This window comes from Salinicoccus sp. Bachu38, assembly GCF_038561955.2.
Lineage (GTDB): Bacteria > Bacillota > Bacilli > Staphylococcales > Salinicoccaceae > Salinicoccus > Salinicoccus bachuensis.
In genome coordinates this window covers 2,239,449-2,354,791 of sequence record NZ_CP138333.2, presented here as the reverse complement: position 1 = coordinate 2,354,791, position 115,343 = coordinate 2,239,449, and the positions used below count along the sequence as shown (strand labels likewise).

At 49.6% G+C, this 115,343-nt stretch carries 108 protein-coding genes, 1 pseudogene and 2 riboswitches (2 of these 111 cut by a window edge); of the genes and pseudogenes, 81 read left to right on the top strand and 28 right to left on the bottom strand.

Going from position 1 to position 115,343, the window contains the following annotated elements:
- From RQP18_RS11920 to RQP18_RS11905, 4 genes are all read left to right on the top strand, one after another.
- Nucleotides 1-192, top strand: partial view of an amidohydrolase gene (locus tag RQP18_RS11920; protein ID WP_342387904.1) — the 3' portion only. The gene continues 1,239 nt to the left of window position 1, outside the view; 192 of the gene's 1,431 nt are visible here — the last part of the coding sequence; the start codon falls outside the window, past its left edge; the stop codon is at nucleotides 190-192.
- Nucleotides 193-225: 33 nt separating this feature from the next.
- Nucleotides 226-1,749, top strand: coding sequence for an AbgT family transporter (locus RQP18_RS11915; RefSeq protein WP_342387903.1), 1,524 nt, complete (start codon nucleotides 226-228; stop codon nucleotides 1,747-1,749).
- A 24-nt stretch (nucleotides 1,750-1,773) separates the two neighbouring features.
- Nucleotides 1,774-3,045 carry an amidohydrolase gene (locus tag RQP18_RS11910; protein WP_342387902.1) on the top strand — a complete coding sequence of 424 codons (1,272 nt, stop codon included), beginning with the start codon at nucleotides 1,774-1,776 and terminating at the stop codon, nucleotides 3,043-3,045.
- Nucleotides 3,046-3,206: 161 nt separating this feature from the next.
- Nucleotides 3,207-3,884, top strand: coding sequence for a hypothetical protein (locus RQP18_RS11905; protein WP_342387901.1), 678 nt, complete (start codon nucleotides 3,207-3,209; stop codon nucleotides 3,882-3,884).
- Nucleotides 3,885-3,932: 48 nt separating this feature from the next.
- Here the strand turns inward: RQP18_RS11905 and RQP18_RS11900 are convergent, their stop codons facing one another.
- The 4 genes from RQP18_RS11900 to RQP18_RS11885 form a co-directional block, all read right to left on the bottom strand.
- Entirely contained in the window at nucleotides 3,933-4,829 is an 897-nt protein-coding gene (locus tag RQP18_RS11900) for a DUF5996 family protein (protein WP_342387900.1), read from the bottom strand.
- Between the two features lie 92 nt (nucleotides 4,830-4,921).
- On the bottom strand, nucleotides 4,922-6,265 hold the full coding sequence (locus RQP18_RS11895; RefSeq protein ID WP_342387899.1) for a YjiH family protein: 1,344 nt from the start codon (nucleotides 6,263-6,265) through the stop codon (nucleotides 4,922-4,924).
- Between the two features lie 270 nt (nucleotides 6,266-6,535).
- On the bottom strand, nucleotides 6,536-6,811 hold the full coding sequence (locus tag RQP18_RS11890) for a helix-turn-helix transcriptional regulator (protein WP_342387898.1): 276 nt from the start codon (nucleotides 6,809-6,811) through the stop codon (nucleotides 6,536-6,538).
- Between the two features lie 4 nt (nucleotides 6,812-6,815).
- Nucleotides 6,816-7,166: a type II toxin-antitoxin system RelE/ParE family toxin gene (locus RQP18_RS11885; protein ID WP_342387897.1), complete on the bottom strand. Its 351-nt coding sequence runs from the start codon at nucleotides 7,164-7,166 to the stop codon at nucleotides 6,816-6,818.
- A 289-nt stretch (nucleotides 7,167-7,455) separates the two neighbouring features.
- On the opposite strand from RQP18_RS11885, the gene RQP18_RS11880 reads away from it, so the two are divergent.
- A complete protein-coding gene (locus RQP18_RS11880; protein WP_342387896.1) occupies nucleotides 7,456-8,616 on the top strand; it encodes an aminotransferase class I/II-fold pyridoxal phosphate-dependent enzyme in 1,161 nt (386 codons plus the stop codon).
- Nucleotides 8,617-8,656: 40 nt separating this feature from the next.
- Here the strand turns inward: RQP18_RS11880 and RQP18_RS11875 are convergent, their stop codons facing one another.
- Together RQP18_RS11875 and RQP18_RS11870 are read right to left on the bottom strand one after the other, a co-directional pair.
- A complete protein-coding gene (locus RQP18_RS11875; RefSeq protein ID WP_342387895.1) occupies nucleotides 8,657-10,036 on the bottom strand; it encodes an MFS transporter in 1,380 nt (459 codons plus the stop codon).
- Nucleotides 10,037-10,150: 114 nt separating this feature from the next.
- Nucleotides 10,151-11,338 carry a MalY/PatB family protein gene (locus RQP18_RS11870; RefSeq protein WP_373446070.1) on the bottom strand — a complete coding sequence of 396 codons (1,188 nt, stop codon included), beginning with the start codon at nucleotides 11,336-11,338 and terminating at the stop codon, nucleotides 10,151-10,153.
- Nucleotides 11,339-11,495: 157 nt separating this feature from the next.
- On the opposite strand from RQP18_RS11870, the gene RQP18_RS11865 reads away from it, so the two are divergent.
- The gene (locus RQP18_RS11865) at nucleotides 11,496-12,440 is read left to right on the top strand and encodes an ornithine cyclodeaminase family protein (RefSeq protein ID WP_342387893.1); all 945 of its coding nucleotides are present in this window, start codon (nucleotides 11,496-11,498) and stop codon (nucleotides 12,438-12,440) included.
- An 80-nt stretch (nucleotides 12,441-12,520) separates the two neighbouring features.
- Here RQP18_RS11865 and RQP18_RS11860 read toward each other — a convergent pair whose 3' ends face one another.
- Nucleotides 12,521-14,395, bottom strand: coding sequence for a DUF262 domain-containing protein (locus tag RQP18_RS11860; RefSeq protein ID WP_342387892.1), 1,875 nt, complete (start codon nucleotides 14,393-14,395; stop codon nucleotides 12,521-12,523).
- A 206-nt stretch (nucleotides 14,396-14,601) separates the two neighbouring features.
- Here RQP18_RS11860 and RQP18_RS11855 point away from each other — a divergent pair, with 206 nt between their 5' ends.
- Genes RQP18_RS11855 through RQP18_RS11845 form a run of 3 tightly spaced genes read left to right on the top strand, consistent with a single transcriptional unit; the run spans nucleotide 14,602 to nucleotide 18,023 of the window.
- Nucleotides 14,602-16,254, top strand: a complete 1,653-nt coding sequence (locus RQP18_RS11855; RefSeq protein ID WP_342387891.1) for a DUF2075 domain-containing protein — start codon at nucleotides 14,602-14,604, stop codon at nucleotides 16,252-16,254.
- Nucleotides 16,247-16,537 carry a MazG-like family protein gene (locus RQP18_RS11850; protein ID WP_342387890.1) on the top strand — a complete coding sequence of 97 codons (291 nt, stop codon included), beginning with the start codon at nucleotides 16,247-16,249 and terminating at the stop codon, nucleotides 16,535-16,537. Before RQP18_RS11855 ends, RQP18_RS11850 begins: the two co-directional genes overlap by 8 nt.
- Before the next feature lie 52 nt (nucleotides 16,538-16,589).
- On the top strand, nucleotides 16,590-18,023 hold the full coding sequence (locus tag RQP18_RS11845) for a DUF4041 domain-containing protein (protein WP_342387889.1): 1,434 nt from the start codon (nucleotides 16,590-16,592) through the stop codon (nucleotides 18,021-18,023).
- Nucleotides 18,024-18,130: 107 nt separating this feature from the next.
- Here RQP18_RS11845 and RQP18_RS11840 read toward each other — a convergent pair whose 3' ends face one another.
- The 3 genes from RQP18_RS11840 to RQP18_RS11830 all read right to left on the bottom strand — a co-directional run bounded on the left by RQP18_RS11840 (nucleotide 18,131) and on the right by RQP18_RS11830 (nucleotide 21,098).
- Nucleotides 18,131-19,453 (bottom strand): DUF1524 domain-containing protein, encoded by a 1,323-nt coding sequence (locus RQP18_RS11840; RefSeq protein WP_342387888.1) that lies wholly within the window; start codon nucleotides 19,451-19,453, stop codon nucleotides 18,131-18,133.
- On the bottom strand, nucleotides 19,440-19,940 hold the full coding sequence (locus RQP18_RS11835) for a DUF262 domain-containing protein (RefSeq protein ID WP_342387887.1): 501 nt from the start codon (nucleotides 19,938-19,940) through the stop codon (nucleotides 19,440-19,442). The genes RQP18_RS11840 and RQP18_RS11835 overlap by 14 nt, the downstream gene beginning before the upstream one ends.
- Before the next feature lie 159 nt (nucleotides 19,941-20,099).
- Nucleotides 20,100-21,098, bottom strand: coding sequence for a LacI family DNA-binding transcriptional regulator (locus RQP18_RS11830; protein WP_342387886.1), 999 nt, complete (start codon nucleotides 21,096-21,098; stop codon nucleotides 20,100-20,102).
- Between the two features lie 200 nt (nucleotides 21,099-21,298).
- On the opposite strand from RQP18_RS11830, the gene RQP18_RS11825 reads away from it, so the two are divergent.
- The 6 genes from RQP18_RS11825 to RQP18_RS11800 all read left to right on the top strand — a co-directional run bounded on the left by RQP18_RS11825 (nucleotide 21,299) and on the right by RQP18_RS11800 (nucleotide 26,874).
- Entirely contained in the window at nucleotides 21,299-22,147 is an 849-nt protein-coding gene (locus RQP18_RS11825; protein ID WP_342387885.1) for a transketolase, read from the top strand.
- A 2-nt stretch (nucleotides 22,148-22,149) separates the two neighbouring features.
- Entirely contained in the window at nucleotides 22,150-23,142 is a 993-nt protein-coding gene (locus RQP18_RS11820) for a transketolase family protein (protein ID WP_342387884.1), read from the top strand.
- Nucleotides 23,143-23,199: 57 nt separating this feature from the next.
- Nucleotides 23,200-23,961: an SDR family NAD(P)-dependent oxidoreductase gene (locus RQP18_RS11815; RefSeq protein ID WP_342387883.1), complete on the top strand. Its 762-nt coding sequence runs from the start codon at nucleotides 23,200-23,202 to the stop codon at nucleotides 23,959-23,961.
- 131 nt (nucleotides 23,962-24,092) lie between these two features.
- The gene (locus tag RQP18_RS11810) at nucleotides 24,093-25,097 is read left to right on the top strand and encodes a TRAP transporter substrate-binding protein (protein ID WP_342387882.1); all 1,005 of its coding nucleotides are present in this window, start codon (nucleotides 24,093-24,095) and stop codon (nucleotides 25,095-25,097) included.
- Nucleotides 25,094-25,609 carry a TRAP transporter small permease gene (locus tag RQP18_RS11805; RefSeq protein ID WP_342387881.1) on the top strand — a complete coding sequence of 172 codons (516 nt, stop codon included), beginning with the start codon at nucleotides 25,094-25,096 and terminating at the stop codon, nucleotides 25,607-25,609. Before RQP18_RS11810 ends, RQP18_RS11805 begins: the two co-directional genes overlap by 4 nt.
- Nucleotides 25,606-26,874: a TRAP transporter large permease gene (locus tag RQP18_RS11800; RefSeq protein WP_342387880.1), complete on the top strand. Its 1,269-nt coding sequence runs from the start codon at nucleotides 25,606-25,608 to the stop codon at nucleotides 26,872-26,874. Before RQP18_RS11805 ends, RQP18_RS11800 begins: the two co-directional genes overlap by 4 nt.
- A gap of 44 nt (nucleotides 26,875-26,918) precedes the next feature.
- Here RQP18_RS11800 and RQP18_RS11795 read toward each other — a convergent pair whose 3' ends face one another.
- Nucleotides 26,919-28,100: an acyl-CoA dehydrogenase family protein gene (locus RQP18_RS11795; RefSeq protein WP_342387879.1), complete on the bottom strand. Its 1,182-nt coding sequence runs from the start codon at nucleotides 28,098-28,100 to the stop codon at nucleotides 26,919-26,921.
- A gap of 189 nt (nucleotides 28,101-28,289) precedes the next feature.
- Between RQP18_RS11795 and RQP18_RS11790 the strand changes: the two genes are divergently transcribed.
- Genes RQP18_RS11790 through RQP18_RS11775 form a run of 4 tightly spaced genes read left to right on the top strand, consistent with a single transcriptional unit; the run spans nucleotide 28,290 to nucleotide 31,339 of the window.
- Entirely contained in the window at nucleotides 28,290-29,033 is a 744-nt protein-coding gene (locus RQP18_RS11790; protein WP_342387878.1) for an amino acid ABC transporter ATP-binding protein, read from the top strand.
- A 24-nt stretch (nucleotides 29,034-29,057) separates the two neighbouring features.
- On the top strand, nucleotides 29,058-29,894 hold the full coding sequence (locus RQP18_RS11785; RefSeq protein WP_342387877.1) for a transporter substrate-binding domain-containing protein: 837 nt from the start codon (nucleotides 29,058-29,060) through the stop codon (nucleotides 29,892-29,894).
- A gap of 31 nt (nucleotides 29,895-29,925) precedes the next feature.
- A complete protein-coding gene (locus tag RQP18_RS11780; RefSeq protein WP_342387876.1) occupies nucleotides 29,926-30,651 on the top strand; it encodes an amino acid ABC transporter permease in 726 nt (241 codons plus the stop codon).
- On the top strand, nucleotides 30,644-31,339 hold the full coding sequence (locus RQP18_RS11775) for an amino acid ABC transporter permease (protein WP_342387875.1): 696 nt from the start codon (nucleotides 30,644-30,646) through the stop codon (nucleotides 31,337-31,339). Before RQP18_RS11780 ends, RQP18_RS11775 begins: the two co-directional genes overlap by 8 nt.
- A gap of 357 nt (nucleotides 31,340-31,696) precedes the next feature.
- On the opposite strand, the gene RQP18_RS11770 is transcribed toward RQP18_RS11775, so the two are convergent.
- Both RQP18_RS11770 and hisD read right to left on the bottom strand, forming a co-directional pair.
- Entirely contained in the window at nucleotides 31,697-32,464 is a 768-nt protein-coding gene (locus RQP18_RS11770; protein WP_342387874.1) for an SDR family NAD(P)-dependent oxidoreductase, read from the bottom strand.
- A 219-nt stretch (nucleotides 32,465-32,683) separates the two neighbouring features.
- The gene (hisD, locus tag RQP18_RS11765) at nucleotides 32,684-33,967 is read right to left on the bottom strand and encodes a histidinol dehydrogenase (protein ID WP_342387873.1); all 1,284 of its coding nucleotides are present in this window, start codon (nucleotides 33,965-33,967) and stop codon (nucleotides 32,684-32,686) included.
- 148 nt (nucleotides 33,968-34,115) lie between these two features.
- Here hisD and RQP18_RS11760 point away from each other — a divergent pair, with 148 nt between their 5' ends.
- The 6 genes from RQP18_RS11760 to RQP18_RS11735 all read left to right on the top strand — a co-directional run bounded on the left by RQP18_RS11760 (nucleotide 34,116) and on the right by RQP18_RS11735 (nucleotide 40,659).
- On the top strand, nucleotides 34,116-34,877 hold the full coding sequence (locus RQP18_RS11760; RefSeq protein WP_342387872.1) for an SDR family NAD(P)-dependent oxidoreductase: 762 nt from the start codon (nucleotides 34,116-34,118) through the stop codon (nucleotides 34,875-34,877).
- A 98-nt stretch (nucleotides 34,878-34,975) separates the two neighbouring features.
- Entirely contained in the window at nucleotides 34,976-35,959 is a 984-nt protein-coding gene (locus tag RQP18_RS11755; RefSeq protein WP_342387871.1) for a LacI family DNA-binding transcriptional regulator, read from the top strand.
- A gap of 68 nt (nucleotides 35,960-36,027) precedes the next feature.
- Complete coding sequence (locus RQP18_RS11750) at nucleotides 36,028-37,461, top strand: aldehyde dehydrogenase family protein (RefSeq protein WP_342387870.1); 1,434 nt, start codon at nucleotides 36,028-36,030, stop codon at nucleotides 37,459-37,461.
- A complete protein-coding gene (locus RQP18_RS11745) occupies nucleotides 37,454-37,879 on the top strand; it encodes a hypothetical protein (protein WP_342387869.1) in 426 nt (141 codons plus the stop codon). Before RQP18_RS11750 ends, RQP18_RS11745 begins: the two co-directional genes overlap by 8 nt.
- Nucleotides 37,880-37,990: 111 nt before the next feature.
- Nucleotides 37,991-39,490, top strand: a complete 1,500-nt coding sequence (locus tag RQP18_RS11740) for a sodium:solute symporter family protein (RefSeq protein WP_373446069.1) — start codon at nucleotides 37,991-37,993, stop codon at nucleotides 39,488-39,490.
- Between the two features lie 14 nt (nucleotides 39,491-39,504).
- Nucleotides 39,505-40,659, top strand: a complete 1,155-nt coding sequence (locus RQP18_RS11735) for an iron-containing alcohol dehydrogenase (protein WP_342387867.1) — start codon at nucleotides 39,505-39,507, stop codon at nucleotides 40,657-40,659.
- 388 nt (nucleotides 40,660-41,047) lie between these two features.
- Here RQP18_RS11735 and RQP18_RS11730 read toward each other — a convergent pair whose 3' ends face one another.
- Nucleotides 41,048-41,929 carry a glycerophosphodiester phosphodiesterase gene (locus tag RQP18_RS11730; RefSeq protein ID WP_342387866.1) on the bottom strand — a complete coding sequence of 294 codons (882 nt, stop codon included), beginning with the start codon at nucleotides 41,927-41,929 and terminating at the stop codon, nucleotides 41,048-41,050.
- Between the two features lie 346 nt (nucleotides 41,930-42,275).
- Nucleotides 42,276-43,481: a hypothetical protein gene (locus RQP18_RS11725; protein ID WP_342387865.1), complete on the bottom strand. Its 1,206-nt coding sequence runs from the start codon at nucleotides 43,479-43,481 to the stop codon at nucleotides 42,276-42,278.
- Nucleotides 43,482-43,657: 176 nt separating this feature from the next.
- Between RQP18_RS11725 and RQP18_RS11720 the strand changes: the two genes are divergently transcribed.
- Entirely contained in the window at nucleotides 43,658-44,314 is a 657-nt protein-coding gene (locus RQP18_RS11720) for a haloacid dehalogenase type II (RefSeq protein WP_342387864.1), read from the top strand.
- 159 nt (nucleotides 44,315-44,473) lie between these two features.
- Nucleotides 44,474-45,220, top strand: coding sequence for a sulfite exporter TauE/SafE family protein (locus RQP18_RS11715; protein WP_342387863.1), 747 nt, complete (start codon nucleotides 44,474-44,476; stop codon nucleotides 45,218-45,220).
- Nucleotides 45,221-45,297: 77 nt separating this feature from the next.
- On the opposite strand, the gene glnA is transcribed toward RQP18_RS11715, so the two are convergent.
- A complete protein-coding gene (gene glnA, locus RQP18_RS11710; protein WP_342387862.1) occupies nucleotides 45,298-46,632 on the bottom strand; it encodes a type I glutamate--ammonia ligase in 1,335 nt (444 codons plus the stop codon).
- A gap of 222 nt (nucleotides 46,633-46,854) precedes the next feature.
- Here glnA and RQP18_RS11705 point away from each other — a divergent pair, with 222 nt between their 5' ends.
- The 7 genes from RQP18_RS11705 (at nucleotide 46,855) to RQP18_RS11675 (ending at nucleotide 55,980) form a co-directional block, all read left to right on the top strand.
- Nucleotides 46,855-47,862 (top strand): aldose epimerase family protein, encoded by a 1,008-nt coding sequence (locus tag RQP18_RS11705; RefSeq protein WP_342387861.1) that lies wholly within the window; start codon nucleotides 46,855-46,857, stop codon nucleotides 47,860-47,862.
- Nucleotides 47,863-48,091: 229 nt separating this feature from the next.
- Nucleotides 48,092-49,084 (top strand): formylglycine-generating enzyme family protein, encoded by a 993-nt coding sequence (locus tag RQP18_RS11700; protein WP_342387860.1) that lies wholly within the window; start codon nucleotides 48,092-48,094, stop codon nucleotides 49,082-49,084.
- 34 nt (nucleotides 49,085-49,118) lie between these two features.
- A complete protein-coding gene (locus tag RQP18_RS11695; RefSeq protein ID WP_373446068.1) occupies nucleotides 49,119-51,398 on the top strand; it encodes an arylsulfatase in 2,280 nt (759 codons plus the stop codon).
- Between the two features lie 51 nt (nucleotides 51,399-51,449).
- Nucleotides 51,450-52,460: a fumarylacetoacetate hydrolase family protein gene (locus RQP18_RS11690; protein ID WP_342387858.1), complete on the top strand. Its 1,011-nt coding sequence runs from the start codon at nucleotides 51,450-51,452 to the stop codon at nucleotides 52,458-52,460.
- Nucleotides 52,461-52,734: 274 nt separating this feature from the next.
- A complete protein-coding gene (locus RQP18_RS11685; RefSeq protein ID WP_342387857.1) occupies nucleotides 52,735-53,940 on the top strand; it encodes an acyl-CoA dehydrogenase in 1,206 nt (401 codons plus the stop codon).
- A gap of 64 nt (nucleotides 53,941-54,004) precedes the next feature.
- Nucleotides 54,005-55,063 carry a catechol 2,3-dioxygenase gene (locus RQP18_RS11680; RefSeq protein ID WP_342387856.1) on the top strand — a complete coding sequence of 353 codons (1,059 nt, stop codon included), beginning with the start codon at nucleotides 54,005-54,007 and terminating at the stop codon, nucleotides 55,061-55,063.
- Nucleotides 55,064-55,134: 71 nt separating this feature from the next.
- Nucleotides 55,135-55,980 (top strand): alpha/beta fold hydrolase, encoded by an 846-nt coding sequence (locus RQP18_RS11675; RefSeq protein ID WP_342387855.1) that lies wholly within the window; start codon nucleotides 55,135-55,137, stop codon nucleotides 55,978-55,980.
- A gap of 39 nt (nucleotides 55,981-56,019) precedes the next feature.
- Here the strand turns inward: RQP18_RS11675 and RQP18_RS11670 are convergent, their stop codons facing one another.
- Nucleotides 56,020-57,849 (bottom strand): XylR N-terminal domain-containing protein, encoded by a 1,830-nt coding sequence (locus RQP18_RS11670; RefSeq protein WP_342387854.1) that lies wholly within the window; start codon nucleotides 57,847-57,849, stop codon nucleotides 56,020-56,022.
- A gap of 344 nt (nucleotides 57,850-58,193) precedes the next feature.
- Between RQP18_RS11670 and RQP18_RS11665 the strand changes: the two genes are divergently transcribed.
- The 5 genes from RQP18_RS11665 to RQP18_RS11645 all read left to right on the top strand — a co-directional run bounded on the left by RQP18_RS11665 (nucleotide 58,194) and on the right by RQP18_RS11645 (nucleotide 61,444).
- Nucleotides 58,194-58,676 (top strand): flavin reductase family protein, encoded by a 483-nt coding sequence (locus RQP18_RS11665; RefSeq protein ID WP_342387853.1) that lies wholly within the window; start codon nucleotides 58,194-58,196, stop codon nucleotides 58,674-58,676.
- 34 nt (nucleotides 58,677-58,710) lie between these two features.
- Nucleotides 58,711-59,538 (top strand): FAD synthetase family protein, encoded by an 828-nt coding sequence (locus RQP18_RS11660; protein ID WP_342387852.1) that lies wholly within the window; start codon nucleotides 58,711-58,713, stop codon nucleotides 59,536-59,538.
- Between the two features lie 12 nt (nucleotides 59,539-59,550).
- Nucleotides 59,551-60,327 carry a 2-keto-4-pentenoate hydratase gene (locus RQP18_RS11655; protein ID WP_342387851.1) on the top strand — a complete coding sequence of 259 codons (777 nt, stop codon included), beginning with the start codon at nucleotides 59,551-59,553 and terminating at the stop codon, nucleotides 60,325-60,327.
- Between the two features lie 106 nt (nucleotides 60,328-60,433).
- Complete coding sequence (locus RQP18_RS11650; protein WP_342387850.1) at nucleotides 60,434-60,619, top strand: tautomerase family protein; 186 nt, start codon at nucleotides 60,434-60,436, stop codon at nucleotides 60,617-60,619.
- A gap of 45 nt (nucleotides 60,620-60,664) precedes the next feature.
- Entirely contained in the window at nucleotides 60,665-61,444 is a 780-nt protein-coding gene (locus tag RQP18_RS11645) for a 2-keto-4-pentenoate hydratase (RefSeq protein ID WP_342387849.1), read from the top strand.
- A 74-nt stretch (nucleotides 61,445-61,518) separates the two neighbouring features.
- Here RQP18_RS11645 and RQP18_RS11640 read toward each other — a convergent pair whose 3' ends face one another.
- The 3 genes from RQP18_RS11640 to RQP18_RS11630 are packed head-to-tail and all read right to left on the bottom strand — an operon-like array spanning nucleotide 61,519 to nucleotide 66,190.
- Nucleotides 61,519-63,444 carry a PTS beta-glucoside transporter subunit IIBCA gene (locus tag RQP18_RS11640; protein WP_342387848.1) on the bottom strand — a complete coding sequence of 642 codons (1,926 nt, stop codon included), beginning with the start codon at nucleotides 63,442-63,444 and terminating at the stop codon, nucleotides 61,519-61,521.
- 15 nt (nucleotides 63,445-63,459) lie between these two features.
- A complete protein-coding gene (locus RQP18_RS11635) occupies nucleotides 63,460-65,127 on the bottom strand; it encodes an alpha-glucosidase (protein WP_342387847.1) in 1,668 nt (555 codons plus the stop codon).
- A gap of 52 nt (nucleotides 65,128-65,179) precedes the next feature.
- Complete coding sequence (locus RQP18_RS11630) at nucleotides 65,180-66,190, bottom strand: LacI family DNA-binding transcriptional regulator (RefSeq protein WP_342387846.1); 1,011 nt, start codon at nucleotides 66,188-66,190, stop codon at nucleotides 65,180-65,182.
- Nucleotides 66,191-66,422: 232 nt separating this feature from the next.
- Between RQP18_RS11630 and mhqE the strand changes: the two genes are divergently transcribed.
- The 9 genes from mhqE (at nucleotide 66,423) to RQP18_RS11585 (ending at nucleotide 73,763) form a co-directional block, all read left to right on the top strand.
- Nucleotides 66,423-67,382 carry a ring-cleaving dioxygenase MhqE gene (mhqE, locus tag RQP18_RS11625; RefSeq protein WP_342387845.1) on the top strand — a complete coding sequence of 320 codons (960 nt, stop codon included), beginning with the start codon at nucleotides 66,423-66,425 and terminating at the stop codon, nucleotides 67,380-67,382.
- Between the two features lie 19 nt (nucleotides 67,383-67,401).
- A complete protein-coding gene (locus RQP18_RS11620) occupies nucleotides 67,402-68,295 on the top strand; it encodes a VOC family protein (RefSeq protein ID WP_342387844.1) in 894 nt (297 codons plus the stop codon).
- A 12-nt stretch (nucleotides 68,296-68,307) separates the two neighbouring features.
- On the top strand, nucleotides 68,308-68,919 hold the full coding sequence (locus RQP18_RS11615; protein ID WP_342387843.1) for a flavin reductase family protein: 612 nt from the start codon (nucleotides 68,308-68,310) through the stop codon (nucleotides 68,917-68,919).
- A gap of 17 nt (nucleotides 68,920-68,936) precedes the next feature.
- Nucleotides 68,937-69,530, top strand: coding sequence for an alpha/beta hydrolase (locus tag RQP18_RS11610; RefSeq protein WP_342387842.1), 594 nt, complete (start codon nucleotides 68,937-68,939; stop codon nucleotides 69,528-69,530).
- A gap of 72 nt (nucleotides 69,531-69,602) precedes the next feature.
- The gene (locus RQP18_RS11605; RefSeq protein WP_342387841.1) at nucleotides 69,603-70,655 is read left to right on the top strand and encodes a 2,3-butanediol dehydrogenase; all 1,053 of its coding nucleotides are present in this window, start codon (nucleotides 69,603-69,605) and stop codon (nucleotides 70,653-70,655) included.
- A 176-nt stretch (nucleotides 70,656-70,831) separates the two neighbouring features.
- The gene (locus tag RQP18_RS11600) at nucleotides 70,832-71,917 is read left to right on the top strand and encodes a helix-turn-helix domain-containing protein (RefSeq protein WP_342389406.1); all 1,086 of its coding nucleotides are present in this window, start codon (nucleotides 70,832-70,834) and stop codon (nucleotides 71,915-71,917) included.
- A gap of 1 nt (nucleotide 71,918) precedes the next feature.
- Entirely contained in the window at nucleotides 71,919-72,116 is a 198-nt protein-coding gene (locus RQP18_RS11595) for a PLDc N-terminal domain-containing protein (protein ID WP_342387840.1), read from the top strand.
- A gap of 1 nt (nucleotide 72,117) precedes the next feature.
- Nucleotides 72,118-72,996, top strand: a complete 879-nt coding sequence (locus tag RQP18_RS11590; protein WP_342387839.1) for an ABC transporter ATP-binding protein — start codon at nucleotides 72,118-72,120, stop codon at nucleotides 72,994-72,996.
- Complete coding sequence (locus RQP18_RS11585; protein WP_342387838.1) at nucleotides 72,993-73,763, top strand: ABC transporter permease; 771 nt, start codon at nucleotides 72,993-72,995, stop codon at nucleotides 73,761-73,763. Before RQP18_RS11590 ends, RQP18_RS11585 begins: the two co-directional genes overlap by 4 nt.
- Before the next feature lie 196 nt (nucleotides 73,764-73,959).
- Here the strand turns inward: RQP18_RS11585 and RQP18_RS11580 are convergent, their stop codons facing one another.
- Nucleotides 73,960-75,552 carry a catalase gene (locus tag RQP18_RS11580; RefSeq protein WP_342389405.1) on the bottom strand — a complete coding sequence of 531 codons (1,593 nt, stop codon included), beginning with the start codon at nucleotides 75,550-75,552 and terminating at the stop codon, nucleotides 73,960-73,962.
- 324 nt (nucleotides 75,553-75,876) lie between these two features.
- Nucleotides 75,877-75,977: riboswitch (SAM riboswitch) on the top strand.
- An 86-nt stretch (nucleotides 75,978-76,063) separates the two neighbouring features.
- Here RQP18_RS11580 and RQP18_RS11575 point away from each other — a divergent pair.
- On the top strand, nucleotides 76,064-77,443 hold the full coding sequence (locus RQP18_RS11575) for an LLM class flavin-dependent oxidoreductase (protein WP_342387837.1): 1,380 nt from the start codon (nucleotides 76,064-76,066) through the stop codon (nucleotides 77,441-77,443).
- A 20-nt stretch (nucleotides 77,444-77,463) separates the two neighbouring features.
- Entirely contained in the window at nucleotides 77,464-78,960 is a 1,497-nt protein-coding gene (locus tag RQP18_RS11570) for a sodium:solute symporter family transporter (protein WP_342387836.1), read from the top strand.
- 147 nt (nucleotides 78,961-79,107) lie between these two features.
- Here the strand turns inward: RQP18_RS11570 and RQP18_RS11565 are convergent, their stop codons facing one another.
- The gene (locus tag RQP18_RS11565; protein WP_342387835.1) at nucleotides 79,108-80,217 is read right to left on the bottom strand and encodes a M20 metallopeptidase family protein; all 1,110 of its coding nucleotides are present in this window, start codon (nucleotides 80,215-80,217) and stop codon (nucleotides 79,108-79,110) included.
- A 161-nt stretch (nucleotides 80,218-80,378) separates the two neighbouring features.
- Here RQP18_RS11565 and RQP18_RS11560 point away from each other — a divergent pair, with 161 nt between their 5' ends.
- Nucleotides 80,379-81,908 (top strand): AbgT family transporter, encoded by a 1,530-nt coding sequence (locus RQP18_RS11560; RefSeq protein WP_342387834.1) that lies wholly within the window; start codon nucleotides 80,379-80,381, stop codon nucleotides 81,906-81,908.
- Nucleotides 81,909-81,927: 19 nt separating this feature from the next.
- A complete protein-coding gene (locus tag RQP18_RS11555) occupies nucleotides 81,928-83,100 on the top strand; it encodes a M20 metallopeptidase family protein (protein ID WP_342387833.1) in 1,173 nt (390 codons plus the stop codon).
- Nucleotides 83,101-83,254: 154 nt separating this feature from the next.
- On the opposite strand, the gene RQP18_RS11550 is transcribed toward RQP18_RS11555, so the two are convergent.
- Nucleotides 83,255-84,547 carry a Na+/H+ antiporter NhaC family protein gene (locus RQP18_RS11550; protein ID WP_342387832.1) on the bottom strand — a complete coding sequence of 431 codons (1,293 nt, stop codon included), beginning with the start codon at nucleotides 84,545-84,547 and terminating at the stop codon, nucleotides 83,255-83,257.
- Between the two features lie 84 nt (nucleotides 84,548-84,631).
- Nucleotides 84,632-84,731, bottom strand: a riboswitch (SAM riboswitch).
- 167 nt (nucleotides 84,732-84,898) lie between these two features.
- Here RQP18_RS11550 and RQP18_RS11545 point away from each other — a divergent pair.
- From RQP18_RS11545 to RQP18_RS11485, 13 genes are all read left to right on the top strand, one after another.
- Nucleotides 84,899-85,417 carry a thioredoxin domain-containing protein gene (locus tag RQP18_RS11545; protein WP_342387831.1) on the top strand — a complete coding sequence of 173 codons (519 nt, stop codon included), beginning with the start codon at nucleotides 84,899-84,901 and terminating at the stop codon, nucleotides 85,415-85,417.
- 116 nt (nucleotides 85,418-85,533) lie between these two features.
- Nucleotides 85,534-87,621 carry a helix-turn-helix transcriptional regulator gene (locus RQP18_RS11540; RefSeq protein ID WP_342387830.1) on the top strand — a complete coding sequence of 696 codons (2,088 nt, stop codon included), beginning with the start codon at nucleotides 85,534-85,536 and terminating at the stop codon, nucleotides 87,619-87,621.
- Between the two features lie 205 nt (nucleotides 87,622-87,826).
- The gene (locus tag RQP18_RS11535) at nucleotides 87,827-88,069 is read left to right on the top strand and encodes a hypothetical protein (RefSeq protein WP_342387829.1); all 243 of its coding nucleotides are present in this window, start codon (nucleotides 87,827-87,829) and stop codon (nucleotides 88,067-88,069) included.
- A 229-nt stretch (nucleotides 88,070-88,298) separates the two neighbouring features.
- Nucleotides 88,299-88,652 carry a DUF192 domain-containing protein gene (locus tag RQP18_RS11530; protein WP_342387828.1) on the top strand — a complete coding sequence of 118 codons (354 nt, stop codon included), beginning with the start codon at nucleotides 88,299-88,301 and terminating at the stop codon, nucleotides 88,650-88,652.
- Between the two features lie 37 nt (nucleotides 88,653-88,689).
- Nucleotides 88,690-88,881 (top strand): Flp family type IVb pilin, encoded by a 192-nt coding sequence (locus RQP18_RS11525; protein ID WP_342387827.1) that lies wholly within the window; start codon nucleotides 88,690-88,692, stop codon nucleotides 88,879-88,881.
- A gap of 85 nt (nucleotides 88,882-88,966) precedes the next feature.
- A complete protein-coding gene (locus tag RQP18_RS11520) occupies nucleotides 88,967-89,407 on the top strand; it encodes an A24 family peptidase (protein WP_342387826.1) in 441 nt (146 codons plus the stop codon).
- A complete protein-coding gene (locus RQP18_RS11515; protein ID WP_342387825.1) occupies nucleotides 89,404-89,778 on the top strand; it encodes a TadE/TadG family type IV pilus assembly protein in 375 nt (124 codons plus the stop codon). Before RQP18_RS11520 ends, RQP18_RS11515 begins: the two co-directional genes overlap by 4 nt.
- A gap of 4 nt (nucleotides 89,779-89,782) precedes the next feature.
- The gene (locus tag RQP18_RS11510) at nucleotides 89,783-90,697 is read left to right on the top strand and encodes a Tad domain-containing protein (protein WP_342387824.1); all 915 of its coding nucleotides are present in this window, start codon (nucleotides 89,783-89,785) and stop codon (nucleotides 90,695-90,697) included.
- A gap of 10 nt (nucleotides 90,698-90,707) precedes the next feature.
- Complete coding sequence (gene cpaB, locus RQP18_RS11505) at nucleotides 90,708-91,703, top strand: Flp pilus assembly protein CpaB (protein ID WP_342387823.1); 996 nt, start codon at nucleotides 90,708-90,710, stop codon at nucleotides 91,701-91,703.
- A 21-nt stretch (nucleotides 91,704-91,724) separates the two neighbouring features.
- The gene (locus RQP18_RS11500; RefSeq protein WP_342387822.1) at nucleotides 91,725-92,474 is read left to right on the top strand and encodes an AAA family ATPase; all 750 of its coding nucleotides are present in this window, start codon (nucleotides 91,725-91,727) and stop codon (nucleotides 92,472-92,474) included.
- Nucleotides 92,471-93,886, top strand: a complete 1,416-nt coding sequence (locus tag RQP18_RS11495; protein ID WP_342387821.1) for a CpaF family protein — start codon at nucleotides 92,471-92,473, stop codon at nucleotides 93,884-93,886. The genes RQP18_RS11500 and RQP18_RS11495 overlap by 4 nt, the downstream gene beginning before the upstream one ends.
- Nucleotides 93,887-93,890: 4 nt before the next feature.
- Entirely contained in the window at nucleotides 93,891-94,814 is a 924-nt protein-coding gene (locus RQP18_RS11490) for a type II secretion system F family protein (protein ID WP_342387820.1), read from the top strand.
- A 41-nt stretch (nucleotides 94,815-94,855) separates the two neighbouring features.
- The gene (locus tag RQP18_RS11485; RefSeq protein ID WP_373446067.1) at nucleotides 94,856-95,737 is read left to right on the top strand and encodes a type II secretion system F family protein; all 882 of its coding nucleotides are present in this window, start codon (nucleotides 94,856-94,858) and stop codon (nucleotides 95,735-95,737) included.
- A gap of 4 nt (nucleotides 95,738-95,741) precedes the next feature.
- Here RQP18_RS11485 and RQP18_RS11480 read toward each other — a convergent pair whose 3' ends face one another.
- On the bottom strand, nucleotides 95,742-96,617 hold the full coding sequence (locus RQP18_RS11480) for a LysR family transcriptional regulator (RefSeq protein WP_342387818.1): 876 nt from the start codon (nucleotides 96,615-96,617) through the stop codon (nucleotides 95,742-95,744).
- Nucleotides 96,618-96,860: 243 nt separating this feature from the next.
- Between RQP18_RS11480 and RQP18_RS11475 the strand changes: the two genes are divergently transcribed.
- Entirely contained in the window at nucleotides 96,861-97,136 is a 276-nt protein-coding gene (locus RQP18_RS11475; protein ID WP_342387817.1) for a hypothetical protein, read from the top strand.
- A 20-nt stretch (nucleotides 97,137-97,156) separates the two neighbouring features.
- Nucleotides 97,157-97,426, top strand: a pseudogene (locus RQP18_RS11470) (NAD-dependent epimerase/dehydratase family protein); the annotation flags it as partial.
- Between the two features lie 110 nt (nucleotides 97,427-97,536).
- Here the strand turns inward: RQP18_RS11470 and RQP18_RS11465 are convergent.
- Nucleotides 97,537-98,556 (bottom strand): NAD(P)/FAD-dependent oxidoreductase, encoded by a 1,020-nt coding sequence (locus tag RQP18_RS11465; RefSeq protein ID WP_342387816.1) that lies wholly within the window; start codon nucleotides 98,554-98,556, stop codon nucleotides 97,537-97,539.
- Between the two features lie 108 nt (nucleotides 98,557-98,664).
- On the opposite strand from RQP18_RS11465, the gene RQP18_RS11460 reads away from it, so the two are divergent.
- From RQP18_RS11460 to dmpG, 14 genes are all read left to right on the top strand, one after another.
- Nucleotides 98,665-99,627, top strand: coding sequence for an ABC transporter substrate-binding protein (locus RQP18_RS11460; RefSeq protein ID WP_342387815.1), 963 nt, complete (start codon nucleotides 98,665-98,667; stop codon nucleotides 99,625-99,627).
- A 19-nt stretch (nucleotides 99,628-99,646) separates the two neighbouring features.
- Complete coding sequence (locus RQP18_RS11455; RefSeq protein WP_342387814.1) at nucleotides 99,647-100,462, top strand: ABC transporter ATP-binding protein; 816 nt, start codon at nucleotides 99,647-99,649, stop codon at nucleotides 100,460-100,462.
- Nucleotides 100,452-101,423, top strand: a complete 972-nt coding sequence (locus RQP18_RS11450; RefSeq protein ID WP_342387813.1) for a FecCD family ABC transporter permease — start codon at nucleotides 100,452-100,454, stop codon at nucleotides 101,421-101,423. Before RQP18_RS11455 ends, RQP18_RS11450 begins: the two co-directional genes overlap by 11 nt.
- A gap of 4 nt (nucleotides 101,424-101,427) precedes the next feature.
- On the top strand, nucleotides 101,428-102,408 hold the full coding sequence (locus RQP18_RS11445; RefSeq protein ID WP_373446066.1) for a FecCD family ABC transporter permease: 981 nt from the start codon (nucleotides 101,428-101,430) through the stop codon (nucleotides 102,406-102,408).
- A 58-nt stretch (nucleotides 102,409-102,466) separates the two neighbouring features.
- The gene (locus tag RQP18_RS11440; RefSeq protein ID WP_342387811.1) at nucleotides 102,467-102,745 is read left to right on the top strand and encodes a YciI family protein; all 279 of its coding nucleotides are present in this window, start codon (nucleotides 102,467-102,469) and stop codon (nucleotides 102,743-102,745) included.
- A gap of 81 nt (nucleotides 102,746-102,826) precedes the next feature.
- A complete protein-coding gene (locus tag RQP18_RS11435; protein WP_342387810.1) occupies nucleotides 102,827-103,510 on the top strand; it encodes a response regulator transcription factor in 684 nt (227 codons plus the stop codon).
- The gene (locus RQP18_RS11430; protein ID WP_342387809.1) at nucleotides 103,510-104,502 is read left to right on the top strand and encodes a sensor histidine kinase; all 993 of its coding nucleotides are present in this window, start codon (nucleotides 103,510-103,512) and stop codon (nucleotides 104,500-104,502) included. Before RQP18_RS11435 ends, RQP18_RS11430 begins: the two co-directional genes overlap by 1 nt.
- A gap of 102 nt (nucleotides 104,503-104,604) precedes the next feature.
- The gene (locus RQP18_RS11425; protein WP_342389404.1) at nucleotides 104,605-105,366 is read left to right on the top strand and encodes an ABC transporter ATP-binding protein; all 762 of its coding nucleotides are present in this window, start codon (nucleotides 104,605-104,607) and stop codon (nucleotides 105,364-105,366) included.
- Complete coding sequence (locus tag RQP18_RS11420) at nucleotides 105,356-107,284, top strand: ABC transporter permease (protein WP_342387808.1); 1,929 nt, start codon at nucleotides 105,356-105,358, stop codon at nucleotides 107,282-107,284. The genes RQP18_RS11425 and RQP18_RS11420 overlap by 11 nt, the downstream gene beginning before the upstream one ends.
- 180 nt (nucleotides 107,285-107,464) lie before the next feature.
- A complete protein-coding gene (locus RQP18_RS11415) occupies nucleotides 107,465-109,030 on the top strand; it encodes an anthrax toxin lethal factor-related metalloendopeptidase (RefSeq protein ID WP_342387807.1) in 1,566 nt (521 codons plus the stop codon).
- A gap of 99 nt (nucleotides 109,031-109,129) precedes the next feature.
- Entirely contained in the window at nucleotides 109,130-110,035 is a 906-nt protein-coding gene (locus RQP18_RS11410) for an AEC family transporter (protein WP_342387806.1), read from the top strand.
- A gap of 113 nt (nucleotides 110,036-110,148) precedes the next feature.
- Nucleotides 110,149-110,796: a GntR family transcriptional regulator gene (locus RQP18_RS11405; RefSeq protein WP_342387805.1), complete on the top strand. Its 648-nt coding sequence runs from the start codon at nucleotides 110,149-110,151 to the stop codon at nucleotides 110,794-110,796.
- Between the two features lie 14 nt (nucleotides 110,797-110,810).
- Nucleotides 110,811-111,713 carry an acetaldehyde dehydrogenase (acetylating) gene (locus tag RQP18_RS11400; protein ID WP_342387804.1) on the top strand — a complete coding sequence of 301 codons (903 nt, stop codon included), beginning with the start codon at nucleotides 110,811-110,813 and terminating at the stop codon, nucleotides 111,711-111,713.
- Entirely contained in the window at nucleotides 111,713-112,732 is a 1,020-nt protein-coding gene (dmpG, locus tag RQP18_RS11395; protein ID WP_342387803.1) for a 4-hydroxy-2-oxovalerate aldolase, read from the top strand. The genes RQP18_RS11400 and dmpG overlap by 1 nt, the downstream gene beginning before the upstream one ends.
- A gap of 78 nt (nucleotides 112,733-112,810) precedes the next feature.
- Here dmpG and RQP18_RS11390 read toward each other — a convergent pair whose 3' ends face one another.
- From RQP18_RS11390 to RQP18_RS11380, 3 genes are all read right to left on the bottom strand, one after another.
- Nucleotides 112,811-114,409 (bottom strand): M20/M25/M40 family metallo-hydrolase, encoded by a 1,599-nt coding sequence (locus RQP18_RS11390; RefSeq protein ID WP_342387802.1) that lies wholly within the window; start codon nucleotides 114,407-114,409, stop codon nucleotides 112,811-112,813.
- An 11-nt stretch (nucleotides 114,410-114,420) separates the two neighbouring features.
- A complete protein-coding gene (locus RQP18_RS11385) occupies nucleotides 114,421-115,098 on the bottom strand; it encodes a GntR family transcriptional regulator (protein WP_342387801.1) in 678 nt (225 codons plus the stop codon).
- Nucleotides 115,099-115,163: 65 nt separating this feature from the next.
- Nucleotides 115,164-115,343: the final stretch of an aminotransferase class I/II-fold pyridoxal phosphate-dependent enzyme gene (locus RQP18_RS11380; RefSeq protein WP_342387800.1), read on the bottom strand. The gene runs 975 nt beyond the window's last position; only the last 180 of its 1,155 coding nucleotides appear in the window; the start codon falls outside the window, past its right edge; the stop codon is at nucleotides 115,164-115,166.

Sequence of the window (115,343 nt, the reverse complement as noted above, 5' to 3'; positions counted from 1 at the left end):
GGGCTGAGCGACTTCGCCAACCGCGGCATGATGCGTGCGGCGTCGGCAATGGCCAAGACGGGCGTCCAGCTGTTCGAATCGAAGGGAGACCTGCATAAGATAAAGTCCGAGTTCGAGCAGTTCAGGCTGAAGAACGAATATAAGAATCCAATCCCCGCCGATGTACAGCCATCCAAGCTGAACGAAAAATGAACATCATAAAAATGAATAGTGAGGTGCATTAAAATGGCAAAGAAAAAAGGGTTTTTCACGAAAGCGCTGGATGTCATCGAACGCGTCGGCAATAAGCTGCCGGATCCGTTCGTCCTTTTCATCGGACTGGCATTCTTCATGATTCTCCTGTCCTTCGTATTCAGCCTTTTCGGGGCCACCGTGGCTCACCCGGGTACAGGTGAGGAGCTGCAGATCCGCAACCTGCTCTCGGGAGAAGGGCTGCAGTTCATACTGACATCGATGCTTGATAACTTCACAGGCTTCGCACCGCTCGGTCTGGTACTGGCAATGATGCTCGGTATCGGCCTTGCGGAGAAGGTCGGACTGCTCGATTACGCCATACGCAAGACGATTTTGAAATCACCACCATTCCTGCTGACGTATACAGTCGTCTTCACAGGTATACTCGGCAACCTGGCATCCGATGCAGCGGTCGTACTCGTTCCACCGCTCGGGGCCCTCGTGTTCTACAAGGTCGGCAGACATCCGCTTGCCGGTCTTGCGGCCGGCTTTGCCGGTGCAGGCGCCGGGTTCACGGCGAACCTGTTCATCGCGGGCACGGATGCGCTCCTGGCCGGGATCTCCACCGAGGCGGTGGCGATCATCGATGATACGATCACCGTCACACCGGTCGACAACTGGTACTTCAACATCGTTTCCGTATTCCTGCTGACATTCGTCGGCGGTCTTCTGACTTCCAAATTCGTCGAGCCGCGACTCGGTGAATACAAGGGGGAAGCGGTCGAAGAGGAGAACACCGAAGAACTGCCGAACGCGAAGAAAGGATTCTTTGCAGCGCTCATCACAGGTGTTCTCTACTGGGCAATCATCGTAGTTGTGATCATGCTGCCGGACAGCCCGCTCCGGGGTGAAGGCGGGACCATCATCCCGTCGCCGTTCATCGATGGCATCGTGCCGCTCATCCTGATCTTCTTCGTACTCATCGGCCTGGCATTCGGTATCGTGACAGGCAAGATCAAGTCCGGCAAGGACATGAGCCGATATATGACGGAATCCATCAGTGATATGGCCGGATACATCGTGCTCGTCTTCGCCATCGCCCAGTTCATCGCATACTTCAACTGGTCCAACCTGGGCACCTGGGTGGCAGTCAACGGTGCGGAATTCCTGCAGGAAGTCGAATTCACCGGTTTCGGACTGATCATCGGCTACATCATCTTCACCAGCCTGATGAACTTCCTGATCACTTCCGGTTCTGCAAAATGGGCGATCGAGGCACCGATATTCATTCCGATGTTCCTGCAGCTCGGATATGACCCGGCATTCACGCAGGTGGCCTACCGTATTGCGGATTCATCCGTGAACATCATCACACCGCTGTTCCCGTACATGGTCATCATCCTTGCATTCATGCAGCGCTATGACAAGAATGCAAGTATCGGCACGTACATCTCACTCATGCTGCCGTACTCCATCGCATTCCTGATTGCCTGGATCATCCTGCTTGCGGTCTTCTATTTCACAGGCCTGCCGTACGGTCCAGGTGTATACACGTTCTTTGAAGACAGACCGTAATGAACAGATAAAGGGGAGAATGAAATGGTACAGTTTGAAAAGCAACTGATCGAATGGCGGCGCGACTTCCACCAGTATCCGGAACTCGGATTCCTGGAGATGCGCACGTCGACCATCGTGGCAGACATACTTGATGGCCTCGGCTACGACCTCGAAATCGGGAAGGCCGTCATGGACCCCGACTACTGCATGGGCAAGCCGTCCGACGCGGAGACGAAGCAGCACCTCGAGTGGGCGAAGGAGCACGGGGCCGTCGAGAAATATCTCGGCCTCGTCTCTGAAGGCTATACCGGTATCGTCGCAACACTTGATACAGGCACACCGGGCCCGACCGTCGCCTACCGGGTGGACATGGACGCCCTGCCGATCGTCGAGGCGACAGGCGACGACCATGTGCCGGTCGAAGAGGGGTTCAGGTCGACGAACGACAATATGCATGCCTGCGGGCATGATGTGCATACGACCATCGGCCTCGGCCTCGCCACGAAGCTCATGGAAAACAAGGACCAGCTCAAGGGGAAGATAAAGATCATCTTCCAGCCAGCCGAAGAGGGGACGCGCGGGGCGCGCTCCATGGTGGAGGCGGGTGTCGTCCGGGATGTCGACTACTTCATCGCCTCCCACATCGGCACCGGTGTGCCGCACGACCACTTCGTCGCGGCCAACAACGGCTTCCTTGCAACATCCAAGATGGATGTCACATTCAAGGGACGGTCCTCGCACGCCGGCGGCAGTCCCGAGGAAGGGAAGAACGCGATGCTCGCTGCAGCGAACGCCGTCATCAACCTGAATGCCATCCCAAGGCATTCGGCCGGGGCGACACGCATCAACGTCGGTGAACTGCATGCCGGCAGCGGCCGCAACATCATCGCGGATCACGCTGCACTCAAAATCGAGACGCGCGGTGAGACATCCGAAATCAACGACTATGTCAAAAGCCAGGCCGAAGCGGTCATCGAAGGCGCGGCGAAGATGTATGGCGTGAGCCACCACATCGAGCTCGTCGGTGAAGGGGAGAGCACTGACTGCTCCCTGGAGGTGGCCGGAGTGCTCAAGGAGATCGCAGAAGCTGAAGGACTCTCGAGCGACCTCAGGAGCGATGCCAGTGCCGGGTCGGAAGATGCGACATTCTTCATCAATGCCGTGCAGGCGCATGGGGGGCAGGCCACCTACTGCATCTTCGGCACCGAGCTTGCCGCAGGACACCACAACGAGAAGTTCGACATCAGCGAAGACAGCATGCCGCACGCCGTCAATATACTGTTCGAATCAGCAAAAGTGCTGGTTGAAAAATGATCCACAGGCCGGGGAGGCAACGATGCCCCCGGCCTTTTAATTTCCTCAAAATTCCAGGCTGTACAAAGAATTCATTAAAAACACAATTTTCTAAAAATTATATGGATTTTGCCTACGTACAGTGCGTATAATGAGGATAAGCAGGTGAGGAGGGATGGAGGATGAGGAACTTTCTATTGGCAGGTGGCATGGCCGCAGTAGTGCTTCTTGGCGCCTGTGGCGCAGAGGAAGCGACGGAGGATACGACGACGGAAGAAGCGGTGGAAGAGACGTTTGAAGATGATGTGGACGAAGAGTCGGAGACGACCGAAGGGAATACGGAAGAGGCATCTGAAGAGGACAGTGCAGAAGAGGATTCAGCCGGCACGGACGAAGCGACGCGGAGCAGTCCGGCAGAGCTCGGGGAAACCGTCTCCGTGGAAGTCGTCACCTATGACGACAACGGGGAGCGGCTCGCCGGTACAGGCAATGTAACGGTCGACAACGTCGTCCGGGGGGCAGAAGCGGTCGAAATTCTAACGACCGAGTATATGGACCCTGACCCGGCGGACGATGGACAGGAATGGGCCGTCTTCGACCTCACTTTCGAACTGACGGAATTCGAGGATGACGACCACGCGGTCCTCGTATCCGAAAACATAGAAATATTCAAGGAAGATGGCTCGAATGTCAGCCAGGATACTTATATGTGGGTGGAGGATGATGAGTTCCCGGCCGGGGAGATCTATTCCGGCGGCACTGCATCCGGCAAAGTGGCCCGGGCTGTGCCGGAAGGGGAACCTTTCCTGATCAAGTACAATGACCATATGGAAGCCGAAGCATTCTTCAGGGTGGAGTGATGCACCATAATAAAGAGAGGGCTGGGATATTTTATCCCAGCCCTCTCTTTATGCCTGGTTCTTCTTCATCTTCAGAACGTTGAAGCAGTGCTGTGCATCTTCCCATTCCAGATACTCATAGGATTTGATGAAGGATGATCTGAAAAATCGGATGACATTCTCCTTTCCGCTCCGGCCATCTTTCATTTCATACAGGTACTCGGCCATCGCAGGGTCGAAACGGCTCCCTTCCGGGAAGGTATCATCAACCTCCAGAGGACTGTTTTCGACAAATGGATAGGGAAGGACAAAGAAGGTCGGAAACCTGTCCGTGTCATCTCCCAGCCAGAACCCGAACTCGATCATATGCTCGTCAAATGCGGCACGTTCAATCACCTTCGTGTCATCCGGGAATGGCTCGAACTGATTATATACGGCGATGCAGGAAACATCGAAAGTCCCCCAGAACAGGCCGGGATGGACTTTGCGTATGCGCAGGGGCGCGAGAAATGCCTTTTCTGCGTCACTGGCAAACTGGAACCACTTCAGTATTTCCCAGGAAACTTCTGCATCATAATGATGGTGTGACGTATCCTCCTCAAAAGGAATTGTGGTTGCCATTTCCTGGGGTTTCGTATGGATGGAAAGTTCCAGCCCCAGCTGCCGGGCGGCTGCCATAATCTCCTTGTAATACGTACGGACTGTCTTGCCGTCGGCAAGGGTGATGCGCTCGTCTCCGTACATTGTCCGTATGATGATCCGGCTGTTGACGAGGTCCACTTCAATGTCGAATGTCCCGTCCCCCTGCCCCAATATTCCAGTCGTAAACCCTCTCGGTGTAATATCAAGAATGACATGTGCCCACTGGGGTTCCTGGTATGCATATTCCAACTTCAGCTTGCCGACAATCTGGGAAATCAACTGGAGTGTAGTGATTTCCTTTTCATATTCCTGATAGAAGCTCATTTCAATCACCTCGCACTATTCATATACCCCTCAGTCAGAAGGCGAACCGATAAACGCAGACAATCCCCCTGGCGGTTACCAGGGGGATTGTTCTATTGTCCGACGAACAGAAGTGCCAGGACATATATGATCGGGAATGAAATGATGGTCCGGAGGATGAAAATCGCGATCAGCTCCCATACGGAAACCGGAATCTTCGACTTCAGCAGCAGGGCGCCGACTTCCGAGAAGTAGATGATCTGCGTCAGTGACATGACGGCGATCATGAATTTCGTGAAGTCGCTCTCGATGCCGGATCCGATGACCGACGGCAGGAACATGTCCGTCACGCCGATGATGAATGCAGGCGCTGCGGCTGCAGCTTCCGGCACATTGATCAGGGTGAGGACGAACTGGACCGGATAGCTCAAGTACGTAAACACCGGTGTGTATTCCGCCACGATCAGGGCAAGCGTCCCGATGGCGATGACGACCGGGATCAGTCCGCCGTAGATGTCGATGACGTTCACCGTACCGTCGCGTGCGATGCTCTTCGCGCCATCGCTTTCGTCGGCACGCCTGTAGGCGCGCGTCGTCGCCGTCTTGAGCATCGTGCCCTCGGATGAACGGTCATCAATCTGCTTGCCGGTCACTTCGTAGTACGTATCCTCCTTGCGCGACAGTGGTGGAATGCGCACCATAACGAGAGCGGTGAGTATGCATGCGATGGCCATCGTCAGATAGAACTGCAGGAAGTATTCCTCGATGCCGATGAATGTCGCAATCACGAGACTGAACGGGATGGAGAGCACCGAGAAGTTGGTGGCGATGTTCATTGCTTCGCGCTTCGTATAGAAGCCGCGCTCGTATTGCTGAGTTGTAATCATGACGCCGACCGGGCTGCTACCCATCCATGAAGCGAGCGCATCGATCGAGGAGCGCCCCGGTACTTTATACAGTGGGCGGATGACGGGCTCGAGGAAAGTACCGATGAATTCCATCAGGCCGAAGTTCATCAGAAGCGGCATGAGGAAGGCGGCAAGCAGTAGCCATGTGGCGAGTATCGGCACGAGGCTGTTCATCATCGTACCGCCCGTCAGGTCACTCGTGATCGCCTCCGGACCGAAGCCTGTGACAGTCATGATAGCAAACAGCGTACCGAGTACACGCAGTGTGAACCACAACCAGTCGAGGACGAATATGTCTCTCATCTTTGGCGCGTTTTTGAAGCTGTTGCGGTTGATCAATGTGCCGTATATGGTCATGATGAGGAAGAAGGACATGATGACGGTGATGATCGTCGGGATGGAACCTTCCAGTCCCGTCAGTATATAGTCGGCGAATATGCCGAGGATGATGGTCCATTGGCCATTGAAGTAGACCGGAACGATGAAGAGCAGGAGGGCGATGGTCGACACCGTCCACGTCTTTATCTTGGTCTCTCTAGAGAAATGCATAATTAATCCCCTTTTATGTATTTTTATGAATATTGTAATGATAAAGGAAAATGAGTTTCATGTCCATAGATTGTATTATTTAAAAATCATAGATTATAAAATTTAGATGCCGAATGAAAAGATCACACATGGATGCACTCAAATGATTTTACGGTATAAGGAATCATTGAAAACCTTCTTTGAGTTACAGAGTGATAGATGACAGTCTGGTTTTTGATGAGCGAAATAAAAAAATCGCTGCCATAATATTCGGCGGCGATTTTAAATCTTTTAGACAATGCTCATTTTAAGTTCCTTGTCGACGGCTCTTGCGATGCGGTTGAGCATCTCTACAGAAGTGTCGACCTGTGCATTCTCAATGCGGGCAATGGTGGATTTCGATACACCGACCTTATCTGCAAGCGCCTGCTGGGATAGGTCATGTTCGTCCCGCAGATTGACTACCATGACAGCAGTTTTGAGTCGCTTTGATTCCTGATCAAATGTTTTCCTGCGCTCGGGGTTTTTTGCGATGGCTCTCGCCTTGATTTCATCCATTCTGGACATGGTATTACCTCCCCAAATACTTATTTCTCATACGCCTGGCTTTCGAAATTTCCCTGGCCGGCGTCTTTTGCGTCTTCTTGCTGAATCCATGCGTGATGACAAACTTGTTGTCTTTCTCCTGGAAGTAGAGAACCCTCTGTATATTGTTGCTGAATTGGCATCTGATTTCATACAGATCATCGTCCAACTTCTTCACCCATTTCATCCGTCTGGCCACCTGCAAGCCTTGATGTTCTATCTCAAGGATGCGTGCGACGAGCTTATCCTGCTCTTTTTCCGTGAGTGTTGCCAGATATGCCTCAAAATTGTCATTGCCCCGGCTGTCCGTCATCGTATCGAATTCAATCTTTTTCATAATTCAATGATAGCATATATGCGTCCATCATTATAATAAATACCCTTAATTTCCGCATGGTACGCATACTATTGATAAAACTTGCATATTCCATATAATAATCATTATTGAAAGATGTAGAGAAGCTGATTTTTCTATGAGATATTAAGTATTAGATATATACAGGTATCTTTGTCCAATATATTAAAGCCTTATTGTGTCCTATACTATAGTCAGACGAATACATAGAAGTCAAAGCATAAACCATCTGTTATAATCGATAGGGAAATCAATGGGAAAGAGGGATACGATGCCACAGGCGAACAGAAAAATGAAGGATATCGAGGTGCCGGGCACGCGGCAGTTTGCCAACCGAGTGGAGGAATTCCCGGATGCGGTGGATCTGACGCTCGGCCAGCCGGACTTTGAGACGCCGCAGCCGATCAAGGATGCAGCAATCGAGGCGATCAATACGAGATCGATGAAGTACTCTCACAATACGGGACTTTTCGAACTCCGGGAGACGATCAGCCAGTACTACCGCGAGGTGCATGGTGCGGAATACGATCCGGACGGGGAAGTGCTCGTCACGGTCGGAGGTAGCGAGGGGATTGACGGCATCCTGCGCGCCATTTTGGACCCGGGTGATGAAGTGCTCATTCCGGCACCGACTTATCTCGGATACGAACCGATCATCGAACTGTGCGGAGCCACGACGAAGTTCGTCGACATGACATCGACGGGCCACATCGCCACACCGGAGCTGATCGAGTCGAACATCAATGACAGGACGAAGGCCGTGTTGCTGAACTATCCGACGAACCCAACCGGCGTCACCTATACGAAGCCGCAGATGGATGCGCTCGTCGAAGTGTTCAGGAAGCATGACATCTTCGTCATCACTGATGAAATCTATGCGGAGAACACGCTCGAGGGGGAACATATCAGTCTGGCAAGCTATACGGACATCAAGGAGCAGGTGCTCGTCGTCAATGGCCTCAGCAAGTCGCACGCCATGACCGGCTGGCGCATCGGATACGTCGTCGGTCACCGAACCATCATGGAGGATGTCACAGCCGTGCACCTCTACAACACAATCTGTGCAGCGATACCGAGCCAGTACGCAGCGATCGAGGCGCTGAAGAATCAGCGCCATGTGCCGAAGGAGATGAATGCAGCCTACATCGAGCGGCGTGACTACATCTACCAGCGGCTCCTCGACATGGGACTCGAAGTGTCGAAGCCGACGGGGGCGTTCTACATCTTCCCGTCGATCAGAAAGTACGACACCGATTCGTTCCGGTTCGCGACCAATCTGCTCGAGGCGACGCAGCTCGCCGTCGTGCCGGGCCGCTCGTTCTCCGAGTTTGGCGAAGGGCACATCCGTCTCTCATTCGCCTGCAGCATGGCGGAGCTCAAGGAAGCCGCCGACAGGCTGGAGCGGTACATCAATACGTTGGAAGAGAAATGAAGAATCGCCTTGCGGAATAAACCCGCAAGGCGATTTTTTGTCAGTATCTCGTCTCCTTCAATCTGAGCGTCAGAATGAATCCGAGCACCGCAAGTCCCGCCATGACGATGAGGGCGTAAGATGTTCCCCAATATGTGCTTGTGGCGTACGGTGCTTCCATCACGGCGACGGTTATGCTGATGATGGATGTCAGTATGATGATGCCGAAGGCCATGGCGAACTGGCGCACGGTGTTGACAATGGCCGAGCCATGGGGGATGTCCTCTTTCCCGAGCTCCGACATGCTGACGGTGACGAGCGGCATGAGCGTCAGTCCGAAACCGGTCATGAACAGGCAGAAGTAGACCATGATCCAGTAGGGAGAATCGTCGATGCCGACGGTGTTGATCAGGCCGAGCGACAGGGCGGTGCAGGCGAACCCGATTGTGGCGATTCGCTTGCCGCCGTACCGGTCATACAGGTTGCCGGAGATGAATGTGATGACGGACAAAATGATCGTCCCCGGTACGAGCAGGAAGCCGGACAGGAAGGCACTCGTCCCGAGCGCGTCCTGTGCGAACATCGGCAGTATCGTCTCGGTCGACAGCAGCAGCATCATATTGATGAAAATCAGGGTGATGGCGAGACTAAACGTGCGGTTGCGGAACAGGTCGAGGTTCAATACAGGTGTCGGGATGCTGAACTGCCGGCTGATGAAGAACAGCACACTGACGATTCCGACCGCCATCGGGAGGAGTGACCAAGGGCTCAGGAAGCCGTATACGCTGATGTTGCTGAGACCCAGGATGAAGAGGGCGAAGCCCGATGCGGACAGGGCGACCGAACGGAGGTCGAGTGTCGTCCGGTTCTGTTCAAGCACGTTCTTCATCAGGAAGAGCGCCATGACGAAGGTGATCAGGATGAACGGCAGGATCACCCAGTGGAGCGACCGCCAGTCGAGATAGTCGATGATGATGCCCGATATCGACGGGGCGGAAGCGGGTGCGATGTTCGTCACCGCACCGAGCAGGCCCATGGCGAACCCCCGCCTGTGATAGGGGAAGACGATGAGCAGTATCGTCTGGATCAGCGGCAGGATGATGCCCGCACCGATCGCCTGGATCATGCGTGAAGCGAGCAGGACACCGAAGTTCGGCGACCAGCCGCCGATTGCCGTACCGATGAGCAGGCAGGTGAGCGAGAAGATGACGAGTGTCCGGGCGGAGTAGGTGGTCGACAGATACCCCGACATCGGGATGAATATCAGTGTGACGAGGATGAAAGCATTCGTCAGCCACTGGACCTGTGTGGCATTGATGTCGAACTCCGTCATGATCGTCGGGAATGCGGTAATCAGAAGAAATTGGTTGAAGGTCAATAAAAAAGCTGCGGCGATGATCACCACAACGACGCCCTTGCTCTCTATCTTCTCTTCAGCCATGCCGACCCCTCCAATCGTTCATTTATATTCATTCTTGCATACTCCGGCGCCCCGGTCAAAGCGGCCCGGTATGAATAAAGCCCTGTCCCGGAAATTCGGAGCAGGGCATCAGATCTATTTCAGTTTCTTGTATTCCTCGACCATGCGGTCCACCGCCTCTTTGACGAACTTCGGATGCGTCGCGAGGTTCAGGCGGATGTAGCCTTCATAGCCTTCGCCGAACCACTCGCCATAGTCGACGGCGAGCTTGCACTTCTCTTGGACGAATTCCTTCGTATCTTCAGGGGCGAGGAAGCCGCGCAGGTCGATCATCGGTAGGTAGGTGCCTTCGAGCTTCATCACTTTCGCTTCGGGTATATGCACCCCGAGTGTCTCCTTTACGTAGGCGTAGTTCGACAGGATGACATTCTTCAACCCGTCGAGCCATTCGCCACCGCCCTCATAGGCCGCCTGTGTGGCAAGGTGGCCGAGGATGTTCTTCTCGCTCTTGATGTGCTGGCCGGCATAGTCGTCGAACTGCTGGCGCAACGAATCGTTTTCGATGACGATGTTGGCATGGAGCAGGCCCGGCAGGTTGAATGATTTGGAAGCGGCGTTCACGAGCACGATACGGTCGGTGTACTTGCCGTCTGCCACAAGCGGTGCCGGTGTATGCTTGTGTTCACCATAGGCGAAGTCCTGGTGGATCTCGTCCGCAATCACGAGGACGTCATACTTTTCGCAGATGGCGAGCATGCGTTCGAGTTCCGACTCCGTCCATACACGGCCGGCCGGATTGTGCGGTGAGCACAGGATGAAGAGCTTCACATCATTTTCCTCAATCTTCTGTTCGAACAGGTCGAAGTCGAGTTCGAAGCGGCCGTCATTCTCAGTCATATCCGCAGTGACGAGCGTGCGGTCGAGTTCCCGGATGACATTGAAGAACGGGTAGTAGACGGGCGGCGTGATGATGACCGCATCCCCTTCCTCCGTGTAGCAGTTCATGAACCAGTAGAGTGCCGATACGACGCCTGTCGCCGGGCGGCACCACTCCTTCTCAACCTTGTAGCCGAAACTGTCCTCCATCCATCTGGAGTATGTCGCGTAATATTCGTCCGGGATGAATGAATAGCCGTATGCGCCGTGCTGGACGCGCTCGGTGAGTGCATCGATCACGCTGTCCGGTGCCTTGAATTCCATGTCGGCGACCCAGATCGGCAGCAGGTCCGGATCCCCGAACCGCTCCTCGAGGAGATCCCACTTTGTGGAGTTCGTATTCTTACGCTCCACATAATATGTATCGACAAAATCCTTTATATCCAAAACCATCTCTCCCTTTCATATGTAATCATAAAGGTATTATATCAGTCATGGGCGAAATAAAAAGCATCGGAAGCGCATTTGACGCAATATTCTGGAGGTTATATCATTGGGAGGAGTGATACGCCAAAAAGGCGAATGAGAAGCGGAGGAAAATTCCATGATTACACTGACCGATGAACAGATTGAAAAAGAGTACCACATGCATCACGCAATAGAGGACGTCAAAAATGTCCTGCAGGATCTGAAGGATGACGCGATCATCCAGGCACCACGCACCGTACTTCCGGTGGATGACAACAGCTCGATGCTGTACATGCCATGCATCAGCACGGCATCGAAGATTTCCATCATCAAGACCGTCTCCATCTTCCCGGTGAATAAAGACCTCCCGACGACACAGGGGAACCTGCTCGTCACGGACCTGACGAAGGGTGAGCACAAGGCGACGATGGATGCGTCATACCTTACACGCCTCCGCACCGGTGCCATGACCGCCATCGCCACGGAAAGGTTTGCCCGGAAGGATGCGAAGACGCTCGGTGCCATCGGGACGGGCAACATGGCCTTCGAGCAGGTACTCGGCGTCATTGAAGTGCGGGATATCGAAAGGATCGTGCTCTACAACCGTACGAAGGAGAAAGCAGAAGCGTTCAAAGAGAGGCTCGAGGCATTCGGCATCAAGGCGGACATCGAGGTCGTGGACAATGCATCAGATGTCGTTGCACAGAGCGACATCCTCAACTGTGCCACCCAGTCCAAGGAGCCGGTATTCGACGGCAATGATATCAAATCTGGCACACACATCAACGGCGTCGGTTCCTTCAAGCCGGTGATGAAGGAAATGGACGAAACGACGATCAAAAGAGCCAATCAGATCTATGCCGACGATCTCGAATCCGTCAAGGAGGAAGCTGGAGAGCTGATCCATGCGGTGGATGCAGGCATCATCATTTGGGACGACATCAAAGGCGAACTCGTCGATATATTCGAGCAGGACTACCTCAGGCAGGATGATGCGGAGATCACCCTATACAAATGTGTAGGAGCGGGATACTTCGACCTGGCCGTTGCCGGCGGCGTCATGAAGATGTTTGCGGATTAATCGGAGTAAATAGTAAAAAGAAGCGAAATTAATTTCGCTTCTTTTTACTAAACTTTATTTAGATAAAATATGAAAATTCATCAAACTTTGTTTTCTATAATATTAGCTAATATATTCGAAATAACATTTGAGCGATCATCAATTTGTTTTTTAGTGAAATTAACCATCCCATCTGTATAATAAGTGGGCAAATTTTCATTGATTTTATTTATAAGCTTAGTGTCTACGCCGTTTTTCACTTCAGTAGTTAAGTCAGTTGCCAATTTTTTCGTGATATAGAAATTCACATCATTCTTATAATGAGGGCTTTTCTCTTTAAATGATTTATTCCCTAAAGAGGAATTATCTGTAGTGTAAATTAATGTAAGATTCCCAACTCTATTAAGATTTTGAGAAAACTCTTCTTGGTCTTGGAATCCAAGAGAATTATAATCTTCAATTGCTAACTTCTGTGACATAATGTGCTCAATACTATACTTCTTGCCTTGAGTAGGATATATAGCCTCCACACTATTACAAAAATAGGCCTCTAAAAATCTATAGAGGGATGTCGCTTTTGAGTGTGTCTTACCATTCCTGTTTTCAAGTCTTTTGGTAGGAAGGATTTCTCTTATAGTGTTTGAATAAATACTTATCTCATCGTCAATGAAACTTATTAGCTCATCAATAGGTTCTTTTAGCCTTTGAACTTCTGAGTATTTTTTAACCATACGTGGTATGAAGGCCTCCACCCTGTTAGTTTGTGTAAAACTGAATAGTATGGAAGCTATAAATCTATTGATAGCGTCTACTAATTTTATTTTATCTTCATTGCTTTTGATGAAATAAAAAGGCATTAGCATTGCTTTCGCCTGTTCAACTCCTAGTATGTCGAAAAGGATTCTAAGTTGATAATGATTGCCAGTTTGATCTTTCATAAAATAATTATATTCCTTCAACTCTATATGAGCATACACCTCAGAAACATCTTTCAATTTTTTGGAGAGATTTAAAAGTTCTTCTTTAGTAATACTATGTTGTTTTGACTTAAAGTATTCAAATAGAGCGCTTTTCTTTTTATTTTCTCCATCGTAGGCAAGGATAAAGTTGGAAAGAAACTTTGAAGAAGAGAGTTTGTTTTTTCTTTTGTCTCTTTTAGCCGGCAACTCTAAGTTTTTGTTGAACTGACTCCAGTTTTCCAAGAATTCTTGTTTTAATGATTCATTTTCTTCATCTTTTGTCAGTATTTTAAGAAACATATTTTTTATAAGATCTAAGGGTTCTAATGATCGACCACGGTCATTTAAAACTTCAAATAATTGAAAAGCTTTACTTTCATTAGGAGCTAGTGTGCGTATCAAAAAGACATTGTCACTTAAATAATTTATTAGACGAATCACTTCCAATTCAGACATTTCTTCTAGCAATTCATTGATTCTTTGGTATACAGTGTAAATATTGCGATCTGATACTCTTTCAGGTTCTTCGTCTTTTTCGTAATTATCTCTCATCAATCGTCTGTAAAAATCACCAAAAGCCAAAGAATCATCGTGTTGAATTCTTAACGTAAGAAATTCCCCTAGATCGCTAGTTACAGAATAACCTTTTTTTAAGTTAGCACTATAGTTGTACCATTGATCTTTATACTGTGTATCTCCACTCACTTTATCTTTGGCATAGATTTCTAAAGCTTTGAATAAAAGAGTGAGGGTAGTCAATCTTTGTTGTCCATCTATAACTACTTTCTCTTTGCCATTCCCAATTAGTACAATATTGCCAAGTAAATATCCAGTAAGATCTTTTGTTTCTTTAGTAAAATCAGAGGAATCTTCTTTAAAATCTTCAAACAATGATTCTATTTCTTCTTTCCCCCACACAAATTCTCTTTGAAAATCAGGAACTATATAAGTGTTATTTGTACTTGTAATAAGTTCAGAAATACTTTTGTGGGAAGATGATATTGTATTTTCAGCCATAATGATCCTCCAAACCTAGTTTTAATGATCAATATACACTATTTCCCATTTAAACTAAAGATCTCTAAAAGAAAGTATATATAATTGTGAAAAGAACTTGATTCCTTGGAAGTAAATACTATTAAGCTACAGTACATAGATATTTTCATTAAGACTTTAAGGGCACAAAGAATTAGTACCAAGATGGTAATCAAGGAGGTTACAAAATGAACGAATTAAATCTAGAGTATATAAGTTTAAACAAGAGAGAGATAGACGTATTAAAAAGCATGGATTACAACAACTATCCGATCGTCTATATCCTACATAGCAATAAGAAGAAAAAGAGTGTCTATATCGGACAGACGGTACAGATGAGGAATCGGATGAAGGCACATCTCAAAGACGAAAAGAAGAAGGGGATGGACAGTGTCCTCCTGATTGCCCATAAAATGTTCAACCAGTCGGCTACGTATAATATAGAGACGAACCTGATCAACTATTTCATCGCCGACAATAAATATATATTGAAAAATGTGAGCCAGACGACGAAGGCTGTCACTCATAACTATTATGACAAATACAAGTATGATGACGAGATCTTCAGTGAACTGTGGGAGAGGTTGCGGGCAGATAAACTGGCAGATCACACGCTTGAATATCTTCAGAACAAGGATGTATTCAAACTCTCCCCCTATAAAGAACTGTCGGAATCACAAGTGGAATTGAAAGAGGAGATAATCGATTTTTGTAAACATCACATTAGTACGGATGATCGCTCGGTATTTCTCGTGAAGGGAGATGCAGGAACGGGCAAGAGTGTGGTCCTGAGTTCGACTTTCAATGCAATACAGGACTTGAGCAAGGATGAAGACTCTCCATTGAAGGGGACGAAAAATTATCTGCTCGTCAACCATAATGAGATGATTAAGACCTACGAATCCATTTCGGAAAGTCTACCGAATTTGAAGAAGAAGAACTTCATGAAGCCGACGTCATTCATAAACCAGATGGATAAGACTGGAGAGGCCGCAGATATCACTTTTGTTGATGAAGCACATTTGCTCCTTTCAAGAAGCGATAAATACAATAGCTACTCCGGAGAAAACCAGCTACGGGATATCAGCTTGAGAAGCAAAGTGACGATTGTCGTTTTTGATGAAAGACAGTTCCTCAAACTGAAGAGCCACTGGTCCGGCAATCTCCTGGAGGAAATGACGGATGGGGCATTCACGCAAAATTATGAGCTTACTGATCAGTTCAGGATACAGGCAGACCAGGAAGTGGTCGACTGGATTGATGCCTTCGTCGATAAGAAGGTCAAACCGTTCCCTAGATTAACTGGAGATTATGAGCTGAAATTCTTTGACAGTGCGGCAGAAATGTTTGAGGCCATCCAGGAAAAAGATGATGAACATCAGCTTTCAAGGGTCGTCGCCACCTTCGACTATGAACATAAGAAGGATGGCGAGGAATATTATGTTGAAGAACCCGGATTCAAAGGTGTGTGGAACAGGACGCATTACAAGGAAACGTGGGCAGAGCACCCTGAGACAGTAAGGGAAGTGGGATCCATATATACGATCCAGGGGTTCGACCTCAACTATGTCGGAGTCATTCTCGGACCATCGGTCTCATATGATGAAGAAAAGCAGGAGTTGAAACTTCTTCCTCAGAAGTATAAGGATAAAGAAGCCTTCAGGACCTCTTCTGAAGCCAAGGTGCAATATAATGTGGAAGAAATGAAGGAAAAGATCATATTGAATTCAATCAATGTATTGATGAAACGGGGAGTCAAAGGACTCTATCTCTATGCAAGCGATGAGAAGCTCCAGACAGTGTTGAAAGAGAAATATCAAGGGGGACAAGGAAATGGATGAACTGATAAAGGAAATCAACAAGTTCAGGGATGAGAGGAATTGGAGACAGTATCATAATCCCAAAGACTTATCGTTATCACTCTCTCTGGAAGCATCCGAACTCCTTGAGAACTTCCAATGGGTATCCTCAGAAGAGGGCGCTGAGAAGAACCGGCAGAATATAGAAGAAGAACTGGCAGATGTATTCATATACGGTCTCATGATGGCAGATGATCTTGGTATTGATATGGAAGAAGCAATATTGAGGAAGTTGGAGAAGAATAGGGAGAAGTATCCAGAGTGAATTTTTAGTGCGTTAATACTACATCAAAATAATTAACAGGGAGGCAAAGTTCGTGGAAATATTACTGGTGTTATTAGTTATTTTAGGAGTTATATATATTTTCAAACTCAAGAAAGATCTAAAAAAGAGTGAAGAAGAGCTGGAAAATCATAAAAATCTTGAGAGAACATTTGAGCAAATGACATTCATAGAGCTTGAGGAAAAAATTGAAGATAAAAAGAATGAGTTATCGGATACTGAAAAACAACGACAGAAAATAATAGATGATAACCAAAAATTGCATGAAAATAAAAAGAAAGAAATTTCCAAGATTGAGAGCGAACGAGATCGTTTGATTGATAAGAACCAAAAGTTGGCGAAGGAAAAGAAAAGAAAGGAAGAAGAAGTAAATGTACTAAAAGAGGCTATTGATATACTCAAAGAAGACGTTGAACTCCAAGAATTTGGGATTTATAAACCAAAATTTGATTTTGCTAATTCTCTAATTTACAAAGATAAGCTGAAAAGTTTGAGAGATGTTCAAAAAGAAATGGTGAAAAATAAAACGGCTGTTTTGTATTCAAATAATTGGACCGTAGATGGCAGTAAATCCAAAGGTAAGAAAATGATGAATAATAATATCAAACAAATCTTAAGGTCCTTTAACAATGAATGCGATGTTTTAATAGGAAAAGTCACCTATAAAAACATAGATAGTATAAAGAATCGTATACAAAAAATATATGATCAGTTAAACAAATTGAATGAAACCCAAGCTCTTTCTATAACTCCGAGTTATTTAGAATTGAAATTTAATGAATTATACCTAGCTTTTGAGTATGCTAGAAAAAAAGAAGAAGAGAAAGAAGCTCTAAGGCAACAACGTGAGAAAGAACGCGAGGAAAAAGCACTACAGAAAGAAATTAACGACAAGAAAAAAGCTGTGGATAAAGATATAAAACATTACAATAATCTAATAGAGATATTGATGGAAAAAATCACGCAAGACATATCCGAAGAAGAAAGAAAGAGTATTGAAGAAGAAATTGCGAATATAAAAAATAATATAGATAATAAAGAAAAAGAAAAAGAAGAGTTGGATTACAGAGAAGCTCATTCAAGTGCGGGATATGTATATATAATAAGTAATATAGGTGCATTTGGTGAAAAGGTGGTTAAGATTGGTGTAACACGCAGACTAGATCCTATAGAACGAATCAAAGAATTGAGTAGTGCATCAGTACCTTTCACATACGATGTTCACGCATTGATATTCAGCTACGAAGCCTATGATCTGGAAGCAGAGCTGCATCAGTATTTTGATGAATTTAGATTGAATAAAGTTAATACGCGAAAGGAATTCTTCAAAGTTTCAATAGATCAAATTGAAGATAAACTAAAGGAGTACGGAGATTTGACTATCGATTTTAAAAGAACAGCAGATGCCGAAGAATATCGCGAATCCCTAGCTATGGGAAAAGGGAAAGCCGTTAATAATATGGTGTAGTTTCCAATTGGTCATTGAAGCGAAACTTGGGTAAGCGACTATTTTATAATGTTAATCAATCTCAAAAGGATTATGTAAAAAAGACATTTTAAAAATGTCTTTTTCATTTATAATTTTCTGTAGTAGCTCCTTATCTTCTCCATCATCAACTGTCTTCTTTCCTTGAGAAACTCCTGAAAATCTCCAGCATCCATTTCATAGATAGATGCGGGGATACAGTTCATACTAAGATTTTCTTCGAGTTCCTCTTCACCTAATAGTTCACCAATCACATATTTCTGATTTTCAATCTGCTTCTTGACTGTCTCCATGTATTGCGCAGGTGGCTGATTGCTGAGTGCGAGGTTCACTGTCTGTTCTGTGTAGACGTAGTTGGCAATCTGGTTGTAGATGGAATAGTGGTCGAAGCCGTTCTTCTGCAGGTAGTTCTTCGGGAACACATGATGCACATCTCCCCGTTCTTCTATCAGCTGCTGGACCCTGATTGATTTGGACAGGAAGGCGTAGTCGTTGTCATGGATCTGCGCCATTACATACAGGTTGAAGAATGGGCTGTTGGACGTGGATGTTTCCAGGTTTTCGAGGAATGTGTTTTCCCAAAATGCATCGGAAAGTTCACCGTTCTCGACGGATTTAATGACGTCAAGCGGGTTTTCTTTTGCGAAGTGCTTGATATCGGCAGAAAAGCGGCTTTCAATGGAGCTTGAATACCGCTCGGTCAAGGTGGATGCGACGATCCATTTCCTGACGGCGTGGTTGATGTCTGATGAAGAGTAGTTCTGTTTCTTCAACAGCAGATAAAGTGCATAGGCGAAGTTCAGTACGGTGATTGACCGGACGATCTTCTTATCGATCATGCCGGCTGATTTGACGATCATGAGGAATCGCTTGAAGTTCGTTTCATCGACAAACTGCATCACGCCGTCCTTCAGGTCGGCGAAGGATGATTCGATGATTTCATCCTTGAATTCCCGTGTCTCGAAATCTCTTCCCGACAACAGGCTGACGAGGTTGGAGAGGGGACCGCGCAGGAACTTGAATGTATAGGCGACCCGCAGGACGTCTGAGTAGCTCGGCTGGTAGATGTTGCTGTTGTAGTCCTTGAGCCACTGTATCTTCCTGAAGGCATCTGTCTGTGAGAACTCTGCATCATTCGCACGGATGTTCTCAAAGATATTCGGATGTTCGATGAGGTGGGAGAAGTAGTCGATGGTCTTCCGGATGATTGGGCCGTCATGCTGGCTGTTCACCGATATTTTGGACATGACGAAGTCGGCCTGGCTCAGGCTGACGCCTGTGGAGTTGATGCGGATGAAAATTTCCGTCACCATTTTGATATCCAATGTATGGTTCAAGTCTATGATGCCAAGCGTACTATGACGGATGTTGATCAGACGCTGGATGATCCGGTTCAGTTCATCGGGGTTCATGCCAGGGTTGTTGTTGCAGTACTCCGTTGTTGCAGTACTCCGTAATGAAATGGAATGAACTGAAGGTGGGTTTGAATATATCTGCGATATCCGGAATCCACCTTTTATCTTTCAGTATCGCCGAGTTCTGCACTTCAAACTTCTCTTTCTCCGGATGGAAGGCGATTTTGATCCGCTTCTTCTTGTACTTCCCATCCAGCACTTCATGCCCTGAAATGGCAGCCATGAGGGCAGTGACACGCTGCTGCCCATCGATCAGTATCTTCTTCCCGTGTGAAACGGTGCCATCCTTGAGCCGTGCATCGGGATTCTGCCATGTAATGATGTAGCCGATGGGATAGTCCTTATATAGGGAGTCCAAGAGATCGCGGACTTTCGTCGCACTCCAGACGAACGGGCGCTGGATTTCAGGGATCGCGACGATGCCTTCATCTATCCAGCCGAGCAGGGCGTTTACTGTACTGTTGTTCACATTATAGTTGGACATAGTGGACATCCTTTACGAGTATGGTTAATTTTATGATACCAAAAATCCCCAATACTGAAATAATAATCTGAAAATTTTATTGATGGATAAATAATTATAAAAACCGTGAAGGGTGATGAGGTCCTTCACGGTTTTTATGTATTGAAATTATATCTTCTATTATTCACATCCACATGATTTTCTGACCACCATTGATGCCGGAAGCTCAATATTTTCTACATGCGCCTCTCCATCTATAAGTTTCGACAAAGATTCGAAGGCTTTGGTACCTATTTCCTCAGGAGGTAGTACCATGTTGGTAATCGGTGGAGCGGTTATAGCAGCGGATGGTGAATCACCAAAGCCAATCAAGGCGATGTCCTCGGGTACCTCCAGTCCCAGTTCCTTCAGCTTGGAAATGACTCCGATGGTCATGAGGTCGTTCTGAATAAATAGAGCAGTGATGTCCTTTTCCTTCTTCAACAGAGTTTCTGCAGCTTTTGCACCGCCTTCGACGGTAGCGTAACCGAGTTCGAGGTGGTCTTCATCGTAGGGGATTCCATTTTCCTTCAAGGCTCGCCGGTATCCATTCAGACGCCCTTCGGTGGTGGATACATTCGGCACAGCATAGATGACGCCGATGTTTCTATGACCGTGTTGGATGAGGTGTGTGGTGGCATCATAGCCGACCCTGAAGTTGTCGCCGGTGACGCGTGGCGCATTCTTCACTACAGGATTGTACCGGTTGACGAGGACGATTGGCATGGATTCGGTAAAATCATTCAGGTAGCCAATGTCATTGGAAGTGGGGGAAAGTATGATGCCGTCGACCATCTTCGAATAGAGCAGATTGATCGTCTTCTTTTCGTATTTCTCATCCTCATTCGTATTGACCAGCAGCAGGCTGTACCCCATCTCCCGGGCCTTCTGTTCGACGCCGTAGATCATTCCATTGACGAAGGAGTCGGTGAAGCTGGAAACGACCATCGCTGCGGTCTTGGTGGATTGTGTCCGGAGGTTCTTGGCGGTCGAATTGGGCACATAGTGATACTTCTCGATGATCTCAAGTACCTTGGACCGCTTCGGCTCGGTGATGTTCTTCGTTCCATTTATTACATGCGAAACGGTCGCTACGGACACCCCGGCTTCCTTCGCTATGTCTTTCATCGTCACTTTCATGATATTTCTCCTCAATGCATATTGTCATATACAGTCGTTTAGAGCCATTCTATGCGACTTTCAAGCATTAATCAATCTGGTTGTGTGTATTACTCAGAATCGAAACTTTAAAATATTCTGTAATTTATGTTGACATATAAAGCGTTTTCATAGTAACATGCGGTTATCAGGTTAAACGATTAACCACTAGGAGGATGAATATGACTGAAACAACTTCTATACCAAAAGAAAAGATCGACCTCATCAAGGAAAAGGCGAAGATGTCCCGTCTTGAAACAATCCGCATGATTTCCATGGCGAAGAGCGGGCACTACGGTTCTTCATTTTCCAGCTCGGAGATTTTTGCAACGCTCTACTATCATGTGATGAACTACGATCCGGAAAACCCGAGATGGAAAAGCAGGGATAGATTCGTAATGGGGAAAGGACACTCTGCAGTCGGCGTCTACTCGATTCTTGCTGATGTCGGCTTCTTCCCGAAGGAGGAACTCGATACCTATACACAGCTCGGCAGTGCTTTCGGTGACCACCCGGATATGAACAAGATCAAAGGAATCGACTTCGGCTCCGGTTCAATCGGACACGGACTGTCAGTAGGTGTCGGCATGTCACTCGGTGCACGCCTCGACAATGAAGATTACAGATCATTCATCCTGATGGGTGACGGCGAACTTCAGGAAGGCCAGGTATGGGAGGCGGCCATGAGTGCAGCCAACTTCAAACTCGGCAACCTCGTCGCAATCGTCGACAACAACAAGGTTACTGTGGACGGCAATACCGCCGAACTGATGGGAATTGAACCGATCAAGGACAAATGGGAGAGCTTCGGGTGGAATGTGATAGAGATTGACGGCCATGACGTCGAAACACTCGTCGATACATTCGATAACCTTCCAGCAGCGGATTCCGATGTACCGACTGCGATCATCTGCGACACGGTTGCAGGCAAGGGCGTATCCTTCATGGAGCATGGCTATGAATGGCATGTGGCGAACCTTGGCGAAGATGACATCAAACGTGCAATCGAAGAAATCGAAGGAGGACAATAATAATGACTGAACAGACAACCTTCCATAAAGATACTTGGGAACTGTATAAAAGCCTTGAAATGTCAAAACAGCTGACGTCCGGCCCGACGCTGGCCGAACTCGCCGACGACCACCCGGAAGTGGTGGCGATGAGTTCCGACCTCAGCAAACCGACAGGATTGTGGCCGTTTGCGAAAGCTTATCCGGACAGATTCTTCAACTTCGGCCTGGCGGAGAAGAACATGGTGACAGCTGCTGCCGGACTGGCCTCGACCGGGAAGGTGCCATTCGTCTCGACATATGCCTCCTTCCTCGGTGTACTTGCTGCTGAGAACATCCGTACGGCAGTCGCCTACCCGAATCTCAATGTCCGTCTGATCGGTACGCACACGGGCATCGCAATGGGATTCTATGGCACATCCCACCATGCAACCGAAGACATCTCAATCACAAGGGCCATGGCAAATATGACGGTCATTTCACCGGCTGACGGTGTGGCACTGTCCGAAATGATCAAGGAGTCCGTTGAAAGCTATGAAGGACCGATATATTTCAGGGTCAGCCGCGGCAGGGAAGAACCTGTATATGAAAAAGGCGAGCGGGTTCAGAACAGGATCGGCAAGGCGAATATTCTGAGAGATGGATCCGATCTGACAATCATCGCATGCGGCATCGAAGTCCTGCAGGCGCTGAGGGCTGCAGATCAACTGAGTGAGAAAGGCATCGAGGCGCGTGTCATCGATATGCATACCATCAAGCCGATGGATGAACAGGCTGTGCTTGAAGCGGCACAGGACACAGGTGCGGTCCTTACTGTCGAAGAGCACAACATCATGGGCGGCCTCGGTAGCGCGGTTTCGGAAGTATTGATGGAATCTGGTGTTCCATGCAAGTTCAAGCGGCACGGATTCTACGATGAGAATTCACTGATCGGCAAGCCTTACTACCTGTACAAGCACTACAAGCTGGATGCTGACGGCATCGCTTCTGTTGCACAGGAGTTTTTGAACAAGTAACTGCAATAGGCCGGAATTTCCGGCCTTTGGATATATCATGGATAGGGAGATGTAAAAATGGATTTCAGCGGAAAAGTGGCTCTGATTACCGGCGCCGGTTCGGAGAAGGGCATCGGCAGGGCGACGGCAGTAAAATTGAGTGAACGTGGCGCGACTGTCATTGTGGCAGACGTCAATGAAGCAGGTGTAAAGCAGGTTGCCGAAGGCATCCGGAATGAAGGTGGAAATGCAGAAGGCATCACCATGGACATCACTGACCAGAGCAGGGTGGCGGATGCAGTCAACACCCTGGTGGAGAAGTATGGGAAGATAGACATACTTGTAAATAATGCAGGAATTTCAAGGCCGACACGTGTACTGGATATCCCCGAAGATGAATGGGATCTCGTATTCAACATCAATATGAAGGGACTCTTCTTCGTCACACAGTCAGTCCTCAAGTCCATGAAGGAAAATGAATATGGCAGGGTCATCAACCTCAGTTCCGTGTCCGGCAAGCGCGGCGGCGGCATATTCGGCGGATCCCATTATTCCGCGGCCAAAGCTGGCGTGACTGGATTCACAAAAGCGATTGCACGTGAGATGGCGGAATTCAACATTACATGCAACACTGTAGCACCGGGCCTTGTCGGAGGTACGAACATTACAGGTGGCCTCCTGACAGAAGAGGCTGAAAAGCAGATCATAGAAGGCATTCCTTTGAAACGTGTTGGGGAAGTCGATGATATTGCGCATTCGATTGCTTTCCTGGCGTCAGAAGGTGCAGGCTATATCACAGGAGAGGAACTGGACATCAACGGCGGATCACATATAGACTGATGTCATTGGAAGTGGGAGACTTCAACCGGTCTTCCATCCATTCCTTTTAAAACGTTTGTAACCGTTTACATATTTTCGAAGAGGCATCTGTAAGAATCAGTGGCAGGCAGGGATGCAGATAGGAGGTAAGTATGAAATTTCTCAAGATACTAATGATGGGCGCAATTGCCATTTTGGCAGTGGCCGTTTCCTATGTTTTCTTTTCGGAAGGCGAGGCGGTGGAGTCGGAAGACAAGGTGATCATCCGATTCGCCCATGGCCAGCCCGAAAACAATGAAAGGCATGCGGCTGCCCTGCGTTTCAAAGAACTGGTGGAGGCACGTTCGGAGGATATGGAAGTGCTCATCTATCCGAATGAACAGCTGGGCTCTGAAGCGGAAATGATCGAGAGTGTCACATTGAATGACCTTCAGATGGTGGCAGCGAGTGCGTTCAGCCAATACGACCAGAGCATCAGCATCTTCGAACTGCCCTATCTGTTCGACAGTTATGAAGAGGCATGGGAAGTGCTGGATGGAGATGTGGGGCAAGACGCAGCTGCACCTTTGCTTGAAGACAACTTGAGGATCATCGCCTATTTTGAAAATGGCATCCGCCATGTAACTGCGAACAAGCCGATCGAATCTACGGAGGATTTCAGAGGGTTAAACATCAGGACCCCTGAATTCCCATTGTCGCTTGCCACTTTTCAGGCGCTTGGTGCCAATCCGACGCCGATGGCATTCGGGGAACTGTATATGGCTCTGCAGCAGGGGACCGTTGATGCGCAGGAAAACCCGGTATCGAATGTATATGCGAGCCGCTTCCAGGAAGTGCAGCAGTACCTGAATATGACGGCGCACCAATACATGGCGCTCCCTGTCGCGATCAGTGATGATTTCTGGAATTCCCTGTCCAAGGAGCAGCAGGACATCGTGGAATCGAGTGCGAAGGAAGCGGCACAATATCACAGGAATCTTATTGTCGAGAATGAGGAAAAGACATTGGAGGATCTGAAGGAAGAGGGCATGGAAGTGGTACGGCCTGATACCGAACAGTTCCGTGAGCAGACCAGACCGGTCTATGACAGCTATCGTCAGCAATTTGGCGGCGAAGTGCTGGACAGGATTCTGGAACAGCTTGGGAGGAATAAATGATGAAAGTGCTTAAATGGCTGGATGAACACTTTGAAGAATACATCTTGATCGCCTTGAGCATCTTCACTGTCGTCGTCATATTTTCTCAAGTCGTAATGCGGTACGTTTTCAACAGCTCGTTGTCATGGTCCGAGGAAATCGCAAGATACGGATTCATCTGGCTGATCTATATCGGTGTCAGCTATGGAGTGAAGAGACGAAAACACCTCAGGGTCGATGCCATCACCATGCTTTTCGAAGAGAAGGGGACAGCGGTCATCAAGATGATCGCAAACATACTTTTTCTCATATTCGCCTTGGTGGTCGCCTATTACGGTGTGGATATCGTGACGAAAATTACGAGGGAATCAGCCGCCCTCCAGATACCGATGGAATATGTATACGCATCCCTTGCGTTCGGAATGGTATTGACATCCATCAGGCTCGTTCAGAACATCATCCTCGATTACAGGGCCATACAGGATGCCGGCCGGAAAAATGAGAGTAATGAATCGAGAGGGAGGACGCCATGACATCATTCATACTTTTTGGGAGCTTCTTCCTCTTTCTGCTGCTGTCGGTTCCGATAGCCATTTCCTTAGGACTGGCTCTTGTCATAACAGCACTTTATTCACCGAACCTCACACTCACCTTCCTGTCCCAGAGCATGGTGACCTCAACAGACAACTTTGCGCTGATGGCCGTCCCATTCTTCATACTGGCAGGAGAGATCATGGGCAAAGGCGGCATCTCTTCACGGCTGTTTGATCTGGCGAATGTATTCGTCGGCAGATATACCGGTGGTTTCGCCATGGCTGCAATCCTCACCAGCATGTTCTTTGCGGCGATTTCAGGCTCAGGACCTGCCACAGTCGCGGCGATCGGCGGGATGCTCATTCCTGCCATGGTCGCCCAAGGATATGATAAAAGATTCGCCACATCTGTCATAGTGGCTGCGGGATCACTCGGCATCATCATCCCCCCGAGCATCCCTCTCGTCCTATATGGTGTGTCCGGCAGCCAGTCCATAGGAGACCTCTTCATCGGGGGTATCATACCAGGGATATTCCTTGGTCTGATCATGATGGTTTATGCGTATTTCCATTCCAAGAAGAAGGGATATTCAGGGACCGGGGAGAAGATCAGCATTAGAAAAGTCATACATGCCATGAATGAAGCAAAATGGTCGATTCTGATTCCCGTCATCATCCTTGGTGGCATATACGGCGGCATATTCACCCCGACTGAAGCAGCGGTTGTCGCCGTAGTGTATGCAACGATAATCAGTCTCCTCGTCTATCGGGAGATGAGCTTCAAGGAATTTCCTGCCGCTGTAAGGGAAGCGGCCCTCAACTCAGTGGTCATCCTTGTCATCATCGGAATAGCGAACGCTTTCGGTACGGTATTGTCGATGGAAAGGATTCCGCAAGTCGTCGCTGAAGGCTTCCTCTCGATTACACAGAATGAAGTGATGCTGCTCATCTTGATTGTCATCCTTCTTCTGGTCATTGGGTTGTTCATGGACACTTCCGCAGCAGTCATCATATTCACGCCAATCCTGTTGCCGATGGCAATAGAACTTGGAGTGAACCCGATTCACTTCGGAATCGTGATGATCGTTGCCCTGGCTGTCGGTTTCATCACACCGCCACTCGGGGTCAACCTCTTTGTAGGCTCGAGCATATCCGGGCTGAGTGTACCTGTACTTGCCAAGGCAGTAATGCCGTTCTTCTTCGTACTGCTGATTGGACTGATCATCATAGTGCTGGTACCGCAGCTTACGCTACTGTTGTTGTAGAAGTAAAAGAGGCTTGGATTTTATCCAAGCCTCTATTTTCATACCTATATCTGCTGCTCCTGCTTTTTCGCGCTTTCCACTCTGCCGATCGAACTCTTTGCGAGTCCGATGATGACCATGTCATCCATCGGCGGGTTGTGGAGGCCGGCACGGACATTCCTGTAGTACCGTTGCATCTCGTTGTCTGCAGACAGGCTCTTTGCTCCGACGACGCGCATGGAGAGGTCAACGGCTTCGACGGCCTTGTTGACGATGGAGGTCTTGACGGCACCGAGTTCGCTGCCCATCCTACCTCTTTTCGCTTCATCGCTTTCATCCCACTGCCTGGCAACGGAATAGAGGAAATGCTCCGATTCCATCAGCAGCATCTCGATGCGTCCGAGCTTCTCCTGGACATTCGGCAGCTCTGAAATGGTGCCTTTGATGCTGTTCGGGGAGTAGGTGGTCGCAAATTCCAATGCCGAATCCTGCGCGGCGCGTGCAATGCCGAGGTAGCACGCCGGGATGTGCAGCAGCCATCCGGCGGGATCCTTCTTGCCAAGTGTGCGGTAGGAGACGAGGTCTTCTTCCTGTACGCGCACATTCTCCATGATGAAGTCGTGGCTGCCGCTTGCGCGCATGGCGACGGAGTTCCATGTCTCATCGATGCGGACGCCCTTGAGCGTGCTGTCGACGACGAAGTTGGCGACATCGTCACTGCCTTCGATTGAGGCGCTGACGACACCGTACTTCAATATCGGTGACAGTGTGGCGAATGTCTTCCTGCCGTTCAGAATCCATCCGTCACCCTCTTTCCTCGCGGTGGTTTCGGGTCTGCCGCCGCGTGTCGGGCTGCCGGTTGCCGGTTCTGTGGCCAAGTTGTTGATGAGTGCACCGTTCTCGATCACATCTGCGACGACCTTCTTATACTTTGCGTCATCCCAAGCCTTCTTCTCTCCAAGGTCCATGATGATGCCCATATGCCACCCGATGGATAGGGCGGTGGCACCGTCATATTTCGCGATGATCTCCTGGTGCTTCATCAGTTCGTGCAGTGAGATGCCGCCTCCGCCGTATTCTGCGGGTACGGACAGCTGCGGGTAGCCGATCTTCTTCAGCGCTTCGAAATTCTCGAAGGGGAAGGTGACGTTCTCATCGTGTTCCTGTGAAGTCTCTTTGAATTTCTTGGCTGTTTCTTCTATTAAATGGAAGCGTTCATTCATTTCAAGGTCCTGTAATGTTTCCAAAGTGATACTCCTCTCCTAAAGCATATCTATAACATCATAATTTCTTCATTATTCCACCAAAGATACTCTTTTTCAATAGTCACGTGTAATGATATACTTTAAATTCCCATTTGACAAGTCGGGAATAATAGTTATAATGAAGCGTATCATTTTAATTTACAGACTACATAATGGGAGAAGGTGTGTCATGTGCTGAATATAGAGAATCTGAATCTGTCTTTTGGGGAACACAAGGTGCTGGATGATATCAGCCTCGAAGTCAAAAAGGGCGAGGTAATCACATTCATCGGACCGAGCGGTACGGGGAAGACGAGTCTGCTCAGGTGCATCAACCTGCTGGAGAAGCCGGAGAGCGGCCGCATCACCCTGGGGGGTCTTACGTATGATTTCGGTGCGATAACGAAGAAGGAGACGCTCAACCTCAGACGGAAGACGGCGATGGTCTTCCAGCAGTATAACCTGTTCAAGAACAAGACGGTGCTGGAGAATGTCATGGATGCCCAGATTGTGGTTCAGAAGAAGTCGAAGAAGGCGGCGCATGACAAGAGCATGAAGGAGCTCGCGCGGGTCGGCCTCGACGGGAAGGCGGATGCGTATCCGCATCAGCTCTCGGGTGGCCAGCAGCAGCGGGTGAGCATCGCAAGGGCTCTGGCTGTGGAACCGGAAGTGATCCTTTTTGATGAGCCGACTTCGGCACTCGATCCTGAGCTGGTCGGCGAGGTATTGAAGGCGATTGGTGAAGTCGCGAATTCGGGCATGACGATCATCCTTGTGACCCATGAGATGTCATTCGCCAAAGACATATCCGACCGTGTCATCTTCATGGACAAGGGCAGGGTGGCTGAAGAAGGGCCGCCGGAGCAGATATTCAACCATTCTGAAAGTGCGCGGACCCAGCAGTTTTTACGCAAGTTCTATACAACAACCCATTAAAAATTATAAGGAGGCATACATACGATGAGAAAATTACTACTATTGGTTTCATTCACAGCAGTACTATTGGTATTGGCGGCATGTGGCGGCGAAGAAGAGAATGCAGCGGGTTCTGAAGAAGGCGAAGGGGTCAGAACAGTGGAAGTCGCTGTGTCTTCATCCTCCCGTCCGTTGAGTTATGTCGGTGACGACGGAGAACTGACAGGCTACGAGGTCGAACTGTTGCGTGCCGTAGACGAAAAGCTTGAGGACTATGAGTTCAACATTGAAGGCGCCAGCGACAGTGCGGGCGAAATCGGTCTTGATACGGGTCAATATGACCTGCTTGCCCAGGGACTGATTCTTTCCGAGGAGAGGGAAGAAAGCTACCTGATTCCGGACGAAAGCAATGGTCCGAGCCTGATGAAGATCTTTGCGACAGGAGACCAGGAAGGTGAAATCGAAAGCCTCGATGACCTGCCTGGAAAAAATGTAGTGCCGGTTACACCGACAGGTGGTGTCTACAACCTGCTGAACAGCTACAATGAAGAGCATCCGGACAATCAGATCGAGTTCGAAACTTCAGACGGCGGAATTCCGACTTCAGACCGTCTGCAGGAAGTGAACGATGGGGTGTATGACGCGTTCGTAAATCCATCAAATCTGGGTCAGCAGGAGATCATAGAAGAAGCGGATCTCGACATCCATGTGACGGAACCGGTGGAAATCAATCCGACATACTTCCTGATCCATGATTCCGAAGAGAATGCTGAACTTCGTGACAAGGTCAGCGAAGCGCTGGCTGAACTGAAAGAAGAAGGCGTCGTGTCCGAACTGTCCAACGAATTCTACGGGGAAGACATCCTGCAGTACGAAGAGTAGAAATGGCAATGAATGAAGAGGAGGGTCAATCATGGATATCCAATATATGATAGAAATATTTCCACAGTTCTTATCTGTGATTCCCATAACGATTCTGATTGTCGTACTCTCCGCTGTATTCGGCCTGCTGCTCAGCATTCCGGTTGCTGCGATACGGATCAGGAAGATACCTGTTCTCAGCCAGCTGATGGGGGCATATATATCCTTCACCCGGAGCACACCGATACTGCTGCAGCTGTTCCTGTTCTTCTTCGGCCTGCCGGTGCTGCTGCAGCTGATCGGGTTCGATATAACGAACATCGGCGCCATCACCGCCGCAGTGGCCTGCCTAATCTTCTTCAATGGTGCATATATGTCGGAAGTGTTGAGGCCGGCATATCTGGCAATCGATAAAGGCCAGCACGAAGCGGCGGAGAGCCTCGGCTATACGCCGTTCCAGAAGATGAAAAGGGTAGTCATCCCGCAGATGGCACCAATCGCGCTGCCGGGTCTCGGCAATGCGATGATCCACCTCATCCATGACAGTTCCCTCGTCTTCGCCATCGGTGTCGTGGACATCATGGGCATGGCGACGATCATGAGCGGGGATACATTCGGCATGAAGCAGGTAGAAGTGTTCCTGACAGTGGCGCTCATCTATTGGGGCATCTCAATGGTCTCCGAGCAGATCATCAGACTGCTTGAGCGCAGGAAGAAACGGGTGCTCAGAAAGACAGGCTACGAGCTGAAGGAAGAGGAGGCGGGCTACAGTGTTTGATATCATGACCGTTTTCGAAAGCTTCATCGAAATCCTCAAAGTCGTTCCGAAGACACTGTTCCTGGCGCTCATCATCCTTGTCCTTTCATTCACGCTCGGCGCAATGATTACCTACATCCAGAGTTTGAACATACCGGTGGTCAAACAGGTCATCGGCGTCCTGCAGTCATTCCTTAGAGGTACACCGAATGTCGTGCTCCTCTACCTGGTCTATTATTCATTGCCGCTCGTGCTCGCATGGTTCCTGGGACTCTTCAATGTCACGTTCGACCCGACGAGCCTGAATTCCACGGCCATCGTCATCGTGACATTCAGCATCTGCTATTCCGTCTTCCAGTCCGAGATCATCAGGGGTGCCCTGCATTCACTGGATAAGGACCAGATAGAAGCGGCACAGTCGCTCGGCTACAGCACCACCCAGGTATTGAGAAAAGTCATCATCCCGCAGGTCATGGTGGAGGCACTGCCCGATACGATGAATGCATTCCTGATCATCATCAAGGCACTGTCACTCGCCTTCCTCGTGACCGTCGTGGACATCTTCGCCCAGGCAAGGCTCGTCGGTGCGCAGAGCTTCAGTTATTTGGAAGCATTCGTCGCCGCAGCGTTTGTATATTGGGGCATATGTGTACTGCTTACGTACGTCATCGATAAGCTGGAGAACAGGATGAGAAGAGGATATGCGTAGAATTATTGGTGAAGTATAAGCCAAAAATATAAATAATGATTCCAGAGGACCTGAGGAGATCAGGTCCTTTTTTATTGAAGAAATAGAAAACAGTTGACTGTGCCATTACGAGTGAAAAATTATATTATTTCATCAGACCACTGCGTATACAACAATATATGTAAAGAATATCCTTGATTACAATGAAAGTTATGAATTGGATTACGAAAAATTGCATGATGCGATTAAAAATAAAGTAGATAAGTTCTTTAGAAACGACCTGAAAGAATTGGAGAAAACAGTTCTGGAAGGGTATGAAATTGAAGCATAGTAAATAACGACGCTCTAAAAATAGAGCGTCGTTTACTTTAGTTATTTCTACATATGTTTGCTCAAGTCCGGGTATCCTGTAACTTCCCAAGCGCCATCGACGACAAGGCTCGTCCCATTTATATAGGAGGCATCGTCTGAAATGAGGAAGAGTGACGGTGCAGCGATTTCTGCCGGTTCTGCGGCTCTCTTTTCGGGGATTCTTTCCATGAAAGCCTCATGAAGCGCTTCATTTTCAAAGAATCCTCCAGTAAGGGGTGTTCTGACAAGTCCGGGCAGAACGGCGTTCACTCTTATTTTATGTTCCGCAAATTCCAGTGCTGCGTTTTTAGTAAACATTTCGACACCGGCTTTGGCAGAGGCGTATGCAGCACCATAGAACATGGGTACGTGCGCATTCAGGGAAGAGATGTTTACGATGGCGCCCCCGTGTTCCTTCATGGCGTTGGCTTCATGCTTCGTAGAAAGGAAAATGCCATTGAGTACGATATCCACTGTTGTTTTCCAGTCTGCGTAATCCTGCTCCATGATGAGACCTGATTTGCTTAACCCGGCTACATTGAATCCATAGTTCAACTTACCAAACTTTTCTACTGCAGTGTCCACAAGGTTTTTGACATCGGGTTCTGAAGTAACATCTGCTACAACCCCGATTACCTTTTCAGGGTATTTTCCTTCAATTTCTTTGAGCTTTTCTTCATTCAGATCGCCAATAGCCACTTTAACGTTGTGTTCCAATAACTGTTCAACGATTGAATATCCAATTCCTGAAGCACCACCGGTGACCACTGCGACTTTACCATCCAGACCTTTCATGGGACTCCTCCTTCTATACTGTGTATTTCTACATCAAGTATATAATAAAAGAATATGGATTGGTTGGAAAACGCTTACAATATGAAGTGAACTTATAATTTAGCCTGTAATATTTGCATACACTTTGTAATTTTAAATAATAAAAGCCTTGAATGATGGATGATTTTCCAACATTCAAGGCTTAGCTCTTTTGCCATTGTCTTCTCCCTGTTTCCCTTACTACTCTTTATCCCCATACTTTCTAACCCTAAGCAATGCCTGTTCTGCATGGCCGGCGAAGTTCTCGAGCTGGCATAGTCTGGCTGCATATTCTCCAATGTAGGCACTCTGTTCTTCGGATGTGATCTTCTGATATGTGACGGTCTTGAGGAACTTGCCGACCCACAGGCCGCCTGTATACTTTGCTGCACCTTTTGTAGGCAGAGTGTGGTTGGTTCCGATGACTTTGTCACCATATGCAACATTGGTTTCAGGTCCGAGGAAGAGACAACCGTAGTTTGTCATGTTTTCCAGGAAGAAGTCCGGGTTTTTGGTCAGGATTTCAACATGCTCGAATGCCAGCCTGTCTGCTTCTTCCAGTGCCTCCTGCTCATTTTCGACCAATATAATCTGTCCGTAGTCTTCCCAGGATACACTGGCCACATCAGCAGTCGGGAGGACTTTCAGCTGTCGTTCGATCTCTTTTACCGTTTCCTCTGCAATTTCCTTGGAAGTGGTGATCAGTGCGCCAGGGGAGGTGGGGCCGTGTTCACCTTGGCCCAGAAGGTCGGTTGCAATCATTTCAGGTTCACTGGTTTCATCAGCGACAACAAGTGTTTCAGTCGGACCTGCAAACAGATCGATGCCTACGCGTCCGTAGAGCTGCCGTTTTGCTTCTGCAACAAATGCATTCCCTGGACCGACTATCATGTCGACAGAATCAATACTTTCCGTCCCTACAGCCATTCCCGCCATGGCCTGGATGCCGCCAAGGATGTAGATTTCATCCGCTCCTGCCTTGTGCATGGCGTATACGGTGGCAGCAGGAATCTCCCCATTGATCGGAGGTGTGCATGCAATCACTCTTTTGACGCCTGCGACTTTGGCGGTAAGCACACTCATGTGGGCTGAAGCGACCATCGGATAGCGCCCGCCGGGAATGTAGCAGCCGACACTGTTCACGGGTATGTTCTTGTGTCCAAGTATTACGCCGGGCATTGTTTCGACTTCGATATCCTTCATGGATTTCAGTTGCTCTTCAGCAAACTGTCTTATGTTGTTCTGTGCAAACTCAATGTCCTTTTTGGTCTGTTCGGGAATTTCTGCAATTATATCCTCTATCTGTGACTGGCTCAGCTGGAAATTTTCGGGGCTCCAGTCATCAAACTGCTCTGAGAGCCTGCGAACTGCCTTGTCCCCTTCGTCTTCGATATCCTTTATCGTAGATTGGACAATCTTGGAAACCTTATCGTCACTCTCCTTTATTTCCTCGGGCATCTTGCCTTTTTTCAAATATGTTGCCATCCTCATCTCTCCTTTTTTGAATACGTATGCAAAAAATTATATAAAACGCTTGATATTTAGAGGTGTTGAATATAAGATAAATGAAACCGTATTCATTTGTCAATAAATATTGAGTTTTCTAATTTTAATTTTAAAAAAGGGGTTGCTTATGGAATACTTTAAAGATCTGGCGGGTCAGAAAGTTCTTGTGACTGGCGGAAGCAAGGGTTTGGGCAGAGACATTGCGATGCGTTTTGCAGAGTGTGGTGCCACGGTAACCATTACGGGAAGAAATGAAAAGGATCTTTCCGAGACCACGAAGGAACTTCAGGACATGACAACGGATTGCTCATACATCGTTGCCGATATGCAGGACGTTCAAAGTGTATATGAAATGGTGGACGAAGCTGAATCCAGGATGAAGGGCATTGATGTTCTGGTAAACAACGCAGGTGTCAATATTTTGCAGGATGCATTCGATGTAACCGAGGAGGACTGGGACAAAGTGCTGGATACGAACTTGAAAGGAGTGTTCTTCTGTTCCCAGCGTGCCGGCAGATATATGGCTGAGCAAGGCAGGGGGAGGGTGATCAATATCGTATCCCAGATGGCTTTCGTAGGATATATAAAGCGTGCTGCCTATTCCTCAAGTAAAGGAGGAGCGGTCCAACTGACGAAAGCGTTGGCAATTGAATGGGCGGATAAGAATATCAAAGTGAATGCAGTGGCGCCGACTTTCGTCAAAACGGCTTTGACAGAGAAGTTCCTGGAGGACGAGGATTTTTATCGGGATGTGCTGAGCAGAATACCACTGGGCAAAATCGCCGAGCCATCGGATGTTTCTGGTGCCGTGCTATTCCTGGCTTCAGATATGGCCAACTTCATCACAGGAGAGACAATAAAAGTGGATGGTGGATGGACTGCCATATAAAAATGGCGAAATTCGATGTTAATAATTGTACAACCGCCTGTTGACAAAATTATAAGATAAATGTTTAATGAAAAATGTAAGCGCTTGCGAGGTGTGAAATGGTATCTTCCAAAGATATTGCAAAAAAAGCGGGGGTCTCCCAGTCTACGGTTTCACGGGTGATTAATAATCCCGCATCAGTCAGGAAAGAAAAACGGGAAGCTGTGGAAAGGGTGATGAAGGAGCTGAACTACAGGCCTGATTCTGTAGCCAGGTCGCTGATCAGCAACAAGACCAATCAGATTTCCTTGATTTCAGGCACCCTGAACAACCCATTCTTTGTCGAGACGACAAAGAAGATCATCAACTATGCATATTTGAAAGGCTTTAATGTAAATGTCTATTTCGAAGAGGACTTTCCGAAAGATGATCTCTATAACACTGTGTTCTCCCAAAGGACGGAAGGCATCATACTTTCCTCCATGTACTTCAACAGTCCCCATTTTGACGACCTTGTCAATCTTGATGTCCCTTACATAATGTTCAACCGCAAGCACGAAAAGGGGGGTAATTTTGTTGAATTGGACAATTACCAGGCAGGAGAAATGGCTGCCAAGTATCTGATTGAAAAGGGCCACACCAGTATTCATTGGTTCGGGGGAGAGTTGGAAAAATCGACCTTTCGCGGAAGGTATGATGGTTTCTGTGATTCGATGAAACAGCATGATGTGGAAGTGCCGGCATCCAATGTTTCCATCACGCCTCAGAATCCGGTGGCGATAGAACAGGAGCTGAACGAAGTGCTGTCGAAAAAGGAGCGGCCCACAGCAATATTTGCTGCGACAGATATGATTGCCATGAAAATCATGGATGTGCTTCAAAGAAAGGGTTTTTCCATCCCTGATGATATTGCTCTGATAGGGATAGATAATACTGAGCTGAGCCAGCATAGTTCGTTTGACATCACTTCGATAGGTTTGGAGCAGGGAAGGAATCTGGGAGAAATCGCCATAAGACATCTGATAGAACAGATTGAGGGTCGAAATGACAGTCTGATACAGGAGACTTACTCATGCCAGTTATATGAAAGGGGCACGGTATAGTTTCCCCTTAAATGAATACGTATTCATTTAAAAGCATCACCCCAAATAATGACTTTGGAGGTCACGTAATGAATTATATGGAACTGCTGGATAAGGAAATCGCGAAGGATAAGGAATTCAACCTGGATACTTATCCATACGAATATTTTGGTGATTTGAACACATTTCAAATCTACGACTTTGATAAGGAAAGCCTGACTGAAGTAGTCCAACGTTCCCAGAAAGCTTTTGAACGGTTCAGGCGTCACAGCAGCTACGACCGTACGGACATCCTTTTGAAGGCTGCTGGGCTGCTGGAAACCCATTCAGATACGATGGCAGAAATCATAAGTCTGGAAGCCAAAAAGCCGATCAAGGCTGCAAGGCAGGAAGTGAGCAGATGTGTGCAGACCTTGAAGCTTTCAGGAATCGAAGCGTCAAAGCTCGAAGGGGAATCCATCAACCTAGATGTTGCCCCGAATGGCTCTAATAGGGAGGCATTTACGAAGTACGAACCGCTTGGCATCGTGTATGCCATGACGCCATTCAATTTCCCTCTGAACCTGGCGCTTCATAAAATTGGTCCGGCAATTGCGGTGGGCAATTCGGTGATCATAAAGCCCTCTGAGAAGACACCTTTCTCCTCCTTCTTCATCAGGTATATTTTTGAAGAAAGCGGTCTGCCGGAAGATGTGCTCCAAATAGTCACCGGAGATGGAGAGAGGGTCACCGATCATTTGCTTGAATTTGATGAAATCAAGAAACTTTCGTTTACGGGCAGTGCCAGAGTAGGAAAGATCATCAAATCCAAAGTGGGGCTGAGAGAACTCACTCTGGAGCTGGGGAGCACATCACCCGTCTACATCACCAAAGACATCGATGATTTCGAGGGGATAGCAAAGAAGGTCGTGAATGGTGCATTTTCATATAATGGACAGGTGTGCATAAGTACCCAGAAGGCCTATATCGATGAGGCAATCTATGATGAGTTCATCTCGCACTTGAAGACGCAGACTGAAGCTCTGAAGTATGGTGATGTGCTCGATGAAGCGACGGACTTCTCGGATCTCATTGATGGACAGAGCCAGGAGAGGATAGCCGAATGGCTGGAGGAAGCGGTACAGGATGGTGCTGAAATCATCACTGGCGGCGAGAGGATCAATGGCAGTGTGACGCCTGCCATCGTGGCAAATACATCTGATGATATGAAAATATGCACAAATGAAATATTCGGTCCGGTTCTTGTAGTGGAAAAGGCAGCATCGACGATGGAAATGTCCGAGAAACTGAATGCCTCTGAATTCGGTCTGAATGTGGGTGTCTTCACGAATGATCTGAAGAGAGCCCTGAAGCTTGGCAATGCGCTTGATTATGGCCAGGTCCTTATAAACGATGTCCCTACATTGCGCTTTGACCATATGCCATACAACGGCAGGAAAAACTCGGGATATGGCACTGAAGGCATCAAATATGCCATCAGGGAGATGGCGAAATTGAAAATGATCAGCCTGAACTATGAATGAAATCAAATTCAACCTGCCGATCCTGATTTCCCAGTGGCACGTAATATACAAGCCGCTGCCTTTCTTGGGCAAGAAGAAGCTCAGGCATATGCTGGCGACTGATCTTATCCAAAAGGAGACTTCCTTTTTAACTGATGACTACGAGGCATATAGAGAGAAGAAGTATCCTTATACAATTCCGGTGGAAATGATCTATGACATTGGAAAGAACGGCTATGATCTACTCAGGCATCATTATATGTACAAGAAGAAAAGTTGGAGCTATCCGGAAATAGAGAAGGTGGACCAGTATTACATCTACCTCCCCTATCGGATTACAGAGGAGAATGGAGGCTATGTCCTTCATGAAGAAGTGAGCGGTATGCGCAGGAAGCTTAAGAAGAACGATGAGATATACAAAATGATAATAAGGGGATGAAATTGCGATGACTTTTTTGTATATAATTTTTGCAGTCAATTTCACAACATGGGTAGCAATGTATCTGATCCTGTTCAAGACGTCATTCCTGAACGGGAAGAAGGGGGTTAAATGATGGATAGTGTAATCATGTGGTCATGGATATTCATGAGTATCTTCATAGGAGCCATGCTGGTTTTCGGTTATCTTGGGATGAAAAAGACACATACGAGTGATGATTTCGCGACAGCAAGATCCAGTTATGGTCCCGTCACCATTGCGCTTGTAATCAGTGCGGGTATTGCCAGCGGATCCACTTTCATGGGTATGCCTGGACTTTCATATGCTTTGGGGGCACCATCACTCTGGTATCCCTTGCTTTACCCGGTAGCTACAGTATTTGGTATGCTGTTCTTCGCGAAAGCGATCAAAGAATATGGGGATAAGCTCGGAACCCGGACCATTCCTGAATTCATCGGAAATCGCTACAACAGTAATATATTAAGACTGGTATTGGCAGTCATATCCATTCTGCTGATCTTCTACGTCATTTCACAGCTTGTTGCAGCTGCGACCATGTTCCAGATAATGATGGGGCTTGATTATGGTGTGGGCATCATCATTACAATCGTAGTCATAGGAATCTATGTATTCCTGGGTGGCTCCCACTCGGATATTATGACTGATGCCGTCCAGGGAGCGCTGATGGTGCTGATTGCACTGACTGTTGTCGTCTGTTTCGCATTAGGTGTAGGTGTGGAAGGCGGCTTCGGTGAACTGATCGATAGAATTACGGAAAGAAGGCCTGAAGGCCACTTTGGACAGCTGTTCATTCCAGGCGATGAAACGTATGGAAGCATCTGGCTGGTACTTCTCTTGCTGATTGCCCACCTGCCGTTTGCTGTACAGCCTCACCTCGGGAATAAATTCATGGCGGTCCGCTCAAACAAGGACCTGAAAAAGCTGCTCATGTTCACGACTATATTTGCGACAATCCTCCCACTTATGGGTCTTGGGGGCATGCTTGCGATCGGAGTATTGGATCCGAGCACAGATATAAGGGCAGATGCGGTAATTCCTACGCTATTCACTGAAATCTTCCCGCCATTTCTAGCGGCATTCCTGGCAGTCGCTGTCCTTTCTGCAGTAATGTCCACTTCTGATGGTCTGGTAGTATCATTGACACAAATACTTGCCAACGACATATTCAGACTGTCGATCGTGCCGAGGACGAAGATGAGTGAAGAGAAAGCTGAGAAATATGAGCTTGCGATAAGCAGGTATTCAACATTTCTGTTCCTCATGCTTGCAGGCATAGTCGCCTGGAACCCGCCGGAGTTCCTCTCCATATTCATGTGGATTGGTATCGGTGGTATTGTTTCGGCAACAGCCGGACCACTTGTCGTCGGTTCGCTATGGAAGAGAGCCAACAGGACATCGGCGATTACATCACTGGCAGCGGGTACAATCGCGTATTGGTTCATTTACCTGCCATTTGGACTGGATGTCTCCAACCCATTCGCTGCAGCGGGCATGGGCGTAATAATATCCATGGCTGTCATGGTAATCATGACCCTGGTCACTTCGAAGCCTGGAGATAACAACCTTGTGCAATTTGAAGATGCTCAATAAAGGGAGAGATGAATATGAAATTGATATCACCCGCACATATACATCACGGGGTGGATTCCACTGATGAGATAAATGATATCGTCAAAGAAATGGACGTAAAGAAAGTCTATATCCTATGTGACCCAATACTGGAAGAGCTGGGCTCTACCGGCAAAATAAAATCCATACTTGATGATCAGGGTATCAAGTATGAATTATCCACAAATGTAATGGCCGAACCTTCAGTTGAAAAAGGGAATGAAATCGTTGAAGAAGTCAGGAAGGCTTCCCCAGATCTTATTATTGGGCTGGGGGGCGGCAGTACTCTCGACCTGGTGAAAGCTGCATCACTGATTGCAGTCCAGGAAGGAGAAATTGGAAACTATCTGAATTTGACCGGGGATAAAAAACTCGGCAAAGAGAAAATACCGAACATACTGATGCCGACAACTTCTGGAACAAGTGCGGAAATCACTGATATCGCGGTATTCTCGACTGGAGACAGCAAGGATGCCGTAACCGACCCGCTCATGCTGGCAACTTATGCCATCATTGATCCGGTATATACGTATTCCCTGCCGCCCAAAGTCGCAGCAGCAAGCAGTGTAGATGCCTTCACCCACGCGATAGAAGCGTTCACTTCTGTAAACGCGACTCCAATAACCGACAACTTGGCCATGGGAGCCATCGAAAAGATCTACAACAATGTCAGGGAAGGTGTATGGGACGCTAAAAATCATGAAGCCAAAAACGAATTGTCTGCTGCGAGCATTATGGCAGGATTAAGCTTCTACAATGCAGGTGTCGCTGGCGTACATGCGCTAGCATATCCTTTGGGTGGGAACTTTAAAATTCCTCATGGTGAATCAAATGCAGTGCTCCTCCCATATGTCTACAATATCATCCAGAAGTCATGCAGCAATAAGCTGTCGAAGCTGGCACCAATATTTAAAATCGATACAGCAGGCAAGGATTCGATGGCAATCGCTTCAGAAATAGTGCAGAAGCTTTTCAATCTTGTAGAAGACGTGGGTCTGCCGAGAAATCTCCAGTACTATGACATAACGGAAGATGATATCGAGCTTCTGACGAAGAATGCCCTAAAGCAGACAAGACTGCTTGTCAGAAGCCCATTGGAGCTGAAAGAAGAAGTTGTAAGAAAAATATACACCGATGCATTTGAAGGGTGAGTCGTTTATTCAAAGAAAGGGAGGAGATCAAAAATGATCCCCTCCCTTCCTGTGCGTCCACTCATCCAACATACATCGGCTTCAGGATGACGTGATCCCCAACATCGAATTGTTCAGTGATCGGTCTGTGTACAATCATTGTCCAGCCGTTGTACTGTACGGAGTGGTGCTACTCTTTACCTTGGAACTGTTTCGTCACTATCTCTCCATACTTACGTTTCTGTGTTTCGTTTGGATAGTTGTCTTTTATCCGCAACGAGGCTGCCGTCAATATGGATGGTGCCATCTAATGATGAAGTAAAAACCATAAGTGTCATGCTCAAAAAGCATGACACTTATGGTTTTTGATATTAATCATCTATATCAGATGTTGAAATGAGAGGTGTTCCTAATTGTAGTGTAATGCGCTGTTATGGCCCACAAGGTCTGGGTAATCCGAAATGATTCCATCAACACCATAATCCATAAGTTCATTGATCCGTGATTGATCGTTTATTGTATATGGAGCAATCTTCATGCCGTGATGATGAATTTGGCTGACAAGATTTTCATCCACCATCTGATGATTAGGATTGACATAATCAGCGTATGTGGAGAACTGGGCGAGTTGTTCATCAGATATGCCTTCAGCGTCATAGCCTACGAGTACGCCGGTGGTGACATTCGGAAGGAGTTCATTGAAATATTCTATTGAACCGTGGTCGAATGATTGTACAATGATCTTCCCATTATTTGGCTTGTCCATACTCCTTTCTTCCAATGCAGCAGCAAGCCTTTCTTCAATACCAGGGTGCTGGGATGGATTTTTGATTTCAATCAGGATGCCTGTTTTTCCCCGGTATGCATCGAGTATTTCTTCCAATGTAGGAATCTGTTCTCCAGCATATTGGGGTCCAAACCAGCTACCGGCATCCAACTGTTTCAATTCTTCTAGGGTGAATGCATCTATTCTCCCTGAACCATCTGTCGTTCTGTCGACCATCGCATCATGCATTAAGACTACTTCACCGTCTCTGCTCAATTGAATATCTATTTCAATATAATCTGCCTTCATTTCCAAAGCCTTATCAAATGCTGCCATTGTATTTTCAGGGGCATAACCGGAAGCGCCCCTATGTGCGATGTTCAGCGTATGTTTTGAGGCATGGTCAGCCATGCCGCTCTTTCCAGCTGCCGAAACTGTATGTTGTCCATTCGATACTACCAATGCGCCTATTAAAAGGACTATCGTCAATAAAGTTTTCACCAAGGTGTCTGCAAAGTTTTTCATAATCTTCTCTCCTTTATTAAAATTATTCCGGTTTTGTTCTGATCAGGGGGACTGCAGCAAACTGTAGTTCCATCCTATTCTGTACAAATTGATAATCAACCGTTCAGTTTTCTTCGAACCCTCCTCGTAAAGTGACGTACATAAACAGACTAATGGAAAAATATTCAGACACGATGAAGTTCGTGTTAATATGCTGTAAATGTTCCTAACATCATGAATGTATCAGGGCGTTTTTCATCTGACCTTGCATGGTCTTCCAATGTTCCCATCCCTTATTGAGTGATCATAAGAAAAGCACCCTTCAAAGCGTATACTTTGAAGGGTGCTGGTTGAACGCACGATTATTCTATTCCTCATACTTCCTGCTTTCTTCCTTCTCCTGTTCCTTTTCCTTCTGGCGCTGTTCCTTCAGCTTCTCATGTCGCTGGCGCTGACGGTGTCCGTATGTGCTGTCGAGGACGACCTGTTCATCCTCGAAGGCGGAACCGACGGCCCCGATGATTGTCGAGAGGCTTGCCCCGATCCATGAGGTGTAGGCATAGATGCCCAAGTGCACAGGGGAGGATGTATAGGACTCAATCTGGGCGGGTGACATGAGGAGAAGCGTCAGGGTCAGAAACATCATGAACAGAATAACGTAGTATATGATGACCGTCAGGAGCAGTGTGAAGAATGTGGTTGCGTTATACAGTTTTCTTAGGAAAGCGGTGTGTTCATCATTTTTTCTTTCCCATAGACCATGGGCCAGGATGATCCAAGTGGTGAGGGCCAGAATTGAAAAGATGGTCATCAGGACGGCACGTGGCACGCTGTAATTTGTACTGAGCTGCCATAATGTCTGGAATACAAGGGCATAGGCGCCGGTTGTGAAGGCGATGACGATAATTTTTCCGAAGGCGGGAAACATCTGCCATGGCTCATTGGCGAATACCATGCCCGAGACAATCCGTATCATCCCCCCCAGCCGTGTTTTGACAGTATACCGGACATCCACGCCTGTCTCCTCTTGCTCGGGTGTTTCCCGGATGAGGGGGGCAAAGCGTTCGAAGAGGCGTGTACCGATGAGTGCTCTTGAATTTTTGTTCCTCAGGGCATCAAACTTCTGCCTCCTTTGTGATTTCAGGTTCGCCTCGGAAGCTTTCCGTCCTTCATCTGAAGTTCCGTAGTACATTTCATTGATCAGCTGCAGGATGGCTTCCTGCACACGCTTTCTCATCATTGTGAAGCCGAAGCCCGGCAGGCTGAGGAAGGCTGCCCCCCTATCCTTGAGCGCTTCCGCCACAACCGGCTTCTTTTCCTTGAAAAGCGGGAGGTCGGTCAGGACAATGATATAGTCCCATTCTTCGCGCTCCTGTCTTCTAAGGACGGCATCAAGCACTTCCGTCGAATCGTTCGTGCCGCCGGTAAGTATATCTTCATAGTAATGGACCTCCCACTCATAATCATCGGTAATGTAGTAGTCGAGCATCTCTGGCAATTCATCCACCAGCTCCGCACCAAAACGCTCTGCGATACCGGGTGCTGTAATCAATGCGATGCTTTTCTTCGTCATCCAGGTCACCTCCTGTTGCCTATTTCTGCGCTTCCTTTCTTATAACCGTAATACAGGTAAACTATTCCTATATCAGTATGTTTTTCATGTTTTTAAATGATGCCGACATTTCTGTGTTTGCATGGGGGCATGTAGGGTAGCTGTAAAGCATCATGAATTGCGGAAGGGGATTGGTTATGATCAAGGCACTGGTGTTCGATGCATATGGCACATTGTACGATGTTCATTCGGTGAAGGCGGCATGCGACTCGGTTTTCCCGGAGAAGGGGGAGGCGATCAGTGTGACCTGGCGGAAGAAGCAGCTGGAGTATTTTTTCCAGAGGCAGCTGATGGGACGGTACCGGCCATTTGATGAAGTGACCCGGGAGGCACTGCGGTACGCATGCAAGTCGGAAGGGGCAAGCCTTACAAAGGAAAGTGAAGATATGCTGATGGATGCCTATCTGGAACTTGAATTGTTTGAAGAGGTGGAAGATGTGCTCGAGAAGCTATCGGATAAACAGCGTGTCGTATTCTCGAACGGCTCGGAAAACATGATTCGCCCGCTCGTCAGCGGTTCCGGGATTGCCGGTAATATCGATATGGTCATCAGTGCAGATGAAATCAAGCAGTACAAGCCGGCTGCTGCCGCCTATGCCCATGCACTGGATCGATTGGATGTGGAAAGGGAGGAAGTGCTCTTCATGTCATCGAATTCATGGGACATCATGGGCGCGGCGAGCTTCGGTTTCCATACGGCATGGATCAACCGTGGCCGGCAGCAGCCTGAAACGTTGGATATCCAGCCCGACCGGGCATATACGGATCTGAATGGCATACTCGAATGGTTTTAGGCATATGAAGGGACAGGGGCGTCTTATCGCAGTCTTTGCCCCTGTCCTTCTTATAAATTATGGCCACCCCGGTGTATTTTGCATATAAAGCTGATATGATTATGCTTGAACCTTAAAAGCGTTTCATAAAGGCAAAGATTAAAAGAAAGAAGCGGTCATATGGAAATAGTGTCACTCATCGCAATACTTGCCGTCGGCATCGTCGTTGGCTTCATCAACATCGTCTCAGCAGGCGGTTCCATGCTCACACTGCCGATGCTGATATTCTTCGGTCTGCCCTCCAATGTGGCGAACGGGACGAACCGGATCGCCATCTTGTTCCAGAATGGATTCGCACTGTACCAGTTCCATAAGAATGGGCACCTGAATTGGCGGTTCGGCCTGCTCCTTGCGATTCCGACGACCATCGCCTCGATCTATGGCGCACGCATTGCCGTCAACATCGCAGACGATACATTCGATACCCTGCTGGCCACATTCATGGTCATTTTCGCAGTCCTGCTCATCATCAAGCCGCAGCGCTACATAAAAGGAAAGTTCAATCCGAAGATTTCCATCCCATTGCTGGCAGTCGCATTCATCCTGATCGGCATATATGGTGGTGCACTCCAGGCAGGGGTCGGCTTCTTTATCAGTCTGACACTGCTCATGCTCATCCCGAGGATACCGATGTCGGAAATGCATGGCATCAAGACGCTCGTCATTGCCATCTATATTTCAATATCGACTTTCGTCTTCATCTTCAACGACCTGATCAGCTGGAAATTCGCCATCGCACTCTCCATCGGTTCCGCCATCGGCGGTTCCATCGGCGGCAGGTATGCGAGCATCCTGCCGGACAAGTTGCTGGAAAGGATATTGATTTTCGCAATCATCTTCTTTGCGATCATACTGTTCATCAGATAGGGGTACAGGCTTGAAAATGAAAGACCGCCGGTTGGAAATCATTCCAACCGGCGGTCTTCTGTGTGGAGCAGCAATCTCTAGTGTTGCGTCAGGTATTCATCGAGTTCCCACTCGGTAATCTGTGAGCTGTACATCTGCCATTCGAGCGTCTTGTTGTCATAGAACTGCTTGTAGATGTGCTTGCCGAGCGCTTCCTGGATGACGGTGTCTTCCTTCAGTGCCTTGAGTGCGGTATAGAGCGTCGTCGGCAGATCTTCGATGTTTTCGACATCCCTCTGCTTCTTCGTCATCTCGTAGATGTTCTCGTCGACTGGTGTATCGAGCTCGGTTTCGTTGCGGACACCTTCGAGCCCCGCTTTCAGGATGGCTGCGGTCGCAAGGTACGGATTTGCGGAGGGATCGAGTGACCGTACTTCTGCACGTGTCGCCGCACCGCGTGTGGAAGGAATTCTGAGGAGCGGCGAACGGTTGCGTCCGCTCCATGCGATGTACTTCGGTGCCTCAAAGCCGGACTGCAGACGCTTGTAGGAGTTGACGAGCGGGTTGCAGACGGCGGTATATCCTCTGGCATGGAGCAGCAGCCCCGCCATGAAGTGGCGCATCTCCTTGCTGAGGCCGAATTCGTCGTTTTCGTCATAGAAGACGTTCTGTCCATCGCGGAAGAGGGAGACGTTATAGTGCATGCCGCTTCCCGGGTGTCCATAGAGAGGCTTCGGCATGAATGTCGCATGCAGGTTATAGCGTCTCGCGATTGTTTTTGCGACCAGCTTGAATGTCTGCAGGTTGTCGGAAGATGTGACGGCGTCTGCATACTTGAAGCTGATCTCTTGCTGTCCCGGGGCGTTTTCATGGTGGAACATCTCGACTTCGAAGCCCATCTCTTCCAATGTGCGCGAGATTTCACGACGGCATTCCTCGCCGTCATCCATTGCAGCCAAGTCGAAGTAGCCGCCCTCATCACTCGGTTCCGTAGTCGGATTACCGTTTCTATCGAGCTTGAAGAGGAAGAATTCCGGCTCGGCACCAAGATTCATGCCTTCATAGCCCATTTCCTCCATTTCCTTGACGACCCTTTTCAGATTTGATCGTGGATCTCCTTCGAAAGGGTTGCCGTCGATGTCATATACATCACAGATCAGTCTGGCGATTCTCTTGCCGTTGTGCTCCCATGGGAAGATCACCCAAGTATCCAGGTCGGGTTTCAGGTACATATCGGATTCTTCCAGCCTGACAAAACCTTCGATGGAGGAGCCGTCGAACATCGCTTCACCGTCAAGCGCCTTCTCAAGCTGACTGGCTGGTATTTCCACATTTTTGATTGTGCCCAGAATGTCAGTGAACTGCAGTCTGACGAACCTGACATTTTCACTTTCCGCAATCCTTAAAATATCTTCCCTCGAGTACTCACTCATAAAGTAAACACGCTCCTAAAATTTTTGTGCCTTTGATTTTGGACACTATTCCATACTCTTTAACCTTAACATTGAAAGGCTAAACGTAAAAATAATAAACAGATTTTTCTGTGTGTGAAAAATTCCGAGTATCTTTATGAAGTGAAAGGGAAATCTGCAGGTTGCATTGGCGGATTCCGGGTATACTTCCTAATATGATAAGGCAGGATGAGGAGAATGGATATGAAAATCACTGAAAAGAAGCATCAGGATGGAATTGTGGAATACTTAATGGAAAACAGCACGGGCATGAAGGTCGAGCTATTGAATATCGGGGCGAGCATCACCGGAATCCATGTGCCGGACCGGAATGGGGACTTCAGCAATGTCGTGCTGCGCAATGATTCCCTCGAGGAATACCGGGGCAATCTCCATCTGCTCGGTGCGACCATTGCACCGATTGCCGGCAGGGTGAGGGGTGCAGAAATCGAAGTGGAGGGGCAGAAGTATCGTTTCGACAGCAACGATGGAAACCACACGCTCCATAGCGGAGAGGTTGGTGTACAGAACAAGGTGTGGAAGAGTACAGTCGTCGAAGAAGCGGGCGTCGAAAAGGTGAAGTTCACCATATCGGTCGACGATTACCCATGGCACCCCGAAATCAGCATCCTCTATTCCCTCGGGGAGGATGATGCACTGAAGCTCGAGTATGAAGTCGGGAGTGAAGGGCCTACAGCCGTGGCACCGACCAACCATGTCTACTTCAACCTGAACGGTGATCCGGCGCGTACAATCGGGAACCACTTCGTAAAGAGCAGTGCTTCACGCTATCTGAAGATGGATGAAGAGCTGATACCTGTGTCCGTCGAGCCGTGTGAAGGAATGTTCGATCTTGGTGCCGACAGGCGTCTGCAGGAAGTGTTCGAGAGCGAAGATCCCCAACTGAAATTGGCGAATGGCGGATTTGACCATTACTTCCTATATGAAGGAAAGGATCATTTTGAAGTGTATGAACCGGAGAGCGGACGGAAAGTCACTCTGGAAACCGACTTCCCGGGACTTGTGTTCTATACGGGCAACAACCTGGATGACGGTCTGCCGCTCGCAGACAGAAAGCCGCAAAAATATATGGGCTTCTGCATGGAGGCGCAAGCTTCGCCGGCTGCAGTGCACCTGGATCTCGGCTTCGGCATCGAAACAAGCGGAGACTACAGGCGGGAGACGGTATTCAGATTCAGCGTGGAAGACTAGGGCATACCCCATGCAATGGAAGCATGGGGATTTTTATTTTATAAAGTGGAGTATTCACCATATACATACTAAAAAAGTGAGAAATTTAGTACCTAATCTATGTTTCCTTAAAAATTGCGTATGCCTATAGTTAAATAAATCAGTGAAAATTCTGATTATTATTGGTAGCGCTTACAAGCGGAGGTGATGCAGAGTTTGCGAAATTACTCAAGGACCAGGGGGGATTCAGATGGATGAAAGCAATACTTCACACTGCTGCTGCAGTGTGAACCGGAGTGACATCATGGTGATGGACGATGAAGTGGCATCTCATGATGCAGGGAACGCGAGCCGTGCACCTTCAGTGAAAGGAGCCGGGACAGCGGTTGAACAGGTGTACATACCAGGTGGCGCATTCCTTATGGGCACGAACGGCAGGGAGGGCTATCCGGATGATGGCGAGGGACCAGCAAGACGGGTGAAGGTCGATCCGTTCCATATGGATGTGCATGCTGTGACGAATGAAGCCTTCAGCACATTCATCGAAGACACCGGCTATGTGACGGAAGCGGAGAAGTTCGGGTGGTCATTCGTCTTCTATCAGTTCGTCAGCGACCGGACAAAGCGCAGGGTAAAGCGGGTCGTTCCGAATACGCCATGGTGGCTGGTCGTCCAGGGGGCATGCTGGAAGCATCCCGAAGGACCGGATTCGAATGTAGAGAGTCGGATGGACCATCCGGTCGTCCATGTCTCATGGAACGATGCGGCAGCCTATGCGGAATGGGCGGGCAAAAGGCTGCCGACGGAAGCGGAATGGGAGTTCGCAGCACGCGGTGGTCTGGAGCAGAAGCTGTACCCGTGGGGGGATGAACTGACGCCGGACGGTGAGCACCGCTGCAACATCTGGCAGGGGGGGTTTCCGAAGACGAATACGAAAGCAGACGGCCATTTGGGCACTGCGCCTGCAGCCGCTTTTCCGCCCAATGGCTACGGCCTCCACAATACTGTCGGCAATGTCTGGGAATGGTGTGCCGACTGGTTTGCGAAAAGTACAAAGAACCGTGGCGGAAAGAACAATCCGCAAGGGCCGAAGAAGGGGGACTTCCGGATTATGCGGGGCGGTTCATACCTGTGCCATGATTCCTACTGCAACCGGTACCGGGTCGCGGCCCGGACGAGGAATACGCCGGACAGTGCGAGCGGGAACATCGGTTTCCGCTGTGTCACCGATATCAGGCAGTAGCGTGTATCAAGATTGAACAAACGAAGGGAGCAATATGATGGGAAAAGACTATCCTTGGAGGAAGTATCTGGACAAATTTTCAAAGCTTACGGCAACGACACTGGCAGCCTCGCTGATTGCCTCGGGGGCGGGGGGCCCGGGAATGGACAAAGGCGGCAAGGTGGCGGAAGACACTCCTGAGAAGACAAACGTGATGTACATAGTGCTCGATGATGCCGGCTTTTCGGATCTTGGCAGCTTCGGCTCTGAAATCAACACCGACAATATCGATGCACTGGCGGAAAACGGGTTAAGATATAACAATTTCCACACGGCGCCGGTGTGTTCACCGACGCGCGCCTCCCTGCTGACGGGCAGGAACCCGCATGCGGTGGGCATGGGCAACGTGGCAAACTTTGATTTTGGAGAGAAATACCCGAACAGCCGGGGAGCCATTCCGGATGAAGCGGGCTTCGTCACTGAAGTGCTGGCAGAAAATGACTACACGAACTTCGGTGTCGGCAAATGGCATATTACACCGACAACAGAACTTTCTGCAGCCGGTCCCTATGAAAGGTGGCCGCTCGGCAAAGGATTCGACCGGTACTATGGAAACCTGGAGGATTCATCCGACCAGTTCCGCCCTGAGCTGTTCAGGGACAACAGTGCCGTCCCGCTGCCTGATGCAGAGGACTACCACTACTCGGAGGATATCATCGGCAATGCCGAACAGTATGTGACCGACCATATATCCATCCGTCCGGACGACCCTTTCTTCATGTATCTCGGATTTGGTGCGCAGCATATGCCGCATCAGGTTGCGGAGGAATACATCGAAATGTATGAAGGGGAGTATGATGCAGGATGGGACGTAATACGCAAAGAGCGGTTCGAAAGTCAGAAGGAACTTGGAATCATTCCTGAGGATGCTGAACTCGCGCCGCGTGCTGAGGGCGTCCCGGCATGGGATACTTTGAGCGAGGATCAGAAGAAGGTCTATACCAGATTCATGGAGACATACGCCGGCTTCCTTACACATACGGATGAACAGGTCGGAAAACTCGTGGATTCACTGGAGGAGATGGGAGAGCTCGACAACACGATGATCGTCTTCATCTCCGACAATGGCGCAAGCTTCTCGGGCGGACCGAATGGGGCGACAAATCAGGCGCGTGCCTACAATAAGCTGCCGGAAGACCTTGATGAAATCAATGAAAAATATGACCAGATCGGCAGTGGAGAGACGAACAGCGACTATCCTTCCGGCTGGTCACAGGTGAGCAATACGCCATTTCCAAACTTCAAGGGGTCGACCCATGCGGGTGGTATACGCGTACCGATGATCGTCCACTGGCCGGAAGGCATCGAGTCGAAGGGTGAAGTCAGGAGCCAGTTTACACATGTCAGTGATATCACCGCCACAGTCTATGACGTCCTTGGCATCGAGCCATCCGGGGAAATAGGCGGCATCGAGCAGATGCCAGTCACAGGTACAAGCTTTGCGGAAAGTTTCGATGACCCGGAAGCGGATACGGGCAAGAATACACAATACTTCGAACTCAGTGGAAAGCGGACACTCTATCATGAGGGATGGAAAGCCGTCTCCCAGCATGAGCCAGGTACCGACTTTGACGACGACCGGTGGTCACTCTACAATACGACAGAAGATTTCTCGGAATTGAATGATGTTGCAGACCAGCATCCGGAAAAGGTTTCACAGCTTGTCGACATATGGCATGTCGAAGCAGAAAAGAATGGCGTGCTGCCGATTTCCGAAAATTTCCTTGAGGGGCTGGGCAACCTGCCGGAAGGCAACCTGCGTTCCCGTGAAACATTCGTATACTATCCAGGAATGTCGCATATCAGCGAATCCGCAGCTCCACTGACGTTGGACCGCAACTATAGAATAACGATTCCGGTGGATGTCGAAGAAAGTGATGAAGGCGTACTGCTCGCACTCGGCAACGACAAGAGCGGCTACACCTTCTACGTAAAGGATGGTGCACTCCACTACGAGAACCATAACGGGGCGGACAGATACAAAATCTCTTCTGATGAAAGCATTCCTGAAGGGAAGAATACGGTAGAGTTCACATTTGAAAATACAGGCAAGAACCAGGGCACAGGCACCCTGTTCCTGAACGATGAGCCTGTCGGGGAAGCGGAGATGGAGACACTGCCACTGAAAGCTTCCTTCGAAGGCATGGACATCGGCAAGGATCTGCTCTATCCCGTGAGTCCGGATTATGCAGATGAAGAAAACTTCCCGTTCACCGGTGAAATTGAAAAAGTCATATTCGACTTTGAAGAAAGCGAACATATTCTGGCCAAGTAGTGATTCAAAGAAAGTGCGCATTACTGATGAAAATCGAGAGGAGCAAGCAGCATGGGAATCCATATTGTAAGATACGAAAAAGATGATGAAACAAGGTGGGGTGCCCTGGCCGGTGAGGAGGTGATTCCACTCGCCAATACGTCCCGCACACTGGATGCATTTCTTGAAGAAGGACCAGATGAGGCGAAAACCCTCCTGGCCTCAGGGAGTGCCAAGTCATTTCCGGCAGCCGAGGCGAAGCTTCTGAGCCCGGTGACCAAGCCGGCAAGAATCGTCTGTCAGGGGGCGAACTATTCCTCACACCGTGAAGAGTCGGGGCTGGAAGCGGCCCGCCCGCCATTCAACATGATCTTCAGCAAGGCGGACAGTTCCCTGTGCGGTGCCTATGAAGACGTCATCCGTCCGGAAGGCATAAAGCTTCTGGACTATGAGATAGAGCTTGGTCTCGTCATCGGGACAGAAATCACGGAGGCATCGGATATAAAAGAAGACGATCTTCATAATTATGTGGCAGGCCTTGTCATCACCAATGACATATCGGCCCGCGATATCCAGCTGCCTCAGGGCCAATGGCTGAAGGGCAAGAGCTATCGGACATTCTGTCCGACAGGTCCATATTTGTATCTGCTCGATGGGGAGGAGGTGCCACTCATCAATGAACTGGAACTTGATCTGTGGGTCAACGATGAACTGCGCCAGTCGGCGAATACGGACCAGCTTCTGTTCAAGCCAGCAGAGACGCTGATGGAGCTTTCTGAGATCATGGACCTCTCAAGAGGCGACCTTGTCATGACGGGAACGACGGGCGGGGTCGCAATGAACCTGACACCGGAGCTGCTCGGCAAAGTGACGAGCCTCGCGGTGCCTGGACAGGATAAGATCGACATGATGGTCGAGGATCAGGCAGGCAATGGAAGGTACCTGAAGGATGGCGACCTGGTGCGATGTGCAATCAGAAGTGCCGATGGGAAGATCAACCTTGGGGAGCAACGGAACAGGATCGTGCCGCAAAGCGATGCACCCCCCAGAACACGCAATGAAGGCATAAATGCAACATCCTGAATGAAGCTTTTAGAAGGCCTGGACAGTAAAATTCCAGGCTTTTCTATATGTTTTCATGGTCATATCCGCATATCTAAATTATTTTTGGAATACGCTTACATAGCTCTATTAAAGGGTTTTTGACGTTTGGTGAAAGCGATTTAGTATATTTTGTTTTAAAATATTAGAATTTTCATATAATTAATAGGTACTCATGATGAACGGTAACGCATATACTTCTAATTAACCTATCAAACTGATAGCGCTTACAAATAGAAGGGGGAATTGTAAGTTTATGAAAGATACTAATGTACTGAAAAAACCGATAGAACGTGAAGAACTGCTGAGACGCGCAAAAGAACTTGGAGAACTTGCCGAAGAGCATTCACTGCAGTCCGACAAGGATGGGAAACTTCCCGATATCGTCATAGAAAAGATGAAAGAAGCGGAATTCCATACGTTGCATAGACCGAAGGCATATGGTGGACAGGATCTGGATATGAAGACATTCGGAGAAATCATCCGGACGGTTGCATACCACAGTGTACCTGCGGCGTGGATCACATACTTTGGAATCATACATGAAACATGGCCTTCCTTCCTGCCGAAGGAGGGACGCGATGAGCTCTTTGGCAGAGGAGAACTCATGGCGGACGTCTTCGCACCTGTCGGAGAGGTGGAAGATGCGGATGATGGGGATGGATACATCGTCAGCGGCACATGGAACTTCTGCAGCGGCGTCCTATGGTGCGACTGGATTGCACTTGGTGCCATCCATAAGATGAGGGACGGAGAAGAGCCGGAATTGAGCCTGTTCATCGTTCACAAGGATGACGCGGAAATCATCGAAAACTGGGATACGCTTGGGCTGAGAGGTACAGGAAGCAACGCAGTCAAACTCGATAGAGCGTATGTACCATCCCACTACGTATTCCCTATCAGCCGTGTGGTACAGGGTGCAACAGCACCGGATGGCAACTATGAAGAAGACTATAAGCTCTTCAATGTGCCATACCTCGCATACTTCCTCTCAGGATTCGCACAAGTCTCAATCGGTGGTCTGACACGCCTTGTCGATGACTACACGAATAAGACGAAGAGCCGTGTGAGGATCTACAACAACAAGAAGAATGAGAAGGATGGAAGCAGCGGTCAGCGTACACTCGGTGAAATCACGATGGAATACAATGCACTGAAAAACATCGCGGACGAAATCCTTGAGAAGGTGGAGGGCTATTCCCAGAATGGTACACGCGTACTGGATGAGGAAGAGCGTGAAAAACTGTTTGCAATGCGTGGATATGTCGCAAAGAACTCAGCCGAACTCGCAACACGAATCATCATCAACCTTGGTGGGAATGCACTCTATAGGGAAGGTCAGTCCGAAAGGTTCGTACGAGATCTGATTGCTGTCGCATCGCACCCGACACATTTATATGAAGATGCGATGGTCGGCTACGGCAAGTCCATCCTAGGCTTCGACGGCCACCCAATGTGGTAGGAACCAATCTTGACAGTAATTTTAAATCAAAAATATAAAATCAAACAATACAGGGGGATTTGAAATGAAAAGAGAAGAACCATTATTTGATGTAGGACAACTTGCACACCTTGAGATCTATAGCCCTAAAATCGAAGAGTCCGTAGCATTCTTCAAAGAGATTCTTGGAATGACTGAAGTGGAAAGAAAAGGCAAGTCCGTATATATGAGAGCATATGAAGACCATTACCATAACACGCTCGTCATTACCGATCACCATGAAGCGGGCCTTGCGCACATCGGCCTCCGGGCAACATCACCGAATGCACTCGAGCGCCGGGTGAAGGAACTTGAAGAGGCCGGGTATGGCATCGGCTGGATTGAAGGGGACGTGGGTCATGGACCTGCCTACCAGTTCAATTCTCCGGATGGCCATGTGATGGAAGTATTCTGGGAAGTGGAATACTACGAAGCGCCGGAAGAAGAGAAGACGCATCTCCTGAACCGTCCACAAAGACGTCCGAATACTGGTGTACCGGTACGCCGTCTGGACCACGTCAACCTCTTGGCAAGCAATGTCAGAAAGAACGTTGAATTCCTGGATGATTATCTCGGATTCAATGTCCGTGAACGTATCCTGAATGATGAGAATGATGATATCGCAGCATGGACAAGCGTTACCAACCTTGCACATGACATCGCAATCATGGGCGATGCCCTCGGTGAAAAAGGCCGACTCCACCATATCTGCTACTGGTATGGCTATCCACAGCATCTGACGGATGTTGCAGATCTTCTGATCGAAAGAGGCTTCCAGATCGAAGCCGGTCCACTCAAGCATGGTGTATCCCAGGCTTCCTGCCTGTACGTCTTCGAACCGGGCGGCAACCGTGTGGAATTGTTCGGCGATGCAGGATACCTCATCTTCGATCCGGACTGGAGAACTGTTGAATGGAAGGGTGAAGATGTTCAGACAGCCATCATTTGGCAGGGTGAAGAACTTCCAGCCGACTTCTTTGTATACGGTACACCAGTAAGGGAAAAAGTAGAGATTGCAGAACAGGCACCCATCCAGGAAGAGACGGAAGAAGTCAGGGTCCAATCTGTAAAAGAGGCGAAACAGGAAGCAGAGACGAAAGCATAGACAAACGGTGGATCACATATGTGTGATAGTTTGAAAGAAGCACTGCAAGAAAAACAGAAGGAGGATTTCTCTTGGTAGCAACTGATAACAAGCAAGCAACTGAAAAAAGCATGAAAGTCAACGGAATTGAGACGAATTATCTTGAGGCAGGCTCAGGAACGGAAACCATGATACTCATTCATGGTTCCGGTCCCGGGGTGTCGGCCTTCGCCAACTGGCGTCTGGTACTGCCACGCCTGAGCGAATCGCTTCATGTATTCGCTCCGGACGTTGTCGGATTCGGAAAGACGGAAAAGGTCTCAAAGGAAAAGTATGGACTGGATATTTGGGTTAATCATCTGATCAGTTTCATCGAAGAAGTTTCGGATGGTCCCGTATATCTCGTCGGAAACTCGTTCGGTGGCGCGATGGCATTGCACATCGCCGACAGAAGGCCGGATCTTGTCAAAAAACTCATTCTGATGGGTACAGTAGGCATAGAACACGAGCTCTCCTATGGACTTGATAAAGTATGGGGCTATGACCCGAGCCTCGAGAACATGCGTGAGCTGATCGAGCTGTTCTCCCACGATCAGGCGGCTGCAAAGAACGAAGAGCTCGTCCGTCTGCGCTATGAGGCAAGCACGGAACCCAAATCTGAGGAGGCATTCCGTTCAATGTTCTATGACAACCGTCAGGAACGTCTGAACGAACTGTCATTGCCGGAAGAAAAGCTCAAAAGTCTGAAGACGGAGACCCTCCTGTTCCATGGTCTGAATGACCAGGTCATCCCGATTGAGGAGACAAGCTACAAACTGGTACAGCTGCTTCCAAATTCCGCGCTTCATATCTTCAACAAGTGCGGCCACTGGACGCAGATTGAAAAGACGGACCCTTTCATCGACCACATACTCGCATTTGTGGAAGATAAGAAATAGCATGCAAAAAGGATGGCCGATGGCCATCCTTTTTCATGTTTAAATTTTCCCCTGTGCACTAAGTATGTTCAGGGCCATATAGACGGAGAACAGGTTCTTTGTATCATCCAGTTCGATTTCGAGTATTTCACTGATCTTGCCGAGACGATAGCGCAGGCCGCTGATCGACATTGAAATGGCCTTGGCTGTGGCATTGATGTTCATGCCATTTTCAATATAGTCCTGAAGTGTGTTGACCAGTTCGAGATCCGGATCTTCCTTGAGCAGCCTGCCGATCTGCTTGTCGACGAAACGGTTGATCAGCTGATCATCCGAGATCTGGAAAAGTACACTTTCGATGCCCAGTTCTTCATAGAAGATGATCTGTTTGTTTGCACTTTTTGCATTCAGGGCGGTGAGGGTTTCCTTATGAAGAACGGGCAGTTCCTGCAAACCGTTCGACGATGAACTCACGCCGGCAAAGAACTTGTAGTCCTTGAGGCGGGCGGTGCAGTATTTCAGAAGTTTTTTGATGAACGCCTCCCGGCTTGAAAATATCTTCTTGAAGCTGCTGCATTCCATCACGATGATGATCCTGTTTGATTTCTGGGCAGCGAAGGCTTCCATGCTGCGTTCGCGGAAGAAGAGGGTGATATATCTGATGAGCGTTTCGGAAGCTTCCACCTCATTGCTCAGTTCGGCTTCATTGATGTTGCGTTCAAGCGTCATCATCCAGTAGTTCGCATCAGGATCGATGTCCATATACTGAGCATACTTATAGAGCTCTTCCTTGTCGAGGCGTCCATCTAGCACATCATTCAGGAAGCCACGCCTGATGTTCTGTTCCGTATTGATCTTGATATTCTCGTTCAACCGGATGATGGAAGCCGTCAGGGCGGCCTGATCGATGATCATGCGGTCCAACTCACTCGGGGTATGTTCTCCAGTATAAATGAAGGAGCAGTAGCCCTGTATCTTATTCTCAAGATAGATGGGGGTTCTAAGGAGTCCCGTTCCTGATGAGACCTCCATGTATTCTGTCGTCCTCGTATCCAGTCCCTTGAGTTCGAAGTCGATGACTGCCCCGTCGGATTGCTTTACAATTTTATGTCCGCCGTCTTCTATGAAGGCAGGCAACCCCGTCTCCCGTTCAAGCAGATTGAGTATATTCTGGAGGTCCTGCTTCGACAGCAGTTCCTCTATCAGCTTACGGTGGACTTCATTGCCTCGTGAGAGATAATCCCGCTCCTCCTTGAGTTTGGCCGTGACCGCATCCAGCTCCTTGATCATGCTCGCGGACTGGTAGTAGCGGTATTCATTCTGCTGCTCTTCACCCCACTTGTCGAGCGGCATGCAGACAGCCTTGCAGTGGTCATGGCCCATGGCCCTGCACCCGGTCTCCTTGACGAGGATCGTCTTCTGGAGCACTGCAGACAGATAGCCGCTCGCGTATCCGCATAATGTATGGCAGACGGGGCAGGGACTTTCCGGGTTCTCCTCGAGATGGCTCTCCGCTTCATAGGAATTGAACCATGACAGGTCGATGTATTCCATGTTGTTTTCGGAGTCGAATTTGATATCATCTATCACGACTTTCTCCAAGTAGCCGTGTAGTATATGGAGCCTCGGACCGGCATTGATCAGGTCCATCTTGTCATCCCAATCCATGCTTCTCACTTTTTCGCCATCACTCATCCCGGTGTGCCAGCCATATCTGATGAATATCCCTTTGGAGCGTTCTTCCCCCATGCTCTGAAGAAGCTCCTGCTTCAGCGTTTCCAATGCGGTGGTCGGAATACTTACCATCCGTTTATGGAATGTGTTCAAAGTCTCTTCCTTCGGCAGTTTGAAAACATCGGCAAGGCTCATATCGGTCGAATCGGTCGTCATCTGCAACACTCCTTTTTAGCTGTTCCACGCATCATCCATATGGGGTTTAACATATTTTATACTAAAATATTTAAATATTCACACTAATTATAGGTTATAATACAAGTCTGTGGATGATAGCATGTAGTTAATCTATTCAGAGTGCTTCAGTGGCTCAAAAATTTTTGAAATTGTTTGGTAGCGATTTCATTATATCGATTTACTGATTCTTTTGCAAAAATTATCAGTAAATTCTAAAAAACTGGAGTAAGAAAGCTGGATAGGGGACAATGGAGAAGAAATTTGAATACAGAAGCAAACGAGCGAATCTATAACTTTTCAATCTACTCAAGGAGGTAATTATAATGGAAGATCGTCAATTCAGAAATGCAATGGGAAAATTCGCAACAGGTGTCAACGTCATCGCCACAGAGGTGGACGGTGAAGTATACGGCATGACGGCGAACGCGTTCATGTCCGTGTCGCTCGATCCGAAGCTGATCGTCATCTCCATCGGCAATCATGCGAAGATGCTCGAGCGGATCCGCCAGAGCGGCAGGTTCTCGGTGAACGTGCTGTCCTGCGAACAGCAGGAGGAATCCATGATATTCGCCGGCCAGAAGCAGGTCGAGGACAAGTTCGAATTCGAGCGCCTCGGTGATACGCCGGTCGTGGAGAACGCCCTGTGCCAGCTGTCCTGTGAAGTCTACAATGAACATACGGAGGGGGATCATGTCCTCTTCATCGGCAAGGTGAACGACCTGGTGCTCGAGGAGGGCGATCCGCTCATCTTCAACTGCGGCAAGTACCGCAGGCTGGAAGCACTTGAGGAAGCCGCCAGTAAATAGTACACTCAGCAATATTTGAAAGGGGATGGCCTGAATGGAAATCATCCATCTGAACGAAGAGAATCTGGAAAGCTGGCAGGACAGGTCGCGCAGGAATGTCATTGCACTCGGGTTTTTTGATGGCGTCCATAAGGGCCATCAGAAAGTGATCGGCACGGCGAAGGGAGTCGCGGAGGAAGCGGATGTCGCTTTGGATGTGATGAGCTTCTTCCCGCACCCGAAGACGGTGCTGTCGAATGGAAAGCAGCAGGTGGACTACCTGATGCCGCTCGAGGAAAAGGCGCGTATTCTTGAGAGTCTGGGTGTCGACCGGTTCTATATCGTGAAGTTCACGAAGGCATTCGCATCGCTCTCGCCGGAAGATTATGTTTCACAGTATCTGTCGAATTTCGATACGGTTCATGCGGTGGCAGGATATGACTTCTCCTACGGTTTCAAGGGAACGGGTACGATCGACCGGCTGTATGCCGATTCCGGTTTCCGGATCACCACGTCGAAAGTGGAGAAGGTCGAGCATGCCGGTGAGAAGATCAGTTCCACCCGCATCCGGGCGGCCATCCTGGAAGGGAAGGTATCCGAACTGTACCAGATGCTCGGACGGCGCTACCGGACATGTGCAGAATGTTCGGATGGCTATCTGTCACTCAAGGCCTACTATATGCTGCCCCAGGATGGCATATACGATGTCGTCATCGACAATGGCACGAGCCGATATCGGACACAGATCTATGTGGATAGTGCGCAACAGCGGATCACATTCACGAAGAACTGTCTGATGGATCACATCAACCAAAAGGAAATCGCCATTACATGGGAGAGAAGGGTTGCGTCCCATTCCTTCTATCAACTGGTGGCACAATAGGGAGGCAGATTTATGGCAACAGTGAAAGCACTCGGTGAAGAAATATATGAAGCGGAAAAAAATATCGAGCCGATCGCACCCTTTACGGAGCGGTACCCGGAAATGACGGTCGACGAAGCATACGGTACGCAGTTGGAGTATGTGGAAAGGCGTCTGGCTGACGGTGCAGTGGTCAAAGGAAAGAAAATCGGGCTGACGAGCAAGGCCATGCAGGAGATGCTCGGCGTCGACCGGCCGGATTATGGTCACATTTTCGATGACATGATCCACAGTGAGGACGCGCCGGTGGACGTGGGCAGATACATCAAGCCCCGTGTGGAGTTCGAAATCGCCTTCGTACTGAAGGAAGACATCGATGGCGGCAATGTGAATGAGGAGAGTGTCGCCGAGTCGATCGATTATGCAGTGGCCGCTGCAGAAATCATCGACAGCCGTATCCGTGACTGGAAGATCAAGTTCGAAGATACCGTATCGGACAATGGTTCATCCGCCGGTGCCATCATCGGCAGCAGGAAAGTGGATCTTGGGGATATCGACCTCCCTTCCGTCAAGATGGAAGTGTTCAAGAATGGAGAAAAGATCGATGAAGGACAGGGTGCCGCCGTGCTCGGCAACCCGCTCAAGGCGGTCGTCTGGCTGGCTGAAGCGCTGCACCAGTACGGCATATCACTGAAAGCCGGTGAAGTCATTCTGGCCGGCGCGCTGACCCGGGCAGTGGATGTCGAAGCCGGAGACGAATTCAAGGCCACTTTTGAAGGACTCGGTGAGGTATCCGCCTCTTTCAGGTGATGGGCTCCATAAGAGATGAAGAACAATTGAATACAAGGATGTGCTCCCTTCAAGGTATGGACTTTGAGGGGAGTCTGACTATTGCACGGAAGAAGGGGGAGACGATATGCCGATCATTGAAATGACGATTGTGGAAGGACGCGACGGCGATGCGATAGAGCGCTGCATGAAGGAGGTTTCCCAAACGGTACAGAGCAGTCTGGGAGTGCCTGAAGAGAGTGTGCGTGTCATCGTCAGGGAAGTGCCGAAGAACCGATTTGCAGTGGGGAACACACTGAAGAGCGAGATGTAGGAATATTGCCCCGACATATAAATGACAATAGGAAAGAGGCCTGACATGAACAACATACATCAGCATGCAGAGCATCTGTTGAAGGCGGAAGAGGAAAACCACCTGGTCGATTGCCTGACGCAGGATCATCCGGACCTGTCACTCGAGGATGCCTATGCCATCCAGGATAGGCTCGTGGAATTGAAACAGGAAGCGGGCCACAGTATCTCAGCGCTTAAAATGGGCTTTACGAGCAAGGGGAAGATGCGGCAGATGGGCATCGAGGACCCCATCCACGGCAAGGTGTTCGAATACATGGAAGAGAGTGACGGTGCCAAACTGGTTTTTGATGAATATCTGCATCCAAAAGCCGAGGCGGAACTGGCATTCAAGCTGGGAGGCGATATCAGCGGAGCGGAAGTGACGGCTGAAGAAGTGCTGGAGAAGACGGAATGTGTCTTCCCGATGGTGGAGATCATCGACAGCAGATACCAGGATTTCAAGTTTACGCTGCCTGATGTCATCGCCGACAATACATCCGCAAAAAGGGTCGTCTACAGCAACCAGCTGTTCTCCCCGGAGGATTTCAGACTGGATGACATCGGTGTCACACTCTATAAAAATGGTGAAGCGGCAATCCGTGGCGTCAGTTCATTCGTCATGGATCATCCGGCAAATTCAGTCGCTGCCCTGGCAAAGATGCTCCATGAAAGGAACGGCACAGGCCTGAGGCGGGGCGACCTCATCCTGACGGGCGGGATTACGGAGGCTGTTCTGCTGGCGAAGGGGGATCATGTCGTGACGGACTTCGAAGGCATGGGGAGTGTGTCTTTCCATGTCAGGTAGTATATATATTGAAAATGAAGGCAGACATCTAAAATATCTTAGATGCCTGCCTTCTTCAATATAATTTTATCTCTTTACTTTAAATCTCCTCCGGCTACCATTTCTCCATGTTTGACCTGATTCAACCTTTTCAGTTTAAAGGAGTCTACTTTGTCCGGAGTATTTGTAATGACTGTGATTATTGTGCTCTCATGTCCTAAAGATGCAACAACATCTCTGTCCATATCAGCTATTTTCTCATTTCTACTGACTTTTTGTCCTTCTGTGACGTGGATTTTAAATACATTTTCTTTCAAGTTCACTGTATCTATACCCATATGCACCAGGACTTCCACACCGTCATCTGTTTCGATGCCTATCGCATGTCTCGTATCTGTAATCATGGTTACTGTACCTGATACTGGGCTGTAGATTTCATCGTTTTTTGGTTCCACTGCATATCCTTCTCCCATCATTCTTTGGGAGAAGACCGGGTCATTCACGCTGCCGAGTGACAGAAGTTCACCGTCAGTTGTGGCAGCAAACTGTAAATCAGTTGCAGTTTCACCTGTATTTTTTGTCTCTTTCACCTCTTCAGCAACTTTGTGTCTACTTACATTCTCTGTAGCGACTTCTCCCCGGGGTACCCCTATGAATTGGGTCGCGATAAATGCGAGTGCAAATGTTGCGATTCCGACGATGATATATGTGAGCAGCTGACTGAAGTCGTACAGATACATGAGCGGAGAGAGTATGACTGCAAGTCCGTACGAGTTTGCTTGGATACCGAGTAGTGCGAGTATGCCACCGCCGAGTGATGAGCAGGCCAGCATTACGAATAGAGCGCGCATTCCAGACCTCAAGACGACGCCGAAGAGGGCGGGTTCACTGACACCCAGCAGCTGTGTAATGGTTGCGCTGACGCCTGCAGTCTTGAATGCTGCCTGTCTGCTCCGCAGTGACAATGCAAGGGTCACCCCTGCATTCGAGAACCCATACATTGCTGCCAACGTGATTAATGGATTGAAACCGGTAGCTGCAAGCATTGAGGTTTCCGCAATGATGAACATATGATGAAGCCCTGTCATGACTGCCAGCGGGTATAGGAACCCGATCAGGAAGCCCCCCAGTCCGACCGGGAGCCCTATGAACATTGTGACAAGGTCTATGCCTACCGTTTCAATTGCCTTCACCACTGGTCCCATGACAAAAAGGGAGATGAGCAGCATGATGATGATGACGAAGAAAGGTGTGAATATCAGATCAAGCGCATTTGGCATACGCTTGCGTAAAAATTTCTCTATCTTTGCGCCGATGATACCCGCAAACAGGGCAGTCAATATACTCCCCTGATAGCCTATGATGGGTATGTATCCCAATACCATGATCGGATCGGCATTGCCACCAGCAACGTCATAGGCATTGGGCAACTCCGGAGAAACAAGCATCAGACCAATCAGGAAGCCAATGACAGGGGTGCCTCCGAATGTCTTAAAAGCACTCCATGTAATAAATGCAGGAAGAAAAGCGAAGGCGGTGCTCGTCAGTATATTGACGATCGTATTGAATTCGGGTGGAATCATTTCAAGGGACATCCCGAAAAAGCCTAAAACAGTTTCGTTAAATATGACCCCTTGTAAGCCTAGGAACAGCCCGGTTGCACCGAGTATGGGGATGATGGGAATGAAGACATCTGCCAGTATCCTGATTGCACGCTGAAGCCCTTTTTCCTTATTCTCCTTCATTTCATTTTTGGTACGTTCAGTAAATTCATGCTCGCTATTCATTTCTTCATATACATTATTTACGATGCCCGTACCAAGAATGATCTGGTATTGGCCTCCTGTATAAAAGACGCCCTTCACTTCATCTATTTCCTGGATTTCTCCATCATTGATCCTTTTACGATCATAAACAGACAGCCGTAATCGGGTGGCGCAATGCGATACGCTCTCAATATTATCTTCGCCGACAGTCTCAACGATTTCCCGAGCAATTTTTTGGTACTTGTTCTTTGTCATAATCTGCTCTCCAGTCTAATTCAATTTGATCAGCATTGCTTCATACGGTCTCAAAGTAATGCTTCCATCATTATTTTGTATATTTTCGTAATTACTGATGATTGACGTAAAGGACTGTATTTCCATGCTGGTCTTATCGCTGGACAGATTGACGATGACCTGTAATGTTTCTGTTGAACCCTCTCTGTAATAACTGATGATATTCTCTTTCGTATCATATACCGGTGTGATGTTTCCAAAGATGAGAGTATCTCTGTGTGTGGATGTATTTCTCGTTGATATCAGCAATCTATAAAAATTGAGAAGGGACTCAGGATCATCTTCCTGCGAAGCTACATTGATCATGTCATAGTTCTCGTTTACTTCCAGCCATGGTGCATATTGTGAGAATCCTGCGTATCTGCTGGTGTTCCATTGCATTGGTGTACGCGTATTGTCCCTGCTGCGAAGATTTACGAAGTTGAGTGCTTCTTCTTTTGAAAATCCCTCGCTCATTGAACGGTAGTAGTTATCGATACTCGAAATATCATCAAATTGTTCAATGAATTGACGAGTGAAGTTTGTGGCTCCGATTTCCTGTCCCTGATAAAGGAAGGGGGTACCACGCAAAAACATATACATCAGGGCCAAGGCACTGCCGCCATAGTAATTTTGATAGGAGGGATCTTTGATGAGTTTGGATATTGCTCTTGGTTGATCATGGTTCTCTATAAAATTGGCCCCCCAACCGACTTTCTGGATGGCTTCCTGGGATTTGAACAGAAGATCCCTGAATTCCTTTATCGACCAGTCTGTACGTTTGAACCAATCACTGCCTGATTCTACATCGATATCCGCATATTTGAAATCGAATATCATCGAGAAGTATCCGTCTTCACCGATATAATCATCAAATTCTTCATATTCAACACCAGGAGCTTCACCGACAGTTACACAATCATATTTATTGAATGTTTCCTGTTTCAGTTCATGCAGGAATTCACTGATTCCCGGACGATTCCGTGTTTTATGCTTACAGGTTACCAGCTGGTCTACACCATCTGCAGGAAGAGAACTGTAATCCTGATCTTTTTTAATGAAGGTGATCGAATCGATTCTGAATCCGGCAATGCCCTTATCCAGCCACCAGTTGATCATGCTGTAGATTTCTCTGCGCAATTCCGGATTTTCAAAGTTCAGGTCCGGTTGTTTTTTGTCAAAGGTATGCATGTAATAGATTTCCTCGTTACGAACTTTCTCCCAGACACTGCCTCCGAATATGGAACGCCAATTGTTGGGGGGCGCACCATTCGAGGGTTTTCTGAAAATATAATAGTCCCGATATTTGCTGGATGGGTTCTCCAAAGCTTCCTGGAACCATGGGTGTTCATCTGATGAATGGTTAACGACCAAGTCCAGGATGATTTTAATCCCCCTTTGTTCAGCTTCTTTTATCAGATCTTCCAGGTCGTGGATGGTACCGAAGTCCGGGTTGATATCTTGATAGTCTGAAATATCGTATCCATTGTCGATCATTGGTGACTTGAAAATAGGACAGATCCAAATCATCGTGATCCCCAGATCTTCCAGGTAAGGGAGTTTTTCTCGTATTCCATTGATATCACCAATACCATCGTTGTTGCTGTCGTTAAAGCTTTTCGGATAAATTTGGTAAATCACTTCTTCCTGCCACCAATTTTTCATTGTGATCCTCCTTATGGTATCGATACCATATTTGTATTTTTAAAGAACCTGCTTATGCAGATTCTCTTTCAATAATTTTTAACTTGAGCTGTGATTGATCAACTTCATATTCAGTTTCTTCAAGCATGCTGGCAATTAACTCAGCAGCCTGCTGTCCTAATGCACCAACGGGCTGGGCGACAGTCGTAATGGGAACCTTGGCCAAAGCAGAGAAAGGTTGGTTGTCGAACCCCATGACTGCCATGTCTTTCGGCACATGGATGTTCAACTCTTCAAGCTTTTGGATGATGCCGATTGCAACTTCATCACTGCCAGCAAAGATTGCTTTAGGACGCCTGCTCTCAACCAGTTTTGAAAGCCGGATGGCAATTGCCATACCATCTTCAATTGTATGGTTGTCTGTGAAAACCCATTCTTTGTTGAATTGGATCCCTGCATCTTCCAGAGCTTTTAGATAACCTCTATTCCTGTAGGCACCGTGGCTGTTTTCAGTAAAATCGCCGCCCGTAGAATATGCAATTCGGGTGTGGCCCTTGCGGATTAGAAATTTAATCGCATCATATGTTGCCTGCTCTTGATTCGTCATGATGAAATGAAGGCTGTTACTTTTAAAATCAGTTTGTGCAGCTGCTACGATTGGTCCATATTTTGTGTAGGATTCTATCGTTCTGAAGTCATTCTCTACTGAACACATGATTACACCGCTGATTGTTTTTTCCTTTAGCATGTTCAAAGTATTTATCTCTTCCTGTTTGTCGCCATATGTTTGCATTATGAGGAGATGATATCCTCCCTGCTTCACTTTCTTCTCTATCGCATCGACAAGGTAGGCAAAGTAGGGGTTTGTGATTCTTGAAACCAGGACTCCAATCGTCTTACCGCGATTGGAACGGAGCTGGGTCGCCAAGGTACTTGGGGCGTAGTCCAGTTCCTCCATCGCTTTTTGTATCTTCTTCTTCTTTTCATCTGATATATAGGGGTGGTCGTTCAAATATCTGGAAACGGTTGTTACAGAGAGTCCAGCTTTATTGGCCACATCTTTGATGTTTGCTATTGGTATCACCTTCCCACTTGTGTGGTATCGATTTCATAATAATTGAAAGCGTTCTATTAGTCAATAGTTAAAAACTGAATATTTAATACTATATTCCAAGGATTATTTTCGATTATTCTTCGAAAAAATGATTTAGATATAAGAGTTCATTGTTTTCTGAGAAAGACATGTGAGCGCATGTCTTGAAGTTATCTCTAATTCGAGATAATATATGGATATTAACTCTTGGAGGGATTTTATTATGAAAAATGAAGGACTGCTCGGTATCCACCACGTAACCGCGATGACGGACGATGCGGTGAGGAACTATGAATTCTTTACGAATGTTCTTGGCATGCGTCTCGTGAAGAAGACGGTCAACCAGGATGATATACACACGTACCACACGTTTTTTGCAGATGATGTGGGATCTCCAGGGACGGATATGACGTTCTTTGACTTCCCGAATGTGCCGAAAGGGTCTCCGGGATCGAATTCGATCTACCGGGCGGCATTCAGAGTGCCGGATGACGCGGCCATTGAATACTACAAGGATCGTTTCGATGAATTCGATGTGAAGCATGATGGCATCCAGGAACTGTTCGGCAAGAAGGTGCTGCCATTCGAGGAAGCAGATGGCCAGAAGTACCAGCTCGTCTCCGATGAGAACAATGAAGGTGTCGCACCGGGCATCCCTTGGAAAAATGGTCCGGTACCTGAGGACAAGGCGATATACGGCCTTGGACCGATCGAGATCAGGGTAAGCTACTTCGATGACTTCAAGAAAGTGCTGATGGATGTCTACGGCATGAAGCCGGTTGTCGAAGAAGCGGATGTCGCATTGCTTGACGTCGGGGAAGGCGGCAATGGCGGCCAGGTCATCGTGAGAAAAGATGAAGCCGGCTCTGCAAAGCAGGGATACGGCGAAGTCCACCACGTTTCATTCAGAGTTGCCGATCACGAAGTGATCAAGCAATGGGAAGAAAAATACAATCAGCTTGGCATGAGCCATTCGGGCAATGTGAACCGCTTCTACTTCGAAGCTCTGTACACACGTGTCGGGCATATTCTGATCGAGCTATCTACGGATGGACCCGGGTTCATGGATGACGAACCTTATGAAACACTCGGTGAGAGTCTCGCACTGCCGCCTTTCCTCGAAGAAAGACGCGAGTATATCGAAGGACAGATACGCCCGTTCGATACGAAACGTTCGAAATAGGCTTAAGGAGATTTTATAAATGGAAGCAATTAGAAGAATCCACCACATTACAGCGATTGTCGGCGATCCGAATGAGAATCTGAGGTTCTACCGTGATGTGCTGGGACTCAGACTGATCAAGCAGACGGTCAACTTTGATGATCCGGGCGTCTATCATCTCTACTTTTCAAATGATGATGTGACACCGGGAACGGTCATCACCTTCTTTCCTTGGACGAATGGGCTTGTCGGCCGCAAGGGCAGCGGCCAGGTCGGCAGGATTGCCTTCAGAATTCCTGCGGGTAGTATGAAGTCCTGGAAAAGCCATCTTGCTGAACAGAATATTGAAGTCTCGATGACGGAACTCTTCGGTCGGAAGACGTTGGAATTCCAGGATGTGCATGGCTTGGACCTCGCTCTTGTTGAAGGAGACCGGGAACTTGCTGACACTAGGATACTCGGTTTCCATGGTGCTGTACTGCTGTCTTCACATCCTGAAGGTACGAAGGATTTTCTCGCGCAGAAACTCGGGCTGAAACTGCTCGATATCGATGGTGACATCAACCATTTCGAAACAGTGGGCGAAGAGCAGCACCATATCGTCATCGCCCTGCCACCGATGCCAAACGGCAGATGGGGCAGCGGGACAGTCCATCACATCGCTTGGTCTGTGCCGTCTGAAGATGTGCAGAGGGATTGGCAGAAACAGCTGCTTGATGATGGTGCCGATGTCACGGAAGTGAAAGACAGAAGCTACTTCCGATCCATCTATATGACGGATCCGGGCGATGTGATCATGGAGTTCGCAACAGATGGTCCAGGATTTGATGTCGATGAAGAGAAATCAAAACTTGGCACAGAACTGAAGCTGCCGGAGCAGTATGAACATCTGAGGGCGGAATATGAAAAAAGCCTGCCGGAACTGAATATATAAGAGGTGGATAGAATGCTCGATTTCACGCCGCAGCAGCTCAATGAAAAGGAACAGAAGAAATTCCTGATCGGCTCGGTCATTCCGAGGCCGATCGCCCTTGTTTCCACGATGTCGGAAGAGGGAATTGTGAATATCGGCCCGTTCAGCTATTTCAATATTGTCACGTACCGGCCACCGATGCTGTCAATCGCAGTCCAGCGGGTGGCTGGCGAACCTAAAGATACGGCACGTAATATATCGAATACGAAAGAAGCGGTTGTGCACGTTGTTGACCAGGACAATGTGGAGGCTGCAAACGAGACAGCAGCCCAGCTCGGTCCGGAAGAGAGTGAGTTGGATGTATCCGCGTTTACGACAGTAGCCTCGAAAACTGTCAGGCCGCCTGGACTGGATGAAGCAAAAGTCCGCATGGAAACAGAGCTGTATGATTCAATGGTCATATACGATGATGACAGCCATGCGACGACGGATTTACTGCTGCTCAAAGTCGTTCATTTCCACATTGATGATGACATCTATCACCATGGATATGTCGATCCAGTCAAGCTGGGAGCAGTCAGTCGACTGGCAGGACATGACTATGCAGAGATAGGCAGGATGTTCACTGTCCAGCGACCAGAATAGAGAAGGAGTGTTCACTTATGAAACATATATACAATGAAAATAAAAAGGGTGCACCGGTATTCGTACTGCTGCACGGTACCGGCGGTACGGAGCACGATCTTCTGCCGCTCGCCGGAATGCTGGAGCCGGAGTATAACGTACTCAGCGTAAGGGGAAATGTCTCCGAGAATGGCATGAATCGCTACTTCAAGCGCCATGGCGAAGGGCAGTATGATGTGGAAGATCTCAATTTCCGCGGCAAGGAGCTGCATGACTTCATCGGTGAAGCCTCGGAAGACTACGGATTCGATGTCCGTGACGTCATCTTCGTCGGCTTCTCCAACGGTTCGAACATCGCCATCAACATGATGCTGAGGGAGGATGCCGACTACAGGAAGGCAATCCTCTTTGCGCCACTCTATCCTGTATCAGTCGAGCATGAAAAGGATCTCAGCGGGGCGGAAGTCTTCCTGTCCATGGGCAAAAATGACCCGATGGCACCGGAGGAAGAGAGCAGGCGCGTCGTGGACCTGTTCGAATCAAGGGGTGCTGATGTGGCCATCACATGGGTCAACGGACACAGCCTGCCGCAGGAAGCTGCGATGAAAGCGAAAGAATGGCTGAAGGGCTAGGTTATCATTTCCTTTATTTTACGAATGGGTGTATAATAATTGTGAAATAAATAACAAATAGGAGGGCTTTATATGCGCGCAGCAGTATTTCATGATGCAAAGGACATTCGCGTAGAAGACGTTGAAATACCGGAAATCAGTGAAGGTAAAGTTAAAGTCAAAGTTGCCTGGGCCGGCATTTGTGGCAGTGATCTCCATGAATATAATGCAGGTCCCATCTTTATTCCGAGCGGAGAAGCATCTCCAATGACAGACAGAAAGGCACCGCTGACCATGGGCCATGAGTTTTCAGGTACTGTGGAGGAAGTGGGAGCGGGGGTCGAGGGTCTCGAGGCAGGAGACAAGGTGACGATCAATCCGCTCATCACCCAGGAAGTGCATGAGGAGCCACTCGTTGATATGTACAAAGGATTCACTTTTGTAGGGCTTGGCAGTGACGGCGGTTTTGCCGACTATGTTGTAGTGGACAGGAAGAACATTGTGAAGCTGGAGGATGAAACATCGCTTGAACTTGGTGCACTTGTCGAGCCGACAGCCGTCGCCCTTCAGGCGATTCGGGAATCCGAAATGCAGTTCAGCGACTCCGTTGCGGTATTCGGGGCTGGTCCAATTGGACTGCTGACCATCATTGCCGCTCGGGCGGCTGGTGCAAAGGACATCTTTGCATTCGACCTCAGCGACGAGCGTCTTAAGAAGGCGAAGGAAGTCGGTGCGACACATGCAGTCAATTCCGGCAATGAAGATCCGGTCGCATATATTCATGAATACTACCCTGACGGTGTCGACCGGACATTCGAAGTGGCAGGTGTCGGTGTGACTGTCGACCAGTCCATCCAGGCCACACGTGCGCGCGGTATGGTGACCATCGTGTCCATCTTTGAAAAACCGATTGAATTCAATCCGATGTCACTCACCGCAAGCGGTGTACGCATCGCTTCCACTCTGGCGTACGAGCCGGACATATTTGAAGCGACGGTGAAGATGATAGAGAGTGGACAGATTGATCCATTCCCGGTCATCAGCGACCATATCGAACTGAATGAGATTGTCGACAAGGGATTCGAAGCACTGCTGAATGACAAGAGTCAGTCCAAGATTCTTGTGAAGCTCAGCGGCGACAAATAAATTCCAATATTATTTTCCCAAGGCAGGAGTGCTATCGCTCCTGCTTTTTCTTATAACACCATTACCATAGTCAACCTATGGTTTACTTTGTTGATATTTGTTTATATATTGGTGATACCTATTCCCTATGAAATTATTTATGATAAAAGCAGGATAGGAGTGAGGTTGTGAATGATATGAATGTGGGCCAGAGCATCTTCAGCAACAGGAAGCGAATCGGATATACGCAGACCGATATTGCAGAGTTCCTGAATATCAGCAAGGCGGCTGTGTCAAAATGGGAAAAGGGGCACTCCCTGCCTGAAATCAACTATCTGGCACGACTGGCAGTGCTGTTTGATGTTACCATCGACGATCTGGTCAATTATTCACCCCAGCTTTCGAAACAGCAGATCAGGATCTTCTATCACAAGCTTGCCGGAATGTTCGAAACTGAAGACTACGATGGTGCACTGGAAGCGGTGCGAAGCCATGCCCATCGCTACTACAGCTGCTATCGCCTGCTGACCGTACTGACGGGATTGCTGATCAATCATGGTTATCTGGCTAAAGACCGGACGGAGACATTCGGGCTGGCCAAGGATTTCATAGAGCGGGTGCTTGCAAATTCTGACTCTCTGCATCTCAAGGAACAGGTCACATTCTTCAGAGCCATGATCCATCTGATGGAGCAGCAGTCGGCAGAAGCGATTGGGCTGTTGTCTGATTCCACGTTGCCCAAGCTGCCGGTGAGTACCCTGTTGGCCCAGTCCTATCAGATGCAGGGAGAAGTCCAGAAATCCAAAGCCGTCCTGCAGATTGAAGTGTATCAGTATATCGTTTTCATCATTGGGGACTTTACAATGATGATTCAGGGCGGACTCTACGATGATCTTGAAGAACTGCTTTCAAGAGGCGAAGCCATGGACGGAGCATTTAATCTCAAGGCGCTGCATCCGAACTCGATGTTGAACTTCTATCTCGTTGCGGCCATGCAGCTTGTCGATGATAAGAAGCGATGCATCCATTATCTGAATGCTTTTTTGGAATCTGTAAGAAATTTGACGAACGATTATTATCTGCATGGGGATGGATTTTTCACGGAAATCGATGAATGGGTGGCAGACTTCGATATCGGGAAGGATGTGCCGGTGAATTTTGGTGTTGCCAAGGAGCAACTGTTGAGTGTTCTGGTGGATAATGAAGTCTTTTTGGAATTGAAGGATGATATAGAGTTCAAAAATATCGTTCATAAATTAAAAAAGGTCGTGGAGGGAAAGTGACATGAATATGGATGTACAGGAATACTTGCCGTTTTTGATTCCGCTGCTTCTGCTGCAGCTGGTGCTGACGGTGACTGCACTGGTGATGATCATCAGACAGCAGCAATTCAGGTATTTGAATAGGGTGGTCTGGATCATCATCGTGCTCGTTCTGAATATCATCGGGCCGATCCTATACTTCGTACTGGAGCGGAGATGATATGGACATATTGAAAATTGAAGGATTGAAGAAGGCATTCAATCAGAAGACGGTCATTGAAGAACTGAGCCTTGAAGTTGCGCAAAACGAAATCTATGGATTTATAGGAAGCAACGGTGCCGGCAAGACGACGACGATGAAGATGGTGCTCGGTCTGTTGAAGCCGGATGGCGGTGATATATACGTATGCGGTGAAAAGGTCAGGTTCGGGGATACGCCGACGAACCGCCATGTCGGATACCTGCCGGATGTCCCGGAGTTCTACACCTATATGAATGCAGAGGAGTATTTGAAGCTGTGTGCGGATATCACCAAGATGGAAAAGGCGGAGCAGCGCGGACGGATCGATGAACTGCTCAACCTTGTCGGACTCCAGGGGGAGAAATCCAGGATCAGGAACTATTCACGTGGCATGAAGCAGCGGCTCGGCATCGCACAGGCGCTGATCCACCGCCCGAAGCTGCTGATCTGCGATGAACCGACGAGTGCCCTCGATCCGAAAGGACGGATGGAGATACTGAAGATATTGAAGGAGATTACAAAGGAAACGACGGTCATCTTCTCGACCCACATATTGAGCGATGTCGAGCGGATATGCGACAGGGTGGGCATCCTCTATGATAGAAAGATCGTGAAGGAGATCGACCTGGCCCGGGAGTCGCTCGGCGAAAAGGGGATTGTCATAGAGCTGGATCGGGAAGCCTATGGCACAGTGGCCCCACTGCTTGATATCCGTCATGCCGGCGGGTCGGAATATACAATAGAAAATCACTCTCTGCGTGAAATCTATGATGTACTGCATGCACATGGCATCCATCCGGAAAAGATTGTGAAGGAACGGAAATCACTTGAAGATGTGTATCTGGAGGTGACCACATGAGCCAGATGCTGCCACTTTTCAAAAAGGAACTCATCGAATCCTGGCGCAACTTCAAGTTTGCAGCGATTCTCATCGTGTTCGCCATCATCGGGGTACTCAGCCCGTTTACGGCCCTCATACTGCCGGATATCCTCGGGGTGGTGATGGATGATTCCGGCGTCACGGTCGAGATTCCCGAATCCACGGCACTGGATTCATACATGCAATTCTTCAGCAACATGAACCAGATGGGGCTGGTCATTTTCGTCATCGTATTCGGCAGCATCCTCACCCATGAGTTCAGCCGCAATACACTGGTGAACCTCGTGACCAAGGGGCTGAAGCGGACGAATGTGATTGTGGTCAAAGCTCTATTCCTGATGCTCGTGTGGACAGTGGGGTATATCGTCAGCGCACTGGTGGCCTATGTATACACAATCTACTACTGGGATGAGTCGGTGAACCATCTGGTGCTGGCATTTGCCATGACATGGGTGTACGGCCTGTTCATCATCAGCATCATTCTGCTTGCCTCGACGCTCTTCACAAACAGCTTCATCGCAGTGCTGTTCAGCGTGGTGGCGGTCGTCATCGTGATGCTGATGGCGAGTATCCATCCGGATGTCGCAGAATATCTGCCGCAATATCTGATCGGCAATAACGTTGTTTTGCTTACAGGCGAGATTGAGGCGGGGGAGGTGCTGTGGCCGATGATCATTACTGCAGTTCTGACTCTGGTGCTTCTCTCCCTGACGATACTGAGGTTCAAAAAGGTGCCGATGAACTGATATTTCCCGGGAAATCGACGGGGGATAGCGAGTTGGAGACCCTGCTCAAGAATACAGCCAGATCAGAATCAAATCAGTCTCAACATAAAAAGGACGAACGCTCTCCATCATCCATTCCAGGATGACAAAGGGCTGTTCGTCCTTTCGTTATGTGCCGGGATTTCAGTCCCGGCACTGACTATTCAATTGGTCCATACTAGTACGGATCGGATTCGTGGCCTTTATCGACCGCATCTTCAGCGGCTTCCTGCTGGGCAGCAGTACCCTTGCCATATCTGGATTTCTCTCCAGCTTCACGGCCGGGCATTTTGGAATCGTCATCCATCTCCTGCATTTCCTTCACTTTTGCTTCAATGCCTTCTTTGACGCGACGTCCATATTCTTCGTCAGCCTGGGTGAAGTGGTAGACCATGGCTTCCTGGATGCGCGCGTCACATTGTGAGAGGACATTGGAGAGGTTCTTGACCAGTTCGTCCCGTTCCCAGTCCTCGAAGCCTCGGTACGTCTCGCCGGCCTGGCCGTAGTTGTTCGGACGGTCGATCGGCTTCGTCATTGCCGCGGCGTTGTATGTCGGCTGATGCGGTGGTGCCTCTTCAGGCGCTTCCTCGAGGCCGCCGGTCATGGATGGCTCGTAGTTGATGCTCGGATCCTTGCTGCCTTCGCTCGGATCACGATGGTCGAGCTGTCCGCGGTGCTGGTTTGTGCGTACGTTGGTCTTCGGCCTGTTGACAGGTACCTGCAGGTAGTTTGCACCTACACGGTAGCGCTGCGTATCGGAGTAGGAGAATGTACGGCCGATCAGCATCTTGTCGTCGGAGAAGTCCATGCCGTCGACGAGTACTCCGGTACCGAATGACGCCTGTTCGATCTGGGCGTGGAAGTCCGTCGGATTTTCATCAAGCACCATGCGTCCGACCGGTTTCCAAGGGAACTTGTCTTCCGGCCAGAGTTTCGTATCATCAAGTGGATCGAAGTCCAGTTCCTCATGATAGTCGTCCTCCATGATCTGGACGAACAGTTCCCATTCAGGATAATTGCCGCGTTCGATCGCCGTGTAGAGATCCTGTGTCGCATGGGCGACATTCTGGGATTGGATGTCGTGCGCCTCCTCCTGTGTCAGGTTGCGGATGCCCTGTTTCGGCTCCCAGTGGTATTTGACGAGTACGGATTCACCCTTGTCATTCACCCATTTGTAAGTGTTGACGCCGGAACCCTGCATGTGCCGGTATGAGGCTGGAATACCCCAGGGCGAGAACAGGAATGTGATCATGTGCGTCGCTTCCGGCGAACGGGAGACGAAGTCGAACATCCGTGTCGGATCGGGCACATTGGATACCGGATCTGCCTTGAAGGCATGAATCATATCAGGGAACTTCATGGCATCACGGATGAAGAAGATCTTCAGGTTGTTGCCGACGAGGTCCCAGTTGCCGTCCTCTGTATACATTTTTATGGCGAAGCCCCGTGGGTCGCGTTCCGTTTCAGGCGAATCCTTGGCGCCTGCGACGGTGGAGAAGCGTACCATGAGTGGCGTCTTCTTGCCTTCGCCGGAAAACACTTTCGCGCGTGTATACTTTTCTGCCGGTTCGTCCCCGACTTTGCCGTAGGTTTCAAAGTAGCCGAATGCGCCGGTACCCCGCGCATGTACCACCCGTTCCGGTACTTCTTCGCGGTCGAAGTGCGACATCTTTTCAAGGAAATGGTAGTTTTCCATCGTCGCCGGTCCCCGGTCGCCGATGGTGCGCAAGTTCTGGTTATCTGTGACGGGCCGGCCCTGCCGGGTCGTCATCGTATCGCGTTCCGCTTCTTTCTCGCGTGGAATCTCATTTTCTTTCTGATAGTTCTTATCTGCCAAAATCAAAACCTCCTATGATCTGGTTCGTGACCAATTACGGAAAGATGATGCTTGGAAACATGTCAATCAGAACAGTCTACTGTTTATACTGATTCCAATCTGTACACAATACAATTATAGTGTCAGAACAGTCTGAAATCAAATGATATGAAAGATATACATGCCAAATCCAATTCCTATAAGAAAACTAGAATTTGGTGTTGACTTTGAATATCCTATGGGATATATTAGTCATCATAACTTAATAATTTCAGAAAATTCTTATCAAGAGAGGTGGAGGGACTGGCCCTTTGAGACCTCGGCAACAGACCGTATGTGAACTGTGCCAATTCCAGTAGCGATTTGCTAGAAGATAGGAAGAGATGTTCTATTTTATAAAATAAAGCCCCTCTTCTTATTTTCAAGAAGCAGGGGCTTTTCAATATCAAAAAGCGGAGGTATGAACATGTCAAAAAAACAGATCCATCTCAACGGCTTCATCCAGAATTCACCGTCCCCCCATTCCACGGGGCTGTGGAAGCATGAAAAGGACCAGGGTACGGGCCACAACCGTCTGGAATACTGGATTGATACGGCGATGACACTGGAGCGCGGAAGGTTCGATGCACTCTTCATTGCAGATGTGCTGGGGACCTACAGCGTCTATGGAAACAACCATGATGCAGCGGCAAAGCACGCCGTCCAGCTGCCCGCCCATGATCCGACACTCGTGATTCCTGCCATGGCAGCCGTTACAAAGCATCTCGGGTTTGCACCGACGATTTCGACTACATATGCACAGCCCTATTCCCTGGCACGTCAGCTGTCGACGCTGGATCACCTGACCGAGGGCCGGGTGGCATGGAATGTTGTGACATCATACCTTGAGAGCGAAGCCGTCAACATGGGGCTCGAGCAGCGACTGCCGAAGGAGATGCGGTACAACCGTGCAGATGAATTCCTCCAGGTCGTGTACAAGCTCTGGGAGGACAGCTGGGCGGAAGATGCCGTCCAGTATGACAGGGAAAACGATACGTTTGCAGACCCTGACAAGGTGCACATGATCAACCACCGCGGCGAATTCTTCAATGTGCCGGGGCCGCATCTTGTGGAGCCCTCTCCCCAAAGGACGCCTGTACTTTTCCAGGCGGGGGCATCGCCGAAGGGGCGCGACTTTGCAGCGAAGCATGCGGAAGCGGTGTTCACGAAGAATCATTCCCTGGAAGCCCTGGCAGCCTATGTGAAGGATATCAGGGAACGTACGGTGGCCCAGGGCAGAAATGCAGACGACGTCAAAGTGTTTCCGATGATCCTGCCGATCATCGGGGAGACCGAGGCGGAAGCCTATGAAAAATATGAAGCGCTCCAGAACAGCGTGAGCTACGAAGGGACGGCGTCACTCCTGTCCGGCCACACGGGCATCGATTTTTCCCAGTATGATCCGGACCAGTATATCGAAGACATCGAGACGGAAGCGGTACAGGGGAACCTCGACATGTATACGAAGGATCCGAACCGCAAGTGGACATTGCGGGAGGCCATCAAGAATCACGGGCTCGGCAACGGGACGGTGAAATTCATCGGCACCCCTGTCCAGATTGCGGACCGGATAGAAGAGTGGGCCACAGAAGGTGACGCAGATGGCTTCAATATCGCCCAGACCTATTCACCGGGCACGTTTGAAGAATTCGTCGACCTTGTCGTACCTGAACTGCAGGCGCGCGGAATCTACCGTACGGAGTACGAGGGTGAGACCCTCAGGGAGAACATGTTCGGCAAAGGCAGAAAGCACCTTGCAGACAATCATCCGGCAAAAAGACCAAATCTCGCAGGCCAGTGGTACTAGCGTAGGGAAAGGAGACATACATGGAACAGATTACCCTATATACTTGGATCGGCTTTTCCGTATTTCTGCTGCTGATGCTTGCGGTCGGCTATCTGAGTTCGAAAAAAATGAAGACGATCGGTGACTTTGCGACAGGCGGCGGCAAGCTTGGCCCGTATGTACTGGGCTTTTCATTCGCTGCAACATATTTGAGCGCCGCGACTTTCCTCGGGTATCCGGGATGGTCCCATGAGTGGGGGCTGTCCAACCTCTGGCTGTTCCTCGCCATGATTGGAGGCGGACCGATTGGTGTCCTCATGGTGGCCAAAAAGGTGCGGAAGCTGAACACGAAGCAGAAATCGCTATCCCTGCCGGACTGGCTGGGTGATTTCTACAAAAGCGACATCCTGAGGGTGGGGACGGCCCTCATCCTCCTGTTCAACATATTCTATATCGCCGCCCAGTTCGTGGCGGGCGCAAGAATATTCGAGTATCTGCTCGGCATGTCCTATACGACCGGACTCATACTCATCGCCGTCATTGTCGTCGTCTATGTATTTGCAGGCGGTGCCCTGGCCGACATATATACCGATGCCATCCAGGCTGTATTGATGGCGGTCACGGCCGTCGTCATATTCATCTCGGGCATCGTCATCTTCTGGCGCGGGAGCATCGCTGATACATTTTCCGGCATTTCGGGCAATCTTGCCTCACAGAACGAAAATCTGGTGGCGGTATTCAATCCCGAATCCCTGCACTTCTATTCCTTCGGGGCAGTGTTCGGCGCCATCGCCATCCAGTGGGCGTTCGCCTCTGCACCGCACCTGTTCAATAAGGTGCTCGGACTGAAGCATGAGAAGGACCTCGGGAAGATGATCGCGACCTACGTCGTCGTCGCCTCCCTGTGCGTCCTTGTCCTCTTCGGTGGCCTATACAGCCGGGCGGCACTCGGCGATTCGGTCGCTGCAGCGGACCTCGCACTCGTGGACTATATTATCTGGGCGTTTCCTGCCATCTTCGTCGCCTTTTTCGGCGTCGTCATACTGGCAGCTGCAATGTCCACGACGGACGGCATCTTCGTCTCCATTTCGACGGTATTCGCCAATGATATCTTCCTGAAGTTCCTGGTCAAGCGGAACATCGTCAAAGTCAGCGACGAAAAGGCGCAGAGGATGGCCTTCCAGATCAGCCGGATGACTGTGCCGATCATCGGCCTGCTTGCACTCCTCATCGTCATCCGTCCGCCCGAATATATGGGCGACGTCATGTGGATCGGCATCTCGGGCATCGCCGCTGGAACGATGGGACCGATACTGCAGGCGGTCTATGCGAAACGGAAGGCACCGGCGAGGGCCGCCGAACTGTCGATGATAGTCGGCCTCGGTTCCTACCTGTTCCTCTACTTCAGCGGCATCATCCCGAGCACAATGTCGGCAGGAGCTGTCGCGACCTTCATCGGCATCGCGACCATCAACGTCGCCTCGTGGGTGCTCCGTCCATCCACAGAGGTGAAACCAGTAGAAGAAGGAGGGTCCTGATGTTCGTCAATGAAATGCTGTCCATCTGGCTTTACGGATTCATCGGTACATTATCCTTCATTGGATTGTTCATATGGAAGGGATATATGAAAGACCGGTAGACAGAACAGACGCCATGCGAGTATTCGCATGGCGTCTTTCTTCATATTATACATCTGCCAGCCTTTTAAACATCGTGCACCCTGTTTTTATATTTTCATCGATGAAATCATATTCGGAAGTATGGATGGGCGGATGATCCATGCCGTTGCCGATATAGAAGTACGCCGCCGGCACTTCTTTTGCATAGTGGCCGAAATCTTCAGAGCCGCGGATGGCTTCATGGAGTTCATTCACTTCCAGATCGGCCTCCATGGCAGCTCTGCGCACTTCATCAGCCATGGCAGGGTCATTCACCGTTTCGGGGAATGCATCCGAATATTCGAATGAGACTTTCAGTCCGCGGTTCATTGCTTCATCGTGTGCAATGGTGATGATATCCGCCTTCAGCTGCTCGAGCTCCTTTTCATGAAGGGCGCGGATGGTCAGCGACAATTCGCCTGCATACGCCGCCATCCCGAAGTCCCGCTCTCCGACATCCACATTGATGATTGTGGCAAGCAGCAGGCCACGGCTGCCTTCGGTCAGTCTTGGAATTTCACTGATGAGGTGGGCAATGGAGTGGGCTGGATTGATGCCATCCTCCGGCGTGCTTGCATGGGCGGGCTTTCCCGTCATTCTGATGACCATGCCTGTGGAGGCGCACTGGAGATTTCCGTCTTTTATATTGATCGACTGGTATGGCATGCCGCTCATGTTGTGGCAGCCATATATCCTGTCGATGTTCTCGTCCCTCAGCAGAGGGAGGCACTGCTTTGCACCGTCACCGGTCTCTTCGGCAGGTTGGAAGAGGAAGAAGATGCTGTTGGCACTGCCCATCTGGTCGACTTCAAGTGCGAAGGCGGCAAGGGTCGCTGCATGGCCATCATGGCCGCATTTGTGTGCCTTGTCCGGAACTTTAGAAGCCCATGGAATATCAAGGGTCTCCGCCATCGGCAGGGCATCGATATCCGCCCGAAAGGCGATGTTGACGCCGTCGGTACCGCTGCGGTATGCAGCATAGAACCAGCTGCCATGGTCGACGATTTCCAGGGAAGTATGTGCCGTGATGAAATCCATAAGGTGCTGCTTCGTCCAGGCTTCTTCATTGGAAAGTTCCGGATGTGCGTGCAGCTCATGCCGCAGATTTCTGGCAAGTTCAAAATTTTTGATGTCCATGTCTCCACTCCTTATCAGGACTTGTAGATCTTTAGGAAAACTTTAGCATGCCGGCTGCCATAAGTAAATTTATGATTCTTCTGAAAATATTCTTGTGCTTTACCTTCTTGTTTGTAATAATGTTATTTATTGTTTGAAAATTTTAAAAAGGGAAGGTAACTATGGAAAATAATCAGAAGAGGGGAATCTTCAACCGTTTCCTCGATGTAGTCGAAAGGGTGGGAAATAAACTTCCCGATCCGATCGTACTCTTCATCATACTGATGTTTACGATTCTCGGCGCCTCATTCATTGGAGGCATGCTCAGGTGGGAAGCGGTAAACCCCGCTGACGGTGAAACAATCCAGGCGGTGAACCTGCTCAACGGCGAGGGAATCGTCCGCATCTTTACAGAAGCAATAACGAACTTCAGTGAATTTCCACCCCTCGGCATGGTATTGGTCGTCATGATCGGTATCGGAATGGCCGAGAAATCAGGATACTTCGAGACGGCGATGAAACGTGCCATCGAAGTATCACCACAGAAACTCATCCTGCCGGCCATCATCCTGGTCGGCATCATCGGCAACGTGGCCGGTGACGCTGCACCGATCATCCTGCCACCGATTGCGGCGATGGTCGTCATGAAGCTCGGCTACCATCCATTCGTCGGACTGGTCATGGCGTATGCCGCCTCCCTCGGTGCATTCGCGGCCAACATCATCCCGGGAATGACCGAAGCGCTGGCGCTTGCATTTACAGAGCCCGCCGCCCAGCTGATCGACCCCGACTATACAGGCAGCCTGCTGATGAACTACTACTTTACGGCAGTGGCCACTGTCTTCCTGCTCATCATCGTCTATTTCGTGACGAAGAAGATCACAGTGCCCCGCCTCGGTACATATGAAGGCATGGAGAAGGCCGACCATGAACCATTGAAACGGGAAGAAGTCGTGGCCCTCAGATGGGCGAACATTTCCGCACTTCTGACATTCATCGTCTTCATGGTATTGCTGCTTCCGGAGAATGCGATCTTCCGCAATGCAGAAACGGGCTCCATCATACAGGACTCCCCGTTCATGAATTCGATCATATTCATATTGACGATATTTTTCTTCGTCCCAGGCCTCGTCTATGGGCTCAAGGCGGGCACGATACGCTCGACGAGGGACTTCGGCAGCATGCTTGGCGATGCCATGGGCACAATGGGCAGTTATATCGTCCTTGTATTCTTTGCTGCCCAGATGCTCGCCTACTTCAGCTGGAGCAACCTCGGCCCGATCATCGCCATCAAGGGGGCGAATGCCCTCGAGGCGGTGAATGCATCTGGCATTCCGCTCATCATCGGGTTCATTTTGCTGGCGGGGCTCATCAACCTGCTGATCGGCAGTGCTTCGGCAAAATGGGCCATCCTGGCACCGGTATTCGTACCGATGTTCATGCTGCTCGGCTATGACCCGGCATTCACGCAGATGCTCTATCGTATCGGGGATTCGTTCACGAACCCGATTACACCAATGCTGCCATATCTGCCGCTCCTGCTCGCGTTTGCACAGCGCTATGACAAGAATGCCGGACTCGGCACACTGCTGTCAGCCCTGCTGCCATATTCGATCGTCCTGTTCTTTGCTTGGACGATACTGCTCATCGTATGGTATCTGCTCGGCATACCACTTGGTATCGACGGGCCGATCTACCTGCCTGAATCTTGATAATTGAGGAGAATGGAAAATGAATCTGCAACAACAGATTGAAAATGTAATGGAAGAAGTAGTCACATGGCGCCGCACGATGCACAAGCATCCGGAAATATCATTCCATGAACATTGGACAAGCGGCTATATAAAATCAGAACTTGAAAAAATGGGGGGTGTTGAAATTTCCCAGCCGACGGAAACGAGTGTCCTCGGCATCATAAGAGGGGCGAATCCCGGCAGGAAAATCGGCCTCCGTGCAGACATCGATGCCCTGAAGATCCAGGAGGAGCGTAGGGATATAGACTTTGCCTCCACGAATGACGGCGCGATGCATGCATGCGGCCATGACGGCCATGCTGCCATCCTGCTTGGGGCCGCCAAAGTGCTCTTGCATAATATCGAATCCCTCCATGGGGAAGTCTACCTGATCTTCCAGCATGCTGAAGAGGAACCGCCGGGCGGTGCACAGGAAATGGTCGCAACAGGACTCTTCGATGACCTCGACTTCATCTATGGCCAGCATCTATTCACACCGATACCGACAGGGAAAATCGGCATCACGAATGGACCGATTACATCAAACTCCGATACTTTCGACCTGAAGATCCAGGGGCGGGGCGGCCATTCCTCCCAACCCGAGAACTCGATCGACCCGATCGTCATCGGCGGCCAGATTCTGAACCAGTTCCAGACGATCATTTCACGAATCACCTCGCCACTCGATTCCGCAGTCATCTCGACGACGAAATTTCATTCCGGCAGTGCGAAGAACATCATCCCGGACAGTGCGGTGCTCGAAGGCAGCATCCGCACCATCAATGACGAAACACGTGAAACGGTCAGGGAACGGATGGAAAAGGCGATCGACGGCGTCTGTGCCATGTATGGTGCAACCTACGACTTTTCATTCAACTATGGCTATTCCGCGGTAGTGAATGAAGACACGGTTACAGACAGGATCAGAAAGATGGCTACAGAGGAATTTGGAGATAAAGTATTTGAATATCCGCTCGCCATGGGCGGGGAGGACTTCGCTGCCTTCTCCCGCATCATCCCGGCAACCTACGCCTGGATCGGCGCAGGGAACAGGGAGAAGGATATGGAATATCCGCACCACCATCCGAAGTTCGGCATCGACGAAGACAGCTTCATCGATGGCGTGAAAATGATGGTCCATACTGCGCTTGAAATGACACAGCCTGAATAGTTTTGAAGTGAAAGAAAAAACCTGATCCTCAGAGGATCAGGTTTTTTTGGGTGAATGGGGGTGCTGTTTTACTCAACTTGCCGTCGTTCGACCTGCGATGGTCGATTCACAGCAGAGCCTCTCTCCAATCACCCGGCGTTCTTCATTCATCCCATCACGCATTCAGTTTCCTCGGGAAACCGATGAGTATCGCGATGATGCCGCAGATCAGCAGCATCGCGGGATAGATGGAGTATGGAATCATCGCGACTGGAGAAATGGCAGCCAGTCCTGCCGCGGCAAGCATCTGTCCGCCGTAGGGGATGAGCCCCTGGAAGGCGGCGGCGAAGATGTCGAGCACACTCGCCGACTTCCTCCGGTCGACACCATATTCGTCGGCAATGTCCCTGGCCAGTGGCCCGGTGATGATGATGGAAATTGTATTGTTGGCTGTGCTCAGGTCTGTTGCACTGACGAGTGCGGCGATTCCGAATTCCGCACCCTTTCTGGAACGGATTCTGCTGGTGATGAAGTGGAGCAGGTAGTCGATGCCCCCGTAGTGCTGGATCAGCGCAATGAGCCCGCCGATCAGGATGGCGATGATGGCGATGTTCTGCATGTTGCCGATGCCTTCCCCGGCAGCGGCGACGAATGATGTGAATGTATAGGAGCCGTCAAGGACGCCGACCAGACCGGCAAATACGATGCCCCCTGCCAGCACAATCAGTACGTTGACACCGAGCAGGGCGATCACCAGGACGGCGAGATAGGGCAGGACCTTGACCAGGCTGTAGTCGAGATCTGTCGCAGGTGTTGTGGTCTGTCCGGATGAAATGAACCAGAGTATGATGACCGTCGCGATTGCGCCCGGCAATACAATGAAGAAATTCGTCTTGAACTTGTCGGCCATTTTGACTTCCTGGGACTGGGTGGAAACGATCGTCGTATCGGAAATGACCGACAGATTGTCCCCGAACATGGCGCCGCCGATGACCGTGGCAAGTGCCAGTGCGAGTGGCAGGTCCGTCTGTCCGGCAATACCGATGGCGATGGGGGCGAGTGCCACGACCGTGCCTGTAGATGTCCCCATTGAAATGGAGATGAAGCAGCAGATGATGAACAGCCCGATCAGCAGCAGGCTGCTCGGCAGGAGTGACAGGCCGAGATTGACTGTGGATTCCACAGCGCCCATGTTTTCTGCAACCTGTGAGAATGCACCGGCGAGCAGGAAGATGAGCACCATCAGCATGATGTTCTCCCGGCCGGCACCTCGGGTCAGGATGCCGATCTTTTCATTCAGCCGGTCTTTCGGTTTCAGGAACATCGCTGCAACGATGGCGATGATGACCGCAACTGTGATCGGCATTGCCTGGAAGTCCCGGGCGATGATGCCGGTACCGATGAATAGGGCAACAAAAACAAGCAGGGGGAGCAGTGCAAGCGGATTGCCCCGTGTATTATCCTTCATGATGGAAAGCCTCCAATGGTTTGATGATGATTATGAGAAACAAAAAAGCCCACTTCATAGAAGAAGAGGGCAGGAATACATCTCTTCTTATCTTCAAGCATTGCGCTTCTGGAATTGGCACAGGACCGGTTGGGCTGTTGCCGAGGCTTCAAAGGGCCAGTCCCTCCACCTCTCTGGATAAGAATCATCTCAATTTAATTTAAGACAAACTTTACCGCCTTTTCCCGGCACTGTCAACAGGGGGAGGCGCTTTATTTAAATAATTCAGAGCACAGCATGAATGAATCTTCACAACCATTGCGAGTTACTCTATACTTGAATGACAAAAGTAAAATATTGGAGGGGAAGACCATGAGTATGGAATATGCACCACCTTTGAGCTTTGGCCGGGATGGGGCGAAAAAGCACGTTGAAGTGTTTCTGAATACCGCCTGCCCGTACTGCGTGAACTTTTTCCTGGCGGCTCATGAAGCTGTGATGCCACGTGTCGAAGCGGGGGAAGTGAAGTACACCGTGAAGCACTATGACAAACCGAAGGTGAGGCTGCTTCACGGAACGATAGCGAACCTTTTCATAGACTACAACCAGCCGAATGAAGCGTATGAAATCATGAAGTCCCTGTTCCTTACACAGGGTGAATGGGCGCATCTCGACAGCGGCGAAATAGAACAGATGATGGAGCAGGAGTATGGCTGTCAGGAGCAGCGGAGTACGATGAACCTGAGCCTCGATATTACGAAAGAGGCACTGGAGCGTTCAATTTCAGTTGTTCCGACTGTTTTCATCAATGGTGAGAAACTCGAGTTCGACAGTAGGAGCCCTTCCGAAGAAATCGGGAAAGCACTGGTGAGAGCACTTGACACAATTTGAATTCATTTCCATCTATTCTACATGTTTCTAGTGTCTCTGGGTAAAGGTTTAAGTAAACCCTTATGTACGTTTCGCCATACTGGTACAACCCAAGATAAACTGCACTGGAGATGGTAATGATGGCTTCAGCAATCGAATTGTTGGAAAAGGTCCAGCAGACATTTGCTTCACAGTATGGATTGACATTTTTCCTCACCGACAGGGAAGGGGAGGTGCTCACTTCGGTCGAAGGCGACAACAGACTGTGCAGTACAATGCTGGAAGAAGGACTATTGAACGAAATGGAAAATATACTCAAGCATGGTGGGCGCATCAACCGCCCGCTCATGTATGAGATATCCTCGGGCATCCATATCATGGCAGCGCCTGTCATGGATGGCGAGGGGACGTCCCACTATCTGTGGGCAGGTGTCCTGGTGGAACAGGACACAGAGGCCGACACGCAGGACGAAGCATATGAGACGGTGCCCGTCCTCGACGAAGACAATAGAAGCGAGTGGCTCCAGCTTGCCGGCAGGATCGCTGAGGTGACTGCATTATGCCTGCAGCAGACCGATGTCACGCCATTGTCCAGCCTCAGTCTCGACAGGCTCAGAAAATCTGTGCAGCAGCATGAGGCGGCGAGTGCCGAACTCTTTTCGCAAGTGACTGAAGATGGTGGAGAAATCGAGTTCCTGGGGATTGCCGAACAGACCGGGGAGGATGTCTATACTGTAACCAACATCATCGGGAAGGAAGCCGGGACACTCAAAGGGAAGCAGTTCATCGTTGGGGAAGGATTCCTCGGAAGGACTGCCCTGACGGAAGCGCCGGGATACTGGGAGGACATCGGCCGGGACAGGCGGTCTAGGATATTCTCCTCCCTGGAGCAGCGGCCACAGCTTCTGTTTACAGACACGGCACGGATGCACGATGGTTCGGTCGCTGTGCTGTTCGGAGGCAGCTTTTCGAAGAAGCGGGCAAGTGCTTCAACGAAGACGCTCATGCAGATGACCTCCATACTCACTGAATCGAGCCTGCTGGTGGAAGGGCTGCGGGAAGAGAATTCACAGCAGCTGTCCCGTCTGACTTCACTTGTGGAGATATGCAGGCTGATGGCCTCCACCCCGGATCCGAGGCGTATGATACTGATTCTGCTCGACATCAGCATCAACCTTGTCGAAGGGCCCTTTTCACTCATCCTCATCAGGGACAATAAGAGTGGAAAGGGGAAGCTCGTCACCCGGGGGAGCTACGACGGGGAAGTCAGCCAGTATGTCAGATCGATGATGGAACGGACACGACAGCTCTCGCAGCTGCCTGATGAAACAGATGGAGAACCTTATGTCGTCACCCTGCCGAACGGACAGCAGGCGATAGAATGCCCACTGGCATACGGCAATGAAGTGCAGGGGGTCCTTTCAGTCGGCATCGGGAATGCAGCAGAACTCGACTTGCAGGAGCACATTGCATTCCTCCAGACCCTCTCCATCATCGGCGGCGTCTCCCTCCAGCTCACCGGCCATAGGGAAACACACGTTGAAGAAGAGAAGTCGGAAGCACTGCACCTGGCCGTACAGGAAATGGACGAAGCAGCATATGCCCGGTCGAAGGAAGCGGCGGAACTCGCCGCCGTCATCACAGCACGCCTCGAATTTTCGGAAACGTCTGCCCGTGCTGTCGTCAGAGCATGCCAGCTCTCCCACTATTCACCTGACTTCATACGCAGGATATTCCCTGAAAGTGATACAGCTTCAGTAATGGAAACCGGTAATGCCATACTCCAGCATCGCGACATCCCACGTACGGACAGCACGGATGTTGCCGGATATATATATGCCCTTTGCATCGCCTATTCCAAAAACGACAGATTGGAAGATGCCGAAGCTCTCCCCCGTATCGATGAAGAGGCACTGGATACTTTCCTGTCGCTCGTCAGGACGACACACGTCAGTGAAGTGGAATTCGACCTGGCCGGCAGTTCCAAAGCGGATGATATACAGGAAATCGCAGAAGCTGTAAAACGCATGGATCACCTTTCCCCGAGGGAACAGGAAGTGCTCACACTTCTGGCAGAAGGCAAGAACAACCAGGACATTGCTGAAATCCTTTATATCAGTGCCCACACTGTGAAAAACCATATAACAAAGATATTCCATAAGCTGGATGTCTCGGACAGGGTAAGTGCCATTTCAAAAGTCTACAGATATCTCCATAAACATTAGCAGGATGGGGTATAGGAGAGTGGTACCATCCATCATTTCCCTGCCCCCTATACAAATTCTGGGATAAATGAGAGCAGAAGTGGATATACCAGATTGTGGAATAGGGGTATGATTGGATAGTAGCTAAAATTCATATTTGCTGTAAAAAGGTGATCGGCATCAGGTCGGGCCCATGGGTGCCGGATCAGGCGAGGAGGGGGAAGGGATGAACACTAGAAGGATTCCGTCTTTGAAGATGGAATGCATCATGCTATTTCAATCCAACCCGCAGTCAGCCCACTCACTTGAAGATCTCTCGGAAAACCTGGACAGGGAGGAAGAGGATCTGGAACCGGTTCTGGAGCTGTTGATGAAGCAGGGAATCATCGAGCAGTTCCAGGAAGCAGGAAAGACGCTCTACCGCTATCAGGAACCGGAAACCACTTCAGAATTTGAAATGGATCCATAATCGTATAAGTGAGGGGAAGAAATGGAGAATGAGCAATCATTCTCCATTTTTTTATGCCCTTTTCAATATATGCAATAGGACGGAGCTCCTACTGCCATAAGAGCATGCTCCCATTGGCAGTCCATCCGAATAATGGGAACGATGGGGGATAGATGTAAATTGCATTCAGGTGCATAATTTGGGTTGTAATCACACAGCAAGCCACAGGCACACAGGGAGGAAAACTCGGATGAAACTGATCAACAGCACAAGGGGAACAGTCATTGCACAAGACCTCATCGAGGCACACAGCTTCTGGTCCAGATTCAAAGGACTGATGTTCAGACATGACATGCCTCATGACGCAGCCCTTCATCTTTACCCTTGCAGTTCAATCCATACATTCTTCATGAAATTCGACATCGATGTCATCTACATCAATGAACAGAATGAAGTCGTCGGTATTGAAAAACATCTCGAACCCGGGAAGATCGGCGGAAGGTTCAAAAAAGCCCGCTCCGTCATCGAACTTCCCGCAGGTACACTCAGTGATCTCTCCACTGGTGACACTGTGGCATTTGCTGAAAAAAACCAGGCAATATAGCTTTACGCTAATCATTATATATATGGGGGAATTAAACATGATGGAACTTTTCAAAGGTTTGCTTATGGAAGAGGAAGGACAGGGCATGACGGAATACGGTCTTGTTCTGGGGCTGCTCGTTGTTGTAATTGTTGGTGCTTTCGTATTATTCGGGCCACAAATTGAAGCGCTGATGAAAGCAATTGGAGATCAAGTGAGTGGAACAACTACTGAGATCACCGCTCCATAATAAAAGAACTTAACGCATCTACAGACCCATACTTTTCGAATGGGTCTGTTTTTTATAGAAATACGTATTGGAAGGAAGAGGACATATGCTCATTAATGCCTTTCTTATTATTATACTTGCAATCTGTGTTGTCACAGACATTCGCAAAAGGAAAATATACAACAAGGTGATTTTTCCAGCACTCTTAGCTGCATTCGGGTTGAATATCATATTCGGTGGATTCAGTGGATTTGGGGACGCTCTGATTGGATTTGTCGTCGGTTTCACACTACTGCTCATCCCTTATATTCTTGGAGGCATAGGAGCCGGGGATGTCAAACTGCTTGGCCTGATTGGTGCGTTTAAAGGAAGCGGCTTTGTATTGGAGTCATTCATCTACATGGCGTTAATCGGAGGGTTACTTGCAGTATTTGTCATCATGACAAGGGGTGGACTAAAGCAATCCTTTGGCATTGGCATGCCATATGGTGTGGCAATCGCCGGTGGTGCAGCCCTGGCGTTGCTTATGGATGTGGAACTCTTATGACGAGACGGGAAAATGGCCAATCTACTGTAGAATTCGCAATTCTTGTTCCTCTCATTCTCTTCCTGCTCATCGGGGTCGTCGATTTTGGGCGGATCATTCATTCACAGTTGCAACTGGAGCTAGTGACCCAGGATGCGGCACGCATGGCAGGTCTCGGAGAGTCGGACGAGATGGTAAAGTCATATGCGATCGACAATTTCATTGTGGGTGATGCCTCAGAACTCAGTGTGAGTGTGTCCCCTGCAGGTGAAAAGGATTCGGGAACTTATGTCACAGTGGAGATCACTTACCCTGAAAAAATTTTAAATCCGTTTGGAGACTATGCGATTCCCTTTACTGTAAAGACAAGTTCGACAACAAGAGTGGAGTGATAGGATGAGACAGCTTTTGAAAAAGGAGGAAGGAAACAGTTTCCTCCTCATGGCTCTCGGGTTGATGCTTGCGCTTGGTATGCTTGGACTTGTTGTTGATGGCGGTTATCTTTATATGACAAAGAGTCATATGCAGAAGACTGCTAACGCGGCAGCATTGTCAGGTGCCCAGGAACTGCCCAACTCGAGCGAGAAAGTCAACCAGGTGGTGGGTGAAATACTCAATCATCATGGGGAAAGTGACAGTCTCCTATTCTCCAATATAGAAGGTGAAAACCAACTCCATGTTGGAGTCGGACGGGAGGTCCCTCTCTTCTTTTCGTCATTGTTTGGTATTGACAGTGTAATGATCGGTGCTGATGCTAAAGCCGGACTGCATGCCATGACGGCAGGTGTTGGTGTTGTGCCACTTGGCCTCGATGAATCGGTGGAAATAAATTATGAGGATCCCGAACCCCACAAGTTGAAAGTGGGTGCGGGAGACTCTGAAACAGGAAATTTCGGGATATTGGCTCTGGAAGGTCCCGGAGGGAAGTTATATAGCGAGGCACTTATGCACGGTTTTGATGGAGAGTTGAAAGTCGGAGAGATCATCAAAACCCAGACGGGAAATATTGCGGGAAAAACAGAAGCAGGAGTCACACACAGGATGGATAATTGTCCCTACCCGGATGGTGACTATCAGCAGAGGGACTGTGCAAGGATCATGCTGATTCCGGTATACAAAGCGCTGGACGATGGTGGAAATCAGGTGAAAAGAGTTGAAATTACAGGGTTTGCCTATTTCTATTTAACAGAACAGACTGATGGCGATGCTGATTCTATTGAAGGCATCTTCATCAGGAGGGCAGGTCCCGGAGAATCAGATGCAGAGGCACCACTGGACCGTGGTGCATATACGATTAAATTGACACGGTAGGTGGAATGCAATGAAACCGAAAAAAATATTGATGCTGGCGATTCTGTCGGGACTGTTGACGACAGGCGTTTTTTATATATTCATGCAGCAGAGTGGTGCGGCCGAAACAGACGATCCTGCGATGACCGAAGTGGTTGCGGCGGCTTCGGATATTGAAGAGAATACGCAGCTTACGGAGGAAAATCTTCAGATGATTGAAGTGCGGGAGTCGGAAGTCCATCCGTCTGCGATAAAAAACAAAGATATGGCAGTCGGAAAATATACAGCGGCTTCCCTTGCTGCAGGTGAAGTGCTGCTCACGCAGCGCATCGAACAGTCCGATCAGGCGGATATGATCTCCAAAAGAGTGACTGAGGACCATCGGGCGGTTTCAATCAGTGTGGACTACGTGAAATCTGTCTCCAACATGGTCGAGCCTGGAGACCGGGTGGATGTCGTCCTCACGCCATTGGCAGAAGGACAGGAGGCAGGCCCCCCTGCTGAAGTCCTTTTTGAAGGGGTAAAGGTGCTGGCAGTCGGCCAGCGCATGACCGAGAAGTCGGATGGTGAAGCGGCTACGGAATATATGGCTGTAACGCTGGAAATGACGCAGGCGGATGCAGTCGGTATTGTGGATGCAAGTGGCCGGGGCAGCCTTCAGCTGATTTTGAGCAGCAGGCTGAAGTCGGAAGATGATGTAGTTGAGGAAGGCAAGGCTGCAGCATCGGAAATGTCGGCGGATGAGGTAGCTGAAGCGGAGTCCCAGGATGAAACGGAAGCCGAAGTTGAAAATGCGCCTGAAACAGCAGATGACCAGGACATCATCGTGCTTCCCGAACGGGCCCATGTGAGGAACGGCCCGTCCCTTGATGCGAATGTACTGACCGTGGTGGATGCGGGTGACGCACTCATCACAAAGAATGAAGAAGAAACGGATGCGGATGGCCGCATCTGGATGCATGTGGAAACGAAATCCGGCCAGCAGGGCTGGATCAGCAGCCGTATCATCAAGATGGAGAATGAATGATGAAGGAAAGGTGTGGTGGTCATGACCGCTGAAATCATATTGGTAACAAGTGCAGTGGGGGGCGCCGGCAAGACGGTCGTCGCTACGAATCTCGGAATGGCATTCCAGGAGCAGGGGAAGCGTACGGTGCTCGTGGATGGTGACCTGCAATTTGGTGATATGGCACTGGCGCTTGATTTGACCCCGGGCATCAGCATCAAGGAAGCAGTGGAACGGGATGATTTTGCGAACATTCATGCTTTCTGTACGATGCACGCGTCGGGTGTCCGGCTGCTTCCGGCACCGCCGCGTCCGGAGTTTGCAGACCTCGTCGATGCGGAAGACCTCTCCGTTGCGATTGAGAACTTGAAGTCACAGGCCGAGGTGATCATCGTGGAGACGCACCATGGATTGACCGAACAGAACATGGTGCTGATGGACTTGGCAGACCGCATCATGGTCGTCACCACACCGGGCATGGCTGCATTGAAAAATACGCGTCTCATGGTGGAGACGCTCGATGCGCTCGGACATGGGGAGAAGACCCGCCTCATCGTAAACAAGAATACCGTGCCGACGCTGATGGAAACGAAGAAGGTGCCGGACCATCTGAATATGGCGCAGGAGAACGTCTTCTATCTGCCCTATGCATTGAAGGAAATCTCCTATTCGCTGGACCGCGGCATTCCATTCCTGTCGAGCAGTCCGAAACACCGCTTTTCGAAAAAGATAAGGAAGATCACCAATCATCTCCGTGAAATGAGTGACAGAAAGCAGGTGACTGAAGCATGAGCCTACTGGCCAGATTGCAGACAAAAAATGATGACGGCACGAATGACAAACAAGTGGAAGCCCCGAAGCGTACTGTTCCTGTGGAGGAGACGGAAGTCGACCTGCCTCCAATCAGGAAGGAAAAAGTGGAGAAGCCAATGCCGAAGCGGGCCGAAGAGCCGGATGCAGAATATTTGGAACTGAAGAATCTGACGCTGAAGTTCATCCTGAAAGAGCGCAAGGACGAGGATATTGAAGACATCGTCGTGGATATGGACGGCATCATACAGGATATCCTCCAGGAGAACAACCATATCCAGAATATCGGCAACATCGAAAAGCTGAAGCTCGAGCTGAAGAATGATCTGACGGGATATGGTCCCATCAATCCACTGCTACTGGATGAGGATGTATCCGAGGTGATGGTCAATGGACCGAAACATGTCTATGCAGAACGCAAGGGAAAACTGTCCCTGACCGACGTCACTTTCAGGGATGATGACCATGTCATGGCGGTGCTGGAGAAGATCCTCTCCCCGCTTGGCAGGCGGGTGGATGAAAGCAGCCCGATGGTCGACGCCCGGCTCAAGGATGGTTCGCGTGTCAATGCGATCATCCCGCCGCTTGCGCTCGGAGGGCCGACGATCACAATCCGTAAGTTTGCGAAAGACCCCTTTACCATCCATGACCTGATCCGCTTCGGTACATTGACCGAGGAGATGGCGGCCTTCATCCAGGCGTGCGTCGAAGGCAAGCTGAACATTTTCGTCAGTGGCGGTACGGGTTCCGGTAAGACGACGACACTGAACGTCCTGTCCTCCTTCATTTCCAACAAGGACCGCATCGTGACGATTGAAGATGCAGCCGAGCTGCAGCTTGGGCAGGAACACGTCGTGTCACTAGAGACGCGTCCGGCGAACATTGAAGGCACTGGTGCAGTGACAATCAGGGATTTGGTGCGGAACTCGCTCCGTATGCGTCCCGACCGCATCGTCATCGGCGAGGTGCGGAGCGGAGAGGCGCTCGACATGCTCCAGGCGATGAACACCGGACACGATGGCTCGCTTGCCACAGGCCACTCGAACAGTGCGCGTGACATGGTATCGCGGCTTGAAACGATGGTGCTGATGGCGGGTATGGACCTGCCGATCAAAGCCATTCGGGAGCAGGTTGCCGGCGCCCTCGACGTAATCATCCAGCAGACCCGGCTCAATGATGGGACGAGACGGATCACCAGCATTACAGAAGTGCAGGGCATGGAGGGGGACGTCATCGTACTCCAGGATATATTCGTATTCAAGCAGAGCGGTGTGGGTGATGACGGCAAGATCATCGGCAAGCTGGTGCCGACGGGCATCCGGCCGCAGTTCTATGAAAAGCTGGAACAGGAAGGCATCCAGCTGCCTGCTTCCCTGTTCATGGAAAAGGAGTGATCGGATGGAGCTCATTCTGATTGCAGGCATTTTCATTACCCTCTTTCTTATTTTCCTGGCCATTTCCGCTGTCAGGAATCCGGAAGATGCGCAACCCCGGGAACCCTTCTCCGTGAAGGGGAGTCTGAAGAACGCCAACAGTGCCCTCAAGCATCTGCTTGTAAAAAGGGGAAAGAGGAGCAAGAAACGTGAGAGGCTGGAAAGCGAGCTGACAGCGGCCGGTGTACTGATGAAGGTCGAGGAATTCGTCGCTTTCAGGATGATGGCCTTCGTCATCGCCGGCGGCATACTGTACATGGTTTCGAACAACTTCGTTCTGGCCATCATGGGCGCCGCTTTTGGATACTTCATGCCGATGATTCTGCTCGTACAGAAGAAAAAGAAGCGCATCAAGCAGTTCAACGAGGCGCTTCCCGGGATGATTACTTCAATCAGCGGTTCGCTGAGGGCAGGTTTCAGTCTGCTTCAGGCACTCCAGATGGTCGAAGAGGAATCGTATTCCCCCGTCAAGGAGGAAGTGCAGTATGTGCTGAAGACGCTCCAGTACGGGACGCGGCTTGAAGATGCACTCCTTGACTGGAAGCGGCGGATGCCGAGTGCGGAGCTTGATATGCTGGTCGAATCGATAATGATCCAGCGGCAGGTCGGGGGAAACCTCGTCTATCTCCTTGATAAGATACTGGAGACGATCCGTGAACGGACGAAGATAGAGAACCAGGTCCGCACGCTGACCGCCCAGGGCAGGCTCTCCGGACTGATCATTGGACTGCTTCCGGTCGTTGTCGGTATACTGCTCTATGTCATCAATCCAGACTATATAAGCCTGCTCTTTACTGAGCCAGTCGGGCGCATATTACTCGGCGGGGCGGTCGTTTCAGAAGTCATCGGCTTCATATTCATCCGCAAAATGACAATGATCGAGGTGTAATCATGGTATTTCTTATATTCAGTTTCTTTTTATCCATTACGATGATGATATACGCAGCGCTGGCCATTCCCGCCTATAGGAACCGGACGGTGCCAGGACGCGTTGAACTTTATTTTCCGGATGCGGATGCGCCAGCGGATGTGAATATCGATATTGAAGGCGCTTCTTTCATGGACCGGATGATCAAGCCGGGATGGAAGCACCTCAAGAAGAAATCGCAGAAGAGGCTCGCCAAGGACAAGGTGGATAAGATGGAAGTCCGGCTGCTACAGGCGGGTATGCAGCTCAGCCCGATTGAATTCAAGATGGTGCAGTGGATGCTCTCAGGCGCCCTTGTTGCACTCTCCATACTGGTAATCTTCTTTATGAATATCGCATTCGTCCATGGCGTTCTGATTATATTCACAGGGGTGGCAACAGGCATCACCCTGCCGAAGCTGAACATGAACATGAAGGCGAAGAAACGGCAGGCGCAGGCATTGAGGGAACTGCCTGATTTTCTGGATCTCTTGACGATCAGCCTGGAAGCCGGACTCGGTTTCGATGCGGCGCTCAGCAAAGTGGTCGCGAAAAAGCCTGGGGTGCTGTCGGACGAGTTCAAATACGTGCTCGAAGAGGTCCGGCTCGGCAGGACGCGGAAGGAAGGTCTTACTGCCATGATCGGCCGTGTGCCGATCGAGGAGCTGAAGAGTCTGGTGTTCAGCATCATCCAGGCGGAGAAGCTCGGCATCGGCATGGTCACGGTGCTGCGCGTCCAGACCGAGGAAGTTCGGCAGATGAGAACGCAGCGGGCTGAGGAGAAGGCGATGAAGGCGCCGGTAAAGATGCTGCTCCCGATGGTGTTCTTCATTTTCCCGGCACTCTTTATCGTCGTGCTCAGTCCGGCCGTCATGCAGTTTATGGAAGCCATGAAGGATATGTAGCCATCTATTTGAAGAGCTCCTCCTGGAACATGTCCGTGACGACCGATACGAACAGGGAGGTGGCGGGGGACACCCATTTGCTTGTGCCGATGCCGATGATGCGGTAGGCGTCGACTTCAAGTTCGAGGGGCACGATATCATCCGGCGCCCCGCTCATCACGAGTTCGGGCCGGATGTTGATGCCCATGTCGGCCTGGATGAGGGCAAGTATGGAGCGGTCGTCGGACACTTCGTATTTCACATCGGGTTTGATGTTGAAGTGGTTGAAGAAGTCGGCGACTTCATTGTCCCATCCCTTCTTCGGCTTTACGAGCGGGTGCTTCTCGATCTCGGACAGCGGCATGATCTCCTTTTCTGCAAGAGGGTTCTGTCTGGAGACGATGCAGAAGAGTTTATCCTTTTTAAAGGGGGTGAACTCTATTTTTTTATGTGTTGAAGCGGTGGTGAAGCAGCAGTCGAGTTCACCGATTGCGACCCCATGTTCCAGGCTCTCATAGTCGTCCTCGTATATTTGGATCGAGATGCCGGGATAGACTTCGGAGAAATATTTGAGCACTTCAGGCATCCACTGGGCGGTGACGCTCGAGAAGGATCCGACCCGGATGATGCCTGTTTCGAGTCCCATCATGTTATGGACTTCCTGGAGCAGGCTGTAATGGGCGTTGATGATCTTCAATGTATAGGCATGGACACGTTCCCCCTCCCGCGTGAGCTGGATGCCAGATTTGTTCCTGATGAGCAGTTTCACGCCGAATTCATCCTCGAGACTTCTGATGGCGTGGCTGACGCCGGATTGGGTCATATTGAGTGAGGCGCCTGCTTTAGTTATATTTTCGAGCGCTACAACTGTGTTGAAAACTTCATATCTCTGAATGGTCATGATCTTCCTCCTGCATGAGAAATATTAATGGCAAGCATGATTATTTTTCATTTCACTAATATATATTGTGCAAGTATACTGTTAATAAGTCAAATAATTATCGGAATAATTAAAATATTTAGCAGCATACGCCGATAGCATACACCTTGGGTGCATTTCAGCAAGAGTAGAAATTCAGAAGCCTTCAGTTTTGTAAGCGCTTTCTTTAAAGGTGTATGTATAAACCATAAAAGGGGAGATTATATGCAAGGGATTGTAGACTGGCTTAACGACTACATATGGAGCAACGCATTGGTATATTTCATTCTGGGAACGGGAAGCGTCCTTACATTCGCCACCCGCTTCTTCCAGTTCAGACACTTCAAGGATATGATAAGGCTGACATTCAAAGGGGAAACTTCGAAAGCCGGAATTTCATCCTTCCAGGCAGTCAGCATGTCGATCGGCAGCAGGGCGGGAAATTTCGAATCATCATTGCAGTCACCGACGGGGACAGAGAATCTATCAGCAAATGGTTGAACATATGGGAGGTCTATCTAGTGAAAGCATTGGTTATTGGAGCAAGTGGCACAATTGGGAAGGCTGTCGTTGAGGAACTGAAGGATGACGTGGAGATCATCACCGCAAGCCGGTCGGGAGCAGACCATGAGGTGGATATCACATCACCCGACAGCATCCGGACCTTGTTCGAAGAAGTGGGGAATATCGACGCACTCATCTGTGCAGCCGGCGGGGCGGCGTTCGAGTCCGTTGCAGAGATGACGCCGGAGCAGAACCAGGTGACCGTAGACAGCAAGCTGCTCGGGCAGGTCAATCTGGTCCTGCTGGGCCGGGACTACGTCAACGACAATGGGAGCATCACCCTGATTACAGGTGTGCTGATGGATGATCCGATAAAAAAGGCAGCTTCCGCTGCCATTCAGTGCATCTTTCTGATCAGGGCCCTGTTCTTTTCCTTGAAGATGTCATTGTGTGAAGAGACCATGCCTTCCTCCGGTGCATCCGACTGGAGGAATGTCTTTGCATGGTTGGCGGCCTGGGCCGCTTCAGTGAAGCATCCGGCGATCAGGCGGACTTTGCCGTCATAGATGATCTGGTCGCCACAGGCATATATGCCGGGCACCGGCGTGTCGGCGACATCGTGCGTTTCGATCATCTGATGTTCGTTGTATTCGAAATCACCGTCGAGCGCATTGAGGAATTCACAGTTTGACTCATAGCCGTGGCTGACGAGGACGTCATCGACATCGAGCGACAGGCCGTTGGTGAGGCGGACCGAGGCGATGGCATCCCCTGCAGCGTTCGGGTACAGTGTATCGATTTCGCACTGTGCACACATCTGAATATTATCTTTCCCGTGAAGGGCTGCGATCATTGCTTCGTGGCCCTTCATTTCTTCGCTCCTGTACACCATCGTGACGGAGGCGGCGACCTCGGAGAGGGCATCCGCCCAGTCGACCGCCGTATTGCCGGCACCGGAAATGAGTACATTCCGATCCTTGAAGCGGTTCAGCCTTTTGACCGTATAGTGCAGGTTGGTCAGTTCGTATGTCTCGGCGCCCTCCACTTCCAGTCTGACGGGGGTGAAGATCCCGCGTCCTGAGGCGATGATCAGCGTCCTGCTGTAGAAGGATCCCCGGTCCGTGACGGTTTCGAAATGATCCTCATGGCGGATGACCGATTCACAGGTGGTCGATACATGGATTTCGGGGTGGAACGTCCTCGCCTGGGTGATCATCTGCTGCTTGATGTCCTCGGCAGGCTGAGGGGGGATGCCGCCGATGTCCCAAATTATTTTTTCGGGATATATATTGAGTTTTCCCCCGAGTTCCGAGTGATGTTCGATGATCTGGACACTCATGCCGCGAAGTCCTGCGTAGAAGCTGGCATAGAGGCCGGCTGGTCCGCCGCCGATGATGAGCGTATCCGAAATATTCATGGCCATTCCTCATTTCTGTTGATATTTTCCCTATTCTCGTTTATTATATAGTCAATGAGAATGATTATCAATCTCGGGAATCCAAATAAATCATAGCGGGGTAGCAAAATGAAAAAATTCATCGGGTTATTTGCATTACTTATGGTACTGGTTCTTGCAGCATGTGGCAATTCAGAGGAATCATCAGAAGAAGCGACGGACGAATCAGCAGCAGGAGAGACAGGCGGGGATTCGGCTGATGACGCATCAGGAGACATGGTCTCCTACACGACGGACGCAGGCGAGGAGATAGAGATTCCTGAAAATCCACAGCGCATCGTCATCCTCGGGATGAGCTATTTCGGGAACCTGATGCATATGGATGCCAATGTCGTCGGGGCACATGCGCGGGTGACGGAAAGCGAAGTGCTTGAACCATACACCGAAGACATCGAGCTGATAGAAGAAGGAAATATTGAACAAGTTATGAATCTTGATCCGGATTTGATTATTACCTTTAATTCTGACGAAAATTTAGATAAACTGGAAGCGGTAGCTCCTACAATTCCAATCGACTATGCAAAGTGGAACTATCTTGATATCCACAGGGAACTCGGCGAGATCACAGGCAATGAAGACAAGGCCGAAGAGTGGATCGAAAGCTGGCAGGCCGAACTTGAAGAGGACCGTGAAGTGGTCCAGGAGGCCATCGGTGAAGATACAACTGCAAGTGTCATAGAGCAGTTCGCCAAAGATATATATGTATATGGTACAAACTGGGGCCGCGGTACTGAAATCATCTATCAGGGACTGGATGTAAAAGTGCCTGAAGCCGTCCAGGAGGAAGTCGTCGAAACCGGCTGGAAGAAGATTTCCGCTGAGGAGATAGAGAAATATGCGGGCGACTACATGTTCGTAGGCACGGGCGATTCCGGTGCGGACAACGCCTATAAGGACACGGAAGTATGGAATGGCCTCGAAGCCGTACAGAACGGCAATGTCATCGAATTCGATTCTCCGACATTCTACTACAACGACCCATATTCATTGGAATACCAGAAAGATATAATTGTAGAGGCATTGACGAAATAAAAACAGGCAGGTGTCATGGATGACGAGTGTAATGCTGAAAGATATAAAAGTCGAATTGAATGAGCGTACAATCCTCAATCAGATCAATATGAAGCTGGTGGAGGGCAAGGTGACGACCATCATCGGACCCAACGGCTGCGGTAAATCGACGATGCTGAAGACGATTTCGAGAATCATCTCCGCCAAGGAGGGCGGCGTCTATATCAATGATATGGACATCCGCCAGATGAAATCGAAGGAGGTCGCCAAAAAGGTCGGCATACTCTCGCAGAGGAACCGGCTCCAGTATGATGTCAAAGTGCGCGACCTGGTAGGCTTCAGCCGGTATCCACACCTGAAACGGTTCCAGAGCCTGAAGCCGGACGACTATAAGATCATCGACTGGGCACTCAAGGAGACGGGTGCCATCGAGTTCAGCGAACGCATGATGAGCGAGCTTTCAGGCGGCCAGGCGCAGCGTGTATGGATCAGCCTGCTCCTCGCCCAGGGGGCGGACATACTGCTGCTCGATGAACCGACGACGTACCTCGACATCCATCACCAGCTCGAAACGCTCAATATCGTCAAACGGCTGAATGAACAGACGAAGCAGACGGTCGTCATGGTACTCCATGACATCAACCACGCAATAAAATATTCCGACCACCTCATCATCATGGATCAGGGTGAAATCATAGAAAGCGGCCATCCCACCGATGTCCTGACAAACGACATTCTGAACAATGTGTTCAACATCAACGGAAAAATCACCATTGATCCGCTGACAGGCAAACCGATCCTTGCAGATTACGATCTGTTCTGCCAGACAGTCAAAGAGGTCCAGCATGGATCGTAAATGGTATCCTTTGCCCATCGTTGTGATGGGCATTCTTTTGTCTTTTGTGGCGGCAATGATGTTCGGGACGAATACATACACTTTCCAGCAGGTCCTCGATGTCATCTTCAATCTGGATATGACGGACCAGGCGCACCAGATCCTGTATGAAATCCGGATGCCCCGCGTACTGGGTGCCCTTCTGGCGGGGTTCATGATCAGCATATCGGGGCTTGTACTCCAGTCTGTCACGCATAATGACCTGAGTGAGCCGAGCATCCTCGGCATCAATGCCGGTGCCAACCTCGCAATCATAGTCGGTGCACTCCTCCTGCCCACGCTGCCGTTCATCGGGGTGATGGGCGTCGGTTTCGCCGGCGGCATGCTGGTCGGCCTGGTGATCCTTTCAATGACACGCTACCGTTCCCCCATGCATCTGATCCTCGCCGGGGCCGGCATCAGTCTGCTTCTTTATGCAGTGACGGATTTTCTGGTGATCACCTTCGGCCTGGGGCAGTACGTCGCATTCTTCACCGCCGGCGGTGCAGCAGGGCAGTCGATGTCGAACATCATTCTGGTCTTTCCGATTGCACTGGTGCTCGTCACGGTGCTGCTGTTCCTGTCGAAGGAGCTTGATGTGCTCCTGTTCGGGGACGAGATGGCGGTATCCCTCGGTCAGAACCAGGCACTGTACCGCAGGGTGACGCTGGTCCTTGCCATCATGCTTGCCAGCATGGCAGTCGCCATGGTGGGGAACGTCGTATTCCTGGGGCTGCTCGTGCCCCATATCGTCAAGATGCTGTTCGGCAACATGCACCGGTTCACCATCGTCTATACCGGAATGATGGGGGCAATGATATTCGCCCTGTCCGACATGTTCGCCAGAGTGTTCAATGAAACCCCCGTCAATGCCATCATTGCGGTAATCGGTCTGCCTTTCTTCATCTATATCATCAAGAAGCGGGGGCGGAAATATGCATAACAAGATGAAATTCACCATAATCGTCCTCTTGCTCGTCGTGATTGTGGCGACCCATCTGCTTACGGGAACCTTCAGTCTGACTGCCGGTGACCTGATGGATCTCTTGACCAATCAGGCAGGGGATGATGTGCGCCTCGTCCTGTTCGAGTTCAGGATGCCGCGGATCATCGTTACACTGGTCTGTGGTGCAGCCCTTGCGCTCAGCGGACTCATCCTGCAGGTCATCTCGAAGAATCCGCTCGCCGACCCCGGCATCATCGGTGTCAATGCCGGCAGCGGTTTCGGTGTGGTCCTCTTCATCATGTTCATCAGCGGTTCGATGAGCCAGCACCTGTATGCACTGCCCCTGATGAGCTTTATCGGAGGCCTTGCGACAGTGCTTATCATCTTCTTCCTGTCCTTCATGGGCGGGACGTTCAAAAGCAACATATTCATCCTGATCGGAATTGCTACGGCGATGGGGGTGACCGGTTTCGTCTATGTATTCACGTCCATGTTCGATGAAACCCAGATGGAGATGCTCAACCGGTACTTCGCCGGCAACATATGGGGCGATACATGGCCGTTCGTCTATATATCGGTGCCGTACATCCTGATTATCGCAGCCTTCGTCTTCTTCCGGATCCGGGAGATGGGCATGCTGAACCTGGATGATGAGATGCTGATCGGCTTCGGCATGAATGTGAACAAGGAAAAGATCATTCTGATTATCCTCTCGGCCATGCTTTCAAGCCTTGCCGTGAGCGTATGCGGAGCCATAAGCTTCATCGGCCTGATTGCACCGCACATTTCACGCCTCCTGTTCGGCCAGAACATGAAGGTGCTGTTCTTCTCCTCCCTGCTGATCGGCGGGGTGCTGCTCACAGGTGCAGATCTTGTCGGCAAGCTGCTGCTTGCTCCGACGATCATCCCGACGGGCATCGTCGTGGCACTGATCGGCGGTCCCTATTTCCTGAGACTACTTCTGAAAGCCAAACAGATATAGAGAAACACGGCAATATAATGGTAATATATAGGAAAGAAGATTTGGAAAGAGGGATGGCATGAAATATTTTGCAGCATTGGCACCGATGAAGGATGCACAGAAAAGTAAGGAATATCGTCAGCAGCACCTGGATTTCCTGAAGGATCAGAGGGAAGCCGGAAATGTATTCATGTATGGACGGTTCACCGATGGCACCGGTGGTCTCGTCATCTACCAGGGGGAGTCCGCTGAAGCGGTCGAAGAGATCGTCAGACGGGACCCTTACGTGACCAGCGGCGCCCGCCATTTTGAAATTCATGAGTGGGACATGCAGACGGACTATACGATACAGTCATAGAAAACGGTGCAAAATATCCAGTTTCCCCTATAATGGGAACTGGGTATTTATTTTTTGCAAAAGAAATCGGGGGAAGCAAAATTGTCGAAGATATTCATTGTTGAAGACGACATGCCGCTTTATGAGGAGTTGAAATCGCGCCTTGAGGAATGGGACCACACAGTCTCCGGAGTGTCCGATTTCGGCAATGTCGTGCATGATTTCATCCAGTCTGAGCCGGATCTGGTCATTATCGATATCACGCTGCCGAAATACGACGGTTTCTACTGGTGCAGGCGGATCCGCGATATATCGAGCCTGCCGATCATCTTCCTGTCTTCACGGGACCATCCGTCGGACATGGTGATGAGCATGCAGATGGGCAGTGATGACTATATACAGAAGCCCTTCAACTTCGAGGTGCTGGTGGCAAAGGTCCAGGCGCTCCTGAGACGTGCCTACCAGTACCAGAAGCAGGATGTGGATGTGGTCGGATTCCGTGACGCGGTGTTTGATTTCAAAAAGCTTACGGTGGCCCGGGAGGGGACTGTCATTAATCTGACCAAAAATGAATCCTTCATCCTCTCCATCCTTGTGGAGAGCAAGGATCAAGTGGTTTCAAGGGAGACGCTGATCGAGCAGCTGTGGGATGACGCGAAGTTCATCAGCGATAATACGCTGACCGTCAATATCAACCGCATACGCAAAAAGCTCGAGGAGATGGGCCTTGAAGATGCCATCATCACAAAGACCGGACTCGGCTACATGCTGAAGGAGTGGGACTGATGCATCTGAAGCAGCACTTGCCCTGGTGGCTTCTGTTCCTCCTGTTCAACGGGATGATTCTGCTGCTTGGACTTCTTGATGCATCCATACCGGATCTTTCCGTCGTCTATATCGTCATCGTCAATAGTGTGCTCCTCGTCATTTTCGCGGTATGGCAGTATACCAGAGGCAGGCGGTATACGAGGGAGGTGCTTTCCATGGAGACGGTGGAGGACATCGACACACTGCCGCAGCCGGTGACGGCCGACCAGCAGGCACTCCATGACCGGCTGGTACGGGTGAAGCATTCCCATAATCAGCGGCTGGACGCGGAGGCGGGCAAGACGAAGGAGAGCCTGGACGAGCTGACCCGCTGGATCCACGATATGAAAATGCCGATGACGACGATGAAGCTGCTGATCGACGATCTGGAAGGCCAGGAGAAAATGAAGCTTGCCAATGAATGGCAGCGGCTCGACGGCATGCTGAATGAGATGCTGTATATGAAACGGCTGCCGAACATTCGGAATGATCTCTATTTCGAGACCGTCGAAATTGAACCGCTTGTGAGACGGAGCATCCAGAAGCTCAGACGCCTGTGCATGGAGAAGGGGGTCGGCTTTGATATCGACCTTGAGGTACCGGAAGTGGAGGCGGATGTCAAATGGCTCGCGTTCATCCTCGATCAGATCATTACAAACAGTGTCAAATATACGCATAACGATGATGTGCGCGTCAGCAACGGCATGGAAGATGGGCACCTTGTCCTCGCAGTCACCGACCATGGCAGGGGAATACGGAATGAAGACGTCCCGCGGATATTCGAAGCGGGCTTCACTTCGACCAGTAATCATGAGGATGCGCAGTCGACCGGCATGGGGCTGTACCTTGCGCAGGAAGCTGCAGATGCAATGAATATGAAAATTGAAGTGGATTCCGAATACGGGAAAGGTACACGGATTGAAATCATCTTTCCGGAGCAGAACACTTTCCATAGAGTGAAGACCATGTGACGAAAATGTCACATGGTCTTCTGTTTCTGTCACGTAAATCAAACGATTGTCCCACAGAATACATATAGAATATGAGTATGATCAAAAATAGATGGAGGCGTCATTATGATACTGGAAGCAAAGGACATCAAAAAGTCATATGGCAACAGGTTCAACCGGACAGAAGTGTTGAAAGGGATCGATATGAATATCGAAAAGGGTGAATTCGTATCCATCATGGGGGCGTCCGGTTCAGGGAAGACGACCCTGCTCAATGTATTGAGTTCGATCGATCACGTCAGCAGTGGCCATATACAGATCGAAGGCGCGGATATCACCCGGATGAAGGACAAGCAGCTTGCGCACTTCAGAAAGAATGACCTCGGATTCATTTTCCAGGAATACAACCTGCTTGATACGCTGACTGTGAAAGAGAATGTTCTGCTTCCGCTGTCCATCAGGAGCATGAAGAAGGAGGAAGTGGACCGTCAATTCGAACGGGTGGCCGGAGAACTTGGCATCCACGAACTGAGTGGAAAGTATCCGAATGAAATATCCGGCGGCCAGCAGCAGCGTACCAGCGCCGCCCGGGCATTCGTACATCAGCCGAAAATCATTTTTGCCGATGAGCCGACAGGGGCTCTGGACTCTAAGTCGGCAAGCAATCTGCTTAAGAAACTGCAGCAGATGAATGTGGCAAGTCTGTCCACAATCATGATGGTGACCCACGACGCGACTGCTGCAAGCTACTCGGGCAGGGTGATCTTCCTGAAGGACGGACTGGTATATTCGACACTGCGTCGGGGCGGGCGTCCCCAGGAGGACTTCTACAAGGAAATCATGAATACACAGAGCGTGCTGGGCGGTGTCGGCGTTGAGTCTTAACCGCATCATTATGAAGAATTTCTTCAGGAACATTAAAAACTATGGTCTGTATATCTTCGCACTCATTTTCAGCGTCTCACTGTACTTTTCTTTCGTACTCATGTCGAAGGACGAGAGTGCCGCCGATGAACTGTCTTCAGGCACGATGATGTCGACCGGGTTTGTAGTGGGTTCAGTCCTGTTGATCGTCATCATCGTCACTTTCGTAATGTTCGCAAATACCATCTTTCTGAAGCGGAGGAACAGGGAGCTTGCACTCTTCCAGCTTATCGGACTCAACCGGGGCAAAGTGTTCAGGATACTGGTGCTGGAGAATGCCATCATCTACTTCGGCAGCCTGATAGTGGGCATCCTTTTCGGATTCCTGCTGTCCAGGATGCTGATGATGGTCCTGCTCAGGATTATGCAGGTCGAACTCTCTGTCGGCCTCACCTTTTCAATGGCTGCAGTAGGCCAGACAGCACTGCTGTTCATCGGCATATTCATTCTGCTGCTGATTCAGAACTTCATTTTCCTGAAGCGGACAAGGCTGCTGCAGATGATGACGATGAACCGGACAAGCGAATCGGATACAAGGCGTCTCGGCAGTGGGACGGTGCTGATGGGCATCATCGGACTCGCCATGATTGTGGGCGGCTACTATCTCTCCACACAGCTGATGGAGCATGTGTTCCTTATCTTTCCGCTGGTATTCGGTGTACTGGGACTGACGATCATCGGAACATATGTCACATTCAAATTTTCAATTGCCTTCATGCTTAACATGATCAGGAAATCAAAGAAGGGGCATGTGAATGTGACGGATGTCCTCTCCCTGACAAGGATCATGTTCAAGATGAAATCCAATGCATTCCTGCTGACACTGATCGCCGTCATCAGTGCCCTCAGCATCGGCCTCATGTCGCTGTCCTACATCACCTACTACTCTACAGAGAAGATGGTCGAAAATACAATGCCGCATGATTATGTATTCTATGAAGAGGAAGCGCTGGAATTCTATGAAGACCTGCTTGATGAAGAAGGGGTGGATTACGAAAGCATCCAGTTGCCGACAATCGACTACGAGGCAGAGACGGAAGGGGCGATCAGTGCAGATCTCAATGCGTTGGATTTTAACGGTTCGACACTCAATGTAAATGTTGTGAGTGAGGCGCATTTTGATTCAGTGGCCCTCGGGACCAATGAAACCATCATCACCGGCACGCCGAGTGTAATGCAGTCTTTCATCGACTATACACTGAATGCGCCCGTGACATTCGTCTCGGGTGACTACGAACGCTCGCTTGAACTCGTTGACATACAGGAGGAGGCGATTCTGCCAAGTATGGTTTCCTACGGTTCGCCTGCAGCCATTGTTGACGAAACGGTCTATCAGGAGCTCTCCGGCCATCAATCTGAAGAGATGCAGGAGCAGGGTGTCAAGACCATGCATGCCATTGATATCACTGAAGGCGACAGCATGGATATCTTCAACATGATGGATCAGGAGGAAAATCCGGTTTTCGAATCCAAGATACAGCAGCATACGAGTCAGCTGCAGGCTTCCGGCATGACGATGTTCGTCATTGCATTTGTCGGCTTCGCCTTCCTGGTGACGTCAGGATGCATCCTCTATTTCAAGCAGGTCGGTGAAAGTGAGGATGAGAAGGGCAGTTACAATGTACTCAGGAAGCTTGGCTTCTCAGAACGTGAAATCATCAAAGGGCTGTCGGTCAAAATGATCATCACCTTCGGGATTCCTCTGCTGATCGGTCTGTTGCATGCCTATTTTGCCGTGAATGCAGGATGGTTCCTGTTTGGCACTGAAATGTGGACGCCGATGCTGATTGTGATGGGGGTATATGCGCTTTTCTATTCCCTGTTTGCACTGCTGTCATTGATCCACTATAAGAAAGTCGTCAGGGAAAGCCTGTCCTAGATGTTGTAAGAGGGTGGCCATTCTGCATTCAGATGCGGGATGGCCACTTTTTATTTGCCTTGATCTCAGTTTAGGCACTATAGTGTACATTAACATCATCGTTTCATCAAAATCATGTCTAAAACCCGTATTAAAGGGAATACAAATATTAGGAAACAAGAGCGAAGGTAGGGGAAAAATATGAAACAGAAAGCCCTCACAGGAGTTGTGATGGTGCTCGGTCTGCTGCTGATGTTTACTGGGTTTGCACCACTACAGGCATCTGCGAACAGTCCGAGTCTACAAAACATGATTGAAATCAGGGATGATGACGGAAGTTATGATGCGAATGAAGCCCAGGCGATGATCAACCGGCTCGCACGGGTGGATGAACGGATTCTGGCACATACGAACCGTGCAGGGGTCAGAATCATACTTATGGACCAGCCGCTCACCGAACTGCCGGAGTTCGAATACCTGTCGGGTGTGACACCGAGAGGCTGGGAAGGCACGGGACGCACTTGGGATGATGTGCCTGGTGCAGGTGGCTATACGACAGCTGCACGAATCGGATACAGCAATCCGGGCAATTCCCATTCCACAATCAATCTTGAACTGCATGAGTATGGACACGCGGTCGACAGCTACGCAGCCGGATTTACAGTGAGTGAGTCCCAGGCTTTCAGGGATCTCATGGCACAGGAGAAGGACAACCTGTTCCGTGACCACCAGGTGCCGAACTACTTCAATACACCGGGTGAATATTTTGCAGAAACATTTGCGATGTATTACCTCGGAGGCAATGCAAGCGCCCGCCTGGCTGAACGTGCACCGCAGACATATCAGTTCATGGAGACGTTCCACAACAGGCTGGTGACCATCCAGGGCACTACGGGCAATACTGTAGAATTTTCATGGGATCCGCTTCAGAATGCGGCATACTACGAAGTGTACCGGAATGACCAGCTGATCGACACGACGCAGGAAGCCCATTACCAGGACACGGGGCTGGATACATCGACGACATACAACTACCATGTCCGTGCGATGGACCAGAATGACAATCCATTGCTGACTTCATATTTCAGGACGGCAACGACTACGAATGTAAGCGATGCACCTGAAGTGGATACATCCGGACTGGAGCAGACGGTCAATGAAGCGGAACAGATTCCAATGGCATCCCGGAATCCCGAACTCCAATCCGCACTTGAGAATGCGAATGCACTTTTGAATGACAGCCAGACCACACAGGATCAGCTGGATGAAGCGAATTCGGCGCTCTCTACAGCACTGTCGAACAACGAGGAACAGGAGGTGGCTGAGGAAAGCACTGAAGAAGCCACACAGGAAGAAAGTACTGAGCCTTCGACGGAAGCAACGGCTGAGGAAAGCACCGAAGAACCGACGACAGAAGAGAGTACTGAACCGTCTGCCGAGGAAAGCACAGAAGAGCTGACCGAAGAAGAGACACAGGAAGAGGGCACGGAGGAAGCTACTGAAGAAGCCACAACAGAAGCGTCGACTGAAGAGGAATCCACAGAAGAAGAGACGACTGCAGAACCGACGGAAGAAGAAACAGCAGAGAATGAAGCGTCATCTGAAGAGTCGGCAGAGGACGAGACCAGCGGAGAAGCAGTGGATACTGCACAGGAGAGTGAACAGACCGGGTCGGGGGGTTCGAATACCGGCCTGATCATCGGGGCAGTTGTACTCTTTGTGCTGGGGATCATTGCAGCAATCGTTCTATTCCTCAGAAGGAACTAGTTTAAATTATGGAAGTCAGGCATCTGCCTGGCTTCTTTTTGTTTCCATAATAATCTATGATGGAAGCATGACAAAAATATGGAAAGAAGATGAAAATTGATGCAACTGTTGATGATTGTACTTCCTGTTTTCCTCGTATTTGCAACGGGCTATGTGGCCCAGAAGCTGCTTCATATGGATATCAAGTCGATATCCGCACTCTCCCTATACATATTGCTGCCGCTCTTGACTTTCGATACATTCTACAGCAACGAAATTACAGTGGACTATTTATACCTGTTCATATTTTCCATGATCATCACCGTCATCCTTGCCGCAGTGACGGTGGCCATCGGGTTCTTTATGAAATCGGGGAAGGAGGACATATCGGCAATGCTGCTCGGCACACTGTTCCCGAACAGCGGCAACTATGGATCTCCCGTCGTCCTGTTTGCGATCGGTGCGACGGCATTCGACTATGCAATCGTGCTGATGGTGCTGCATGGATTCATCATCAGCACGGTCGGCATATTCATCGCCTCGTTCGGCAATGGGGCGACGATTTCCGCAAAGGAAGCGCTGGTAAGCATTTTCAGGATCCCGGTCATCTATGGTGCGCTGGCGGGCGTCCTCCTGCAGCTGGCCAATGTCACGATCGATGACAAGCTGATGGAGATCATCCAGATGACCGGAAACGCCGCCATTCCCGTCGTCATGCTGATTCTCGGGATGCAGCTTGCACAGATTACGAAAGAGAAGTTCGAGATGAAAAATATTACGACCGTGGTGGTCGTACGCATGCTCATCTCCCCTGTAGTTGCGGCGATCCTCGTCCTGCTCATGCCGGTCGACGACACGATGAAGCTGGTTTTCATCATCCTGAATGCCATGCCGGTCGCTGCAAACTCGACCATGCTTGCGGTGCAGTTCAATGTGCAGCCGAACCTTGTATCCTTCTCCACACTGGTGACAACGCTGATCAGCCTGATCACCATACCGATATGCCTCGTCCTGCTCGGCATATAAATAATGATTAGAGAAATTTCTGAATTTTATCTTGACATTCTGCAACCGGTTTCTTAAACTTAGGTTAATGTTAACTGTTTACATTTCAGAATATTCAAGGAGTTGGAAACGATTTGATTACCAAAACGAATATCGCTTCCCAAATTGTCGATCATCTTCGCAAAGACATCATATTGGGGAAATATCAAAAAGGGGAGGCCCTCGTGGAAACTGCGCTGTCCCATGAACTTGGAGTCAGCCGGGGGCCGGTCAGGGAAGCCATCGGCAAGCTGGTTGCTGAAAATCTGCTGGAGAAGCATTCGAATGGACGTACGGCAGTGATCGGTTTTGAACAAAAAGACATCGAGAACCTGTATGACACGCGTATTCTTCTGGAGACGCATGCACTCGGCCAGATCGATCCGGAGATATTCAGTGCCAACAAGGACCGGCTGCTGCTGTACATCCAGCAGATGGAGGAAGCGGACTACTACAAGCAGCGGGACATCGAAATCGACCTTGCATTCCACCATCTGCTGGTCAGGATGGCGGACAATAACAGCCTCATGCACCTATGGTCGGCACAGCGCGACATCTTCAGAACACTGATTGACATTACGAGTGAAGCAGCACTGAAGGATCAGGAGGAAATCATCCGGCAGCACAAGGATATCGTGCATGCACTCGGGAAGGACGAGGTGCAGCAGGCCCAGCAGCTGCTCGCGACCCATCTCAGACAGGCATGTGAATACTGTTGCAACAGCAAGGAACTAAAAAAATAGGAAGAGGGATGGAAATGACAAACAACAAAATTAAATGCGCAATCATCGGCTCCGGAAACATCGGAACCGACCTGATGATCAAACTGATGAGAAGTGACATACTTGAAGTGACTGCACTGATTGGAATCGATCCGGAATCGAAGGGTCTGAAAAAGGCTGAAGAGAATGGCCTTGTTGCAATTTCAAATGGAATCGATGGCCTGAGGGAACAGCCTGAACTGGCAGATATCGTCTACGAGGCGACTTCAGCGAAAGCCCATGCGCACAATGCACCGATACTTAAGGAGATGGGCAAAAAAGCGATCGATCTGACACCTGCTGCAGTCGGACCTTTCCTTGTACCTTCCGTCAACCTCAAAGAAGAGGAGATCCCGCATCTGGACAACGTGAACATGGTGACCTGCGGCGGCCAGGCGACGATCCCGATGGTCAAGGCAGTGTCGGGTGTCCTCGACGTGGACTATGCAGAAATCGTCGCCTCCATCTCCAGTAAAAGTGCAGGTCCCGGCACAAGGCAGAACATAGATGAATTCACAGTGACGACAGCAAGGGCATTGAAGGAAGTGGGCGGTGCCAAGGAATCCAAGGCGATCATTACGCTGAACCCTGCCGATCCACCGATTCTTATGAGGAATACGATTCATGTGAAGACGGCCGGATCTGCCGAGGACAAGAAGGAGGAAATTGAAGCATCACTTGAAAAGATGCTTGGAAATGTACAGGAGTATGTGCCCGGCTACAGGTTCAAGGCAGACCCGGTGGTCAAGGGCGACATCGTCACCGTCTCTGTGGAAGTTGAAGGAAATGGAGACTTCCTGCCGGAGTATGCAGGAAATCTGGACATCATCACGTCCGCTGCCGTAAAGACAGGCGAAGTCATCGCACAAAGTATGCAAAAAGAAGGAGTGCTTAAATAATGGGCAGAAAAGTAACGATTAATGACGTAACGCTGCGCGATGGCATGCACGCCATCCGCCACCAGTATTCGAAGGAACAGATTGCCGAACTGACGCGGGCGATCGACGACTCCGGGGCGGATATCATTGAAGCAACCCATGGTGATGGGCTGGGAGGCAGTTCCATACAGTACGGCTTTTCAAAGGAAAGTGAAGAGGACATCATCAGAACAGCCGTGGAGAACGCCAAAAACGCAAAGGTCGGCGTCCTCCTGCTTCCGGGCATCGGTGTCATCGACCACTTGGAAAAAGCCCATTCATACGGTGCCCAGGTGGCAAGGGTCGCGACGCACTGTACAGAGGCGGATGTGTCGGAACAGCATATCGGCAAAGCGGCGCAACTCGGCATGGACACAGTCGGTTTCCTCATGATGTCCCACAGGACAACGCCTGAAAACCTTCTGGAAGAAGCGAAGAAGATGGAATCATACGGTGCAGGCACGATCTATGTGGTCGACTCGGCCGGTGCCCTGACAATGGATGACACAAGAAAGCGTGTATCCCTGTTCAAGGAAAACCTGTCCAGCGGAACTGAAATCGGATTCCACGGCCACAACAACCTATCACTTGGTGTGGCGAACTCCATCGTAGCCATCGAAGAAGGGGCCAATCGGATAGATGCAAGCCTCGCCGGCATGGGAGCCGGTGCAGGGAACACGGCGACAGAACAGCTGGTGGCAGTGATGAACCGGATGGACATCTCACACAACCTCGACCTGTACAAGACGATGGATGCGGCAGAGAACCTGATGAAGCCGATGATGGAAAGGCCTGTACAGATTGACCGTCTGTCATTGACGCTGGGCTATACAGGCGTCTACTCCAGCTTCCTGCTGTTCGCTGAACGTGCAGGAAAAGAGTATGGTGTCGATGCCCGGGACATTCTGACAAGGATATCCGAAATGGGCGCCGTTGGCGGTCAGGAGGACTGGATCGTCGGTGTCGCACAGGAACTCGCAAAAGAGAAGCAGAACGCATAACTGATGGAAATATGGGATATAGAGAACAGGCGATCGAAATGAACTCGATCGCCTGTTTTTACGTGCTGGTATGGAGCATCAGTGGGTGATGCAGTGCTTTACTACGGCCTCCAGCAGTTTCGGCGTAATTTCAAAAGCGCTCTTTTTGTGGAGGCGTTCGGTGAGCTTGTGTGGGTCCTTGCCGAAGGGACCGATGTTGATGAGCGGCGCCTGGAGCTTCTGCATGGATTCGAATGGAATAGAGTACGTTCTGTCCCATACAGGTGTGTTGGCCTGATACGTTTCCCAGCCATCATCATGCTTGTCGTAAGTGACATAGCTCAGATCAGATATGCCGTTGAAGTAATGGATCTCCTTCGGCTCGACGCCATAGTCGTTGCCGAGGAAATCATTCGTCAGCGAAGAAAGGCTTCTGACGAGTGGATCTTCCGAAGCATTGACTGCCGGATAGTATGGGGGCGCAAAGAGGGTGACGACGAGTGGCACGAGCTCCTTGCAGTAGGTGATCATCCGGTTGGCGATGTGCATCGACTTTTCCCGGTCGTCGAGGTCATCACGACCGATATATTCTGCAATGATCCTATCGACCTTCTCCTGTCCGAATTTTTCTGTAATATATGCGTGGAGTGCCTGATAGGTCATGGTGCGGATCCTGCCGACTGGCGGGATGTTTTCCCTTTCGCAGATTTCATCATACTGCTTTTGGCATTGATTCATCGTCTGTTCGACCAGATAATGATATTTGCTGAAAATATCTTCGGCATTCTGCTGCATCGTGAATACGTTGTAGAGGACGGCGACATGGTTTGAAGTCTGTGCTGAATAGTCTTTCTTCATATCATAATATTTCAGCGCGACGGGCAGAGGAGATCTTTCCCCATATTCCTCTTCGGAAAAGATGTCGGTGAATTCCATCTCCTGGTTCAAAAATGAGGACATATAATGGGCGTTGAGGCCTCGCAACGGTTCCCCTACATGCGTCTCCACACCATAGAAGAGGGCGGATGGCATTATTTTCCCGATGGATCCGGAATAGAAGTAGTAATTCGGATCATCGGGATACTGGGTGAAACTCGGCTCACTGTTGAGGAACAGAGAGTAGTCCAGTCCATATTCCTCAGCGATGGATTCGAGACGGTCCACCGCAGCGCGCATGCCAGCGGAATCCACTTCCTCATCGGGCACGGTCAGAAGCAGGAGGTTTATCGGCCAGTCCTCTTCGGCCGCCTTCTCGATCAGGTGCATATGCAGGGCGAGCCCCATCTTCATATCCATTGTGCCACGGCCGTATAAGTATTCCCCCGACAGTGCGTCCCTTTTATTATCCGGCGAAAAATCATCTGCGATTTCCCTGAAGCGGTGGCCAAGTTCACGTGGAGTGAACGCAAGATGGCTCTTGGAGCCGAACTCCTTTGTATGTACGGTATCAAAATGGCTCATCAGGACAATCGTCTTCTTCGCATCATCATGCCTGTAGAGCGCGGTGAGGGCGTTCCTCTCCCTGCCTGCATCATGCAGGGCAATATGGTGCGGGTGCTCCCTGTAATAGTCGAGCTTCGACAGCTCATCTTTCAGTTTGAAGGGGAAGTGGAGCTCCCCTTCAGTGCCTGTGCGGCTGTCCCATGATACCAGCTGGCATATCAGATCTTCGAGTTGCTGCTGTGTGTTCCAGAACATTCCTATTCCTCCTAGTTTGAATTCTCATCTTCCTTTGCCTGGTAGTAGTTTAAAAATCTCTTTTCGACATTGTTCAGATGGACGATCATCTTATTTTTGGCGAGCACCGTATCCTGCATCTCAATGGCCTTTATGATCTCACCATGCTCCTCCTGCGCCTCTTTGGCACTTTGGGGGACGGTCTTGGAAAGGATCAGGAAAGCTCTGCTCAGGTCATCATTCACCCTCTGTACAATCTTCTTGATTTCATTGTTCGTATTGATGGAAACGAGGGACAGGTGGAATTCCTTGTCCAGGCGCATGAACTCGGAATACCTGTTTTCTTCTATCGCCCGCTCCTGCATCTCAAGGTTTCTTTTGAGTGCTTCCAGCATCTCACAATCTATCTTCAGCAGGACTTTTTCAATGTTGTAGACTTCGAGGATGTTGCGCAGTTCCATATGCTCAAGTGACATTTCCTTTGTGAAGTCCGCCACAACAGCAGGTGCTCCGTTTCTTTGTATGATCAGGCCTTCCGACGCCAATCTTGTCAGTGTATCGCGGAAAGGTGTACGGCTGATGCCGAGCTGCTTCGAGTACTTTTCCTCGGGCAGGGGATCCCCGCCCTTCAATTCCCCAACCAGAATCGACTCTTTGAGGATTTCGAATGCCTGATCGGATAATCGGGAACTTTTATTGATTTTCTTCAATATGACACCCCCATCGTTTTTCAAACTGATGTGAAACCCCTTTCAAAAGTGCGGGCGAGCACATGCTACAGGCGCTCGATGAAGTGCTTGATTCGCTTCATGCCTTCTTCCAACTGTTCCATTGAACTGGCATAGGAGATCCTGATATGGTTTTTCCCTTCTTTGGAGAAGGTTGAACCTGGTACGACTGCCACATGCTCTTCCTCAAGCAGCCGGGTTGCGAATGTCATATCATCAAGGCCGGT

Coding starts and splice junctions, on each gene's coding strand:
- RQP18_RS11915 (WP_342387903.1), top strand. CDS start 226: ATGGCAAAGAAAAAAGGGTTTTTCACGAAAGCGCTGGATGTCATCGAA.
- RQP18_RS11910 (WP_342387902.1), top strand. CDS start 1,774: ATGGTACAGTTTGAAAAGCAACTGATCGAATGGCGGCGCGACTTCCAC.
- RQP18_RS11905 (WP_342387901.1), top strand. CDS start 3,207: ATGAGGAACTTTCTATTGGCAGGTGGCATGGCCGCAGTAGTGCTTCTT.
- RQP18_RS11900 (WP_342387900.1), bottom strand. CDS start 4,829: ATGAGCTTCTATCAGGAATATGAAAAGGAAATCACTACACTCCAGTTG.
- RQP18_RS11895 (WP_342387899.1), bottom strand. CDS start 6,265: ATGCATTTCTCTAGAGAGACCAAGATAAAGACGTGGACGGTGTCGACC.
- RQP18_RS11890 (WP_342387898.1), bottom strand. CDS start 6,811: ATGTCCAGAATGGATGAAATCAAGGCGAGAGCCATCGCAAAAAACCCC.
- RQP18_RS11885 (WP_342387897.1), bottom strand. CDS start 7,166: ATGAAAAAGATTGAATTCGATACGATGACGGACAGCCGGGGCAATGAC.
- RQP18_RS11880 (WP_342387896.1), top strand. CDS start 7,456: ATGCCACAGGCGAACAGAAAAATGAAGGATATCGAGGTGCCGGGCACG.
- RQP18_RS11875 (WP_342387895.1), bottom strand. CDS start 10,036: ATGGCTGAAGAGAAGATAGAGAGCAAGGGCGTCGTTGTGGTGATCATC.
- RQP18_RS11865 (WP_342387893.1), top strand. CDS start 11,496: ATGATTACACTGACCGATGAACAGATTGAAAAAGAGTACCACATGCAT.
- RQP18_RS11860 (WP_342387892.1), bottom strand. CDS start 14,395: ATGGCTGAAAATACAATATCATCTTCCCACAAAAGTATTTCTGAACTT.
- RQP18_RS11855 (WP_342387891.1), top strand. CDS start 14,602: ATGAACGAATTAAATCTAGAGTATATAAGTTTAAACAAGAGAGAGATA.
- RQP18_RS11850 (WP_342387890.1), top strand. CDS start 16,247: ATGGATGAACTGATAAAGGAAATCAACAAGTTCAGGGATGAGAGGAAT.
- RQP18_RS11840 (WP_342387888.1), bottom strand. CDS start 19,453: ATGAACCCCGATGAACTGAACCGGATCATCCAGCGTCTGATCAACATC.
- RQP18_RS11835 (WP_342387887.1), bottom strand. CDS start 19,940: ATGTCCAACTATAATGTGAACAACAGTACAGTAAACGCCCTGCTCGGC.
- RQP18_RS11830 (WP_342387886.1), bottom strand. CDS start 21,098: ATGAAAGTGACGATGAAAGACATAGCGAAGGAAGCCGGGGTGTCCGTA.
- RQP18_RS11825 (WP_342387885.1), top strand. CDS start 21,299: ATGACTGAAACAACTTCTATACCAAAAGAAAAGATCGACCTCATCAAG.
- RQP18_RS11820 (WP_342387884.1), top strand. CDS start 22,150: ATGACTGAACAGACAACCTTCCATAAAGATACTTGGGAACTGTATAAA.
- RQP18_RS11815 (WP_342387883.1), top strand. CDS start 23,200: ATGGATTTCAGCGGAAAAGTGGCTCTGATTACCGGCGCCGGTTCGGAG.
- RQP18_RS11810 (WP_342387882.1), top strand. CDS start 24,093: ATGAAATTTCTCAAGATACTAATGATGGGCGCAATTGCCATTTTGGCA.
- RQP18_RS11805 (WP_342387881.1), top strand. CDS start 25,094: ATGATGAAAGTGCTTAAATGGCTGGATGAACACTTTGAAGAATACATC.
- RQP18_RS11800 (WP_342387880.1), top strand. CDS start 25,606: ATGACATCATTCATACTTTTTGGGAGCTTCTTCCTCTTTCTGCTGCTG.
- RQP18_RS11785 (WP_342387877.1), top strand. CDS start 29,058: ATGAGAAAATTACTACTATTGGTTTCATTCACAGCAGTACTATTGGTA.
- RQP18_RS11780 (WP_342387876.1), top strand. CDS start 29,926: ATGGATATCCAATATATGATAGAAATATTTCCACAGTTCTTATCTGTG.
- RQP18_RS11770 (WP_342387874.1), bottom strand. CDS start 32,464: ATGAAAGGTCTGGATGGTAAAGTCGCAGTGGTCACCGGTGGTGCTTCA.
- hisD (WP_342387873.1), bottom strand. CDS start 33,967: ATGGCAACATATTTGAAAAAAGGCAAGATGCCCGAGGAAATAAAGGAG.
- RQP18_RS11760 (WP_342387872.1), top strand. CDS start 34,116: ATGGAATACTTTAAAGATCTGGCGGGTCAGAAAGTTCTTGTGACTGGC.
- RQP18_RS11755 (WP_342387871.1), top strand. CDS start 34,976: ATGGTATCTTCCAAAGATATTGCAAAAAAAGCGGGGGTCTCCCAGTCT.
- RQP18_RS11750 (WP_342387870.1), top strand. CDS start 36,028: ATGAATTATATGGAACTGCTGGATAAGGAAATCGCGAAGGATAAGGAA.
- RQP18_RS11745 (WP_342387869.1), top strand. CDS start 37,454: ATGAATGAAATCAAATTCAACCTGCCGATCCTGATTTCCCAGTGGCAC.
- RQP18_RS11740 (WP_373446069.1), top strand. CDS start 37,991: ATGATGGATAGTGTAATCATGTGGTCATGGATATTCATGAGTATCTTC.
- RQP18_RS11735 (WP_342387867.1), top strand. CDS start 39,505: ATGAAATTGATATCACCCGCACATATACATCACGGGGTGGATTCCACT.
- RQP18_RS11730 (WP_342387866.1), bottom strand. CDS start 41,929: ATGAAAAACTTTGCAGACACCTTGGTGAAAACTTTATTGACGATAGTC.
- RQP18_RS11725 (WP_342387865.1), bottom strand. CDS start 43,481: ATGACGAAGAAAAGCATCGCATTGATTACAGCACCCGGTATCGCAGAG.
- RQP18_RS11720 (WP_342387864.1), top strand. CDS start 43,658: ATGATCAAGGCACTGGTGTTCGATGCATATGGCACATTGTACGATGTT.
- RQP18_RS11715 (WP_342387863.1), top strand. CDS start 44,474: ATGGAAATAGTGTCACTCATCGCAATACTTGCCGTCGGCATCGTCGTT.
- glnA (WP_342387862.1), bottom strand. CDS start 46,632: ATGAGTGAGTACTCGAGGGAAGATATTTTAAGGATTGCGGAAAGTGAA.
- RQP18_RS11705 (WP_342387861.1), top strand. CDS start 46,855: ATGAAAATCACTGAAAAGAAGCATCAGGATGGAATTGTGGAATACTTA.
- RQP18_RS11700 (WP_342387860.1), top strand. CDS start 48,092: ATGGATGAAAGCAATACTTCACACTGCTGCTGCAGTGTGAACCGGAGT.
- RQP18_RS11695 (WP_373446068.1), top strand. CDS start 49,119: ATGATGGGAAAAGACTATCCTTGGAGGAAGTATCTGGACAAATTTTCA.
- RQP18_RS11690 (WP_342387858.1), top strand. CDS start 51,450: ATGGGAATCCATATTGTAAGATACGAAAAAGATGATGAAACAAGGTGG.
- RQP18_RS11685 (WP_342387857.1), top strand. CDS start 52,735: ATGAAAGATACTAATGTACTGAAAAAACCGATAGAACGTGAAGAACTG.
- RQP18_RS11680 (WP_342387856.1), top strand. CDS start 54,005: ATGAAAAGAGAAGAACCATTATTTGATGTAGGACAACTTGCACACCTT.
- RQP18_RS11670 (WP_342387854.1), bottom strand. CDS start 57,849: ATGACGACCGATTCGACCGATATGAGCCTTGCCGATGTTTTCAAACTG.
- RQP18_RS11665 (WP_342387853.1), top strand. CDS start 58,194: ATGGAAGATCGTCAATTCAGAAATGCAATGGGAAAATTCGCAACAGGT.
- RQP18_RS11660 (WP_342387852.1), top strand. CDS start 58,711: ATGGAAATCATCCATCTGAACGAAGAGAATCTGGAAAGCTGGCAGGAC.
- RQP18_RS11655 (WP_342387851.1), top strand. CDS start 59,551: ATGGCAACAGTGAAAGCACTCGGTGAAGAAATATATGAAGCGGAAAAA.
- RQP18_RS11650 (WP_342387850.1), top strand. CDS start 60,434: ATGCCGATCATTGAAATGACGATTGTGGAAGGACGCGACGGCGATGCG.
- RQP18_RS11645 (WP_342387849.1), top strand. CDS start 60,665: ATGAACAACATACATCAGCATGCAGAGCATCTGTTGAAGGCGGAAGAG.
- RQP18_RS11640 (WP_342387848.1), bottom strand. CDS start 63,444: ATGACAAAGAACAAGTACCAAAAAATTGCTCGGGAAATCGTTGAGACT.
- RQP18_RS11635 (WP_342387847.1), bottom strand. CDS start 65,127: ATGAAAAATTGGTGGCAGGAAGAAGTGATTTACCAAATTTATCCGAAA.
- mhqE (WP_342387845.1), top strand. CDS start 66,423: ATGAAAAATGAAGGACTGCTCGGTATCCACCACGTAACCGCGATGACG.
- RQP18_RS11620 (WP_342387844.1), top strand. CDS start 67,402: ATGGAAGCAATTAGAAGAATCCACCACATTACAGCGATTGTCGGCGAT.
- RQP18_RS11615 (WP_342387843.1), top strand. CDS start 68,308: ATGCTCGATTTCACGCCGCAGCAGCTCAATGAAAAGGAACAGAAGAAA.
- RQP18_RS11610 (WP_342387842.1), top strand. CDS start 68,937: ATGAAACATATATACAATGAAAATAAAAAGGGTGCACCGGTATTCGTA.
- RQP18_RS11605 (WP_342387841.1), top strand. CDS start 69,603: ATGCGCGCAGCAGTATTTCATGATGCAAAGGACATTCGCGTAGAAGAC.
- RQP18_RS11600 (WP_342389406.1), top strand. CDS start 70,832: ATGAATGTGGGCCAGAGCATCTTCAGCAACAGGAAGCGAATCGGATAT.
- RQP18_RS11595 (WP_342387840.1), top strand. CDS start 71,919: ATGAATATGGATGTACAGGAATACTTGCCGTTTTTGATTCCGCTGCTT.
- RQP18_RS11590 (WP_342387839.1), top strand. CDS start 72,118: ATGGACATATTGAAAATTGAAGGATTGAAGAAGGCATTCAATCAGAAG.
- RQP18_RS11585 (WP_342387838.1), top strand. CDS start 72,993: ATGAGCCAGATGCTGCCACTTTTCAAAAAGGAACTCATCGAATCCTGG.
- RQP18_RS11580 (WP_342389405.1), bottom strand. CDS start 75,552: ATGACGACCCGGCAGGGCCGGCCCGTCACAGATAACCAGAACTTGCGC.
- RQP18_RS11575 (WP_342387837.1), top strand. CDS start 76,064: ATGTCAAAAAAACAGATCCATCTCAACGGCTTCATCCAGAATTCACCG.
- RQP18_RS11570 (WP_342387836.1), top strand. CDS start 77,464: ATGGAACAGATTACCCTATATACTTGGATCGGCTTTTCCGTATTTCTG.
- RQP18_RS11565 (WP_342387835.1), bottom strand. CDS start 80,217: ATGGACATCAAAAATTTTGAACTTGCCAGAAATCTGCGGCATGAGCTG.
- RQP18_RS11560 (WP_342387834.1), top strand. CDS start 80,379: ATGGAAAATAATCAGAAGAGGGGAATCTTCAACCGTTTCCTCGATGTA.
- RQP18_RS11555 (WP_342387833.1), top strand. CDS start 81,928: ATGAATCTGCAACAACAGATTGAAAATGTAATGGAAGAAGTAGTCACA.
- RQP18_RS11550 (WP_342387832.1), bottom strand. CDS start 84,547: ATGAAGGATAATACACGGGGCAATCCGCTTGCACTGCTCCCCCTGCTT.
- RQP18_RS11545 (WP_342387831.1), top strand. CDS start 84,899: ATGAGTATGGAATATGCACCACCTTTGAGCTTTGGCCGGGATGGGGCG.
- RQP18_RS11540 (WP_342387830.1), top strand. CDS start 85,534: ATGATGGCTTCAGCAATCGAATTGTTGGAAAAGGTCCAGCAGACATTT.
- RQP18_RS11535 (WP_342387829.1), top strand. CDS start 87,827: ATGAACACTAGAAGGATTCCGTCTTTGAAGATGGAATGCATCATGCTA.
- RQP18_RS11530 (WP_342387828.1), top strand. CDS start 88,299: ATGAAACTGATCAACAGCACAAGGGGAACAGTCATTGCACAAGACCTC.
- RQP18_RS11525 (WP_342387827.1), top strand. CDS start 88,690: ATGATGGAACTTTTCAAAGGTTTGCTTATGGAAGAGGAAGGACAGGGC.
- RQP18_RS11520 (WP_342387826.1), top strand. CDS start 88,967: ATGCTCATTAATGCCTTTCTTATTATTATACTTGCAATCTGTGTTGTC.
- RQP18_RS11515 (WP_342387825.1), top strand. CDS start 89,404: ATGACGAGACGGGAAAATGGCCAATCTACTGTAGAATTCGCAATTCTT.
- RQP18_RS11510 (WP_342387824.1), top strand. CDS start 89,783: ATGAGACAGCTTTTGAAAAAGGAGGAAGGAAACAGTTTCCTCCTCATG.
- cpaB (WP_342387823.1), top strand. CDS start 90,708: ATGAAACCGAAAAAAATATTGATGCTGGCGATTCTGTCGGGACTGTTG.
- RQP18_RS11500 (WP_342387822.1), top strand. CDS start 91,725: ATGACCGCTGAAATCATATTGGTAACAAGTGCAGTGGGGGGCGCCGGC.
- RQP18_RS11495 (WP_342387821.1), top strand. CDS start 92,471: ATGAGCCTACTGGCCAGATTGCAGACAAAAAATGATGACGGCACGAAT.
- RQP18_RS11490 (WP_342387820.1), top strand. CDS start 93,891: ATGGAGCTCATTCTGATTGCAGGCATTTTCATTACCCTCTTTCTTATT.
- RQP18_RS11485 (WP_373446067.1), top strand. CDS start 94,856: ATGATGATATACGCAGCGCTGGCCATTCCCGCCTATAGGAACCGGACG.
- RQP18_RS11480 (WP_342387818.1), bottom strand. CDS start 96,617: ATGACCATTCAGAGATATGAAGTTTTCAACACAGTTGTAGCGCTCGAA.
- RQP18_RS11475 (WP_342387817.1), top strand. CDS start 96,861: ATGCAAGGGATTGTAGACTGGCTTAACGACTACATATGGAGCAACGCA.
- RQP18_RS11465 (WP_342387816.1), bottom strand. CDS start 98,556: ATGAATATTTCGGATACGCTCATCATCGGCGGCGGACCAGCCGGCCTC.
- RQP18_RS11460 (WP_342387815.1), top strand. CDS start 98,665: ATGAAAAAATTCATCGGGTTATTTGCATTACTTATGGTACTGGTTCTT.
- RQP18_RS11455 (WP_342387814.1), top strand. CDS start 99,647: ATGACGAGTGTAATGCTGAAAGATATAAAAGTCGAATTGAATGAGCGT.
- RQP18_RS11450 (WP_342387813.1), top strand. CDS start 100,452: ATGGATCGTAAATGGTATCCTTTGCCCATCGTTGTGATGGGCATTCTT.
- RQP18_RS11445 (WP_373446066.1), top strand. CDS start 101,428: ATGAAATTCACCATAATCGTCCTCTTGCTCGTCGTGATTGTGGCGACC.
- RQP18_RS11440 (WP_342387811.1), top strand. CDS start 102,467: ATGAAATATTTTGCAGCATTGGCACCGATGAAGGATGCACAGAAAAGT.
- RQP18_RS11430 (WP_342387809.1), top strand. CDS start 103,510: ATGCATCTGAAGCAGCACTTGCCCTGGTGGCTTCTGTTCCTCCTGTTC.
- RQP18_RS11415 (WP_342387807.1), top strand. CDS start 107,465: ATGAAACAGAAAGCCCTCACAGGAGTTGTGATGGTGCTCGGTCTGCTG.
- RQP18_RS11410 (WP_342387806.1), top strand. CDS start 109,130: ATGCAACTGTTGATGATTGTACTTCCTGTTTTCCTCGTATTTGCAACG.
- RQP18_RS11400 (WP_342387804.1), top strand. CDS start 110,811: ATGACAAACAACAAAATTAAATGCGCAATCATCGGCTCCGGAAACATC.
- dmpG (WP_342387803.1), top strand. CDS start 111,713: ATGGGCAGAAAAGTAACGATTAATGACGTAACGCTGCGCGATGGCATG.
- RQP18_RS11390 (WP_342387802.1), bottom strand. CDS start 114,409: ATGTTCTGGAACACACAGCAGCAACTCGAAGATCTGATATGCCAGCTG.